111 protein-coding genes (1 of these 111 running past the window's edge) are annotated in these 114,839 nt (G+C 55.8%); 62 read left to right on the top strand and 49 right to left on the bottom strand.

Annotation, left to right across the window (positions count from 1 at the left end):
• On the top strand, window positions 1-650 hold the final stretch of the coding sequence (locus A936_RS00610) for a TonB-dependent receptor (RefSeq protein WP_008453544.1). It extends 1,567 nt beyond the left edge of the window; only the last 650 of its 2,217 coding nucleotides appear in the window; its start codon lies beyond the left edge, outside the window; the stop codon is at window positions 648-650.
• A gap of 150 nt (window positions 651-800) precedes the next feature.
• Entirely contained in the window at window positions 801-1,331 is a 531-nt protein-coding gene (gene ymdB / locus A936_RS00605; protein ID WP_008453543.1) for an O-acetyl-ADP-ribose deacetylase, read from the top strand.
• Window positions 1,332-1,425: 94 nt separating this feature from the next.
• On the opposite strand, the gene mdoC is transcribed toward ymdB, so the two are convergent.
• Window positions 1,426-2,586 carry a glucans biosynthesis protein MdoC gene (gene mdoC / locus A936_RS00600; protein WP_008453541.1) on the bottom strand — a complete coding sequence of 387 codons (1,161 nt, stop codon included), beginning with the start codon at window positions 2,584-2,586 and terminating at the stop codon, window positions 1,426-1,428.
• Between the two features lie 295 nt (window positions 2,587-2,881).
• On the opposite strand from mdoC, the gene mdoG reads away from it, so the two are divergent.
• The 3 genes from mdoG to A936_RS00585 all read left to right on the top strand — a co-directional run bounded on the left by mdoG (window position 2,882) and on the right by A936_RS00585 (window position 7,271).
• On the top strand, window positions 2,882-4,417 hold the full coding sequence (gene mdoG / locus A936_RS00595; RefSeq protein WP_008453538.1) for a glucans biosynthesis protein MdoG: 1,536 nt from the start codon (window positions 2,882-2,884) through the stop codon (window positions 4,415-4,417).
• Entirely contained in the window at window positions 4,410-6,941 is a 2,532-nt protein-coding gene (gene mdoH / locus A936_RS00590) for a glucans biosynthesis glucosyltransferase MdoH (protein WP_008453537.1), read from the top strand. The genes mdoG and mdoH overlap by 8 nt, the downstream gene beginning before the upstream one ends.
• A gap of 108 nt (window positions 6,942-7,049) precedes the next feature.
• Window positions 7,050-7,271: a YceK/YidQ family lipoprotein gene (locus tag A936_RS00585; protein ID WP_409450381.1), complete on the top strand. Its 222-nt coding sequence runs from the start codon at window positions 7,050-7,052 to the stop codon at window positions 7,269-7,271.
• A 3-nt stretch (window positions 7,272-7,274) separates the two neighbouring features.
• Here A936_RS00585 and A936_RS00580 read toward each other — a convergent pair whose 3' ends face one another.
• From A936_RS00580 to A936_RS00570, 3 genes are all read right to left on the bottom strand, one after another.
• Window positions 7,275-7,649 carry a MysB family protein gene (locus A936_RS00580; RefSeq protein ID WP_008453535.1) on the bottom strand — a complete coding sequence of 125 codons (375 nt, stop codon included), beginning with the start codon at window positions 7,647-7,649 and terminating at the stop codon, window positions 7,275-7,277.
• 94 nt (window positions 7,650-7,743) lie between these two features.
• Window positions 7,744-8,970 (bottom strand): multidrug efflux MFS transporter MdtG, encoded by a 1,227-nt coding sequence (gene mdtG, locus A936_RS00575; protein ID WP_008453534.1) that lies wholly within the window; start codon window positions 8,968-8,970, stop codon window positions 7,744-7,746.
• A 148-nt stretch (window positions 8,971-9,118) separates the two neighbouring features.
• The gene (locus A936_RS00570; RefSeq protein WP_008453533.1) at window positions 9,119-10,042 is read right to left on the bottom strand and encodes a Kdo(2)-lipid IV(A) acyltransferase; all 924 of its coding nucleotides are present in this window, start codon (window positions 10,040-10,042) and stop codon (window positions 9,119-9,121) included.
• Between the two features lie 224 nt (window positions 10,043-10,266).
• Here A936_RS00570 and trhO point away from each other — a divergent pair, with 224 nt between their 5' ends.
• Window positions 10,267-11,319, top strand: a complete 1,053-nt coding sequence (gene trhO, locus A936_RS00565) for an oxygen-dependent tRNA uridine(34) hydroxylase TrhO (protein ID WP_008453532.1) — start codon at window positions 10,267-10,269, stop codon at window positions 11,317-11,319.
• 32 nt (window positions 11,320-11,351) lie between these two features.
• Here trhO and A936_RS00560 read toward each other — a convergent pair whose 3' ends face one another.
• From A936_RS00560 to mdtH, 9 genes are all read right to left on the bottom strand, one after another.
• Complete coding sequence (locus A936_RS00560) at window positions 11,352-11,924, bottom strand: YceI family protein (protein ID WP_008453531.1); 573 nt, start codon at window positions 11,922-11,924, stop codon at window positions 11,352-11,354.
• Between the two features lie 17 nt (window positions 11,925-11,941).
• On the bottom strand, window positions 11,942-12,496 hold the full coding sequence (locus A936_RS00555; protein ID WP_008453530.1) for a cytochrome b: 555 nt from the start codon (window positions 12,494-12,496) through the stop codon (window positions 11,942-11,944).
• A 264-nt stretch (window positions 12,497-12,760) separates the two neighbouring features.
• Window positions 12,761-12,874, bottom strand: a complete 114-nt coding sequence (locus tag A936_RS22505; RefSeq protein ID WP_071530454.1) for a DUF2770 family protein — start codon at window positions 12,872-12,874, stop codon at window positions 12,761-12,763.
• 46 nt (window positions 12,875-12,920) lie between these two features.
• Complete coding sequence (gene solA / locus A936_RS00550) at window positions 12,921-14,042, bottom strand: N-methyl-L-tryptophan oxidase (RefSeq protein ID WP_008453528.1); 1,122 nt, start codon at window positions 14,040-14,042, stop codon at window positions 12,921-12,923.
• Between the two features lie 129 nt (window positions 14,043-14,171).
• The gene (bssS, locus tag A936_RS00545) at window positions 14,172-14,426 is read right to left on the bottom strand and encodes a biofilm formation regulator BssS (RefSeq protein WP_008453527.1); all 255 of its coding nucleotides are present in this window, start codon (window positions 14,424-14,426) and stop codon (window positions 14,172-14,174) included.
• 299 nt (window positions 14,427-14,725) lie between these two features.
• On the bottom strand, window positions 14,726-14,971 hold the full coding sequence (dinI, locus tag A936_RS00540; RefSeq protein WP_008453524.1) for a DNA damage-inducible protein I: 246 nt from the start codon (window positions 14,969-14,971) through the stop codon (window positions 14,726-14,728).
• Between the two features lie 75 nt (window positions 14,972-15,046).
• Window positions 15,047-16,093 carry a dihydroorotase gene (gene pyrC, locus A936_RS00535; RefSeq protein ID WP_008453521.1) on the bottom strand — a complete coding sequence of 349 codons (1,047 nt, stop codon included), beginning with the start codon at window positions 16,091-16,093 and terminating at the stop codon, window positions 15,047-15,049.
• A gap of 153 nt (window positions 16,094-16,246) precedes the next feature.
• On the bottom strand, window positions 16,247-16,807 hold the full coding sequence (locus A936_RS00530; RefSeq protein WP_008453518.1) for a lipoprotein: 561 nt from the start codon (window positions 16,805-16,807) through the stop codon (window positions 16,247-16,249).
• A gap of 98 nt (window positions 16,808-16,905) precedes the next feature.
• The gene (gene mdtH, locus A936_RS00525; RefSeq protein ID WP_008453516.1) at window positions 16,906-18,120 is read right to left on the bottom strand and encodes a multidrug efflux MFS transporter MdtH; all 1,215 of its coding nucleotides are present in this window, start codon (window positions 18,118-18,120) and stop codon (window positions 16,906-16,908) included.
• A gap of 229 nt (window positions 18,121-18,349) precedes the next feature.
• On the opposite strand from mdtH, the gene rimJ reads away from it, so the two are divergent.
• The 5 genes from rimJ to A936_RS00500 all read left to right on the top strand — a co-directional run bounded on the left by rimJ (window position 18,350) and on the right by A936_RS00500 (window position 22,726).
• Window positions 18,350-18,940: a ribosomal protein S5-alanine N-acetyltransferase gene (rimJ, locus tag A936_RS00520; protein WP_008453513.1), complete on the top strand. Its 591-nt coding sequence runs from the start codon at window positions 18,350-18,352 to the stop codon at window positions 18,938-18,940.
• A gap of 3 nt (window positions 18,941-18,943) precedes the next feature.
• Complete coding sequence (locus A936_RS00515) at window positions 18,944-19,591, top strand: YceH family protein (protein ID WP_008453511.1); 648 nt, start codon at window positions 18,944-18,946, stop codon at window positions 19,589-19,591.
• Window positions 19,592-19,593: 2 nt separating this feature from the next.
• Window positions 19,594-20,517 (top strand): Gfo/Idh/MocA family protein, encoded by a 924-nt coding sequence (locus A936_RS00510; RefSeq protein ID WP_008453509.1) that lies wholly within the window; start codon window positions 19,594-19,596, stop codon window positions 20,515-20,517.
• Window positions 20,518-20,630: 113 nt separating this feature from the next.
• Window positions 20,631-22,166 carry a murein biosynthesis integral membrane protein MurJ gene (gene murJ, locus A936_RS00505; protein WP_008453507.1) on the top strand — a complete coding sequence of 512 codons (1,536 nt, stop codon included), beginning with the start codon at window positions 20,631-20,633 and terminating at the stop codon, window positions 22,164-22,166.
• A 77-nt stretch (window positions 22,167-22,243) separates the two neighbouring features.
• Window positions 22,244-22,726 carry a cold shock domain-containing protein gene (locus A936_RS00500; RefSeq protein WP_008453505.1) on the top strand — a complete coding sequence of 161 codons (483 nt, stop codon included), beginning with the start codon at window positions 22,244-22,246 and terminating at the stop codon, window positions 22,724-22,726.
• Window positions 22,727-22,780: 54 nt separating this feature from the next.
• Here A936_RS00500 and flgN read toward each other — a convergent pair whose 3' ends face one another.
• The 3 genes from flgN to flgA all read right to left on the bottom strand — a co-directional run bounded on the left by flgN (window position 22,781) and on the right by flgA (window position 24,257).
• Complete coding sequence (flgN, locus tag A936_RS00495; protein WP_008453503.1) at window positions 22,781-23,206, bottom strand: flagella biosynthesis chaperone FlgN; 426 nt, start codon at window positions 23,204-23,206, stop codon at window positions 22,781-22,783.
• Between the two features lie 2 nt (window positions 23,207-23,208).
• Window positions 23,209-23,502 carry a flagellar biosynthesis anti-sigma factor FlgM gene (gene flgM / locus A936_RS00490; RefSeq protein WP_008453502.1) on the bottom strand — a complete coding sequence of 98 codons (294 nt, stop codon included), beginning with the start codon at window positions 23,500-23,502 and terminating at the stop codon, window positions 23,209-23,211.
• 95 nt (window positions 23,503-23,597) lie between these two features.
• Window positions 23,598-24,257, bottom strand: coding sequence for a flagellar basal body P-ring formation chaperone FlgA (gene flgA, locus A936_RS00485; RefSeq protein WP_008453501.1), 660 nt, complete (start codon window positions 24,255-24,257; stop codon window positions 23,598-23,600).
• Between the two features lie 159 nt (window positions 24,258-24,416).
• On the opposite strand from flgA, the gene flgB reads away from it, so the two are divergent.
• The 11 genes from flgB (at window position 24,417) to flgL (ending at window position 34,329) form a co-directional block, all read left to right on the top strand.
• Window positions 24,417-24,827 carry a flagellar basal body rod protein FlgB gene (gene flgB, locus A936_RS00480; RefSeq protein WP_008453500.1) on the top strand — a complete coding sequence of 137 codons (411 nt, stop codon included), beginning with the start codon at window positions 24,417-24,419 and terminating at the stop codon, window positions 24,825-24,827.
• 3 nt (window positions 24,828-24,830) lie between these two features.
• Window positions 24,831-25,235, top strand: coding sequence for a flagellar basal body rod protein FlgC (gene flgC, locus A936_RS00475; protein ID WP_008453499.1), 405 nt, complete (start codon window positions 24,831-24,833; stop codon window positions 25,233-25,235).
• 11 nt (window positions 25,236-25,246) lie between these two features.
• Window positions 25,247-25,945 (top strand): flagellar hook assembly protein FlgD, encoded by a 699-nt coding sequence (gene flgD / locus A936_RS00470; protein ID WP_008453498.1) that lies wholly within the window; start codon window positions 25,247-25,249, stop codon window positions 25,943-25,945.
• 26 nt (window positions 25,946-25,971) lie between these two features.
• Window positions 25,972-27,222, top strand: a complete 1,251-nt coding sequence (gene flgE / locus A936_RS00465) for a flagellar hook protein FlgE (protein WP_008453497.1) — start codon at window positions 25,972-25,974, stop codon at window positions 27,220-27,222.
• A gap of 20 nt (window positions 27,223-27,242) precedes the next feature.
• A complete protein-coding gene (locus A936_RS00460; protein WP_008453495.1) occupies window positions 27,243-27,998 on the top strand; it encodes a flagellar basal body rod protein FlgF in 756 nt (251 codons plus the stop codon).
• A 30-nt stretch (window positions 27,999-28,028) separates the two neighbouring features.
• The gene (flgG, locus tag A936_RS00455; RefSeq protein ID WP_008453492.1) at window positions 28,029-28,811 is read left to right on the top strand and encodes a flagellar basal-body rod protein FlgG; all 783 of its coding nucleotides are present in this window, start codon (window positions 28,029-28,031) and stop codon (window positions 28,809-28,811) included.
• 55 nt (window positions 28,812-28,866) lie between these two features.
• Complete coding sequence (locus tag A936_RS00450; protein ID WP_085938871.1) at window positions 28,867-29,562, top strand: flagellar basal body L-ring protein FlgH; 696 nt, start codon at window positions 28,867-28,869, stop codon at window positions 29,560-29,562.
• Between the two features lie 11 nt (window positions 29,563-29,573).
• Window positions 29,574-30,671, top strand: coding sequence for a flagellar basal body P-ring protein FlgI (locus A936_RS00445; RefSeq protein WP_008453489.1), 1,098 nt, complete (start codon window positions 29,574-29,576; stop codon window positions 30,669-30,671).
• A complete protein-coding gene (gene flgJ, locus A936_RS00440; RefSeq protein WP_008453487.1) occupies window positions 30,671-31,615 on the top strand; it encodes a flagellar assembly peptidoglycan hydrolase FlgJ in 945 nt (314 codons plus the stop codon). The genes A936_RS00445 and flgJ overlap by 1 nt, the downstream gene beginning before the upstream one ends.
• A gap of 75 nt (window positions 31,616-31,690) precedes the next feature.
• The gene (gene flgK / locus A936_RS00435; protein WP_008453485.1) at window positions 31,691-33,346 is read left to right on the top strand and encodes a flagellar hook-associated protein FlgK; all 1,656 of its coding nucleotides are present in this window, start codon (window positions 31,691-31,693) and stop codon (window positions 33,344-33,346) included.
• 14 nt (window positions 33,347-33,360) lie between these two features.
• Entirely contained in the window at window positions 33,361-34,329 is a 969-nt protein-coding gene (flgL, locus tag A936_RS00430) for a flagellar hook-associated protein FlgL (RefSeq protein ID WP_008453482.1), read from the top strand.
• An 86-nt stretch (window positions 34,330-34,415) separates the two neighbouring features.
• Here the strand turns inward: flgL and A936_RS00425 are convergent, their stop codons facing one another.
• From A936_RS00425 to rne, 4 genes are all read right to left on the bottom strand, one after another.
• Window positions 34,416-34,598 carry a DUF1869 domain-containing protein gene (locus tag A936_RS00425; protein WP_008453480.1) on the bottom strand — a complete coding sequence of 61 codons (183 nt, stop codon included), beginning with the start codon at window positions 34,596-34,598 and terminating at the stop codon, window positions 34,416-34,418.
• A gap of 5 nt (window positions 34,599-34,603) precedes the next feature.
• Window positions 34,604-34,954 carry a TehB family protein gene (locus A936_RS00420; RefSeq protein WP_008453478.1) on the bottom strand — a complete coding sequence of 117 codons (351 nt, stop codon included), beginning with the start codon at window positions 34,952-34,954 and terminating at the stop codon, window positions 34,604-34,606.
• Window positions 34,955-34,970: 16 nt separating this feature from the next.
• Entirely contained in the window at window positions 34,971-35,300 is a 330-nt protein-coding gene (locus A936_RS00415) for a TehB family protein (RefSeq protein WP_008453477.1), read from the bottom strand.
• Between the two features lie 175 nt (window positions 35,301-35,475).
• Window positions 35,476-38,742 (bottom strand): ribonuclease E, encoded by a 3,267-nt coding sequence (gene rne, locus A936_RS00410; protein ID WP_008453475.1) that lies wholly within the window; start codon window positions 38,740-38,742, stop codon window positions 35,476-35,478.
• Window positions 38,743-39,311: 569 nt separating this feature from the next.
• Between rne and rluC the strand changes: the two genes are divergently transcribed.
• The gene (gene rluC, locus A936_RS00405) at window positions 39,312-40,265 is read left to right on the top strand and encodes a 23S rRNA pseudouridine(955/2504/2580) synthase RluC (protein WP_008453474.1); all 954 of its coding nucleotides are present in this window, start codon (window positions 39,312-39,314) and stop codon (window positions 40,263-40,265) included.
• Between the two features lie 34 nt (window positions 40,266-40,299).
• Here the strand turns inward: rluC and A936_RS00400 are convergent, their stop codons facing one another.
• On the bottom strand, window positions 40,300-40,884 hold the full coding sequence (locus tag A936_RS00400) for a Maf family protein (RefSeq protein WP_008453472.1): 585 nt from the start codon (window positions 40,882-40,884) through the stop codon (window positions 40,300-40,302).
• Between the two features lie 232 nt (window positions 40,885-41,116).
• On the opposite strand from A936_RS00400, the gene yceD reads away from it, so the two are divergent.
• The 22 genes from yceD (at window position 41,117) to A936_RS00285 (ending at window position 59,873) form a co-directional block, all read left to right on the top strand.
• Window positions 41,117-41,638, top strand: coding sequence for a 23S rRNA accumulation protein YceD (gene yceD / locus A936_RS00395; RefSeq protein WP_008453471.1), 522 nt, complete (start codon window positions 41,117-41,119; stop codon window positions 41,636-41,638).
• A 16-nt stretch (window positions 41,639-41,654) separates the two neighbouring features.
• On the top strand, window positions 41,655-41,825 hold the full coding sequence (gene rpmF, locus A936_RS00390) for a 50S ribosomal protein L32 (protein WP_008453470.1): 171 nt from the start codon (window positions 41,655-41,657) through the stop codon (window positions 41,823-41,825).
• A gap of 12 nt (window positions 41,826-41,837) precedes the next feature.
• Window positions 41,838-42,872, top strand: a complete 1,035-nt coding sequence (plsX, locus tag A936_RS00385) for a phosphate acyltransferase PlsX (protein WP_008453469.1) — start codon at window positions 41,838-41,840, stop codon at window positions 42,870-42,872.
• 6 nt (window positions 42,873-42,878) lie between these two features.
• Complete coding sequence (locus tag A936_RS00380; RefSeq protein WP_008453468.1) at window positions 42,879-43,832, top strand: beta-ketoacyl-ACP synthase III; 954 nt, start codon at window positions 42,879-42,881, stop codon at window positions 43,830-43,832.
• Between the two features lie 17 nt (window positions 43,833-43,849).
• The gene (gene fabD / locus A936_RS00375; RefSeq protein ID WP_008453467.1) at window positions 43,850-44,779 is read left to right on the top strand and encodes an ACP S-malonyltransferase; all 930 of its coding nucleotides are present in this window, start codon (window positions 43,850-43,852) and stop codon (window positions 44,777-44,779) included.
• A gap of 13 nt (window positions 44,780-44,792) precedes the next feature.
• Window positions 44,793-45,527: a 3-oxoacyl-ACP reductase FabG gene (gene fabG / locus A936_RS00370; protein ID WP_008453466.1), complete on the top strand. Its 735-nt coding sequence runs from the start codon at window positions 44,793-44,795 to the stop codon at window positions 45,525-45,527.
• Between the two features lie 154 nt (window positions 45,528-45,681).
• The gene (gene acpP, locus A936_RS00365) at window positions 45,682-45,918 is read left to right on the top strand and encodes an acyl carrier protein (protein ID WP_004157115.1); all 237 of its coding nucleotides are present in this window, start codon (window positions 45,682-45,684) and stop codon (window positions 45,916-45,918) included.
• An 85-nt stretch (window positions 45,919-46,003) separates the two neighbouring features.
• On the top strand, window positions 46,004-47,245 hold the full coding sequence (gene fabF, locus A936_RS00360; protein WP_008453465.1) for a beta-ketoacyl-ACP synthase II: 1,242 nt from the start codon (window positions 46,004-46,006) through the stop codon (window positions 47,243-47,245).
• A 109-nt stretch (window positions 47,246-47,354) separates the two neighbouring features.
• The gene (pabC, locus tag A936_RS00355; protein WP_008453464.1) at window positions 47,355-48,155 is read left to right on the top strand and encodes an aminodeoxychorismate lyase; all 801 of its coding nucleotides are present in this window, start codon (window positions 47,355-47,357) and stop codon (window positions 48,153-48,155) included.
• Between the two features lie 10 nt (window positions 48,156-48,165).
• The gene (gene yceG, locus A936_RS00350; protein WP_008453463.1) at window positions 48,166-49,188 is read left to right on the top strand and encodes a cell division protein YceG; all 1,023 of its coding nucleotides are present in this window, start codon (window positions 48,166-48,168) and stop codon (window positions 49,186-49,188) included.
• A complete protein-coding gene (gene tmk / locus A936_RS00345; RefSeq protein WP_008453462.1) occupies window positions 49,178-49,816 on the top strand; it encodes a dTMP kinase in 639 nt (212 codons plus the stop codon). Before yceG ends, tmk begins: the two co-directional genes overlap by 11 nt.
• The gene (gene holB / locus A936_RS00340) at window positions 49,816-50,823 is read left to right on the top strand and encodes a DNA polymerase III subunit delta' (RefSeq protein WP_008453461.1); all 1,008 of its coding nucleotides are present in this window, start codon (window positions 49,816-49,818) and stop codon (window positions 50,821-50,823) included. The genes tmk and holB overlap by 1 nt, the downstream gene beginning before the upstream one ends.
• Window positions 50,824-50,833: 10 nt before the next feature.
• Window positions 50,834-51,628: a metal-dependent hydrolase gene (locus A936_RS00335; RefSeq protein WP_008453460.1), complete on the top strand. Its 795-nt coding sequence runs from the start codon at window positions 50,834-50,836 to the stop codon at window positions 51,626-51,628.
• A 301-nt stretch (window positions 51,629-51,929) separates the two neighbouring features.
• Complete coding sequence (gene ptsG / locus A936_RS00330) at window positions 51,930-53,363, top strand: PTS glucose transporter subunit IIBC (protein WP_008453459.1); 1,434 nt, start codon at window positions 51,930-51,932, stop codon at window positions 53,361-53,363.
• 332 nt (window positions 53,364-53,695) lie between these two features.
• Window positions 53,696-54,052 carry a purine nucleoside phosphoramidase gene (gene hinT / locus A936_RS00325; RefSeq protein ID WP_008453457.1) on the top strand — a complete coding sequence of 119 codons (357 nt, stop codon included), beginning with the start codon at window positions 53,696-53,698 and terminating at the stop codon, window positions 54,050-54,052.
• Between the two features lie 4 nt (window positions 54,053-54,056).
• Window positions 54,057-54,440: a YcfL family putative periplasmic lipoprotein gene (locus tag A936_RS00320; protein ID WP_008453455.1), complete on the top strand. Its 384-nt coding sequence runs from the start codon at window positions 54,057-54,059 to the stop codon at window positions 54,438-54,440.
• On the top strand, window positions 54,437-55,078 hold the full coding sequence (gene lpoB / locus A936_RS00315) for a penicillin-binding protein activator LpoB (protein ID WP_008453453.1): 642 nt from the start codon (window positions 54,437-54,439) through the stop codon (window positions 55,076-55,078). The genes A936_RS00320 and lpoB overlap by 4 nt, the downstream gene beginning before the upstream one ends.
• Window positions 55,056-55,916 (top strand): thiamine kinase, encoded by an 861-nt coding sequence (gene thiK / locus A936_RS00310; RefSeq protein ID WP_008453451.1) that lies wholly within the window; start codon window positions 55,056-55,058, stop codon window positions 55,914-55,916. The genes lpoB and thiK overlap by 23 nt, the downstream gene beginning before the upstream one ends.
• On the top strand, window positions 55,904-56,926 hold the full coding sequence (gene nagZ / locus A936_RS00305) for a beta-N-acetylhexosaminidase (protein WP_008453449.1): 1,023 nt from the start codon (window positions 55,904-55,906) through the stop codon (window positions 56,924-56,926). Before thiK ends, nagZ begins: the two co-directional genes overlap by 13 nt.
• 21 nt (window positions 56,927-56,947) lie before the next feature.
• Window positions 56,948-57,490, top strand: a complete 543-nt coding sequence (ycfP, locus tag A936_RS00300; protein ID WP_008453447.1) for an alpha/beta hydrolase YcfP — start codon at window positions 56,948-56,950, stop codon at window positions 57,488-57,490.
• Between the two features lie 329 nt (window positions 57,491-57,819).
• Window positions 57,820-59,124, top strand: coding sequence for an NAD(P)/FAD-dependent oxidoreductase (locus A936_RS00290; RefSeq protein WP_008453443.1), 1,305 nt, complete (start codon window positions 57,820-57,822; stop codon window positions 59,122-59,124).
• A gap of 212 nt (window positions 59,125-59,336) precedes the next feature.
• Window positions 59,337-59,873 carry a glycine zipper 2TM domain-containing protein gene (locus tag A936_RS00285; RefSeq protein WP_008453441.1) on the top strand — a complete coding sequence of 179 codons (537 nt, stop codon included), beginning with the start codon at window positions 59,337-59,339 and terminating at the stop codon, window positions 59,871-59,873.
• A 47-nt stretch (window positions 59,874-59,920) separates the two neighbouring features.
• Here A936_RS00285 and A936_RS00280 read toward each other — a convergent pair whose 3' ends face one another.
• The 6 genes from A936_RS00280 to iucA form a co-directional block, all read right to left on the bottom strand.
• A complete protein-coding gene (locus A936_RS00280; RefSeq protein ID WP_034807250.1) occupies window positions 59,921-60,940 on the bottom strand; it encodes a Gfo/Idh/MocA family oxidoreductase in 1,020 nt (339 codons plus the stop codon).
• A 130-nt stretch (window positions 60,941-61,070) separates the two neighbouring features.
• Window positions 61,071-63,272, bottom strand: a complete 2,202-nt coding sequence (gene iutA, locus A936_RS00275) for a ferric aerobactin receptor IutA (protein WP_008453436.1) — start codon at window positions 63,270-63,272, stop codon at window positions 61,071-61,073.
• Window positions 63,273-63,394: 122 nt separating this feature from the next.
• Window positions 63,395-64,750, bottom strand: coding sequence for an NADPH-dependent L-lysine N(6)-monooxygenase (gene iucD, locus A936_RS00270; RefSeq protein WP_008453434.1), 1,356 nt, complete (start codon window positions 64,748-64,750; stop codon window positions 63,395-63,397).
• Between the two features lie 3 nt (window positions 64,751-64,753).
• Window positions 64,754-66,487, bottom strand: coding sequence for an aerobactin synthase IucC (gene iucC, locus A936_RS00265; protein WP_008453432.1), 1,734 nt, complete (start codon window positions 66,485-66,487; stop codon window positions 64,754-64,756).
• Complete coding sequence (iucB, locus tag A936_RS00260; protein WP_008453429.1) at window positions 66,487-67,434, bottom strand: N(6)-hydroxylysine O-acetyltransferase; 948 nt, start codon at window positions 67,432-67,434, stop codon at window positions 66,487-66,489. The genes iucC and iucB overlap by 1 nt, the downstream gene beginning before the upstream one ends.
• Entirely contained in the window at window positions 67,435-69,159 is a 1,725-nt protein-coding gene (gene iucA / locus A936_RS00255; protein WP_008453426.1) for an aerobactin synthase IucA, read from the bottom strand. It lies immediately after the preceding gene.
• Between the two features lie 132 nt (window positions 69,160-69,291).
• Between iucA and A936_RS00250 the strand changes: the two genes are divergently transcribed.
• A complete protein-coding gene (locus A936_RS00250; RefSeq protein WP_008453424.1) occupies window positions 69,292-70,503 on the top strand; it encodes an MFS transporter in 1,212 nt (403 codons plus the stop codon).
• A gap of 15 nt (window positions 70,504-70,518) precedes the next feature.
• Entirely contained in the window at window positions 70,519-71,409 is an 891-nt protein-coding gene (locus tag A936_RS00245; RefSeq protein WP_008453422.1) for a siderophore-interacting protein, read from the top strand.
• Window positions 71,410-71,438: 29 nt separating this feature from the next.
• Here the strand turns inward: A936_RS00245 and A936_RS00240 are convergent, their stop codons facing one another.
• The gene (locus A936_RS00240) at window positions 71,439-72,074 is read right to left on the bottom strand and encodes a TetR/AcrR family transcriptional regulator (protein WP_008453420.1); all 636 of its coding nucleotides are present in this window, start codon (window positions 72,072-72,074) and stop codon (window positions 71,439-71,441) included.
• A 247-nt stretch (window positions 72,075-72,321) separates the two neighbouring features.
• On the opposite strand from A936_RS00240, the gene bhsA reads away from it, so the two are divergent.
• The gene (gene bhsA / locus A936_RS00235; protein WP_008453418.1) at window positions 72,322-72,579 is read left to right on the top strand and encodes a multiple stress resistance protein BhsA; all 258 of its coding nucleotides are present in this window, start codon (window positions 72,322-72,324) and stop codon (window positions 72,577-72,579) included.
• A 105-nt stretch (window positions 72,580-72,684) separates the two neighbouring features.
• Here the strand turns inward: bhsA and ldtC are convergent, their stop codons facing one another.
• From ldtC to melR, 3 genes are all read right to left on the bottom strand, one after another.
• The gene (gene ldtC, locus A936_RS00230; RefSeq protein WP_008453416.1) at window positions 72,685-73,659 is read right to left on the bottom strand and encodes a L,D-transpeptidase LdtC; all 975 of its coding nucleotides are present in this window, start codon (window positions 73,657-73,659) and stop codon (window positions 72,685-72,687) included.
• A gap of 150 nt (window positions 73,660-73,809) precedes the next feature.
• Window positions 73,810-77,256 (bottom strand): transcription-repair coupling factor, encoded by a 3,447-nt coding sequence (mfd, locus tag A936_RS00225; protein WP_008453415.1) that lies wholly within the window; start codon window positions 77,254-77,256, stop codon window positions 73,810-73,812.
• A gap of 116 nt (window positions 77,257-77,372) precedes the next feature.
• On the bottom strand, window positions 77,373-78,299 hold the full coding sequence (gene melR, locus A936_RS00220; protein WP_008453412.1) for a transcriptional regulator MelR: 927 nt from the start codon (window positions 78,297-78,299) through the stop codon (window positions 77,373-77,375).
• Between the two features lie 248 nt (window positions 78,300-78,547).
• On the opposite strand from melR, the gene melA reads away from it, so the two are divergent.
• Together melA and melB are read left to right on the top strand one after the other, a co-directional pair.
• Window positions 78,548-79,903, top strand: coding sequence for an alpha-galactosidase (gene melA, locus A936_RS00215; RefSeq protein ID WP_085938872.1), 1,356 nt, complete (start codon window positions 78,548-78,550; stop codon window positions 79,901-79,903).
• A gap of 84 nt (window positions 79,904-79,987) precedes the next feature.
• Complete coding sequence (gene melB, locus A936_RS00210; RefSeq protein ID WP_008453409.1) at window positions 79,988-81,418, top strand: melibiose:sodium transporter MelB; 1,431 nt, start codon at window positions 79,988-79,990, stop codon at window positions 81,416-81,418.
• A 40-nt stretch (window positions 81,419-81,458) separates the two neighbouring features.
• Here melB and A936_RS00205 read toward each other — a convergent pair whose 3' ends face one another.
• Window positions 81,459-82,523: an acyltransferase family protein gene (locus A936_RS00205; RefSeq protein ID WP_008453407.1), complete on the bottom strand. Its 1,065-nt coding sequence runs from the start codon at window positions 82,521-82,523 to the stop codon at window positions 81,459-81,461.
• Window positions 82,524-82,757: 234 nt separating this feature from the next.
• Here A936_RS00205 and lolC point away from each other — a divergent pair, with 234 nt between their 5' ends.
• The 5 genes from lolC (at window position 82,758) to cobB (ending at window position 87,728) form a co-directional block, all read left to right on the top strand.
• On the top strand, window positions 82,758-83,957 hold the full coding sequence (gene lolC / locus A936_RS00200) for a lipoprotein-releasing ABC transporter permease subunit LolC (protein ID WP_008453405.1): 1,200 nt from the start codon (window positions 82,758-82,760) through the stop codon (window positions 83,955-83,957).
• Window positions 83,950-84,654 carry a lipoprotein-releasing ABC transporter ATP-binding protein LolD gene (lolD, locus tag A936_RS00195; protein WP_008453403.1) on the top strand — a complete coding sequence of 235 codons (705 nt, stop codon included), beginning with the start codon at window positions 83,950-83,952 and terminating at the stop codon, window positions 84,652-84,654. The genes lolC and lolD overlap by 8 nt, the downstream gene beginning before the upstream one ends.
• Window positions 84,654-85,898 carry a lipoprotein-releasing ABC transporter permease subunit LolE gene (gene lolE / locus A936_RS00190; protein ID WP_008453401.1) on the top strand — a complete coding sequence of 415 codons (1,245 nt, stop codon included), beginning with the start codon at window positions 84,654-84,656 and terminating at the stop codon, window positions 85,896-85,898. The genes lolD and lolE overlap by 1 nt, the downstream gene beginning before the upstream one ends.
• Window positions 85,899-85,991: 93 nt before the next feature.
• A complete protein-coding gene (nagK, locus tag A936_RS00185; protein WP_008453399.1) occupies window positions 85,992-86,903 on the top strand; it encodes an N-acetylglucosamine kinase in 912 nt (303 codons plus the stop codon).
• A 3-nt stretch (window positions 86,904-86,906) separates the two neighbouring features.
• A complete protein-coding gene (gene cobB / locus A936_RS00180; protein WP_008453397.1) occupies window positions 86,907-87,728 on the top strand; it encodes a Sir2 family NAD+-dependent deacetylase in 822 nt (273 codons plus the stop codon).
• Between the two features lie 116 nt (window positions 87,729-87,844).
• On the opposite strand, the gene potD is transcribed toward cobB, so the two are convergent.
• The 4 genes from potD to potA are packed head-to-tail and all read right to left on the bottom strand — an operon-like array spanning window position 87,845 to window position 91,653.
• On the bottom strand, window positions 87,845-88,891 hold the full coding sequence (potD, locus tag A936_RS00175; protein ID WP_008453394.1) for a spermidine/putrescine ABC transporter substrate-binding protein PotD: 1,047 nt from the start codon (window positions 88,889-88,891) through the stop codon (window positions 87,845-87,847).
• On the bottom strand, window positions 88,888-89,679 hold the full coding sequence (gene potC / locus A936_RS00170) for a spermidine/putrescine ABC transporter permease PotC (protein WP_008453392.1): 792 nt from the start codon (window positions 89,677-89,679) through the stop codon (window positions 88,888-88,890). The genes potD and potC overlap by 4 nt, the downstream gene beginning before the upstream one ends.
• Window positions 89,676-90,533 (bottom strand): spermidine/putrescine ABC transporter permease PotB, encoded by an 858-nt coding sequence (gene potB / locus A936_RS00165; RefSeq protein ID WP_008453390.1) that lies wholly within the window; start codon window positions 90,531-90,533, stop codon window positions 89,676-89,678. Before potB ends, potC begins: the two co-directional genes overlap by 4 nt.
• Complete coding sequence (gene potA / locus A936_RS00160) at window positions 90,517-91,653, bottom strand: spermidine/putrescine ABC transporter ATP-binding protein PotA (protein WP_008453388.1); 1,137 nt, start codon at window positions 91,651-91,653, stop codon at window positions 90,517-90,519. The genes potB and potA overlap by 17 nt, the downstream gene beginning before the upstream one ends.
• A 284-nt stretch (window positions 91,654-91,937) precedes the next feature.
• Between potA and pepT the strand changes: the two genes are divergently transcribed.
• Together pepT and A936_RS00150 are read left to right on the top strand one after the other, a co-directional pair.
• The gene (gene pepT, locus A936_RS00155; protein WP_008453387.1) at window positions 91,938-93,164 is read left to right on the top strand and encodes a peptidase T; all 1,227 of its coding nucleotides are present in this window, start codon (window positions 91,938-91,940) and stop codon (window positions 93,162-93,164) included.
• Between the two features lie 70 nt (window positions 93,165-93,234).
• A complete protein-coding gene (locus tag A936_RS00150; protein WP_008453385.1) occupies window positions 93,235-93,588 on the top strand; it encodes a putative T6SS immunity periplasmic lipoprotein in 354 nt (117 codons plus the stop codon).
• Window positions 93,589-93,873: 285 nt separating this feature from the next.
• On the opposite strand, the gene A936_RS22395 is transcribed toward A936_RS00150, so the two are convergent.
• Window positions 93,874-95,043, bottom strand: coding sequence for an HNH endonuclease (locus tag A936_RS22395; protein ID WP_052154782.1), 1,170 nt, complete (start codon window positions 95,041-95,043; stop codon window positions 93,874-93,876).
• Between the two features lie 1,172 nt (window positions 95,044-96,215).
• Here A936_RS22395 and A936_RS00140 point away from each other — a divergent pair.
• Entirely contained in the window at window positions 96,216-96,746 is a 531-nt protein-coding gene (locus tag A936_RS00140) for a hypothetical protein (RefSeq protein WP_008453382.1), read from the top strand.
• Window positions 96,747-96,808: 62 nt separating this feature from the next.
• Here the strand turns inward: A936_RS00140 and A936_RS00135 are convergent, their stop codons facing one another.
• From A936_RS00135 to A936_RS00125, 3 genes are all read right to left on the bottom strand, one after another.
• Window positions 96,809-97,207: a hypothetical protein gene (locus A936_RS00135; protein ID WP_008453379.1), complete on the bottom strand. Its 399-nt coding sequence runs from the start codon at window positions 97,205-97,207 to the stop codon at window positions 96,809-96,811.
• A 131-nt stretch (window positions 97,208-97,338) separates the two neighbouring features.
• Entirely contained in the window at window positions 97,339-99,765 is a 2,427-nt protein-coding gene (locus A936_RS00130; RefSeq protein ID WP_008453378.1) for a DUF3772 domain-containing protein, read from the bottom strand.
• Window positions 99,766-100,132: 367 nt separating this feature from the next.
• Window positions 100,133-100,984, bottom strand: a complete 852-nt coding sequence (locus A936_RS00125) for an Evf family palmitoylated virulence factor (protein ID WP_008453376.1) — start codon at window positions 100,982-100,984, stop codon at window positions 100,133-100,135.
• Window positions 100,985-101,483: 499 nt separating this feature from the next.
• Between A936_RS00125 and A936_RS00120 the strand changes: the two genes are divergently transcribed.
• The 3 genes from A936_RS00120 to A936_RS00110 are packed head-to-tail and all read left to right on the top strand — an operon-like array spanning window position 101,484 to window position 105,193.
• Window positions 101,484-102,461 (top strand): ABC transporter substrate-binding protein, encoded by a 978-nt coding sequence (locus A936_RS00120; RefSeq protein WP_008453375.1) that lies wholly within the window; start codon window positions 101,484-101,486, stop codon window positions 102,459-102,461.
• 3 nt (window positions 102,462-102,464) lie between these two features.
• Window positions 102,465-104,177 carry an ABC transporter permease gene (locus A936_RS00115; protein ID WP_034807243.1) on the top strand — a complete coding sequence of 571 codons (1,713 nt, stop codon included), beginning with the start codon at window positions 102,465-102,467 and terminating at the stop codon, window positions 104,175-104,177.
• Window positions 104,165-105,193 carry an ABC transporter ATP-binding protein gene (locus A936_RS00110; RefSeq protein ID WP_008453372.1) on the top strand — a complete coding sequence of 343 codons (1,029 nt, stop codon included), beginning with the start codon at window positions 104,165-104,167 and terminating at the stop codon, window positions 105,191-105,193. Before A936_RS00115 ends, A936_RS00110 begins: the two co-directional genes overlap by 13 nt.
• Window positions 105,194-105,258: 65 nt before the next feature.
• On the opposite strand, the gene A936_RS00105 is transcribed toward A936_RS00110, so the two are convergent.
• From A936_RS00105 to rluE, 9 genes are all read right to left on the bottom strand, one after another.
• A complete protein-coding gene (locus A936_RS00105; protein ID WP_008453370.1) occupies window positions 105,259-106,380 on the bottom strand; it encodes a ribosomal protein uL16 3-hydroxylase in 1,122 nt (373 codons plus the stop codon).
• 73 nt (window positions 106,381-106,453) lie between these two features.
• Window positions 106,454-107,923: a two-component system sensor histidine kinase PhoQ gene (gene phoQ, locus A936_RS00100; RefSeq protein WP_008453368.1), complete on the bottom strand. Its 1,470-nt coding sequence runs from the start codon at window positions 107,921-107,923 to the stop codon at window positions 106,454-106,456.
• Window positions 107,924-108,595, bottom strand: coding sequence for a two-component system response regulator PhoP (phoP, locus tag A936_RS00095; RefSeq protein WP_008453365.1), 672 nt, complete (start codon window positions 108,593-108,595; stop codon window positions 107,924-107,926). It abuts the gene before it with no gap.
• A gap of 272 nt (window positions 108,596-108,867) precedes the next feature.
• Window positions 108,868-110,238 (bottom strand): adenylosuccinate lyase, encoded by a 1,371-nt coding sequence (purB, locus tag A936_RS00090; RefSeq protein WP_008453363.1) that lies wholly within the window; start codon window positions 110,236-110,238, stop codon window positions 108,868-108,870.
• Between the two features lie 16 nt (window positions 110,239-110,254).
• Window positions 110,255-110,884 (bottom strand): high frequency lysogenization protein HflD, encoded by a 630-nt coding sequence (gene hflD, locus A936_RS00085; RefSeq protein WP_008453361.1) that lies wholly within the window; start codon window positions 110,882-110,884, stop codon window positions 110,255-110,257.
• A 22-nt stretch (window positions 110,885-110,906) separates the two neighbouring features.
• A complete protein-coding gene (gene mnmA, locus A936_RS00080; RefSeq protein WP_008453359.1) occupies window positions 110,907-112,016 on the bottom strand; it encodes a tRNA 2-thiouridine(34) synthase MnmA in 1,110 nt (369 codons plus the stop codon).
• Between the two features lie 53 nt (window positions 112,017-112,069).
• Entirely contained in the window at window positions 112,070-112,531 is a 462-nt protein-coding gene (locus A936_RS00075; RefSeq protein ID WP_008453357.1) for an NUDIX hydrolase, read from the bottom strand.
• Between the two features lie 13 nt (window positions 112,532-112,544).
• Entirely contained in the window at window positions 112,545-112,874 is a 330-nt protein-coding gene (locus A936_RS00070) for a lysozyme inhibitor LprI family protein (protein WP_008453356.1), read from the bottom strand.
• The gene (rluE, locus tag A936_RS00065; RefSeq protein ID WP_008453354.1) at window positions 112,871-113,536 is read right to left on the bottom strand and encodes a 23S rRNA pseudouridine(2457) synthase RluE; all 666 of its coding nucleotides are present in this window, start codon (window positions 113,534-113,536) and stop codon (window positions 112,871-112,873) included. The genes A936_RS00070 and rluE overlap by 4 nt, the downstream gene beginning before the upstream one ends.
• 107 nt (window positions 113,537-113,643) lie before the next feature.
• On the opposite strand from rluE, the gene icd reads away from it, so the two are divergent.
• Window positions 113,644-114,839, top strand: a 1,196-nt coding sequence (gene icd / locus A936_RS00060; protein ID WP_008453353.1) for an NADP-dependent isocitrate dehydrogenase, incomplete at its 3' end; no start/stop codon positions are given.

Here is a 114,839-nt window from a genome sequence, read left to right as displayed (position 1 = left end):
AAGCGCTGCAGCCTGGGCCGACAGCAACCTCTAAAGCAACCAATGCCGGAAACGTGGTCGGGGTTGTGCAGTCGAAGCAGAACGAAGTGGGCATGAAGATGGACTTCGGCCGCGTGGGCGGTAGCCTGGCGCTGTTTGAGATCGAAAAGCCGGTGGGGATGCTCGACAGCAACAATCTTTACGGCCTGTATGGCGAACAGCGCAGCCGCGGTATGGAACTGAACGTATTTGGTGAGCCACTGTACGGCGTGCGCCTGTTGGGAAGTGCCCTTTGGCTTCAGCCAGAAATGGTGAAGACTAACGGCGGGACAAACGACGGTAAGGATGCGATCGGCGTTCCGCGTTACTCCTGGTCCGTGGGCGGCGAATGGGATCTGCCTTGGGTGCAGAACCTGACTGCGACGGGGACGCTAATGCGCACCGGGTCACAATACGCCAACGCCGACAACAGCATTAAGCTGAACGGCTGGACTCGCCTCGATCTCGGCGTGCGCTATAGCACCAAGGTTAACGAACAGACGCTGACCTGGCGCGCCAACGTCGAAAACGTGACTAACGAAAAATACTGGGCTTCTGTCGACGACAGCGGGGCGTATATTACGCAAAGTGACCCACGCACCCTGAAACTTTCCATGACTGTTGATTTCTAATCCAATAACAAAGGCCCCGTGAAGGCGGGGTTTTTTGTGGCTGATATCCGGAGATTTTCAAAAGTTGAAATGTCCGGAAACGATAATAGTCATGTACGCGCCCCGTCTGACGAGAATAGACTACGGCAAAGTACAGTTGGAGAATGGTTAATGAGTGAACGCATACAGGTCGTCCAGGGAGACATCACGCAGATTGAGGTCGATGTGATTGTCAACGCGGCAAACCCTTCGCTGATGGGCGGTGGGGGAGTGGATGGGGCGATACATCGCGCCGCCGGACCTGCGCTGCTGGAAGCCTGTAAAGCGGTACGCCAGCTGCAGGGCGAATGTCCCCCGGGTCAGGCGGTGATTACCGAGGCCGGGAACATTCCGGTAAAAGCGGTGATCCACGCCGTGGGGCCAGTCTGGCACGGCGGCGAGCAGAACGAAGCCGAGCTTTTGGAACTGGCCTACCGTAACAGCCTGGATTTAGCCGCCGCTAACGGCTACCGCTCAATTGCTTTTCCGGCCATCAGCACCGGCGTGTATGGCTTTCCAAAAGCGCAGGCCGCACGCATAGCGTGGGATGTTGCTTACAAATACATTGGTCTGCGCCCGCTGCCGGAGCGCGTGGTATTTGTTTGCTTTGATGATGAGAACACGCAGATTTATCAGCAGATTGCGGCTGAGTGTCATAAATAAATCACGACAGCTTCATAAAACTTCAATCTGTGGCCGCTAAGATTTCCGTCGCAGAGATAAAAAAGGCCGGTGTTCATACCCGGCCTTTAGTGTGTTATCCCGCAAATGATTGTGGCGTCGCCGCCTTCTCCTTCGGCTTGCCTGAAAACAGGAAACGAAGCAGGGGAATTCGCAGGTGCAGCTCGTAAAGCAGCAGCGCGATGCCGACTACAAAGACCAGCCCGCTGAAGAAACCTAAAATATTGGACGTGATGTGCGGCGTGATAAACGCGCCGAAGAACAGCGTGAGCGGATGGTGTACCAGATAGATAAACAGCGATGCATTAACGAAATAGGTCACTCGCGCGGATTTAAAATTCAGCATTTTATAGCCCAGCGAAAACACGACGTTGACCATCCATAGCCCCATCAGCATGGTGATCACGCTTTCCGTTTCGTACATCCAGGCATCGCCGCTGCCGTAGCGCTGGTTTAATAAATAGGCGGCAAACGCAAAGACCGCGCCCACCTGACTCCAGCGTGAAGGCGTGGTGAACAGGATTTTCAGCGACTCGCGTTTGAAAGTCAGCGCGCCAAGCATAAAGAACGGCAGATAAAACAGCGTTTGCATCACCACGAAATTAAACAGCCCGTCGCTTAATAACGGCGCGTGGATAATAAAAATAGTCCGGCGAATAGCGGCGTATAAAATGCCGAAGCCGAGAAATAAAAGTGAGAGTTTTCCCAGGGTAATTGGTGAATTATTATTCTGTTCGTTTCTAATTATAAAATTATTAATTTTTTGAAACAAAACCATGCCCAGGGTCGTTAATATCACCAGGACCAGTAAAAACCACAGGTGAGACACAAGCTCCCACACCAGCGTATTGTATTTTTGATAGCCGGTGAGCGTATGCCACAGGCCAGTTTTGTCGTTGATGTACTGCAGCATCATGAACTGAGGCAGCGTCAGCAGCGGTATTGCGGTGAGCATCGGGATGCCGACGCGCTCTACACGCACTGTCCACCAGCGTTTCAGCGGGTAGCGCAGAAATAACATGTAGGAAAAATAGCCAGAAATAACGAAGAACACCTGCATACGAAACGCGTGAATAAAATCATTAAACAGCGTCAGGCTCGCGGAGGGTTCTGCGCTATTGACGTGCCAGTGATGGCTCGAATAGATGAGCGAAATGTGGAATGGAATGCCCAACAGCATCAGCCATGCACGAATAGAATCCAGGAAAAACTCACGTTGTTGCGGTGCGTTACTCATAATACTCCAGACATTTTCAGACTATTCGTCTTATCCTTAAGACCCTATCCCATCAGGCTAAAAGTCCAGTTCAGTCTACATATTCGTGGCAACCCTACACTAAGCATGTCATCCTGTCGCCAGGATGAACTCTTAAAGCGTAAGCAGTTGTCTTTATTTTGCTTAAACCCTGAGCCAGTACGCTGAACAAAGCGGTGATTTGGTTGTCGGAAAGCAAAACTTTCCATTAAAATGGATAGATTGATTTAAGCACACAAAGGGGGATGTGCTGGTTAATATGAAACATAAAGCAAATATGATGAAAGTGTCCTGGCTTGGCGCTGCGGTAATGTTGTCCCTTTATACCACCTCGGTTTGGGCGTTCACTATCGACGATGTCGCAAAACAGGCGAAAACCTTAGCGGGCAAGAGCTACGAAGCACCGAAAAGCAACCTGCCTTCGCAATTCCGCGAGATGAAATACGCGGACTACCAGCAGATCCAGTTTAATCACGACAAAGCTTACTGGAGCAACATCAAGACCCCATTCAAGCTCGAGTTCTACCATCAGGGTATGTACTTCGACACGCCGGTAACCATCAACGAAGTGACCGCCACCGCGGTGCACCAGATCAAATACAATCCGGACTATTTTAACTTCGGTGATGTAAAGCACGATAAAGATACCGTAAAAGATCTCGGTTTCGCCGGGTTCAAAGTGCTCTATCCGATCAACAGCAAAGATAAGAACGACGAAATTGTCAGCATGCTCGGAGCGAGTTACTTGCGCGTAATTGGCGCCGGCCAGGTGTATGGCCTGTCTGCCCGAGGACTGGCGATTGATACTGCTTTACCGTCTGGTGAAGAGTTCCCTCGCTTCCGCGAATACTGGATTGAACGTCCAAAGCCAACGGATAAAACGTTAACCCTGTATGCACTGCTTGATTCCCCACGAGCGACCGGGGCTTATCGTTTCGTTATCACCCCTGGGCGCGATACCGTGGTGAACGTGCAGTCGAAAGTTTACCTGCGTGACAAGGTAGGCAAGCTGGGCGTTGCGCCGCTGACCAGTATGTTCCTGTTCGGGCCAAATCAGCCTTCACCAACCACCAATTTCCGCCCGGAACTGCATGACTCCAACGGCCTGTCTATTCACGCCGGTAACGGGGAATGGATCTGGCGTCCGCTGAACAACCCGAAACACCTGGCCGTTAGCTCTTACGCTACGGAAAACCCGGTCGGCTTTGGCCTGCTGCAGCGTGGCCGTCAGTTCTCCCGCTTTGAAGATTTAGACGATCGTTACGACCAGCGCCCTAGCGCGTGGGTTGCACCGGTCGGGGATTGGGGTAAAGGCCGCGTAGAGCTGGTTGAAATCCCAACCAACGATGAAACGAATGACAACATCGTTGCTTACTGGACGCCGGATCAGCTGCCGGACCCAGGCAAAGAGATGAACTTTAAGTACACCATCACCTTTAGCCGCGACGAAGACAAAATGCATGCGCCGGATAACGCGTATGTGTTGCAAACTCGCCGTTCTACCGGGGATGTGAAGCAGTCTAACCTGATCCGCCAGCCGGACGGCACCATTGCGTTTGTGGTGGACTTTACCGGGGCAGAGATGAAAAAACTGCCAGCCGACACGCCGGTCACCGCACAGACCAGCATTGGCGATAACGGTGAGATCGTTGACAGCCAGGTGCGCTATAACCCAGTCAACAAAGGCTGGCGTTTAACGCTGCGCGTGAAGCTGAAAGACGAGAAGAAGACGACGGATATGCGTGCTGCGCTGGTTAACGGCGAGCAGACATTGAGTGAAACCTGGAGCTACCAGCTGCCTGCCAATGAATAAGTCTACTGAATTCTGGCCTGACTACATCGAAGCACTCCCGCTTTCTGCTGAGCAGAAGGCGGCTTTGCCTGCGTCCGATCTTCAGGCGGTGCATGAGGCGCTTGATGCGCAGCATCACCACTTTGAACGAGCGGATGATTCTCCTCTGGCTTCGGTAAAAGCTCGTCTCGAGGCGAGCTGGCCGGGTTCTCTCGGCGGCGAACAGCTGATCACCGATGATGAAGGGCGCACCCAGCTTCAGGCGATGCCGAAAGCGACGCGTGCTTCTATGTTCCCGGACCCGTGGCGTACCAACCCGATTGGCCGCTTCTGGGATCGCCTGCTTGGTCGCGAAACGAAGTCTAAGTTCGCGTCTAAAGAAGAAGAGGCCTCTGAGCAGAAATGGCGTACCGTCGGCACGATTCGCCGCTACATTCTGCTGATCCTCACGCTGGCCCAAACCGTGGTCGCAACCTGGTACATGAAGACGATCCTTCCGTACCAGGGCTGGGCGCTGATTAACCCGGCGGACATGGGGGGACAGGATCTGTGGGTCTCCTTCATGCAGCTGCTGCCGTACATTCTGCAAAGCGGCATCCTGATCCTGTTTGCCGTGCTGTTCTGCTGGGTCTCTGCCGGTTTCTGGACCGCGCTGATGGGCTTCCTGCAGTTGCTGATGGGCAAAGACAAATACAGCATTTCTGCGTCAACGGTGGGGGATGAGCCCATCAACCCCGAGCACCGTACCGCGCTTATCATGCCGATTTGTAATGAAGACGTCGATCGCGTGTTTGCTGGACTGCGTGCGACGTGGGAATCCGTCAAAGCCACCGGGCAGCAGGCGCACTTCGATGTGTATATCCTGAGCGACAGCTACAACCCGGATATCTGCGTTGCGGAGCAAAAAGCCTGGATGGAGCTGATTGCGGAAGTGCAGGGCGAAGGGCAGATCTTCTATCGCCGTCGCCGTCGCCGCGTGAAGCGTAAAAGCGGCAACATCGATGACTTCTGCCGTCGCTGGGGGAACCAGTACAGCTACATGGTGGTGCTGGACGCCGACTCCGTCATGAGCGGTGATTGCCTGACCAACCTCGTGCGCCTGATGGAAGCGAACCCGAAGGCCGGTATTATTCAGTCTTCGCCCAAAGCCTCCGGCATGGACACGCTGTATGCGCGCTGCCAGCAGTTTGCTACCCGTGTCTACGGGCCGCTCTTTACTGCGGGCCTGCACTTCTGGCAGTTGGGGGAATCCCACTACTGGGGCCACAACGCCATTATTCGCGTGAAGCCGTTCATTGAACACTGTGCGCTGGCGCCGCTGCCGGGTGAAGGTAACTTTGCCGGGTCGATTCTTTCCCATGACTTCGTCGAAGCCGCGCTGATGCGCCGTGCCGGCTGGGGCGTGTGGATTGCTTACGACCTGCCTGGCTCATACGAAGAACTGCCGCCGAACCTGCTGGACGAGCTGAAACGCGATCGCCGCTGGTGCCAGGGTAACCTGATGAACTTCCGTCTGTTCCTGGTCAAAGGTATGCACCCGGTTCACCGCGCGGTGTTCCTGACCGGCGTCATGTCCTATCTGTCTGCCCCATTGTGGTTTATGTTCCTGGCGCTCTCTACCGCGCTGCAGGTTGTACATGCTCTGACCGAGCCGCAGTACTTCCTCCAGCCTAGACAGCTGTTCCCGGTCTGGCCGCAGTGGCGTCCTGAGCTGGCGATTGCGCTATTTGCCTCGACCATGGTTCTGCTGTTCCTGCCTAAGCTGCTGAGCATCATTCTTATCTGGTGCAAAGGTTCTAAAGAGTACGGCGGCTTCCTGCGAGTGACCTGTTCACTGCTGCTTGAAGTGCTGTTCTCCGTGCTGCTGGCACCGGTGCGTATGCTGTTCCACACCGTGTTTGTGGTCAGCGCGTTCCTGGGCTGGGAAGTGGTCTGGAACTCGCCGCAGCGTGACGATGACTCCACGCCGTGGGGTGAAGCCTTTATGCGCCATGGTTCTCAGCTGCTGCTGGGCCTGGTCTGGGCAGTGGGCATGGCCTGGCTGGATCTGCGCTTCCTGTTCTGGCTGGCACCGATTGTCTTCTCGCTGATCCTGTCGCCGTTCGTCTCCGTGCTTTCAAGCCGGGCGAGCCTCGGCCTGCGCACCAAGCGCTGGAAGCTGTTCCTGATCCCGGAAGAGTATTCCCCGCCGCAGGTGCTGGTGGACACCGAGAACTATCTGGAGCTGAACCGCAGCCGTACGCTGGACGATGGCTTTATGCACGCGGTATTTAACCCGTCGTTTAACGCCCTGAGCACGGCGATGGCCACGGCTCGTCACCGTAAGAGTCTGGTGCTGGAGATTGCCCGAGACCGTCACGTTGAGCAGGCGCTGAACGAAACGCCGGACAAACTCAACCGCGACCGCCGCCTGGTTCTGCTGAGCGACCCGATGACCATGTCGCGCTTGCATTACCGCGTGTGGGCGAACCCGGAGCGTTATTCTTCCTGGGTGGAGAGCTACAGAAAGCTGCAGCTAAACCCGCTGGCGCTGACGGCAAAGTAAGGCCTTAAAGAAGTGATAATGCCGACCTCAGGGTCGGCATTTTTTTGCCTTTTATTCGGCGATGGTTATACTCAGCGCGTTCTGAACAGGAGTGCATGTGTGGGTAAAATAATTGCGGTACTGATGATGGCGTTTCTGCTAAGCGGCTGCGGCAGCATTATTAGCCGGACGGTGCCGGGGCAAGGGCACGGGAACCAATATTACCCCGGCGTGCGCTGGGATGTACGCGAGGGCGCATGGCGCTATATTACCGTGCTCGACCTGCCGTTTTCGCTGATCTTTGACACTTTGCTGTTGCCGATTGACGCCAGCCACGGGCCGTATGAATAACGGCTAGCGCTCATCCCACTCGTCTGCCGCCGTGCGACCTTCTTCGGTGTCCAGCGGCGGCTCGAGCTGAAATTCACCTTCGTCCCATTCGTGCAGCGTATTCTCTTCCAGCCATTCCTGGCGCAGTTCAATCTCATCGAAATCACCGTCAAACACGCTTTGCGCCGCTTCCCCACTGAGCATCGGCAGGCATTCGCCTTCCTCGCTGTCGTCGGTAAAGAACTCGGCCTGCCACATGATGTCACCATCCTGCAAAACGTACTTCTGGAAATTGAATTGCTCGACGCTGGCGCTCTCTTCATCCACGCTCGGGTTATCGGCAAGATACTGCTCCCGCGCGGCATCAATGGCTTCTTCCAGGGTTGCATACATGCTCATGGTTATCTCCTTGTGGCAAAGGTCGGGGAGCGACTGCTCCGTTACGATTTCCAGTTAATTGTTGACGCTGTTGGCAAATCTGCAAGTCGGAGATTTATTCCCCCGGAATACGGAGTCGTTCGGCAGGCTGGCGCAGCGTCATCCATGAGTAAAGGGCGTTAAACAGCACCACGCTGGCGGTGACCAGGAACACGGTGCGGAAGCCGTAGCTGGCGGAAACGGCGGCGCCGAGCAGCGGACCGGTGACGTTGCCAATATCGCGGAACGACTGGTTGTAGCTGAAAATACGGCCCGAGATTTGGCTGGAAGAGTTATAGACCAGTAGCGTTTGCACGGCGGGGAGCAGCGCCCCGTCGGCGGCACCGAGCAAGAAGCGTAAGACCCCGAGCTGCCACGGGTTTTGTACCAACGACATCGGGATGAGCAGCAAAACGGAGATCACCAGCGCGCCAATCAGGATCTTTTCCGGCCCAATGCGATCGCCCAGCTTGCCGAGTCTTGGGGCACTGATCAGCGCCGCTACGCCGGGCACGGAAGCAATCATCCCGCTAATAAACGCCAGATTGCTGACGTTACCGGCCAGATCGCGCACGTAGAGCGTCAGGATAGGCGCGATAGAACCGGTGGCAACCTGGATGATCATCGTGGTGACAAACAGACTCAGTACCAGGCGGGGATTTTTTAATGAGGTGAGTACCTGGCGGGCGTGCAGCATGTCTTTTTTGGAAACGGGCGTGAACGACTCGCGAATAAAAAACAGCGTCATCACGAAGCAGATAAACAGCACCAGCGAGGTGATGAAGAACACCGAGCGTAGCCCGTAGCTGTCCGCCATCAGGCCACCCATCAGCGGGCCTAGCAGCGCGCCGCTGACCGCTCCCGTAGACAGCGTGCCAAGTGCCCAGCCGCTTTTATGGCGTGGTATTTGGGTGGCGATCAGTGCGTTGGCATTAGGGACAAATCCACCCAGCAGGCCAAGTAAGGCCCTAAGCGCCAGAAATTGCCAAATGTTTTGTGCGAGACCCATCATCAGCATGACGACAGACATGCCAAGCGCGGAACGCAGCAGCATAAGTTTTCGGCCTTTACGATCGGCAAGCCCACCCCAGAAAGGGGATGCCACGGCAGAAAACAGGAAGGTAATGCTAAAGACCAGCCCGGACCACATGTTCAGCTGGCTGTGGCCGGTGACGCCGAGTTGCTCAACGTAAAGCGGGAGGAAGGGCATGACCAGGCTGAATGCCGCGCCGGTCAGGAAGCAGCCAACCCAGACGACGGCCAGATTACGCTTCCAGTTGATAGTGCTGTCAGGGGGAGTCATACCGCTCCGAAGTTGCCAGTGCCAAAGAGAAGAGAGGGAATTATTACTCTGCTAATTATGCGCCTGTTGGCATTGGGCTGGCAAATCAAAGGGCTTTTTCGATCAAACTAAGGCAAAAAAAACCGCCTTAAAAGGCGGCTGTTAAGCATTATTGGTAACGGTCGGGCATACCTTCCGGGCGCGTCTTAAAGCGGCGATGCAGCCACATATACTGCTCCGGTGCCATCAGGATGCACTTCTCTACAATTTTGTTCATCCAGCGTGCCGTTGCTTCCGGGCTGTCAAGAGGTGGGTTCAGCTCTGGCTGAATAATCGTCAGCTCGTAGCCTTTGCCGCCCGGCAGGCGACGCGGAACAAACGGCACGGCGCAGGCGCCGGAGAGTTTGGCGAGCGTGTAGGTTCCCGTGGTGGTCGCAGCTTGTTCAACGGCAAAGAACGGTACAAACTCGCTGCCTCTCGGGCCGTAATCGTGGTCCGGGGCATACCAGATGATGTCGCCATTTTTCAGCGCGCGGATCATGCCTTTCAGATCTTTGCGGTCAATCATGCTCTTATTGGAGCGCATGCGCCCCCAGGTCTGCAGCCAGTCCAGCAGTGGGTTGTCGTTTGGGCGGTAAACGCCGATGCCCGGCGTTTTAATGCCGAAAATACGGGCGCCCAGCTCCAGCGTCAGGAAGTGAATGCCAATCAGCAAAATGCCCTGGCCCGTTTTCTCGATGCCTTTAACAATATCCACGCCTTCGTAGTGGCACCATTTATTGATGCGCTCCGTAGACCAGAACCAGGCCATGCCGGTCTCAATCAGCCCCATACCGACTGACTCGAAGTTGGCGATCACCATCTGCTCGCGTTTTTCCTCGCTCATGTCCGGGAAGCAGAGTTCAAGATTGCGGTAGGCTATTTTCGCGCGACGTTTCATCAGGCGTTTTGCCAGCCGGCCCAGCCCGCAGCCGATGCGATAAAGCACCGGGTAGGGGAGCTGCACCAGCAGGTATAAAAAGCCGATGCCCAGCCAGGTGAGCCAATAGCGCGGGTGCAGTAATGCACGGGAGAATTGCGGTAAGTTCGTCATGTAAAACCTTTGTGACGGCAATTGCCGGATCTTCTAATCATTCCATTGTGGCATTTTTTAGCGCAGAGCCAAAATACGCGGCGTCGGAGTGCCTGATATTTCATCGATTGTTGCCGCAGATGCCTCTGAGTGAGCAAAATGTAGCGTAAAACGTGGGGATGTAAATAAGCGTTATTTGCTTTATGATGCAGCCCACTTTTTTTCAACGATTGCGAGCGAACACCATGCCAGTGTTACACAACCGCGTATCGAATGAGGAGCTGCGCGAGCGCATGCTTGCCGAAACCGAGCCGCGCACGACCATCTCATTCTACAAATATTTCACTATCGAAACGCCGCAGGCGACCCGTGATGCGCTGTATCAGCTATTCCTGAGCCTGAACGTGTTTGGCCGCGTCTATCTGGCGCATGAAGGGATCAACGCTCAGATTAGCGTCCCGGAAAGCCGCGTTGATGCCCTGCGCGAAGCGATTTATGCCTTCCACCCGGCCTTAAATAATTTGCGCCTGAATATTGCTCTGGAAGATGACGGTAAATCCTTCTGGGTGCTGCGCATGAAGGTACGCGACCGTATTGTTGCTGACGGTATTGATGACCCTACGTTTGACGCAAGTGACGTGGGGGAATATTTGAAGGCTGCGGAAGTGAACGCCATGCTCGACGATCCGAGCGCGGTATTTATCGATATGCGTAACCACTATGAATACGAAGTGGGGCATTTCGAGGACGCCGTCGAAATTCCGGCCGACACCTTCCGTGAGCAGCTGCCGAAAGCCGTGGATATGATGCAGGATGACAAAGAGAAGAAAATTGTCATGTATTGCACCGGCGGCATTCGCTGTGAAAAAGCCAGCGCCTGGATGCGCCATAACGGCTTCAAAAATGTGTATCACATTGAAGGCGGGATCATTGAATATGCGCGCCGCGCGCGTGAGCAAGGATTGCCGGTGCGCTTTGTCGGTAAAAACTTTGTTTTCGATGAGCGTATGGGAGAGCGTATATCTGACGATGTGATCGCCCATTGCCATCAGTGCGGAACGCCGTGCGACAGCCACACCAACTGCAAAAATGACGGCTGCCATCTGCTGTTTATTCAGTGTCCGGCCTGTGCTGAGAAATTCTCTGGCTGCTGCAGTGAAGTATGCCGTGATGAGCTGGCGCTATCTCCAGAAGAACAGCGCCGCCGCCGGGCAGGCCGCGAAAACGGGAATAAGATCTTTAATAAATCTCGTGGGATGCTGAATACCACGCTGGGTATTCCTGACCCCGAGAAGTAATAACATTCCCCCGGTTCGCCGGGGGAGTCTTTTTACTGACGCACGCCTTCGACAGAAATAATCAGATCAACGTCCTGAGAAGCTGGCCCCAGATCCTGAGTAATATTGAAGTCCTTCAGCTTAATTTTACCTTCGGCCTCAAAACCCGCGCGCACGCCGCCCCACGGATCGTTACCCTGACCAATCAGCTTAGCCTTCAGCGTAACCGGCTTTGTCACGCCGTTCAGCGTCAGGTTGCCGATAATATCTAAAGCTTCACCGTCTTTTTTTACTTCCGTTGAGGCGAAGGTAGCCTGCGGGAACTTAGTCACGTTGAGGAACTCTGCGCTACGCAGGTGTTTGTCGCGTTCGGCATGGTTGGTATCCACGCTGGTGGTGTTGATGGTGACGTTGACTTTATCTGCCGAAGGGTTTTTCTCGTCGAAGGTAAAGGTTCCGTCAAAATCACGGAAGGTACCGTACAGCCAGCTATAGCCGAGATGCTGAATACGGAAATTCACAAACGCATGCTGACCTTGTTTATCAATTTTATAGTCAGCGGCCACGGCGGAGCCGGTGGTGAATAACAGAGCGCCTAAGGTGGCTCCCAGCAGGATTTTCTTCATTGTCTTACTCTCCATAGTTAACGGGATGCTTTCCCCAGCATGCGCTTGAGGGTGGCATCTTTATCTAGAAAATGGTGCTTTAAGGCCGCAAGAGCGTGTAGAACGGAAACAATCACCACGGTCCACGCCAGCCAGAGATGAACTGTCCCGGCAAGGTCGGCCTGCGCCCCGAAGTCGGTTAGCGTGGCGGGCACATCAAACCAGCCAAACACGCTAATGGGTTTACCGTCAGCCGTTGAAATCAGATACCCGCTCAGCAAAATGGCGAACAATAATGCATACAGCAAAATATGTGCGGTAAGCGCGCCGATGCGCGTCAGACGTGAATAACTTTTTAACGGTGGCGGCGGAGGCGATATAAAGCGCCAGAGAATACGAATAGCCAGAGCTGACATTAACAAGATGCCGATGCTCTTATGTATTTCTGGTGCTTTATGGTACCAGACGTCGTAATAGCCCAGCGTCACCATCCAGAGTCCGAGTGCAAACATACCGTAAACCGTGGCGGCAACCAGCCAGTGAAGGAGAACCGAAAAATGTCCATAGCGTTCGGATGAGTTTCGCCATTGCATATTTATGCGTCCATGTATTTTCTAAAGAAGCTAAAACATAGGCGTTCTGTTAACAGCAGATCAACATAAATATCCGTATTTCGATATATATTTATTGTATGTCTTTTTTTTTGAATAACACTCGCGGCAGGCGTTCAGTAGAGTCGAATGAATATGATCGTTTTTGATTGAGAAGAGTATTTATTGACGGTTAATTATTTGCGCTAAAACTATATTTAATTAATTTTACGTCAATAATTGTCAATATAACAGGAGTCTGAATAATCAAAAGAAATAGATATAAGCCAGATCGAGAAGTGCAAGTATTGCCCAGAGAAAAAGATACAGAATAAAGTGTTCGCGAATATTGTTGGTTAAAAATTGAAAAAAGCGAATCATGATGGCCCCAAGGAAAAGTGGCGGAAATGCCCGCCACTCGGGGATTCTACGCCGTTTTGAAGCGAGAAAGTACAAACGGGGATAAATCAAAGGCAGGTTTTTGACCCAAAGCAAACTGGCAGGCAATTTCGCCTAAAACAGAGGCGAATTTGAACCCGTGTCCGCTCAGCCCGGTAATGATCAGGGTGTTGTCATGGCCGGGGAGAGTATCAATGATGAAATCTTCATCCGGCGAATTGTCATAGGTGCAGGCTTTACCGTGCAGGCAGCAGCCGATGCCGGGTAAAAATTCGCGCAAGAACGGAAAGACTTCAGACCCATCGCTGGCGACGGCGCCAAAGGGTTTACGCTGCTCGGGGGAGTCAATCAGCTGTCCGCCGTTGTGCTTGCCCAGCTTCAGTTCGTTGTCTTCCGCCGGGAAGCCGTAATACTGATCGCCGTTGGGTGTTTCTGCGGTAAACGCCGGGAATTTGTTGTTCTCGCTGTAGCGCCCATCGGCCTGGTGCCAGGCAAAGATTTTGCGAACCGACGCGATCGGCAGGTCAGGCAGCAGTTTGGTAACCCAGGTCCCCGCGCTGACCAGCAGTTTGCTCCCGTGATATTCACCTTCTTCAGTCACGACGGTGACACCTTCGTCGCCGTGGCGGATCGCCGTCACCCTACAGTTAAAAAGCTGAGCGCTGCCGCCTTGCTTAGCAAGGTTGATGTAGGTTTCGATGGCCAGCTCGCTTTTCAGCACGCCTGAGTCCGTCTCAAACAGGCCGACGTAGTTTTCAGGCACAGCAATCTCCGGCCAGCGGGCGGCAATGGCGGCGGCGTCCAGGGTTTCAACCGGCAGGGAAAATTTCTCTGCGCTGGAGGCGACATTGCGAATAAAGGGCGAATCAGATGGCCCCAGGTTAATGACCCCGGTGCGGTGGAAGAGCTTCTCACCGCTGGCTTCCGCCAGGGCATCCCACAGTTTTTGTGCTCGCAGGACCAACGGGACATATTTTTCACCTTCGCCATAAGCATGGCGCATCAGGCGAGTGTCGCCGTGGTGGCTGCCCTGGTCATGCGGCGGGTGGCCGCTGTCGATCATCAGTACCTTCAGGCCCGAGTGTGTGGCATAGCAGCCTGCGGCGGCACCGACGGAGCCGCTGCCGACAATGATGAGGTCGTAGTTCATAAGCTTTTCTCTGTGGAAAATTATCTGTAGCAGGGTAATTAATTCACCGGAACGATGCAATTGACGGTGACGCTTAAAATAAAAAAGGCACCCCGTTGGGTGCCTGTGGCCATTGTTAAGCATGTGTCGTCAATGCTTGCGATAATCGCTTTCCTGGTAATCACTGGATTCAATTTTGGCTATCCCGGCCTCAAGGATGGAAATAAATTGCCGGGCGACATCGGTGGTCAGCCAGAGGGTCTGACCGATTTCGGTTTCATCGTGCTTCTGATTATTGGATGTCAGGTAATGCAGGCGCAGCATCATGGCGTCGTAGCTGTCGACGGTGCTGATATCCCATCCGACGAGGGGATGAGTCTGAATAACATCACTATTTTTTTCCATCATAACCCCTTTTATACGTGTTTAAAGACAACGACTAGTGAGGTTCATGCGTGATTTATGGTGAAGCGACTTAAGTATATCAACACTCTTGCGGTCATGGGGATGAAATAATTACCTGGTAACACTTTTTCCACATTATCCGAGAAAAGCGAACAATAAATCGACAGGCTATTCCGATGTAATCGGAAAGAAAGGCAGGAAAGACTTTAGCGGCGTTTAAAAAATAATCAAATCGGCGAGGGAAATAAAAAAAACCGGATGGCGACACCCGGCAAAAAGTACCAACATACTTGAGGGTATTAGTCGGCAGAGAACCAATCGTCAGCGCTTTCCCAGGTTTCCTGGAGGATCTCGCTGATTCGCGTTTTGTCTTCTTTGGCACCGCCCAGCACGGAGAGGTTATTGCCGGAGGCATAGCGTACCTGCACTTCGCTGCTGGTGTCGGGGAAATGTTGATTGATACGGCGGGAAAGCTCACTGGCAAGGGCATCGATAGCCCCGGCTGGTAATGGTGTGGTTTTGGCTATAGTGACTTCAATACGCATAACGACCCCCTGTACAATATACTGGATATTTATACAGGCTTAATTTCCAGTAAGCAACAGGGGGCGTTGAAAAATTTAGCCTTTAACGGACCAGACGACCTCTTCACCCGCCAGGAACGGCACGATGCTGTCGTCGCCGGCTTCAATCAGTTCTGGCATTTTCTTAGCGACGCGAACCAGCTCGATGTGCTCTTCATTGACCGGCAGGCCGTAGAAGCGCGGGCCGTTCAGCGAAGCGAAAGCTTCAAAATGCTGCAGCGCGTTCATTTCTTCAAATACCGTCGCATAGGCACCGAGCGCGGAAGGCGCGTTGAAGCAGCCGGCACAGCCGCAGCTGGCTTCTTTGCGATGACGCGCATGTGGCGCAGAGTCGGTGCCGAGGAACACGCGATCGCAGCCGCTGGCGACCAGCTCGCGCAGTGCTTCCTGGTGGATGCTGCGTTTCAGAATCGGCAGGCAATAAAGGTGAGGACGAATTCCGCCCACCAGCATGTGGTTACGGTTAAACATCAGGTGCTGAGGCGTGATAGTCGCGCCAATCAGCGAGTTGCCTTCTTTCACATACTGGGCGGCATCTTTGGTGGTGATATGTTCAAACACCACTTTCAGCTCAGGCAACTGGCGACGCAGCGGCTCCATGACGGTTTCAATAAAGCGTGCTTCGCGATCGAAAATATCGATATCAGCATGGGTGACTTCGCCGTGCACCAGCAGCGGCATGCCAATTTTCTGCATACGCTCAAGCACCGGCAGAATGGCTGCGGTGCTGGTTACGCCGTGAGCGGAGTTGGTTGTGGCGTTCGCCGGGTAAAGCTTGGCGGCGGTAAACACGCCTGCATTGAACCCGCGTTCGATTTCGTTGGGATCCAGCGTGTCGGTCAGGTAGCAGGTCATCAGCGGCTCAAACTTTTGCCCGGCCGGAACCGCATCAAGGATACGCTGGCGATAAGCGATAGCGGCTTCCACGCTGGTAATAGGGGGCACAAGATTGGGCATGACAATCGCGCGGCCATAGGTCTGGCTGGTGTAGGGCACCACGGTTTTCAGCATCTCACCGTCACGAAGGTGAATATGCCAGTCATCTGGGCGGCGGATTTTTAATACCTGAGGTAATGCGGTCATCAATGTGCTCCGGCGTGAGAGGGAAATCAGTCATCAAGGGCTGGTTTTATGCCGGGCACTAAGGATAAGGGGAAACGTTATCGTTTGCACCCCTTATGTTGCTCATGTTGTACAAAACCCTCAGAGCGCATGAACGGCTCTGAGGGGCAGAGGCTATTCCGTTAACGGAATGATTATCTCACCGGGTTTTACTTCAATGCCTTTGGCATATTTCTTCGCCAGCGACTCGCCGGTGCTGCGGTCTTCGCTCAGGATATAAGCAGGCTGCTGATTGAAGTAGCTGCGCAGGGACTGGTTAAGGTAAGGGATCATGGTCTGCAGTACGGTCTGCATTTTTTGCGGCTCGACCTGAGCGTCAACCACCTCCATTTCCTGCAGGTAGATGGCGCCTTGCTCTTTATTGAACACCGGCAGTGCTTTCAGCTTGAGCTTCAGGATGGCTTTTTGGTTACCAAACAGGGATGTCATGTCGAGATTGGCATCGCCGGTCAGGGTAATTTTATTCGGCTCTTCCCGTCCTATCTGACTGACTAAATGGGTTAGCACCACATGGGCTTCAGCCACGCCGGGCAGGCCAATATCCTTCGAGAAGTTATTGTGTTTTTCCAGCGACTGGTTGATTTCCTGTTCGCTCACGCTGTACTGCGTTAACTGGTTGCATCCTGAGAGCAGGCCGCTAAGCATCAATGCTGCGGCAAAAACAATCTTCTTCATAGGCTTCCTCAAAATAGCGGCTCCAATGCCGTGCCTTGCTTTATCAGCATAATGCGGCACGGCGGGAGCGGCTACCGGAAAAAGATGATACGAGAAAATTATCCCTGCCCGCCAGGCTCCAGCATCGTTGGCTCAACGGGTATAAGGCTAAATTGCCACCACAGGGCGGCAAGGGTGATACAGCCGATAATGCCGAGCATGGCCCAGGGTAATTCCGGCTGCTGCAGGGCTTTACCTGCGTCAAACAGCCAGCCACCGCCGGTGTAACCTAGTGCGCCGCCCAGCGACAGGCCCAAACGGCTGAACCCCATGTAGCTGCCGCGAGCGCGGGCATCCGCCAGCGAGGCGCTGAGCGTTTCCCGCGCAGGCTCAGCGATGATTGAGCCGATGTAGAAGGTACAGATCAGGGCGAAAAGTTGCTGCAGGTTGGAGGCCAGGCCAATAGGCATCAGGCTCACCGTCATCAGCACCAGGCCTGCCATTAAGCGTTGCTCCAGGCGGAAGCGCCTTTCACTCCAGCGGGCGATAGGGTAGAGCAGCGTCAGCGAAAGCGCGGCTTCAATGGCGTACATCCATTTTACCGCCGACGCGGTACCGGCAATGTCGTTGACCATCAGCGGCAGCATCAGCATGACCTGCACCGCCAGCATGTAATAGCCGGTGAGCGTCAGAACATAGGTGATAAAGCGTTTATCTCGAAACACGCGACCCATGCCTTCGCGCATTGGGGTGCGGATCGTTGAAAGCTTATAGGCGGGCAGCAGCCAGGCATTAAGCGCGGCGCACAGGACAAACATTACGGCACCGACGGCACATACCAGACGGAAGTCGTACTGCAACAGCCAGCTACCCAGCAGAGCGCCGATCACCGCGCCCGCGCTGTCCTGCATCATCAGGATGGAGAAGAAGCGGCCGCGGTGCTGAGGGCGAACCAGTTTGACGACCAGCGCCGAGCGGGGCGGATCAAACAGCGTTCCGCCAATGGCGGAGAGCAGGCAGGAAAGCCATAGCATCCAGGGTTCCGTGGCGATGCCCATGGTGGCAAAACCTGCGGCCCGCAGCAGCATGCCGGTGACAATCATCGGTTTAGCGCCCAGCCTGTCGGCAATCGCGCCGCCGAAGACACCGAGCCCCTGCTGGATAAACTGACGCAGACCCAGGGCAATCCCGACCATTAAAGCGGCCCAGCCCAACTGGTCAACGAAGCGAATGGAAATCAAAGGGAAGACAACGAAAAAGCCTAATACCACTAACATGTTATCAAGCAGCAGGAAATATTTACCCAGGCTCCTTGCCTGCGCCACCCGCGACATCTCCCCTCCAGGGAACTTAATTAAACGCGACAAGTCTTTATTCTCGCTTGGCATTCTGGCTTTTAATACCTGATGCAGGACAATATTTTTTTATCGTGCAACGAGTTTGATTCAAGGCTTTAATCGAAAAAAGTGATGTCGCTTCATGTTGTTGTTTTCACACGGCGGTCAGGCGCAGGTATAGTAACAAGATGAGCCCCGTTAACCGGGATGAAGGAGTGGGATAAACATGTTTGGCTACCGCAGTAACGCACCAAAAATTCGCCTGGTGACTGACCGTCTGGTGGTGCGTCTGGTTCATGAGCGAGATGCCTGGCGCCTGGCGGATTACTACACGGAAAATCGCCTGTTTCTGAAACCCTGGGAACCCGTTCGGGATGAGAGCTACTGCTATCCTTCGGGCTGGCAGGCAAGGCTGGGCATGATAAGTGAAATGCACAAGCAGGGTAGCGCGTACTACTTCGCGCTGCTCGACCCGGAAGAAAAAGAGGTTATCGGCGTCGCCAACTTCTCCAACGTGGTGCGTGGCTCCTTTCATGCCTGCTTTCTCGGGTACTCCATCGGTGAAAAGTGGCAGGGGCAGGGACTAATGTACGAGGCCTTGGCCAGCGCCATTCGCTATATGCAACGTAGCCAGAATGTGCATCGCATTATGGCCAACTATATGCCGCATAATCAGCGCAGCGGCGACCTTCTGGCGCGCCTGGGCTTTGAAAAAGAAGGCTATGCAAAGGATTATTTGCTGATTGACGGCGTATGGCGGGATCACGTTCTCACCGCGCTGGTTAATCAAGACTGGACCCCGGGTCGTGGAGTTTAAAAGATGAAATATCAGTTAACGGCGATTGAAGCCCGCGTTATCGGCAGCCTGCTGGAAAAACAGCTCACTACGCCAGAGCAATATCCGATGTCCGTCAACGGCGTGGTGACCGCCTGTAATCAGAAAACAAACCGTGAACCGGTGATGGAGCTGAAAGAGCATGAAGTCCAGGACTCGCTGGACGGGCTGGTCAAAGGCCATTATTTGCGAACCGTCAGCGGGTTTGGCAACCGCGTGACGAAATACGAGCAGCGTTTTTGCAACTCCGAGTTTGGTCATTTAAAGCTAGCGCCAGCGGAAGTGGCTGTGGTTACGACTTTGCTGCTGCGCGGCGCGCAAACGCCGGGTGAGCTGCGCAGCCGTGCCGGGAGAATGTTTGAGTTCACCGATATGGCGCAGGTAGAAGCGACGCTGGAAGGGCTGGCTGGCCGTGAAGATGGGCCGTTTGTCGTGCGTCTGCCGCGTGAGCCGGGTAAACGAGAAAGCCGCTATATGCATCTTTTCAGCGGTGAGGTTGAGGCGTCAGTGTCCCCGGAACAAAGTATCAGCCCGGTTGCAGACGATCTCAGCGCGCGAGTGGCCGCGCTGGAAACTGAAGTCGCCGAGCTTAAACAGCGTCTGGATTCCTTGTTGGCGCATTTGGGAGATTAAGGATGACGAAATTACGTATTGGCGTCGTGGGGCTGGGCGGGATCGCGCAGAAAGCCTGGCTTCCGGTTCTGGGGGCATCCGACGACTGGTCGCTGGTGGGCGCATTTTCACCGACCAAAGCGAAAGCGCTGCCGGTGTGTGAAACCTGGCGTATGCCGTATATCGATTCGCTCAGCAATCTGGCGGCGCAGTGCGATGCTGTTTTTGTGCATAGCGCCACCAGTTCCCACTACGCGGTGGTGAATGATCTGCTCAATGCGGGCGTCAGCGTCTGCGTGGATAAGCCGCTGGCGGAAAATCTGGCTGACGCCGAAAAGCTGGTGGAGCTTGCAGAGCGCAAAAAACGCACCCTGATGGTGGGCTTTAACCGCCGTTTTGCCCCGCGTTACCAGCAGTTAAAGGCAACGCTGTCTGCCGGGGCATCCTTGCGGATGGACAAACACCGCAGCGACAGCGTCGGCCCGGGGGATCTGCGCTTCACGCTGCTTGATGACTATCTTCACGTCGTGGATACCGCGCTCTGGCTTGGCGGCGGCAGTGCCCAGTTGCAAAGCGGGACGTTGCAAACCAATGAATCAGGGCAAATGCTGTACGCCGAACACCATTTCAGCCAGGGCAACCTGAGCGTGACCACCAGTATGCATCGCCGCGCCGGAAGCCAGCGAGAGTGGGTGCAGGCGGTGACTGACGGCGGGCTGTATGAGGTAACCGACATGCGTCAGTGGCGCGAAGAATGCGGCGCCGGTGTGGTGGAACAGCCCATTCCCGGCTGGCAAACCACGCTGGAACAGCGCGGCTTTGTGGGCTGTGCGCGTCACTTTATCGACTGCGTGGCGAACCAAACTGTCCCGGAAACCTCCGGCGAGCAGGCGCTGCTGGCGCAGCGTGTCGTCGAGAAGCTCTGGCGCGAGGCAATTAGCGAATAAGCTGTAACATATCGCGGTAGCAATTCAGCGCCGTATCGGTAGACTATGCCGACTTGTCATCATCCATGTACGCCTGCATTGCAGGCGTTCATGTTTGTGGAATAACAGAATAAATGAACCTATTAAAATCGCTGGCAGCCGTCAGCTCGATGACCATGTTTTCACGCGTGCTTGGTTTCGCGCGCGACGCCATTGTGGCAAGGGTATTTGGGGCAGGGATGGCGACGGATGCTTTCTTTGTTGCCTTTAAGCTGCCGAACCTGCTGCGCCGAATCTTTGCCGAAGGCGCTTTCTCCCAGGCGTTTGTGCCCATTCTGGCCGAATACAAAAGTAAGCAGGGCGAAGATGCCACGCGCGTCTTTGTCTCATACGTTTCCGGGCTGCTGACGCTTGCGCTGGCGCTGGTCACCGTCCTCGGGATGCTTGCGGCGCCCTGGGTTATTCTGGTCACTGCGCCGGGTTTTGCCGACACGGCGGATAAATTTGCGCTAACGTCGAGCCTGCTGCGCATTACCTTCCCGTACATTTTACTGATTTCGCTGGCGTCGCTGGTGGGGGCAATTCTCAATACCTGGAACCGTTTCTCTGTGCCAGCCTTTGCCCCGACGTTCCTTAATCTCAGCATGATTGGCTTCGCGCTGTTTGCCGCCCCGCACTTTAATCCACCGATTCTGGCGCTGGCCTGGGCGGTAACGGTAGGGGGCGTATTACAGCTGGCCTATCAGCTGCCGCACCTGAAGAAAATTGGCATGCTGGTGCTGCCGCGTATCAGCTTTAAGGATGCGGGCGCAATGCGGGTTATCAAACAGATGGGGCCGGCTATTCTCGGCGTTTCCGTCAGCCAGATTTCACTGATCATCAACACCATCTTTGCTTCGTTCCTGGTGTCCGGATCGGTTTCCTGGATGTATTATGCCGACCGCCTGATGGAGTTTCCGTCTGGGGTTTTAGGCGTGGCGTTAGGCACTATTCTGCTGCCGTCGCTGGCGAAGAGTTTTGCTACCGGCAACCACGATGAATACTCCCGCCTGATGGACTGGGGGCTGCGCCTTTGCTTCCTGCTGGCGCTCCCAAGCGCGGTGGCGCTGGGAATTCTGGCAAAACCGCTGACCGTCTCTTTGTTCCAGTACGGTAAGTTCTCAGCTTTCGATGCCCTGATGACCCAGCGGGCGCTGGTGGCGTATTCGGTCGGCCTGATGGGGCTTATCGTGGTTAAGGTTCTGGCGCCAGGCTTCTATTCCCGGCAGAACATTAAAACCCCGGTTAAAATCGCTATCGTGACGCTGATTTTGACGCAGCTAATGAACCTCGCGTTTATCGGCCCGCTAAAACACGCCGGACTTTCCCTGTCGATTGGTTTGGGGGCCTGTATTAACGCCTCGCTGCTTTACTGGCAGCTGCGTAAGCAGGATATCTTCCAGCCACAGCCCGGCTGGACGGCATTTCTGCTGCGCCTGGTCGCCGCCGTGTTGGTGATGTCTGCGGTACTGATTGGGATAATGTACGTTATGCCTGCGTGGGATCTGGGCAACATGCCTTATCGCCTGCTGCGGCTGATGGCGGTGGTGGTGGCCGGCATCGTCGCTTATTTTGCGACATTGTTGCTGTTGGGCTTCAGATTGAAAGATTTCGCCCGCCGCACAATTTGATTTTTTCTGGGTGGATGACGGTTTCGTCACGCCGCCCTATTCTTTATATGTTGAAAGGTTAATTAGGTGACAGAGCGATGAGAGGAATAATCACAACCTGGTTCGAAGAGAAGGGCTTCGGATTTATCAAAGATGAAAACGGTGAAAACCGTTATTTCCACGTGATTAAAGTCGCCAACCCGGAACTTATCAAAAAGGACGCGTCGGTGACCTTCGAGCCGGGGACCAATAATAAAGGGCTGTCGGCGTTTGCCGTGAAAGTGGAGCCTGAGAGCAAGCATCTGTTTATTGCGGGCGAGCGGCTTAAAATCACCTCGATCAAATCTTTCGTGGTGTACAGCGAAGAAGAGCCCGCGGACGGGAAGATTGATAAAGAAAATGCGGTGCTGTCGGTTGGGTTGCTGATGAACAGCATTCGCCCGAAGGCAGAGAAAAAAGAAGGGGAAATGCGCACGGTGAAAAAACTGGCCGTGACCACCTTCCAGGGCGAAACACATCTGTTCTCAGAGGATGAGATTGATATTGAGGCGACGGTAAAAGTCTTGAAATCGCTGAAATAAGCAAGCAGCTGGTCAAGGAGAGCGTTGACCAGCTGTTTTCATTGGCGAGGAGAATCAGATCGTGATTTTTTTGCCGCCGCGGCTGCCCTGCGCCGTTGCCTGCCCATCGGCGCCATAGAAGTCCGGTGCCTGATGCGGTTTTAACACGGCAATAGCCTGCTCATTGCGGGCCATCTGGTCTTCCAGCAACCAACCGTTATGCTGATTAATGTCCCGCAGGTGCAGGGTTTTTTGCGTGATCGTCTGCCAGCGCTGGCTAACGTCCAGGCTGGTGACCGCCCCGGCGTTTTGTTCCGCGCGACGCTGTTGCTCCAGGTAATCCAGCGTAGCCAGCAGCGAGCTTTTATCTTCAGTTATACGTTGCAGCGCATTGCTGTTTATCTGGCCTGCGGAAAGCTGCAGCTGTTCAGCGTCCATCACCTCTTTAAGTGAATTCAGCACTGCGGTCATTTGGTCCAGCACTTCTAACAGACGACTCACCGTTATTTACTCGACAAATAGCTTTGGGCTTCCTGGAGCAGCGCGTCGGCGATCTTGCCGGTATCCATCTTCAGGTCGCCGTTACGAATGGCCGTCTTCAGCGCTTCAACGCGTTCCATGTTGATATCGCCGGTGCCGGGCTGCATCAGTTTGGCCTGCGCATTACTCAGCTTTACGCTGGTGCTGTTGGCGGTAGTGGATTTTTCAAGACGGCTTTTCAGCGTCTGTGGATCGCTGGTTTCACGTGGTTGAACAGTGCTTACCGGTTTCAGTGGCGACGTGCGATCAATGCTCATTGTTCTCTCCTCATCGAGGGGCTCGCGGCGTAAGAGCCAGTCAGTATCATTTGTTGATAGTACTATCGGCAGTCGCCGCGGAATCTTTAAAAAGATTATAGATTAATCAGAATATTCCCATCAGCATCCACCGTCCCGCTCACCACCTGCCCTGAGGACATGCGAACGCGGGCATTTTGCGCGACGGCGGCGTTATTAAGCGCTTTGCCTTCTCCGTTGACGCTAAAGCCTTCGCCGGAGGCAATCACCTGAACCTGCTGACCGGCTTTTACTCGCCAGGCCTGGCGTACCATCGTCTGAATCACCGGCTGCCCGGGGGCAATATCCCGAAGTGAAACGGCGTCCGTCGCCTGGCCGAGATCCAGCATAGTCCGTGGCGGCAGTTGGTCAAGGCGCCCCTGGGTTAACTGCACGCTACTGGCATCGATCCTTGCACCACGGGAGATAGGGCGGCTGGCAACCACATACTGGCCCGTGGCAATCACCTGAACCTGGATAAACCGTTTGTCGCTGCCGCAGCGGGCCATGACGCTAACGTTGCCCCACAGTTTGGCATTGCCGGGCGTTGAGAATTCTGGCTGAGGGCAGGCTGGAAGCTGAGCCTCTGGCGTTTTCACCTTGACGCTGACGTCATCGCTGATCCCCGCCAGTCGCTGTTGAAAATACTCAGTCAGCGGCTGATCGAGTGCGCTCGCCATAGCCAACTGGCCGAACAGCAAACTGGCTATACCGCTCAAGATTTTCAGACTTCTCATCGCGCTTCTCCGTATTCAGATTGCGGTGATTTTAACCGCGAGTCGTTTTGATCAAGGCGATAAATAGCGACGTATTTTGCGTTTATTCCACCCATCGCGTACGCGTAAGGGGATTTAAGCTTTCGGACGATTCCTAATTCTATGGACCATGGAGGAAGCATGCTCGATAAACTGGACGCCGCACTGCGATTTCAGCAAGAAGCGCTTAATTTGCGTGCTCAGCGCCAAGAGATTCTGGCCGCGAATATCGCCAATGCCGACACGCCGGGCTTTCAGGCGCGCGATATCGACTTTGCCAGTGAAATGAAAAAAGTGATGGAGCGCGGACGCGTTGAAGGAGGCGGCATGTCTCTGGCGCTCACTTCGGCACGCCATATCCCGGCAGAAACCCACTCCACTCCGTCGCTCGATCTCCTTTACCGCGTACCTGACCAGCCCGCCATGGACGGTAACACCGTCGATATGGACCGTGAACGTACGCAGTTTGCCGATAACAGCCTGAATTACCAAACAAACCTCACGGTGCTTGGCGGGCAAATCAAAAGCATGATGTCGGTGCTACAGGGATAATCGATGGCCTTACTCAATATTTTCGACATCGCCGGTTCGGCTATGACGGCCCAGTCCAAACGCATGAACGTGGCGGCAAGTAACCTCGCCAACGCCGACAGCGTCACCGGACCAGACGGTCAGCCTTACCGCGCAAAACAGGTCGTTTTCCAGGTGGATGCAGCCCCTGGCGCGGCGACCGGTGGCGTTAAAGTGACCAAAGTGATTGAGAGCGATGCGCCGGACAAGCTGGTTTTCCAGCCGGGTAACCCGCTTGCGGACGCGCGCGGCTACGTGCGTATGCCAAACGTTGATGTGGTCGGGGAGATGGTCAACAGCATGTCCGCCTCCCGTAGCTATCAGGCCAACGTCGAAGTGCTCAACACCGTGAAGGGCATGATGATGAAAACGCTCACTCTCGGTCAGTAACAGGAGCCTATATGTCCATTGCAGTCAAAGTGAACGATCCGACTAACAATGTTGATCCTACGGCTGGTGCATCGAAAAACAGCCTGACCGGCAATAGCGCCGCAGACCTGCAGGGGAGTTTTCTGACCCTGCTGGTGGCGCAGTTAAAAAACCAGGATCCGACCAACCCGATGCAGAACAACGAACTGACCACGCAGCTGGCGCAGATCAGTACCGTTAGCGGCATCGAAAAACTTAACACCACGCTGGGTTCCGTCTCCGGCCAGATCAACCAGAACCAGTCTCTGCAGGCCAGCGCCCTGATTGGCCATGGCGTCATGATCCCGGGCAACAAAATCCTGGCGGGGACCGATTCAAAAACCAACACCATCAGCACCACGCCGTTTGGCGTCGAGCTGCAGCAGGCGGCGGACAAAGTCACGGCCACCATCTCCGATAAAGACGGCAAAGTGGTGCGTACTATCGAGATTGGTGGACTGAGTGCCGGGGTGCATACCTTTACCTGGGACGGCAGCGCCAACGACGGCACCAACGTGCCGGACGGCTCTTATACCGTGGCGATCAATGCCACGAATGGCGGGACACAGCTGGTGGCTCAGCCGCTGGGCTTCGCTATGGTGAGCGGTGTTATCAACGGCAAAGATGGCCTCAAACTGGATCTCGGGACCTACGGTTCTACGACCCTCGATGCAATCAGGCAAATTATTTAAGCCTATAACCTAAGCAGGAGTAAGACATGGCGTTTTCTCAAGCGGTCAGCGGCTTAAATGCTGCGGCCACCAACCTGGACGTGATTGGTAACAACATTGCCAACTCCGCCACCTACGGTTTTAAATCAGGTTCGGTCTCTTTTGCCGATATGTTCGCAGGCTCTAAAGTGGGTCTGGGCGTTAAAGTCGCGGGCGTGACCCAGAACTTTGGCGATGGGACTACCACCGGGACCGGTCGTGGCCTGGACGTCGCTATCAGCCAGAACGGCTTCTTCCGCCTGGTAGACAGCTCCGGCTCGGTGTTCTATAGCCGTAACGGCCAGTTCAAGCTGGATGAAAACCGTAACCTGGTGAACATGCAGGGCCTGCAGCTGACCGGTTACCCGGCAACCGGCACGCCGCCAACCATCCAACAGGGCGCCAACCCGGTAGGCTTGTCGATCCCGAACACGCTGATGCCGGCGAAGACCACCACCACTGCGTCCCAGCAGATCAACCTGAACTCTACCGATAAGATCCCGACCGTAACGCCGTTCGATCCTACCAATGCGAACAGCTACAACAAGAAGGGCACGGTCACCGTTTATGACAGCCAGGGTAACGCCCATGGTATGGATGTTTACTACGTTAAGAGCGCGGATAACGCCTGGCAGGTTTACACCAAAGACTCTTCCGTAGCGGGTTCTACGGCAACGTCCGCCGGGTTTATGCGTTTCGACAACAACGGCAACCTGCAGGGGATTACTGCCAATGCCGCCGATCCGATTCCAAACCCGAACACGCTGCCAACCAGCATCAACGTGACCACCGGCGTCACCAACGGCGCGACACCTGCGACCTTCGCGCTGAGCTTCCAGAACTCCATGCAGCAGAACACCGGGTCTAACAACATCGTGGCGACCAACCAGAACGGCTACAAGCCGGGTGACCTGACGTCTTATCAGATTAACGACGATGGCACCGTGGTCGGGAACTACTCCAACGAGCAGACCCAGCTTCTGGGGCAAATCGTGCTGTCCAACTTTGCGAACCCTGAAGGTTTGCAGTCCCAGGGCGATAACGTCTGGACCGCAAGCAACTCTTCCGGTGTTGCGTTGCTGGGCCTGGCGGGCACCGGTAACTTCGGAACCCTGACCAGCGGCGCGCTGGAATCTTCGAACGTGGATCTGAGTAAAGAACTGGTCAACATGATCGTCGCGCAGCGTAACTATCAGTCGAACGCGCAGACCATCAAAACCCAGGACCAGATCCTCAACACCCTGGTTAACCTGCGCTAAGCGCCTGAAGGGACGGCTTAATGGATCATGCAATCTACACCGCCATGGGCGCTGCCAGCCAGACGCTGAATCAACAGTCAGTCACGGCGAGCAACATGGCGAACGCTTCCACACCGGGCTTCCGCGCGCAGCTTAATGCTTTGCGTGCTGTCCCGGTGGAAGGGCTTTCTCTGCCAACTCGTACCCTGGTGATTGCCTCAACGCCAGGGGCTGATATGACGCCTGGTCAGCTGGACTACACCTCGCGCCCGATGGACGTTGCTTTGCAGCAGGATGGCTGGCTGGCGGTGCAGACGCAGGACGGCGGAGAAGGCTATACCCGCAACGGTAACATTCAGGTCAGCCCTGCCGGTCAGTTGACCATTGGCGGCCGGCCCGTTATCGGTGAAGGTGGCCCGATTGCGGTGCCGGAAGGTTCGCAGCTTACCATCGCCGCGGACGGAACTATCTCCGCGCTGAACCCGGGCGACCCGCCAAATACCGTGGCGCCGATTGGCCGACTGAAGCTGGTGAAAGCCACGCAGCAGGAGGTGGTGCGCGGGGATGACGGGCTGTTTCGTTTGAACCCCGCCGCCCAGGCGACACGCGGTGCCATCGCGCAGGCCGACCCAACGATTAAGGTGATGTCCGGCGTACTGGAAGGCAGCAACGTCAAACCGGCAGAGGCGATGGCGGATATGATCGCCAACGCCCGTCGTTTTGAAATGCAGATGAAAGTTATCGCCAACGTTGATGAAAACGAACAGCGCGCTAACACGCTGCTGCAAATGACCTAACGCCCGGCTTACTTATTACAGGATTCAAACATGATCAATTCTTTATGGATCGCCAAAACGGGCCTTGATGCACAGCAAACCAATATGGATGTGATTGCCAACAACCTGGCAAACGTCTCCACCAATGGTTTCAAGCGTCAACGCGCCGTGTTTGAAGATTTGCTTTATCAAACCATTCGCCAGCCGGGGGCTCAGTCTTCTGAGCAGACGACGCTGCCGTCCGGTTTACAGATCGGGACCGGCGTTCGTCCGGTGGCCACCGAGCGTCTGCACAGCCAGGGCAACCTGTCTAAAACGGACAACAGCAAAGATGTGGCCATCAAAGGCGAAGGTTTCTTCCAGGTTCTGCTGCCGGACGGTACCGCCGCCTATACGCGCGACGGTTCTTTCCAGGTTGACCAAAATGGACAGCTGGTGACGGCGGGCGGTTTCCAGGTGCAGCCTGCGATTACCGTACCGGCAAACGCGCTGAACCTGACTATCGGCCGTGACGGTGTGGTGAGCGCAACTCTGCAAGGGCAGACCGCGCCGGTGCAGGTAGGGCAGCTGAACCTGACGACCTTTATGAACGATACCGGCCTGGAAAGTATTGGTGAAAACCTTTACACCGAAACGCAGGCATCCGGTGCGCCAAACGATTCCACGCCGGGATTGAACGGCGCAGGTCTGCTCTACCAGGGCTATGTTGAGACCTCAAACGTAAACGTTGCTGAAGAGCTGGTAAACATGATCCAGGTTCAGCGCGCTTACGAAATCAACAGCAAAGCGGTCAGCACCACCGACCAGATGCTGCAAAAACTGACGCAAATGTAAGGCGTTTGCCGACGCGTGAAAGCGCGTCGGCTGCCGTGACCTGAAGATGAAAGCAATGCAAAACCCAATGGTGCTCCGTCCTGTTCTCCTGAGTCTGGTGTTTGCCGTAAGCGGCTGCGCCTTAGTGCCTAGTAAACCGCTGGTTGAAGGGGCCACGACCGCGCAGCCGGTGCCTGGTCCTTCGCCAACGATTAACGGATCAATATTCCAGACCGCACAGCCGATGAACTACGGCTATCAGCCGCTGTTTGAAGATCGTCGTCCACGTAATATCGGCGATACTCTGACCATCCAGCTTCAGGAAAACGTCAGCGCCAGTAAGAGCTCCTCGGCGAACGCCAGCCGCGATGGAAAATCGGCCCTCGGCTTTGACACGGTCCCGACTTTTGCTTCGGGGCTATTGGGAGGAGGGAAAGCTGACCTGAGCGCTTCCGGCAGCAATGGCTTTAACGGTAAAGGCGGCGCCAACGCCAGCAACACCTTCAGCGGCACGCTGACGGTGACGGTCGATCAGGTGCTGGCCAACGGAAACCTGCACGTCGTAGGTGAGAAACAGATTGCCATCAACCAGGGGACGGAGTTTATCCGCTTCTCTGGCGTAGTGAACCCGCGCACCATCAGCGGCAGCAACACCGTTGCGTCGACCCAGGTGGCGGATGCCCGAATTGAGTATGTCGGTAACGGCTACATTAATGAAGCGCAGAATATGGGCTGGCTGCAGCGCTTCTTCCTTAACGTATCGCCGATGTAAGCGAGGGTACCATGGTGAAATATTTATTCGGGTTGGTTGTGCTGCTGACAGCGGCTTATGCATCAGCTGACCGCATTCGCGATCTGACCACCGTGCAGGGCGTGCGTGAAAACTCCCTGATTGGCTATGGCCTGGTGGTTGGGCTGGACGGCACCGGTGACCAGACGACGCAAACGCCGTTTACCACCCAAAGCCTGAACAACATGCTTTCCCAGCTGGGTATTACCGTACCGACCGGCACCAATATGCAGCTGAAAAACGTGGCAGCGGTGATGGTGACGGCAAAATACCCGGCGTTCGCGCGAGCAGGGCAAAACATTGATGTTGTTGTTTCGTCCATGGGTAATGCGAAGAGCCTGCGCGGCGGGACTCTCTTAATGACGCCGCTCAAAGGCGTGGATAATCAGGTTTATGCCCTGGCGCAGGGTAACGTGCTGGTGGGTGGCGCGGGCGCTGCTGCCGGTGGGAGCAGCGTGCAGGTGAACCAGCTTAACGGCGGGCGTATCACCGGCGGCGCGGTCGTAGAGCGTGAGCTGGCCGGGACTTTCGGCAACGGCAACACCCTCAACCTGCAGCTTAACGATGATGACTTCAGCCTGGCCCAGCGGATCACCGACACCATTAACCGCTCCCGCGGCTTCGGCAGCGCAACTGCGCTGGATGGCCGTACGATCCAGATCCGCGTGCCAAGCGGCGGTAGCTCTCAGGTTCGTCTGCTGGCGGATATCCAAAACCTTGAAGTGAGTATGCCGGTGCAGGATGCGCGCGTGGTGATCAACTCTCGCACGGGTTCCGTGGTGATGAACCGCGAAGTGACGCTGGATAACTGCGCCGTTGCGCAGGGGAACCTGTCGGTGACCGTAAATCGTCAGAATCAGGTCAGCCAGCCGAATACGCCATTTGGCGGCGGCCAGACCGTGGTGACGCCGCAAACGCAGATCGACCTACGTCAGAGCGGTGGCTCGGTACAGCGCGTTAATTCCAGCGCCAACCTGAATAATGTCGTCCGTGCGTTAAATGCGCTGGGGGCCACGCCTATCGATCTGATGTCTATCCTGCAATCCATGCAAAGCGCAGGCTGCCTGCGTGCAAAACTGGAAATCATCTAATGCTGACTGACGCCCGTTCACTTGCCAATGCCGCGTTTGACGCCAACTCGCTAAACGATTTAAAGGCGAAGGCCGGACAAGATCCTAAGGGCAACCTGAAAGAGGTGGCTCATCAGGTGGAAGGGATGTTCGTGCAGATGATGCTGAAAAGCATGCGTGAGGCGCTGCCGAAAGACGGTCTGTTCAGCAGCGAGTCCACGCGGATGTACACCAGCATGTATGACCAGCAGATAGCTCAACAGCTGAGTGCGAAAGGGCTGGGGCTGGCGGATGCGATGGTTAAGCAAATGAGTAACGAGCAGGTCGAGCCATCGGAAACGGCAGGTCAGGTACCGATGAAACTCGACCCGCAAACGGTCACCAGCTACCAGAACCAGACGCTAACGCAAATGGTGCGTCAGGCCGTGCCTCGCGCACCTTCTAATGAAGAGCCGATGAGCGGAGACAGCAAAGACTTCCTGGCGCAGCTTTCGCTGCCGGCGCGTCTGGCCAGTGAGGCCAGCGGCATTCCGCACCACCTGATTCTGGCGCAGGCCGCGCTGGAGTCCGGCTGGGGCCAGCGTCAGATTCGCACCGAAAAAGGGGAACCGAGCTTCAACCTGTTCGGCGTTAAGGCAACGCCGGGCTGGAAAGGAGCGACGACGGAAATCACCACCACCGAATTTGAAAACGGTGAGGCGAAGAAGGTGAAAGCGAAGTTCCGCGTTTACAGCTCTTACCTGGAAGCGCTTTCTGACTACGTTGGCTTGCTGACGAAAAACCCGCGCTATGCTGCCGTGACGAATGCGTCTTCAGCAGAGCAGGGTGCTCAGGCGCTGCAAAACGCCGGTTATGCCACGGATCCAAACTACGCACGTAAGTTGACCGGCATGATCCAGCAGCTGAAAGCCATGAGCGACAAGGTTTCCAAAGCCTACAGCACTGATTTGTCGAATTTGTTCTGAAGAGACTCAAGTCCCGTGGCCTGCTGCCGATAATAGGTAGCAGAACCTTTGACCACACGCTATCAAGGAACCTTCATGTCCAATAGCCTGATTAACAGCGCCATGAGTGGCCTGAGTGCTGCCCAGGCGGCATTAAGCACCGTCGGCAATAACATTTCGAACTATAACGTAAGCGGTTATACCCGCCAGACGACGATTCTGTCCCAGTCAAAAAGCACCCTGACCGGCGGCGGCTATATTGGCAATGGCGTGTATGTCAACGGCGTGCAGCGTGAGTACGACTCCTTTATCACTAACCAGCTGCGTGCGGCCCAGACGCAAAGCAGCGGGCTGACAACCCAGTATCAGCAGATGTCAAAAATCGACAACATTCTGTCCGGGACGACCAACTCGCTGTCAAAAACCATGCAGGATTTCTTCTCCGGCCTGCAGACGCTGACCAGTAATGCTCAGGATCCTGCGGCTCGTCAGGCGCTGCTGGGCAAAGCGGATGGTCTGGTAAACCAGTTTAAGGTCACCGACCAGTACCTGCGCGATCAGGACAAGCAGGTTAACCTGTCGATCAGCAGCAGCGTGGACCAAATCAACACCTACGCTAAGCAAATTGCGAATCTGAACGACCAGATCTCACGCCTGAAAGGTGTGGGCGCGGGTTCAGCGCCAAATGACCTGCTGGATCAGCGCGATCAGCTTGTTAGCCAGCTAAACCAAATTGTTGGCGTAGACGTCAGCGTGCAGGATGGTGGTACGTACAACGTATCTATCGGCAATGGTATTAGCCTGGTGCAGGGCGACACGGCTAACCAACTGGCGGCGGTTAACTCCAGCGCAGATCCTTCCCGTACGACAGTCGCTTTTGTCGATCCGATTGCCGGTAAAGTGGAAATTCCAGAAAGCCAGCTGAATACAGGTTCTCTGGGTGGGCTGTTTACCTTCCGTACTCAGGATTTGGACAGCGCTCGTAACCGTCTGGGCCAGATGGCTCAGGCCTTTGCGACGGCCATGAACAGCCAGCACACCCAGGGCTATGATGCCAACGGCGACAAAGGCACCAACCTGTTTACCGTCGGTGGCCCAACAGTCCTGAGCAACAGCCGCAATACCAGCGGCACGCAGCTCACCGCGACCACCACCGACAGCAAGCAGATTCAGGCCAGTGATTATAAGGTTGAGTTTGTGGGCGGAAACTGGAAGGTGACCCGTCTGTCGGACAACGCCAACATTAACCCCGGCGCGACAACGGACGCAAGCGGCAACGTCAGCCTTAACTTTGACGGGCTGAAAGTTGGCGTGAGCGGCACGCCTGCCAACAACGAGAGCTTCACCGTTAAACCGGTATCCGACGCGGTAGTGAACATGAGCCTGGCCGTGAAAGATGAGTCGAAACTGGCGCTGGCAAGCGATCCTACCGCCGGCAAGAGCGATAACCGTAATGCTCAGGCCATGTTGGATCTGCAGAACTCTAAGCAGGTCGAAGGCAACAAGTCGTTCAACGATGCGTATGCCACTCTGGTCAGCGACGTGGGTAACAAAACGGCAAGCCTGAAAGTGACTAGTACGACTCAGGGGAATGTGGTGACGCAGCTCACCAAGCAGCAGCAATCTATCTCGGGGGTTAGCCTCGATGAAGAGTATGGCAACCTGCAGCGTTACCAGCAGTACTATATGGCTAACGCCCAGGTCCTTCAGACTGCATCATCGTTGTTTGATGCGTTGCTGAACATTCGCTAACGGGAGCCAGCGTCATGCGTATCAGTACCCAAATGTTATATGACCAGAACATGCGCGGCATTAGCGACGCGCAGAGTTTATGGCTGAGTTATGGCGAGCAGATGAGCACCGGTAACCGCGTTAACCGGCCATCAGACGATCCTGTTGCAGCGTCTCAGGCGGTGGTGCTTTCCCAGGCTCAGTCGATGAACGACCAGTACAAACTGGCGCGTACCTTTGCGACGCAGAAGGTTTCGCTGGAAGAGAGCGTTTTGCAGCAAACGGTCTCTTCAATTCAAAGTGCTCAGGAGAAAGTTGTTTATGCTGCCAGCAGCGGAACGTTGAGTGATGACGACCGTGCCTCGCTGGCAACCGATCTCGAAGGTATTCGCAACCAAATACTGAACCTGGCGAACAGTACCGACGGGAACGGTCGTTTTATTTTTGCTGGTTATAAAACTGAAGCAGCACCGTTTACCGGTGGGGCAGGTAGCATTACCTATCAGGGCGGAACGCTTCCAATTACCCAACAGGTTGATACCTCCCGAACCATGACAATTGGGCATACCGGCAATGATGTTTTCAATCGCATCTCCAGTAACGCCACGCCGGAACCCGATGGCTCGCCGAGCGAGACCAACATCTTTAATATGCTGGACTCTGCTATCGCGGCCTTGAAAACGCCAACGGCCGGGTTGGACGACGCAGGTAAGAAAGCCCTTGATGCGGCCGTCGCGAAAACAAACCGTGGGCTGAGCAATGCCCTGAGCAATGTGTCTACCGTGCGCGCTGAGTTAGGTACCCAGCTTAATGAGCTGAGCAAGCTGGATGACCTCGGTAATGAAAGAGCGCTGGCGCAAACTGACCAGATGAGTCAGCTGGTCGGCGCCGACTGGACGGCAACTGTCTCTAACTATGTTCAGCAGCAGGCTGCGCTACAAGCTTCTTATAAAGTCTTCACCGATTTGCAAGGCATGTCACTGTTCCAGCTTAACAGCCGATAGCCTTCAACGTTTTGGGCGCGTGATGAAACTGAACGCGCTTTATATGCCCGCTTCCGCACCCCGGAGCGGGCTTTTTTTTGTGCATTTCACCAGCCGCAAACTTCGTGTTCATCTTCCGTGTCATAAGCGCGGACGGTGTTGACCAGCTCTTTGACCACTTCGGCAGCGACGTCCGGGATCAGCAGCGTCATTGGCGTTTCGGTCTCATAATCGACCGAGACGCCGTTACTGTTGTTGGTGACGCTGACGGTATAAGTTGCTTTGCCCATCATGATTACCTCTGGCTGTTGACCACTTTACCCAGGCCGTTGCCTTCCAGTTTTGCTTCAGGAGAGGCGAAGAAGTCGATATTGAAATAAGTGTCGTCGGTCAGCAACTCAATGCGGTGCCACTTCTGCGGCGGAGAAATGGCAAAGGCGCCTGCCTCAATAACGATTTCCACGTCAGGTGTTGTTGAATCGGCGTCGGGAAAACCAAAATATTTCACTGCGCCCTGCATCACTGAGAGGCGGCCAAAGACGCCCGCTTTGGTGTTGTGGTGGGTAAATAAAGCGGCAGGGGCGGTCTCTTTAGTCCAGAACGGCGTGGCGCGGGTATGTAGATAGTTTTTGGGAATAGTCAGCATAATTAGATTCCTTCTGTCATGACATGGAGCGGAGCACTTCCGGGGCGACAAAAAAGTCGATGTTAAAGACGGCATCGTCGGTGAGCAGCTCGAGGTGATGCCATTTCTCTGGCGGGAATACGCCGAAGTGACCCGCTTCAACAATCAGTTCTGTTTCTGGCTCTGGCGAGGTGGCATCGGCATAGCCCAGGTAGCGAACCTTTCCTTGCATGACGCTCAGGCGAGGGTACACGCCGGGGCGCGTGCCTTTATCGAGATGTCGCTGAAACAGGCCCGCGGGGGCGGAGTTTTTATCCCAGAAGGGAGAAGAGCGGGTGTGAATGCAGTTCTGCGGTACAGGGAGCATGGTGCGTTTCTCCTCAATAAGTTCTGCAAGCATTACATCATACAATTAGCCACAGTGTTTACCATAAAGTGCATTTTAAATGCATCTTATTGGTTGGCGATTGTTTCGCTTATCGATCAGACTGGGGAAATAAAAAAGCCGGTCAGGTGACCGGCTTTTGACTTAGCGCTGAAGATTACTCCACGCTTTGTGGGCGAGTGGCTGGCGCTGTAGCCTGGTGGCTGGCGCTGTGCCCGCCGGCAGAGCCTTTCCCGCTGAAGCCGAAGTCCGGGCGAACCCAGTCGCTTTGGCGAGGCGCCTCAGGCGTGTATTCCGGTGCCGGAGCGCGGGTCATTGGCGCCGTGGCGTGCTTAGCGGCAACAGAAGATTCGGTGTTAACCTCCGGCGTCACAGGTGTTGCTTCAACCACAGGCGCTGCTTCCACAACAGGTTTTACCTCTTCAACTACTGCAACCGGCGCTTCTTCAACCGCTGGAGCCTCTTCAATCGCTGGAGCTTCTTCAATCGCTGGAGCTTCTGCCGCTACCGGCGCTGGTTCGCTGACTTCTGCGATCGCCTGAGCAGTTTCTTCCTCTGCAGGCGAAACCTGTGCCACGATCTCTGCGACAGGCGCTTCATCCACTTCGGCAACCGGCTCCGACTGTTCAGCCACCGGTGCTTCAATCACTTCTGGATGAGCTGTTTCCACCACGGCAGGTTCAATAACGGTTTCCACCGCTTTCACCGGCTCGATGACCAGGCCGTCTTCAACAGGGGCTTCTACTGCTGCAGCCTCAGCGACGTTAACGTGCTGAACGTCTTCGTGAGCCTGGAACGCCTCTTCCTGAGCAAGCTGATCGTGTGGACGGGCAACAGGGTAGGTGATGAACACTTTCCCGGATGCCAGCTCTGGAGAGGCGCATGCTGCTGTCAGTGGCATCGGGGATACCGCCGGGTAACGCTCATCACGATAGCGACGACGGCGCTGGCCGCTGACACGCAGGTGACGAGGAGAGCGACGTGAACGACGCGGCATACCGGCAGTATCGCGGTTTTCACCGTTTTCATCCTGCTGTTCTGCATTTACCGGCGCTTCTACAACCGCAGGCAGTGCAATCGGTGCCTGCTCGGTGCTGGCCTGTACAACCTGAGTTTCTTCTACTGCAGGAGCATCGGCAGATTCAAAGCGAACTTTCTGGCTCAGCTGGCGCGGTTTACGGCGCTGCATAACCTGAGTGCGTTCTTCCTGCTCGGCATCCTGCTCGACAACATTGTCCTGCTGCAGTGCTTTGACTTCCTGCTGTGCCTGACGTTTTTCATCAGAGCGACGGCGGTTACGCTCGCGACGTGGCTGTTGCTCGTCACGGGACTTCTGCTGTTTTTCAGCATCGTCAACGGCAGCAACAACGTTCTGGCGTGATTCACGAACTTCCGCATTTTGCTGTTGACCGTTACGACGGTTGCGACGATTGTCGTCACGACCTTCACGCGGTTCGCGAGCTTCACGGGCTTCATTGTTGCGGTCATCGCGGTTGTTGCGATTATCACGGTTGTCGCGATCGCGGTTGTTACGGTCCCCACGGTCATTGCGATCGCCACGATCGCGGCGGTTGTTCTGACGGCGGTTATTGTTACGACGATCCTGACGCGGATTTTCAGAGTCGGTCGCTTTCTCTTCCTTCACTTCTTTCACTTCAGCGGCAGAGGTGTCGCCGGCGAAGAGTTTTTTCAGTGCAGAGAAGAAGCGGCTAACCAGGCCCGGCTGTGCAGCGGCATCAGCTTTTGGCTGAGCGGCTGGTTTCGCGGCGACAACAGCAGGTTTCTCCGCCGTGGTCTCCTGTGGCGCAGGTGGCACCTCTGGCATGACAAAGGTGGCCAGTGCAGGCTGCTCAGGGCGCTTACGCTCGGTGTACTCTTCGTCAGACGGCACCGCCATCTCTTCTTCATGCAGCTTAGGCAGCATGTAGCTCAGCGTCTGGGTTTCTTCGCCTTTACGCACGCGGAGTACGGAGTAGTGCGGGGTTTCCATCTGATCGTTTGGCACGATAATCGCGCGCACGCCGCCCTGGCGTTTCTCAATGGCGCTTACTGCATCACGTTTTTCGTTCAGCAGGTAAGAGGCGATTGGCACAGGAACAATGGCGTGAACTTCTTTGGTGTTCTCCTTCAGCGCTTCTTCTTCAATCAGACGCAGAATGGAGAGCGACAGGGATTCGTTATCGCGAATGGTGCCGGTACCGCTACAGCGAGGGCAGACGTGGTGGCTGGACTCACCAAGAGAAGGGCTCAGACGCTGACGCGACATTTCCAGCAGGCCGAAACGTGAGATATGGCTGATCTGGATGCGGGCTCTGTCTTGACGCACGGCTTCACGCAGGCGGTTTTCGACCGCGCGCTGGTGGCGAACCGGCGTCATGTCGATGAAGTCGATAACGATCAGGCCGCCGAGATCACGCAGGCGCAGCTGACGGGCAATTTCATCGGCCGCTTCAAGGTTAGTGTTGAAAGCGGTTTCTTCGATGTCGCCGCCGCGGGTTGCACGCGCGGAGTTGATGTCGATGGCGGTCAAGGCCTCGGTAGTATCAATAACGATAGAACCGCCGGACGGCAGACGGACTTCGCGCTGGAAGGCGGACTCAATCTGCGACTCAATCTGATAGTGGCTGAACAGCGGAATTTCACCGGTGTAGAGCTTAATTTTGCTGCTGAAATCCGGGCGACCCAGGGCAGCGATGTGCTGGCGAGCCAGCTCAAGCACTTTCGGGTTGTCTATCAGGATTTCGCCGATGTCCTGGCGCAGGTAGTCGCGGAAGGCGCGAACAATAACGTTGCTCTCCTGGTGAATCAGGAAAGGAGCAGGGCGGTTTTCAGCGGCTTTCTGAATGGCTTCCCAGTGCTTCAGGCGGAAGCTCAGATCCCACTGCAGCGCTTCTGCAGATTTGCCCACACCCGCGGTACGTACGATAAGACCCATACCGTCCGGCAGTTCAAGGGAAGAAAGCGCTTCTTTTAATTCGGTACGATCATCACCTTCGATACGACGAGAAATGCCGCCGGCGCGAGGGTTGTTTGGCATCAGAACCAGATAGCTGCCTGCAAGGCTGATAAAGGTGGTTAAGGCTGCGCCTTTGTTACCGCGTTCTTCTTTATCAATCTGGACGATCACTTCCTGGCCTTCGCGCAGAACGTCTTTAATGTTCGGGCGACCGTGGGAAGCGTAGTTCGAAGGGAAGTATTCGCGAGCGATCTCTTTCAGAGGGAGGAAACCGTGTCTTTCTGCGCCATAATCAACAAACGCCGCTTCCAGACTTGGTTCAATACGGGTGATTTTGCCTTTATAGATGTTTGCTTTTTTCTGTTCGTGCCCTGGGCTTTCAATATCCAGATCGTACAGACGTTGCCCATCTACAAGGGCGACACGCAACTCTTCTTGCTGAGTTGCGTTAATTAACATTCTTTTCATCGTAACTTACTCATTATTCTTACATTGGCGACAGAGCTGCGGGCATGGTGACGCTAACCGGGAGTGAACCGATGGCCTCGTGACTAAACGCGTGTCGCCAACCTCACGGTTGTCGTTTGCTGAGAGGCGCAAAGTGTCGGTTGCCTGTATTTCATACGGAAATACAGCGCAATTATCGTGGGAATAACCTTAGAATATTTCTTAAGAGTTGATTCCATATTACCGGTCAGGCTGCAACCCGCAGCCCGCTAACTGCCTGAAAGTACAATACGTCTTACGCCATTGCTGCGTGGATGGACGTTCAGGCAAAATGGGTATTCCGCAAACTTTCTTGTTCTAACAAGATTCAACACGGAAAACCACAACATTATTCCACTGCTAACCTTGTTATAGCAAGATGACTTTTGCTATTAGCGCCCTGTTTCTTACAGTTTTTTAACCGCTATTTTAACCTCGCCACAAAGGGGATGAAAAAAGGCGGTCTGGACGGTTTAAAACAGAACAGATTGTCAGTTAAGCACATAAAAATGAGTGGCGCTATGCGCCAGGGCTATTTAGAATCGCCGACCATGAAAACAGAGACTCCATCAGTAAAAATCGTTGCAATTTCCGCCGATGAGGCCGGGCAGCGTATCGACAACTTTTTGCTCGCCCGCCTGAAAGGCGTGCCAAAAAGCATGATTTATCGCATCGTGCGCAAAGGTGAAGTGCGGGTAAATAAAAAACGCATCAAGCCAGAGTACAAACTTGAAGCAGGCGATGAAGTGCGCATTCCGCCGGTGCGCGTTGCCGAGCGTGAGGAAGAAGCCGTTTCTCCGCATTTGCAAAAAGTCGCTGCGCTGACCGATGTCATTCTTTATGAAGACGACCACATTCTGGTGCTAAACAAGCCTTCCGGTACTGCGGTACATGGCGGTAGCGGCCTGAGCTTCGGGGTGATTGAAGGGCTGCGCGCCCTGCGCCCGGAAGCGCGCTTCCTTGAGCTTGTGCATCGCCTTGACCGCGATACGTCCGGCGTTCTGCTGGTCGCTAAAAAACGCTCTGCGCTGCGCTCGCTTCATGAACAACTGCGCGATAAAGGCATGCAGAAGGATTACCTTGCGCTGGTGCGCGGGCAATGGCAGTCGCACGTAAAAGTCGTACAGGCGCCGCTGTTGAAAAATATCCTGCAAAGCGGGGAGCGCATCGTGAGAGTGAATAGTGAAGGCAAGCCTTCTGAGACTCGCTTCAAGGTGGAAGAGCGCTACGAATTTGCGACGCTGGTTCGCTGCAGTCCGGTTACCGGGCGCACGCACCAAATTCGTGTGCATACTCTCCACGCGGGCCATCCGATCGCCTTTGACGATCGTTACGGTGACCGCGAGTTTGATAAGCAGCTTGCGGGCACCGGGCTCAACCGTCTGTTCCTCCACGCCGCCGCGCTCAAGTTTACCCACCCGAATACCGGGGAGGTGATTCGCATTGAAGCGCCGCTGGACAATCAGTTAAAGCGCTGCCTGCAGGTTTTACGCAACGCTAAATAAAGAAAAATGCTCCGCTTTGACGGAGCATTTTTTATTACGCCAGCAGCGGGTTACAGTCCTCGTTGCGCAGCATTTCGCACAGGCTGATGAGCGGCAGCCCGATTAACGTATTGGGATCTTTCCCCTCAAGCCTTTCAAACAGCGTGATGCCCAATCCTTCGCTTTTAAAACTCCCGGCACAGTTGAGTGGCTGCTCTTTTTGCACGTAGCGGCGAATTTCATCCTCCGTCAAATGACGAAAATGAACATCAAAAGGCTCGCACAGCGTTTGTAGCTGCCCGTTGGCAGAATTATACAGAGCCAGCCCGGTATAAAAGGTCACGATAGTGCCCCGGGCCAGCATCAGCTGCTGTACGGCATTCTCTACCGTGTGTGGTTTTCCCGTGATGTGGTTATTCAGAACACAAACCTGATCGGAACCGATAATAAGGTGGTGCGGGAAGCGTTCTTTTAATGCCTGCGCTTTGGCCTGGGCGAGACGGGTCACTAAATGGCGTGCATCTTCTCCCGGGTATGGCGTCTCATCGACCTCTGGTGACGCAGTGATGAAAGACATGCCGAGCTTTTCAAGCAGGCTGCGGCGAAACGGGGAGGTGGAAGCCAGAACAATCGGTTTCATATTTTTTTCATTAAAGATAGCGAATTGGATGAAGGCATTTTAAACTGTGCCACCGCAATGTGTGCGAATATACCCGTCATATTTTAAGCCGCACGGGCGTTACCTGTACTCACTTAGCTGAGCTGGGCGTCTGCCTGCAACTTAAACTATTTAGGGTAGAAATGGCAAAAGGCGCTGTTTCCAGGCCTTTTTCTTTGACTCTATGACGTTACAAAGTTAATATGCGCGCCCTATGCAAAAGGTAAAATTACCCCTGACTCTTGATCCGGTTCGTACGGCTCAAAAACGCCTTGATTACGAAGGAGTGTATGCTTCCGATCAGGTTGAGCGTATCGCCGAGTCTGTAGTCAGTGTGGATACTGATGTAGAATGCTCCATGAGATTCGCTATCGATAACCAGCGCCTCGCGGTCTTGACCGGCGATGCAAAGGTGACGGTAACGCTCGAATGCCAGCGTTGCGGGAAACCGTTTGTGCATCATGTTCACACAACGTATTGTTTCAGTCCGGTCCGCTCTGACGAACAGGCTGAAGCACTCCCGGAAGCGTATGAGCCGATTGAGGTTAACGAATTCGGTGAAATCGATCTGCGGGCGCTGGTGGAAGATGAAGTTATCCTCTCCCTGCCTGTAGTTCCGGTGCATGATTCTGAACACTGTGAAGTGTCCGAGGCGGACATGGTCTTTGGCGAACTGCCTCCAGAGGCGGAAAAACCAAACCCATTTGCCGTATTAGCCAGTTTAAAGCGTAAGTAATTGAGGAGTAAGGTCCATGGCCGTACAACAGAATAAACCAACCCGTTCCAAACGTGGCATGCGTCGTTCCCATGACGCGCTGACCACCGCCACCCTGTCCGTGGACAAAGTTTCTGGCGAAACTCATCTGCGTCACCACATCACTGCCGACGGTTTCTACCGCGGCCGCAAGGTTATCGCTAAGTAATCTGGCGCAACCTTGAGACGTCTAACCCTAGCGTTAGATGCCATGGGTGGGGACTTCGGTCCTTCCGTGACAGTGCCTGCAGCTTTGCAGGCACTGGACTCTAACTCTTCGCTTAATCTTCTTTTAGTCGGCAATCCCGACGCAATCACGCCATTACTTGCCAAAGCTGATTTCGAGCAACGCTCACGTCTGCAGATTATTCCTGCGGAGTCGGTTATTGCCAGTGATGCCAGACCTTCTCAGGCGATCCGTGCCAGCCGGGGATCGTCAATGCGCGTTGCGCTGGAGTTGGTTAAAGAAGGGCGGGCAGAGGCTTGCGTCAGTGCCGGGAATACCGGTGCGCTGATGGGGCTTGCGAAGCTACTGCTCAAGCCGATAGACGGAATAGAGCGCCCGGCGCTGATGACGGTATTACCTCATCAGCAAAAAGGTAAAACGGTGGTGCTTGATCTCGGCGCCAATGTTGACTGCGACAGCACGATGCTGGTGCAGTTTGCCATTATGGGTTCCGTGATGGCCGAAGAAGTATTGGGTATTTCTCGCCCGCGCGTTGCGCTGCTGAATATCGGCGAAGAAGAGACGAAGGGGCTGGACAGTATCCGCGACGCCTCTGCATTATTAAAAACAATGCCTTCATTGCACTATATTGGATACCTTGAGGCCAACGAATTGCTCACCGGCAAGACGGACGTTCTGGTCTGTGACGGTTTTGTCGGCAACGTCACACTCAAGACGATGGAAGGTGTTGTCAGGATGTTCCTTTCACTGCTCAAATCGCAGGGGGAAGGAAAAAAAAGGTCGTGGTGGCTGATAATATTGAAGAAGTGGCTACAAAATCGTCTGATAAGGCGATTCGGTCACCTCAACCCCGACCAGTATAATGGCGCCTGTCTGTTAGGATTGCGCGGCACGGTGATTAAGAGCCACGGTGCGGCCAATCAGCGAGCGTTTGCTGTCGCGATTGAACAGGCAGTGCAGGCGGTGCGGCGGCAAGTTCCCACCAGAATTGCTGCCCGCCTGGAATCTGTATTACCCAAGAGTGACTGAGCGTAAATGCATACGAAGATTATTGGTACCGGCAGCTTCCTGCCTGAACAAGTGCGTACTAACGCTGACCTGGAAAAAATGGTTGATACGACCGACGAGTGGATTGTCACCCGGACTGGTATTCGCGAGCGTCGTATTGCGGGCCCGAATGAAACCGTTTCAACCATGGGTTATGAAGCCGCGCTTCATGCACTGGACATGGCCGGCATTGATAAAAATGACATCGGCCTGATTGTTGTAGCAACAACCTCTTCCACGCACGCTTTCCCAAGCGCCGCCTGTCAGATTCAGGCGATGCTGGGAATTAAAGGCTGTCCGGCGTTTGATGTGGCGGCGGCATGCGCAGGCTTTACCTACGCGTTAAGCATTGCCGATCAGTACGTGAAATCTGGCGCAGTGAAGAATGCGCTGGTTATCGGGGCCGATGTTCTGGCACGTACCTGCGATCCTGAAGATCGCAGTACCATTATTATTTTTGGCGACGGCGCGGGCGCCGTTGTGCTGGGGGCGTCTGAAGAGCCAGGTATCATTTCTACCCATCTGCACGCAGACGGTAGCTATGGCGATCTGCTGACGCTGCCGAACGTCGATCGCGTGAATCCTGATAATTCAGTTCACCTGACGATGGCCGGGAACGAAGTGTTTAAAGTCGCGGTGACCGAACTGGCTCATATCGTCGACGAAACCCTGGCTGCGAATAACCTCGATCGCACTGCGCTCGACTGGCTGGTACCGCATCAGGCTAACCTGCGCATCATCAGCGCGACCGCGAAGAAGCTCGGTATGCCGATGGATAATGTCGTCGTGACCCTGGATCGCCATGGCAATACCTCTGCTGCATCCGTCCCGGCTGCGCTGGATGAAGCGGTACGCGATGGCCGTATTAAACGCGGTCAGCTGGTGCTGCTGGAAGCGTTCGGGGGCGGTTTCACCTGGGGCTCTGCACTGGTTCGTTTTTGATTAAAGGAATTTTCGACATGACGCAATTTGCTATGGTGTTTCCGGGACAGGGTTCCCAGTCCGTTGGCATGCTGGCCGATCTCGCGGCAAGCTATCCGGTGATTGAAGCCACGTTCCGCGAAGCCTCTGACGCGCTGGGCTATGACCTGTGGACGCTGACGCAGCAAGGGCCAGCGGAAGAGCTGAACAAAACCTGGCAGACTCAGCCGGCCCTGTTGACGGCTTCTGTCGCTTTGTGGCGCGTTTGGCAGCAGCAGGGCGGAAAAGCACCTGCGCTGTTAGCAGGCCACAGCCTGGGCGAGTATTCCGCGCTGGTGTGTGCTGGCGTAATTGATTTCGCCGATGCTGTTCGCCTGGTTGAGCTGCGCGGCAAGCTGATGCAGGACGCCGTTCCGGAAGGGACTGGCGCGATGTCTGCCATTATCGGTCTGGACGATGCTTCTATTGCCAAAGCCTGTGAAGAGTCAGCGCAGGGGCAGGTTGTTTCTCCGGTGAACTTTAACTCTCCGGGCCAGGTTGTGATCGCGGGTAACAAAGAAGCCGTTGAGCGTGCAGGCGCTGCGTGTAAAGCCGCGGGCGCAAAACGTGCTCTGCCATTGCCGGTTAGCGTGCCGTCCCACTGCGCACTAATGAAACCTGCGGCGGATAAGCTGGCGGTAGCGCTGGAAAATATCACCTTTAACGCACCGGTAATTCCGGTTGTGAACAACGTTGACGTGAAGTGTGAAACCGCGGCAGACGCTATCCGTAGCGCGCTGGTACGTCAGCTCTATAGCCCGGTCCAGTGGACTAAATCCGTAGAGTTTATGGCGGCACAGGGCGTTTCCCAACTGCTGGAAGTGGGTCCGGGTAAAGTATTGACCGGGCTGACCAAACGTATTGTTGACACCATGACGGCAACGGCCATTAATGAGCCTGCAACGCTGTTAGCGGCGCTTGAACAATAAAACGAGGAAAACCATGAGTTTTGAAGGAAAAATTGCGCTGGTTACCGGCGCTAGCCGCGGTATCGGCCGCGCCATCGCAGAGACCTTAGTGGCTCGCGGGGCAAAAGTTATCGGGACTGCGACCAGCGAAAGCGGCGCGCAGGCCATCAGCGATTATCTGGGCGAAAACGGCAAAGGCTTCATGCTGAACGTGACCGACCCGGCTTCCATTGAAGCCGTGCTGGACAGCATCCGTAAAGAGTTTGGTGAAGTAGACATTCTGGTGAACAACGCCGGTATCACTCGCGATAACCTGCTGATGCGCATGAAAGAAGACGAGTGGAACGACATTGTCGAAACTAACCTGTCATCTGTTTTCCGTCTGTCAAAAGCGGTAATGCGAGCTATGATGAAAAAGCGTCATGGGCGTATTATCACTATCGGTTCTGTGGTTGGTACCATGGGAAATGCTGGTCAGGCTAACTACGCTGCGGCGAAGGCTGGTTTGATTGGCTTCAGTAAATCGCTGGCGCGCGAAGTCGCGTCTCGCGGTATTACTGTGAACGTTGTTGCTCCGGGCTTTATTGAAACGGACATGACGCGTGCGCTCTCTGATGAACAGCGTGCGGGTATTCTGGCGCAGGTTCCTGCGGGTCGCTTAGGCGACGCAAATGAAATCGCCAGTGCAGTAGCATTTTTAGCCTCTGACGAAGCTGGGTACATCTCTGGTGAGACCCTGCACGTCAACGGCGGAATGTATATGGTTTAATCACGGTGAAAAATATTTGCGTTATTTGGGCGAATGCCCGCAAAATAGCGTAAAATCGTGGTTTGACCAGCCGGGATTTGGTTGCATCTTTTTCAACATTTTATACACTACGAAAACCATCGCGAAAGCGAGTTTTGATAGGAAATTTAAGAGTATGAGCACTATCGAAGAACGCGTTAAGAAAATCATTGGCGAACAACTGGGCGTTAAGCAAGAAGAAGTAGTGAACACCGCTTCCTTCGTTGAGGACCTGGGCGCTGATTCTCTTGACACCGTTGAGCTGGTAATGGCTCTGGAAGAAGAGTTTGATACTGAGATTCCGGACGAAGAAGCTGAGAAAATCACCACCGTTCAGGCTGCCATTGATTACATCAACGGCCACCAGGCGTAAGTGAACATCTCCAGGCGGTCATTCGACCGCCTGAGTTTTATCTGAATTGTCCCACTAGTATTTTTTCCCTCCCTGGAGGACAAACGTGTCTAAGCGTCGTGTAGTTGTGACCGGACTGGGCATGTTGTCTCCTGTCGGCAATACCGTAGAGTCTACCTGGAAAGCTCTCCTTGCCGGTCAGAGTGGCATCAGCCTGATCGACCATTTCGATACTAGCGCCTACGCAACGAAATTTGCTGGCTTAGTAAAGGATTTTAACTGTGAAGACATCATCTCGCGCAAAGATCAGCGCAAGATGGATGAATTCATTCAATATGGAATTGTTGCTGGCATTCAGGCCATGCAGGATTCTGGCCTCGAAGTAACGGAAAAAAACGCGGCCCGCATCGGCGCTGCAATCGGCTCTGGTATCGGTGGCCTGACGCTTATTGAAGAGAACCACTCTTCTTTAGTTAACGGTGGCCCTCGTAAAATCAGCCCGTTCTTCGTGCCTTCAACCATCGTCAATATGGTGGCAGGTCACCTGACCATCATGCTGGGTCTGCGTGGTCCGAGCATTTCCATTGCCACGGCTTGTACCTCTGGCGTACACAACATCGGCCATGCGGCACGTATCATTGCCTATGGTGATGCAGACGCAATGCTGGCAGGTGGTGCAGAAAAAGCCAGTAGCCCGCTGGGCGTTGGTGGTTTTGGCGCGGCGCGCGCACTGTCTACCCGTAACGACAATCCGCAAGCGGCAAGCCGTCCGTGGGATAAAGATCGTGACGGCTTCGTACTGGGCGACGGCGCAGGGGTCATCGTACTGGAAGAGTACGAACACGCGAAAAAACGCGGCGCGAAAATTTATGCAGAAGTTGTTGGCTTTGGTATGAGCAGCGATGCGTACCACATGACTTCTCCACCAGAAAACGGTGCAGGTGCTGCGCTGGCGATGGAAAACGCACTGCGCGATGCAGGGATTTCTGCAGGGCAGGTTGGCTACGTCAACGCCCACGGTACCTCTACACCGGCAGGTGATAAAGCTGAAACGCAGGCGGTTAAGTCTATCTTTGGTGCCGATGCAAGCCGTGTGATGGTGAGCTCAACTAAATCGATGACGGGCCACCTGTTAGGTGCGGCGGGTGCGGTAGAGTCTATCTATTCTATCCTTGCGCTGCGCGATCAGGCCGTGCCACCAACCATCAACCTCGATAACCCGGATGTTGGCTGTGACCTGGACTTCGTGCCACACGAAGCTCGTCAGGTAAGCGGCCTGGAGTATACTTTGTGTAACTCCTTCGGTTTCGGTGGTACCAACGGTTCGTTGATCTTCAAGAAGATCTAACCGTTTCTGAAAGGGCCCGCTTGCGGGCCCTTTTGCTGTTCAGAATTCCCCTCTTGTCGCCCGTAAATCCCTCTGGCAACCTTGTGTCTCCGTATCCTGAGGAACCCCTATGTATCTTATTAATGGTCAGTGGCAGGAAATGCTGCCGGCAAACGACCGGGCGATCCAGTTTGGCGACGGCTGCTTTACTACCGCCCGTGTTATTGATGGTGAGGTTCGCTTTCAGGCAGATCATCTTCGCCGCCTGCAGCAGGCCTGCGAAGCGCTGATGATAGGGCCGGTTGACTGGGCCATGCTCAGTGATGAGATGGACATGCTGGCGACCTCTGAAACCAAAGCCGTGCTCAAGGTGATTATTTCTCGCGGGGCGGGCGGGCGCGGTTACAGCGCATCGAACTGCACACAGCCTACGCGAATGCTCTCTCTGTCGCCTTACCCTGACTTTTATCCCGCCTGGCGCGAGCAGGGGATTAGGCTGGCGCTCAGTCCTGTGAAAATAGGCATTAATCCTTCCCTGGCGGGTCTTAAGCATCTTAACCGGCTTGAACAGGTTCTTATTCGTACGCATCTTGAACAGACGGCGGCCCAGGAGGCGCTGGTTCTTGACAGTCAGGGGAGCCTGGTGGAATGCTGTGCGGCTAATTTATTCTGGCGCAAAGGTTACGACGTTTATACGCCGTGTATTAACGGTGCGGGCGTGAATGGCACGATGCGCCAGCGCATCATTGCGTGCCTGACGGATTCCTCCTGGCGGCTGCATGAGGTCAGCGAAGGTCTGGAAACCCTGGCCGATGCGGATGAAGCGATCGTTTGCAATGCGCTAATGCCGGTTGTACCGGTGAACCAGGCCCAGGACTGGGACTACACATCGCGTGAACTTTACTGTTTTTTAGCCCCACTTTGTGAGTAACCGATTACCGATGAAAAAAATGTTTCGTTTCTTTCTGGTTTTGCTGATTGTGCTTGGCATCGCCGCCGGTGCAGGCATGTGGAAGGTGCGCCAGCTGGCAAAAGCGCCGTTGCCGATCAAACAGGAAACCATTTTCACCCTGAAGCAGGGCACCGGACGTTTAGCTCTGGGCACTCAGCTTTATGAAGAGAAACTGATTACACGCCCGCGTGTTTTCCAGTGGCTGCTGCGCGTCGAGCCGGATCTGGCCAAATTTAAGGCTGGCACATACCGCCTCACGCCAGGGATGACGGTCACCGATATGCTCCACCTGCTGGCCAGTGGGAAAGAGGCGCAGTTCCCGCTGCGTTTTGTGGAAGGTATGCGCCTGAGCGATTTACTCGAGCAGCTGCGAGATGCCCCATACATCCAGCACACGCTAAAAGACGACAGCTATGCGACCGTGGCGGAGACGCTGAAATTTGAGCACCCTGAATGGGTCGAGGGCTGGTTCTACCCGGACACCTGGATGTACACCGCCCACACCACGGATGTTGCTTTGCTTAAGCGCGTGCATCAAAAAATGGTTAAAGCCGTGGCGCAGGCCTGGGAAAGCAAAGTTGATGGCTTGCCCTATAAAACCGAAAACGACCTGGTGACCATGGCCTCGATCATCGAAAAAGAAACCGCGGTCGCGGCCGAGCGTGACCAGGTGGCGTCGGTGTTTATTAACCGCCTGCGTATTGGCATGCGCCTGCAAACCGACCCCACCGTTATCTACGGGATGGGCGACAGCTATAATGGTAAGCTAACGCGCAAAGATCTCGAGACTCCCACGCCGTATAACACCTATGTGATTAGCGGCCTGCCGCCGGGCCCGATTGCGGTGCCGAGCGAAGCGTCTCTGCAAGCGGCGGCGCACCCGGCAAAAACGCCGTATCTCTATTTTGTTGCTGACGGTAAGGGTGGTCATACCTTTAGCACCAACCTCGCCAGCCATAACAAGGCGGTGCAGGTCTATATCAAAGCTCTTAAGGATAAAAATGGACAGTAAATTTATCGTCATCGAAGGCCTGGAAGGCGCCGGGAAAACCAACGCCCATAACGTGGTCGTGGCGACCTTAAAAGAGCTGGGTATCAGCGAGCTGACCTTCACGCGTGAACCCGGTGGCACTCCGCTAGCCGAGCGCCTGCGTGAGTTAACGCTCAACAATGCCGGGATCGGTGATGAGAAGGTGACCGATAAAGCCGAAGTGCTGATGTTCTACGCGGCGCGCATTCAACTGGTAGAAACGGTGATCAAACCGGCCCTGGCGCGTGGTAGCTGGGTCATCGGCGATCGCCACGATCTCTCCACCCAGGCCTATCAGGGCGGCGGGCGTCAGATTGACCAGCAGTTATTGATGGCGCTGCGCAACACCGTGCTGGGCGATTTTTATCCTGACCTGACGATTTATCTCGACGTGACGCCTGAAGTGGGGTTAACCCGCGCCCGCGCCCGGGGTGAACTTGACCGCATTGAGCAGGAATCTATCGACTTCTTTAACCGCACACGTGCGCGTTATCTGGAACTGGCAGGCCGCGACAGCCGTATTAAAACCATCGACGCAACGCAGCCGCTGGATGACGTCTCGCTGGCCGTGCGTGAAGCCGTGCTGAGCTGGTTCCGGGAGCAGCAATAGTGAAATGGTATCCGTGGCTTCGCGGCGCGTTTGAGCAGCTTATCGGCCAGTATCAGGCCGGGCGTGGGCATCATGCGCTGCTGGTTCACGCGCTGCCGGGCCTGGGGGACGACGCGTTAATCTACGCCCTGTGCCGCTGGCTGATGTGCCAAAGCCCGGAAGGCAATAAAAGCTGCGGCCATTGCCATAGCTGCCAGCTGATGCAGGCGGGTACGCACCCTGACAGCTACTCCCTTGAAGTAGAAAAAGGCAAATCCAGCCTCGGAATTGATGCCGTGCGTGACATCACCGAGAAGCTTTATGGCCACGCCCAGCAGGGCGGGGCGAAAGTCGTCTGGCTGAAAGATGCCGATCTGCTGACCGAGGCCGCGGCGAACGCGTTGCTGAAAACGCTGGAAGAGCCGCCAAGAAATACCTGGTTCTTTCTGAGCAGCCGCGAACCCGCGCACTTGCCCGCAACGCTGCGCAGCCGTTGCCTTTATTGGCACCTTGCGCCCCCGGATGAGCGTTTTGCTCTGGCATGGCTGGGCCGCGAGACAACGGCCTCTGCGGAAGAGCTTCAGGCCTCGCTGCGGCTTAGCTCCGGGGCTCCTGCCGCCGCGCTGGCGCTTTTGCAGCCCGAACAGTGGAAGGCCCGGCAGCAGCTTTGCGAGAAGCTCACTCAGGCTGGGGAAGCGAACAACCTGCTGGCGCTTTTGCCGGCATTAAACCATGAGGACGCTGCCCGCCGCGTCCACTGGCTTTGCGCGCTGCTGGTTGATGCCCTCAAGTGGCAGCAGGGGGCAGGGGCGTGGCTCACCAACGCGGATATGCAGCCGCTGGTGGCAAGCCTCGGCGGGCGTTATTCCCCGGCCGTGCTGCAAAGCCTGCTTCACCACTGGTTTACCTGCCGCGATGCCTTGCTTAACGTGGTAGGTGTTAACCGTGAGCTCCTGCTCACGGAAAGTCTTCTTACGTGGGAGCGTCTGGCTCAGCCCGGCGCACTGCTTCACTCACATCATCTCTAAGAGTATTACTATGTTTCTGGTCGACTCACACTGCCATCTCGATGGCCTGGATTATCAATCCCTGCACAAAAACGTTGATGACGTTCTGGAAAAAGCGGCCGCCAGGGACGTGAAGTTTTGCCTGGCTGTGGCGACTACCCTTGACGGTTATCGGGGAATGCGTGAGCTGGTCGGGGAGCGTAACAACGTGGCCTTCTCATGTGGCGTACATCCGCTGAACCAGGACGAAGAGTACGACGTTGAAGAGCTGCGCCGCCTGGCCGCCGAACCTGGCGTTATCGCAATGGGGGAAACCGGGCTGGATTACTTCTATACGCCGGAAACAAAACCGCGTCAGCAGGAATCTTTCCGGAACCATATCCGTATTGGCCGCGAGCTGAACAAGCCAGTGATCGTCCACACCCGTGATGCCCGCGCCGATACGCTGAGCATTCTGCAGGAAGAAAAAGTGACAGAGTGCGGCGGGGTACTACACTGTTTCACGGAAGACAGAGAAACGGCGGGTAAACTGCTTGATATGGGGTTTTACATCTCTTTTTCCGGGATAGTGACCTTCCGGAATGCCGAGCAGCTGCGTGACGCCGCGCGTTATGTCCCGCTGGACAGAATGCTGGTGGAAACGGACTCCCCGTATCTTGCACCAGTGCCACATCGCGGGAAAGAAAACCAGCCTGCTATGACGCGTGATGTTGCCGAATATATGGCCGTACTGAAGGGCGTTTCGCTGGAAGAACTGGCTATTGCCACCACGCAGAACTTTGCTGATTTGTTCCACGTCCCCTTATCCCGCCTGCAATCTCTCTGAAATTCATAGTTATTTTAAAGCTCGTAATTAATAGCCTAAGCGAGTAAAGTGCACCGCCATAAAATGAGCGGTGCACGCTCGTTTTGAACCATTTGTAAGCGTGTTATGTAAATTAATGAAAGTTTTTCGCGCGATCGGCTGAGAAACGTGATAGCCGTCAAACAAAGTTTTCGTTATTTATTTTACTCTGCGTAATAAATAAAAGGACACTTAGATGTCCTGTTTATGAACCGGTTCTCCCCCCGGTTCGATGCGTAAATGCGTACAAAAAAAGCACAAATACTCAGGAGCACTCTCTATTATGTTTAAGAATGCATTTGCTAACCTGCAAAAGGTGGGTAAATCGCTGATGCTGCCAGTCTCCGTACTGCCTATCGCAGGTATCCTGCTGGGCGTCGGGTCTGCAAACTTCAGCTGGCTGCCGGTCGTTGTCTCTCACGTTATGGCGGAAGCGGGCGGTTCAGTCTTCGCCAACATGCCGCTTATCTTCGCTATCGGTGTGGCACTGGGCTTCACTAACAACGATGGCGTATCTGCCCTGGCGTCGGTTGTTGCCTATGGCATCATGGTGAAAACCATGGCCGTGGTCGCGCCTCTGGTCCTGCACCTGCCTGCGGAAGAAATTGCAGCTAAACACCTGGCGGATACCGGCGTGCTTGGCGGTATTATCTCCGGTGCAATTGCGGCATACATGTTCAACCGTTTCTACCGCATCAAGCTGCCTGAGTATCTGGGCTTCTTCGCCGGTAAACGCTTTGTACCGATTATCTCCGGTCTGGCGGCTATCTTCACCGGCGTAGTGCTGTCCTTCATCTGGCCACCAATCGGTACGGCTATCCAGACCTTCTCTCAGTGGGCTGCATACCAGAACCCGGTTGTTGCCTTCGGTATCTATGGCTTCATCGAGCGCTGCCTGGTACCGTTTGGTCTGCACCATATCTGGAACGTTCCATTCCAGATGCAGATCGGTGAATACACCAACGCTGCGGGCCAGGTGTTCCACGGCGACATCCCTCGCTACATGGCAGGTGACCCGACTGCGGGCAAACTGTCCGGCGGCTTCCTGTTCAAAATGTACGGCCTGCCGGCTGCGGCCATTGCTATCTGGCACTCTGCTAAACCAGAGAACCGTGCAAAAGTGGGCGGGATCATGATCTCCGCGGCGCTGACTTCGTTCCTGACCGGTATCACCGAGCCAATCGAATTCTCCTTCATGTTCGTGGCCCCGATCCTGTACATCATTCACGCGATTCTGGCGGGTCTGGCATTCCCTATCTGTATCCTGCTGGGCATGCGTGACGGGACGTCCTTCTCTCACGGTCTGATTGACTTCATCGTGCTGAGCGGTAACAGCAGCAAACTGTGGCTGTTCCCGATTGTCGGTATCTGCTACGCGATCGTGTACTACACCATCTTCCGCGTACTGATTAAGGCACTGGATCTGAAAACCCCGGGTCGTGAAGACGCCACCGCAGAAACCACCGCTGGCGTAACCAGCGAAATGGCACCTGCTCTGGTTAGCGCTTTCGGCGGTAAAGAAAACATCACTAACCTCGACGCTTGTATCACCCGTCTGCGCGTTAGCGTGGCCGACGTGGCAAAAGTTGACCAGGCTGGCCTGAAAAAACTGGGTGCAGCAGGTGTGGTTGTCGCAGGTTCCGGCGTTCAGGCTATTTTCGGCACCAAGTCCGATAACCTGAAAACCGAAATGGATGAGTGGATCCGTAACAACTAAGTTTGTTCGGGGAGCGATAAGGGAGGCGAAAGCCTCCCTTTTTTGTTGCAGACAAAGAGGGAAAAAGCGTGGTTTTTCCCGCTTTGTGGTTATCAGCCGAAAATCAACGCATTGATTTTCCCGTTTTTTGACGCGTCGTCTGGTATTTCTTCTCTCGACGGCGGTTTATCAGAAGTCTAAAGGGAGGCGAAAGCCTCTCTTTTTTGTTACTGAAAAAAGACGAATTTGTTTTAAAGGCCAGCACTTAACGAAAGAAAAGCGTGCAGAAGGTTGAGTCAAATGAGCGCCTCGCTCATACTCCCAACACCGTTTTCTCCTTCAAGGAACAGCTCATGGCCGAAGAAACTATTTTCAGTAAAATTATTCGTCGTGAAATTCCGGCGGATGTGGTTTACCAGGACGAACTGGTCACCGCGTTTCGTGATATTTCCCCTCAGGCACCCACCCACATCCTCATCATTCCAAACGTGCTTATCCCAACGGCCAATGACGTTAAAGCTGAACACGAGCTTGCGCTGGGGCGGATGATGACCGTTGCAGCTAAAATTGCAGAACAGGAAGGGATTGCCGCTGACGGCTACCGCCTGATCATGAACTGCAACCGACACGGTGGGCAAGAGGTGTACCATATTCACATGCACCTGCTGGGTGGCCGTCCGCTTGGCCCAATGCTGGCGCATAAGGACTGATCCTATGTCGCGCTTTTCCCTGAGTCTGTTAGCGCTGCTGCTGGTGGCGGGCTGTAGCTCTAGCCCCGCCATTCCGGTGAACAACGACCAAACCCTGGTCATGGAATCTGCGGTGCTGGCGGCCGGGATTAGCGCGGAAAAACCGGATATCTCTCAACAGAATGGTGCCACGGTGGCCGAATCATCGCTGTATAATGAGCAGCATAAGCCGGTCACGCTGTACTACCGTTTCTACTGGTACGACAAAAAAGGGCTGGAAATCCACCCGCTTGAGCAAGTGCGTACCGTTACCCTCCCGGGGCAGTCTTCGCAGCGTATTGAATCGACTGCAGCCTGGCCGGGAGCCAAAAAAGTACGTCTTTCTCTCTCTGTAAGGAGCGAATTTTGATTAGGGGACTTCATCGTTATCTGGCCGTCACTGCGGTGGCGCTGATCCTGACCGGGTGTATTAATCGCGGCGAACAGCCTGCCCCGGTAGAAGAAGTTAAACCTGGCACAGAGCAGCCTGCTCAGCCGGAGCCTACCGTGCCAACGGTACCGACCGTGCCGACGCAGCCTGGCCCTGTGGAACAACCAGAGCCTACTATTCCGCCTCAGCCTAAGGTTCGCACCTATGACTGGAACAGTGCCATGCAGCCGATGGTCAGCAAAATGCTGCAGGCGGATGGCGTGACGCCGGGTAGCGTGTTGCTGGTGGACAGCGTCAACAACCGCACCAATGGCAGCCTGCAAACCAGCAGCGCGACTGAAGCCTTGCGCGGCGCGCTGGCCAACAACAACAAGTTCACGCTGGTTTCTGCGCAGCAGCTCTCGATGGCTAAGCAGCAGCTTGGGCTTTCCCCGCAGGACAGCTTAGGTACGCGAAGCAAAGCGATTGGCATTGCGCGTAACACCGGCGCCCAGTACGTGCTTTACACCAACGCCAGCGGCAACGTGAACACGCCCACGCTGAAAATGCAGCTGATGCTGGTGCAAACTGGCGAAATCATCTGGTCGGGTAGCGGTGCTGTTCAGCAAACCAACTAAAGCATCGCTCGATGCGGCAGTGACTCGATACCTTCCGGCGGCTCAGGCCGCCGGTTGTGTTTCTGCGCTCGAGGGACTGAGCGGCACAAGCTACCGCGTAGAGACAGAAGCCGGCAGCTTTACGGCAAGAAAGCTGCCCGAACAGCGCTTGCCGGGGATTTCCCTTCGGCGGCATCATCGCGCGCTCAGGCAGTTGCCCGTCGGCATCGCGCCCGAGCCCTGGTGTCTGGCGGAAGGCTGGCTGTTCACCCGCTGGCTTGACGGCGAGGTTTTGCCGAACCTGGCCCCGCTCACTGAATTAACGGGCTTATTGTATTATCTTCACCGGCAGAAACCGTTCGGCTGGCGCATAAGCCTGGCTCCGCTGCTTGAGTTTTACTGGCAGGAAAGCGACCCAAACAGGCGAACCCTGACCTGGCTGCGTGAATTAAAGCGCCTGAAGCGGCGTCAGGAGCCCAGGCCTCTGCGGCTGGCCCCTCTGCATATGGATGTTCACGCGGGAAATCTGGTGCGGCAATCGGGCAATCGCCTGGGGCTTATTGACTGGGAATACGCCGGGGATGGCGATATTGCGCTGGAGCTGGCCGCCGTGCTGGCGGCAAACACCGTCGACAGTAAAGCGCTGCTGGAGTTGTATGCTGCCCAGGCTTCACTCAGCCTTGACGTCCTCAATCGCCAGGTTGCGCGCTGGCGGCCGTGGATAGCGTTACTTATGGCGTCCTGGTATGAATGCCGCTGGCGGCAAACCGGGGAGCAACATTTTATTACGCTGGCAGACGACGCGTGGCGCGCGCTGCGGGCGAGCAAACATCAGGAGAGAGTATTGTGGGCCCAGTAATGTTGGATGTGGCCGGCTTCGAGCTGGATGCGGAAGAGCGTGAAATTTTGCAGCACCCGCTGGTGGGCGGTTTGATTCTTTTTACCCGCAACTACCACGACCCGGAGCAGCTACGTGAACTGGTGCGCCAGATCCGTGAAGCTTCGCACCATCGTCTGGTTGTTGCCGTCGATCAGGAAGGCGGCCGCGTGCAGCGCTTCCGCGAAGGGTTTACCCGTCTGCCTGCGGCACAATCTTTTGCGGCACTCCGCGGCCTGGAAGAGGGCGGCAAGCTGGCGGCTGAAGCTGGCTGGCTGATGGCGAGCGAAATGATCGCCATGGATATCGACATCAGCTTTGCGCCGGTGCTGGATATCGGGCACATCAGCGCGGCCATTGGGGAACGTTCTTACCATGAAGATCCGGCCAAAGCGCTGGCAATGGCCACGCGTTTTATCGACGGGATGCATGCTGCGGGCATGAAAACCACCGGTAAACACTTCCCTGGCCACGGGGCGGTCACCGCCGACTCGCACAAAGAAACCCCGCACGACCCGCGCCCGAAGGCGGAAATCCGCGAGCATGACATGCGCATTTTTGCCTCACTGATTCGCGAGAATAAGCTGGATGCCATCATGCCTGCCCACGTTATCTATGATGAAGTCGATCCGCGTCCGGCTAGCGGCTCTGAGTATTGGCTAAAAACGGTCCTGCGCGGCGAACTGGGCTTTAATGGTGTGATTTTCTCCGATGATTTGTCGATGGAAGGCGCGGCTATCATGGGCAGTTATGCCGAACGCGGTCAGGCATCGCTGGACGCCGGTTGCGATATGATCCTCGTCTGCAATAATCGTAAAGGGGCGGTGAGCGTGCTTGATAACCTGTCGCCGGTCAAAGCAGAGCGTGTTACAGGTTTGTATCATAAAGGGTCATTTACCCGCGATGAGCTGCGTTCATCCGATCGCTGGAAGCAGGTGAACCAGCAGCTGGAAGCGCTGCACGAGCAGTGGCAGGCGCATAAGGCGGGCTAATATTCAGGTAATGAGGATGCCATGATAATCTATTTGCACGGTTTTGACTCAAACAGTCCCGGAAACCATGAAAAAGTGCTGCAGCTTCAGTTTATCGATCCCGACGTGCGGCTGATCAGCTACAGCACGCTGCATCCGAAGCACGACATGCAGCATCTGCTGAAGGAAGTCGACAAGATGCAGCAGCTTACCGACGACGAACGTCCCTTAATTTGCGGCGTGGGTCTCGGCGGATTCTGGGCGGAGCGCATTGGTTTTCTCTGCGATATGCGGCAGGTTATTTTTAACCCGAACCTTTACCCCCATGAAAACATGGAAGGGAAGATCGACAGGCCGGAAGAGTACGCGGATATCACCACCAAGTGCGTGCCAAACTTCCGTGAGAAGAACCGCGATCGCTGCCTGGCTATTCTCTCGCGCAACGACGAAGCGCTGGACAACCGGCGTACGGCTGAAGCGCTGCATCACTACTATGAAATCGTCTGGGACGAGCAGCAAACCCACAAATTCAAAAATATCTCCCGGCATTTGCAACGCATTAAAGCCTTTAAAACCCTGGGCTAAATTTTCCCGTCATACTTCAAGCCGCAGGTGTGTTGGCTGCACCTGCTCACCCCAGTCACATAGTTAGCTATGCTCCTGGGGTTTCTCAGCTTTGCCGCCGTCCTGCAACTCGAATTATTTAGGGAAAATGTCATGGCCAGCCTCGCGCTGGCCTTTTTGTTTATCTTTTCGGCATAAAAATTGATGTACATCAATTTTGGTATGACCAATGCACCCTTCATGTTATTCTCGATAAAGTTTGGCGTTAAACGTGCAGTAACCCTTTGTTAATTAAAGGTTATTTAGATAACTTTTAATTAACAATTGGTTAATATTTTAGGGGGGTCAAGTTGACTACACCATTGAAAAAAATAGTGATTGTTGGCGGCGGCGCTGGTGGTCTGGAGCTGGCGACTCAGTTGGGTAAAAAACTGGGGCGTGGCAAAAAAGCCAAAATTACGCTCGTCGACCGTAACCACAGCCACCTGTGGAAACCGCTGCTGCATGAAGTGGCTACCGGTTCGCTGGATGAAGGCGTGGATGCGCTGAGCTACCTGGCCCACGCGCGCAATCATCATTTCCAGTTCCAGCTGGGTTCCGTGGTGGATATCAACCGCGAAAGCAAAACGCTGACCATCGCCGAACTGCGCGATGAAAAGGGCGAGCTGCTGGTGCCTGAGCGCAAGCTGCCATACGACACGCTGGTGATGGCGCTGGGGAGCACCTCCAACGACTTCAACACCCCTGGCGTGAAAGAGAACTGCATCTTCCTCGACAACCCGCATCAGGCGCGTCGTTTCCATTCCGAGATGCTAAACCTGTTCCTGAAATACTCCGCCAACCTGGGCGCAAGCGGCAAGGTTAACATCGCTATCGTTGGTGGTGGCGCGACGGGCGTTGAGCTGTCTGCTGAGCTGCATAACGCCGTTAAGCAGCTGCACAGCTACGGCTACAAAGGGCTGACCAACGAAGCGCTGAACGTCACGCTGGTGGAAGCCGGGGAGCGCATTCTGCCTGCGCTGCCGCCGCGCATTTCTGCCGCCGCGCACAGCGAACTGACCAAGCTTGGCGTTCGCGTGCTGACGCAAACCATGGTGACCAGTGCCGAAGCGCATGGCCTGAACACCAAAGACGGCGAGTTCATCGAAGCGGATCTGATGGTCTGGGCGGCGGGCATTAAAGCGCCAGACTTCATGAAAGATATCGGCGGCCTTGAAACTAACCGCATTAACCAGCTGGTGGTTGAGCCAACGCTGCAGACCACGCGTGACCCTGATATCTACGCTATCGGCGACTGTGCATCCTGCGCTCGCCCGGAAGGTGGTTTCGTGCCTCCTCGCGCTCAGGCCGCGCACCAAATGGCTTCCCGCGCGCTGACTAACATCCTTGCGCAGATGAAAGGCCAGCCGCTCAAAGCTTACAGTTATAAAGATCACGGTTCACTGGTTTCATTGTCCAAATTCTCCACCGTGGGCAGCCTGATGGGTAACCTGATGCGCGGCTCGATGATGGTGGAAGGCCGCATCGCCCGCTTCGTGTACATCTCCCTGTACCGTATGCACCAGATTGCGCTGCACGGTTATTTCAAAACTGGCCTGATGATGCTGGTGGGCAGCATCAACCGCGTGATTCGTCCACGCCTGAAGCTGCACTAAGTTTTATTTCCTTCCGAAACCCGGCCCCCGTGCCGGGTTTTTTATTGCCGGGAAGCAGCATAACATTCGGCATATTCCTGGCGGATTGCTCGGAGTTGTCTTAAACACACGTTTTCACCGCACGATCCCGCACTTTTGATCCGTTGTCTGATTTCTCAATATTGTCACTGCAGTGCAAAATTAGGTTAACAACAAGGTCAGGAGGATGTCCTGTGAATAAATCAATGTTAGCGGGTATAGGTATTGGCGTGGCCGCTGCGCTGGGCGTGGCTGCGGTAGCCAGTTTGAACGTGTTTGACCGTGGTCCCCAGTATGCACAGGTGGTGTCAGCGACGCCAATCAAGGAAACGGTTAAAACACCGCGTCAGGAGTGCCGCAATGTGGCCGTGACGCACCGCAAACCTGTTCAGGATGAGAACCGTATTTTAGGTTCTGCTCTGGGCGCGGTGGCCGGGGGCGTCCTTGGTCATCAGTTTGGCGGTGGACGCGGGAAGGATGTTGCCACGGTCGTGGGCGCGCTGGGTGGCGGCTACGCCGGGAACCAGGTGCAGGGCGCGATGCAGGAGGGGGATACCTACACCACCACCCAGCAGCGCTGCAAGACTGTGTATGACAAATCAGAAAAAATGCTCGGTTATGATGTGACCTACAAAATCGGCGATCAGCAGGGCAAAATCCGCATGGATAAAGACCCTGGCACTCAGATCCCGCTGGACAGCAAAGGCCAGCTGGTGCTGAACAAAGCCTGATGCCGAGTCTTAAAATATAAACCCGCCTTTCGGCGGGTTTTGTGTTTCTAGTGCTCGCCGCGCAGCGTTTGCTGCAGCGTCAATAAGACCCTGACTTCCTGAATTCTGCGGCGGGTTAAGGCGGGAATCGTCTCAGGAGCCTGCTCAAACAGTGTTTTACCGGCAAAAATGACCTCTCCGAGGCAGCGGTCGTACAGCGGCCCGCTGATATCCAGTTTTACCTCGTCGTCAACGCTCAGGGTTTCATTTACCCCGCGTCTGTCGACGGCAATCACTCTGCCATCTTTCAGCACGATATTAATACCTTTTTGCCCCCCGGCGGGCCCGGCATATTTGTTCAGCTGCAGCACGCAGGGGATGCCGCCCATTTCCCCGCGCAGCAGAGCCTGGCCCTCTGCCGTGGTGACATCGCCGGGCACAATGCCGTTGCCGAGCCGGTCTTTGGCAAGCAGCAACTCCAGCTCCAGCGCTTCGTCAGCGCCCGCCTGCATCAGCGTTTCGCGCATCATCGCCAGCACGTGTGTGCCGATGTCCACGATAACGCCGTCCGGGTGGTGCAGCGCACGAGTATCAGGCTCGCCGGTGGCAAAATTCAGCGCAATCGGCTCTCCGGCGGCATTAAACCCGCTGGGCTCCAGCAGGAATCCTTCGATACGGTCGATATCTTCGAGGCGGTCGATAAAACGTGCCGCATCGGTTCTCACCATCCAGTGATCCAGGGCGAGCACCCGCGCGGCAATGGCCGGATCGCTCAGGAATGATGTCAGTTCGTCCAACTGCTGTAGCGTTGCCGCGACGGGTTTTTCCACTACGACGGGCAGCGAACTTTGCTGTAGCACCAGCTTCAGGATCGGCCAATGCTGGAGCGATGACGTGGTGATGAACACCAGGTCAAGCGGCAGCGCCAGAAGCTGGGTTAGGGAGGGGAGAAGCGTGATGGTATCAGAGCGGTAGCGCGGGGCGGGATCAAACCCATAGCAAACCACATCGCGCCGGGCGAGTCGCTGAATAGCTGGCAGGTAAGCCGTTTCTATTACGCTGCCCACGCCAATAAACCCAACTTGCATATCGTCTCCGGTCATAAGAGAGGAAAATATCCCTTATTTTTAAAAGACTATTTTACGCGGGTCGAGGGATAAACTGTTAGGAAGGGTAAGCGTGTGAACTTGCCCGGCAACTGCCGGGCAAGGAAGAGGCTTAGAACAGCACAGAGTAGTTCATGCCGAAGGTGCGACCACGGCCTTTGTAGTCATACAGCGAAGCAGGGCCGTAGCCCGGGCTGTAGTACAGTGGCGCACGCTGGCCCCAAACGGTGGTGTAATCACGGTCAAAGACGTTTTCGACGCTAAAGCTGAGTTTACCCACCGGAAGCTCGTAGCTGCCCAGTAAATCAACAGTGGTGTAACCGTCGATGCTGTAGCCTGCCGCGTCGCTTACGTTAAACGACGTTGTGCTCTGCACGCGAAGGCTCCACGGATCTGGTGCCCAGCCAATATAGGCGGTCGCTTTCGACGGGCTGGCGACTTTCACGTCATATTTCTGCCAGCTGCCGTTAACTTTTGACTCGGTTTTTAAGACATTGAAGTTAGCGCCGGTGCTCCAGTTGGTGTCCGGAATAAAGTAGTCCACCGCGCCTTCCACGCCGTAAATACGGCGCTTGTCGTCAACAACGCTGATGGTCAGGTCTTTATTCGCCAGCACGCTCTTATCGGACAGCGAGTAGTAGGCAGCAATCTGCGTGCGCAGGCTGTCGCCGGTGTAGCGCCAGCCCAGTTCGTAGGAATCAACCTTCACGCCCTGCAGCTTGCTCGCGCCGACGTTGACGCTGTTGGTCAGCGGCAGGTGGCCGTTAACCGCCGCGCCATAGGTGCCACGGCCGTAGTATTTACCCGGATCCGGCAACTCTACGCCCTGGGAGAAATTCAGCCAGGCCTGTTGGCGCTCGGTGATGTGCATCAGCAGGCCGGCGTTGAACAGGAAGTTGTCGTAGTCGGTGGAGCCGCCAGGAATGGCGTCAGCAGATTTTGCCGTGCCGGCCGCGATTTGCTGCTGCTGCGCGTAGCCGATGAAATCATCAATCTTGTTCTCGGTGTACTGGTAACGCACGCCGCCGCTCAGGGTAAAGATCTCGTTGATGTCATAGCTGGACTGCAGGAACGCCGCCATGTTGCTGATGTCATACGCCGGGTAACGTCCGGTGGTATAGATTTTCTGGTTGTTCAGGCCACCGGAGGCGCTGGCCTGTGCCAGATCGAAGAACATCTGGTTGGAGGTGAAGCGTTCGTGGTCCGCGTCCAGGCCGTAGGTCAGCTGCCAGCCGTCGAGCGGCTTGCTGTTCAGCGTCAGCTTCGCGCCGTACTGATTAGTATCCTGCTGGGAAGAGGAGAACGCCGTGGCTTTTTTGTTGGCGTTTACCGTCGGGAACGGATAGAACAGCAGCGATTCATCGCGGTAGTAAACCTGGCCCACCAGCTCCTGACCGAGGAAGTCGCTGTTGGAATACTGCATGCTGATCAGGTGGCGCTCTGTGCCCGGAACACGGTCAGAGTTCAGTCCTTTGCTCACGTACGGGCTGCTTGTCCCGCTGATGGCAGAGAAGTTTTTCCCGAGGTTCAGGCCGTAGTCGTCGTCGCCCTTACTTTTGTAATACTGGGTAACGAGCTGCAGCTGCTGGTTTTCATCGATATTCAGCGTGCCGGTACCCATCACGTCCAGGCGGTCGGAATACTGTAACCCGGTCTGGGTGTTGTCGAGCAGGGTGGCATCACCGTTGCCGTCAAACCAGCCGCCGAATTTCTGATAGGCCACTGACGCACGGCCAGAAATATGGTCGTTCCCGCCGGAAATGGCGCTGGCGACGCGCTCATCGTGATCTTTACTGCTGTTAAAGCCGCTCTTGATCCCGGTCTCAAACTCTACCTGTGTATCCTTCTGGCCTTTTTTGGTCACGATATTAATCAGACCGCCGGTACTGCCACCGCCGTACAGGGCGGTCGCGCCGGAAATGACTTCAATATGATCGATGTTGAACGGATCGATAGAGTCCAGCTGGCGGCTGTCGGTACGGGAAGAGTTGAGACGCACGCCGTCAACCAGCACGACCAGCGGGCGACCACGGACGTTCATGCCGTAGTTGGTACGGCTCTGGCTGCTGACGTCGAGGCCGGGGATCAGCTGGGCCAGCGCATCTTTAAACTCTTTGCCGCCCTGGATCTGCTGCTCCAGTTCGGCTTTCTCGATCACCCAGGTGGTTTGGGCCATCTCGGCGACGGTGCGGTTGCTGCGGTTGGCGGAAACCACCATCGTCTCGTCACTGGTTTGCTGTGCCACTGCCGGCGCCATCATGGCGAGCAGTAACGGATTGAGCGCCCAAAGCGTTTGCTTTTTGGTTATCATCATTGTTCCTTCATACGGGCTGACAAACATCGGCCCAAATATGCTGTGTCCTCGTCATTCTTCAATTTGACGCGGGGTTAACGGTTACCCCCGTCCCGCAGCGGCCTGCGTGCCGGGGGATAAACTCAGTTAGCGCCGGGCTGCATTTCGAATGATTTTGAGGAGTAGTGAGTTAAGGACGCAGCGCTGTGCTGCGGTTTTTCCCGGCTGCCGCTGCGCCATTGGATCAGCGCGGGCGGCGTACTGAGATCGAACAAATCACGCCCCAGCGCGCGATTCAGAATTTTGGCGGAGCGCCACGCCATCAGGCTAAGCTGCGGCTCGGCAATGCCGTGGGTTTGCATGCTGGCGTTGACCGCGAAGATGTTATTTCCGGCCGGGCCATTCCACTCCAGCGTAAAGTCGTCGCGCACTTTGAAGTTGCACTCATCCAGCATCGTCATGCGTGACATTAACGGCGAAAGCATTTGCGGCAGCGTAGGGCGGTAGCCGGTGGCGAAAATCACCACGTCGCTGTCCAGCGTGTCATAGCCCTTGTCCAGATGGTGTTCCAGCAGCAGCTGCCAGCCCTGGCCACGGCTTTCAAGGCCTGTTACGGAGCGGCTTGGCAGCAGGCGAGCATTGCGCGGCAGCCCGAGCACTTCAAAGCGGTGATACAGCTCGCGGTAGATGGTCAGCAGCGAATCGGCGGTAATGCCGTCGGAGGTCATCTTCTGCTCATCGAGCATTTTCTGCCGCGCGCCTTCATTCAGGCCCACAAAGCCGGTGACGTATTCCGGCGTGAAGTATTCGTTGGCAAACGCGGCTTCATCCAGCGCGTTAAAGTTATTGCGGCGTGAAACCCAGTTCACTTCGGCAACCTCGCCCCAGGCGCCACGGAACGCATTCAGGAACAGGTCGGCACCGCTTTGCCCGCCGCCAACCACCGTGACGCGTTTCCCGGCCAGATTCGGCAGACGCAGGCTCATTTCGCTGGCGTGGAAGCAGGTTGGCGTGGCGGCTTTTACGCACGGCGGCAGGTGAGGCTGCTTGCCAATGCCGAGGCAAATGTTGCGCGCCAGCGTTTCCCCCTGGCCGGTCTGCACCACAAACAGCTTGCGCTGCTCGTCGAAATCAACGCGCTCAACCGTCTGGTTAAACTGCAGGTTGTTCATGCCCTCTGCGGCCCAGCGCAGGTAGTCCGAAAACTCATCGCGCGAGACGGTGCGCAGCTCGGTGGTCAGAAAACGGTAGAATTTTTTACGTTTCACCAGGTAGTTCACAAAGCTGAACGGGCTGGTGGGGGCCACGGCGCTGACCAGGTCTTTCAGGAACATGGTCTGCATATGGCAGTCCGGCACTAACATGCCCGGGTGCCACGCAAAGTCAGGGCGGCTGTCAAAGAACTGGCTGCTAAATCCCTCTGCTTCGTGAGACAGCGCCGCAATGCTCAGGTTAAACGGGCCGATACCTACGCCAATAAAATCAACAGTGTTTGTCATAATTCAATCCCTGGTTACCAGCCACAGCGGGTTTTGCAGATCCTCGAGGTAATTCGGCAGCATGCGGCTGCCGCCGTCCTGGTCAGGCCAGGTCAGTTTTACCGGGTTCAGCACAACGCGGATGATTTGTGGCTTAAAGAGTGAGAAAAGCGCAAAACGCGCCGACATTTGCGGGTGTTCCTGCATGTAATCACTCAACACTGCGGCCAGCAGCTGATAAAAGCGTCTCTCCGGCACGCCAAGGCGGGCCATGAGCGGCGAAACAAAACGCAGCACCGTCACAAAATGGCCGGTCTGCAAATCATGAATTAAATAGTCGGCGCTCAGACGGGCGGTCACATCCCGCACTTCCTGAGGCAGGGAGTCCATCTCCGGGAACTCATCCTTCACCAGACGCATATCGCCCTGAAAATCTTTCAGCAGCACGCGCTGCGGCACGCCGTCTTTCATGGCGAGCGTAATATTTTGTCCATGGGCGATCAGCGCCACGCCATAGCGGCAGAGCAGGTGATACAGCGGCACCACCACCACGCGGAACATCTGCGTCAGCCAGGCTTCTGCATCCATGCCGGAGCGGGCAATATAGGCCCCAATCAGCGGCTGATTGTTTTCGTCGCACTCCATCAGGGTCGCCATCAGAATCGGCGTCTCGTCAGGCTTCAGCCAGCGGGTCGGGTTCTCGCGCCAGATAACGCCCAGCATCTCCTGGTAGCGATAGGGCGCCTGAGCCAGCGCGGCGTAACCTGCATGAGAAACATAGCCGGCAGCCGGTTCGCCGAGGATCACCGCCCCGGTTTTCACCAGCGTGCTGTCGGTAGCAAAGACGTTCTGCAGCCAGCGGGAAGCCAGCGGCCCGGCGGCAATGTACTTGCCCGGAATACCGCGGTAGCAGGAGGTGTTGTAAATCGTCAGCGGCAGCTTGATGTCTAACCCGCCCTGGCGGCTGGCGTTGGTCAGGGTGCGCAGCGACTGCTGGGCCAGCCACTGGTCACCAAATTCGCCCAGAGACACCATCTTGCCTTCGGCGAGATCGGCCACGAAATCCAGCGCAATTTTCTGCTGCCACTGCCACGGATGCACCGGCAGCGGCAGCCAGTTATCATCCAGGCCATTGTTCTGCCACGCCTGCGTAAAGCGGGCCAGCTCCTGCTCGTCCATCGCGGCGGCGATAAGCTGCTGAATATCCAGTTCGCTATCGCAGCGCCAGACCATATGTTCGCGTTTAACCGCCAGCCAGTGCAGCTGGAAGGTATTGGCATACTCCGGCGCATAGCGCTCCAGCGCCTCTTTGCCCCAGCCGCGACGCCCTTTGTTAAAGGCAAATTTCGGGTGGCCGCTCAGCAGGCACTGCAGGCGGTCAGCGTCGAGATCGATCAGGTTATCAGCGCTCATGCCGCGGCGCGCTTTCAGCAGCTGCAGGTCGCCCAGCAGCGTGGCGTACAGATCCTGCATATGCTCGGCCACGGTGGCGTCGCTCATCGACAACACCGGCTTGAGCTGCATGAGCAGCGTCTGCGCTAGCACAGGCTCGTCCGCACAGCGCAGCGTTTGCGCGTCTACCCACAGCCAGCCCCAGATGCCGCGCTCGGCGTTAAAATGCCACTCGGCCCCGGCTAAGCTGATGCAGTAGCGATTTTCGCCCAGCGATTCGGCCTGAAAAACCTGCTCGTACTCCAGCTCAGCCAGCATTTTGGCTACCAGCTGGCGGTTAACGAAATCCCAATCCTTGCGATTCATTACAGGCCTACCTCGCTAAAGAAGTTGTGGCGGTCAGCCATGACCAGGCGTGAACGCTTGTGCGGGAAGTCAAATTCCTTGCGCGTCACATAGCCCGCAGGCTCCAGATGCTTGAACAGGCGCTGGTTGTCGGCGCGCGGCTCCAGCACGGTGCGCTGCGTGCGCGGCTCGTCCAGCAGAAGGTAGTGGGTTAAGCCACGCAGCCAGCTTTGTACATAGTGCGCGCCGCGCCACTGTTGCTCGCCCACCAGCAGATGCAGGCCGCGATCAAACGGCTGCCACGGGTAATGGCGGCCGATGCGATCTTCCGCTGCCCAGTAAATTTCGAAGTAGCTGAACGGCTGGTCGTCAAAGCAGCCGATCAGCGGAAACGCATGTTTTCCGGTGAGCTGGCGCTCCAGATACGCGGTTTGTACCTCCCGCGAGCCGCTTTGCTCCCAGAAATAGTCCACGCGCGGATCGTTCATCCAGCGGGTAAAACGTTCTGCGTCCAACGCCGGATCGGCCACGCGGAAGCTCAGCGTTTTGCGAACGCGCGGATCGTAGCGGCGGTAAACTTCCCCGTACGGGCGGGCAGGGCGCAGCGGGAAATAGATCTCGCGCTCAGCGTCAAATACCATTTCGCCGGAAGCATGCTTCGCCGGAGCGCTGAGCCACAGCGGTTGCTGCCAGAAGGTTGCGCGGTGAACGATGTCGCTTTTCAGCAGATCGAACAGCACCAGCGCCTGCGGTTCTTCGCGCCATTCGGCGTAAGGCAGCACGATGGAAGTAAGCTGCGGTGCCGCGACGAACATCTGATCCAGCGCATCGCGCAGCCAGCCTGCAGGCAGTTCGCCCGGCCAGTACAGGACCGCGCCGCCGTCCTGGCCCCAGCTCAGATTCAGAGGCTTATTGAGCTTTTCACAGCGCAGCCCGTGGCCGCCGTGAACAATAGATGCCTGAAACATTCAGCCCTCCTGAGCCAGCAGCGGGTTTACAAAGTCGAAGTAAATCACCGAAGGATCGACGATGGTGTTTTCGTTATGGTCGTGCAGGTAGCAGAAGAAGTTCCCCTTCACGTTCCAGTGCGGGCCTTCCAGCACGTAGTCGAGGCAGGTTTTATGCGTCACCTCGTCACGCACGGCGCTAAGCGCGCTGCGTACACGGCTCATCAGGTTCACTTCGCTATCCAGCCCCGCAGCACCCAGCGCGGCGGTCACGGCGAAGGTCGAATTGACCAGCAGGTAGTAAGGGAAGTAGCGCAGCAGCTGTTCGCGGGTGAAGACGTTTTCCGCCTGTGCTTCGCCAATCATGTCGAGCCAGCCTGCGGCATGCGGCATAAAAGCGCTGCCCTGGCAGTCGCGGTAGATAAGCCCGACCGGCAGATCCTGCTGCATCTCCACCAGAATATTTTGCTGGTGAGCGAGGAGAACCAGGCCGTAATCCGCTTCGGCGGTAAACAGCGGCTTCAGCACCTGCTGGCAATAGGCGTCGACCCAGGCGTGTGCAGCCTGTTTCGGCGTGATCCTAAGGCGAGAGCTCAGGCGGTTCACGGCGGCAACCAGCAGGGAATCTCCGCCGTCCGGGGCTGACTGGGTCAGGGAAACCAGGACGTTAGTCTGGCTCTGCGGCTGCTCAACCAACAGGTTTTCGCGCAGGGCAAACAGGCTTTCTTCCATAATGTTGCCGTGGAGATCGCGCAGTCCGGCCCAGCCGTCTTCCTGCATCACGCGGAAGGTCGGGAAGCGGGCCTGCAGCGTTTGCCAGCGGTCAGTTTGCGCCAGGCGCGCCAGGCGCATGCCGCGTTTAACTTCTTTTACCGACAGCGTACGCACGGAGTTGGTCAGGCGCACGCTCAGAGAAAACTTGATCATGTCGCGGCTGGTGGCGCAGTAAAGCGAGCGCGAAGAAGTGGTCGGCAGCCATGGTGCACCGGCTTCGCCTAAATCTTTCACCAAACCTTTGGCGACCAGCTGCTGGCACCAGTCCTGCTCCAGCAGATAGCCGGCCTGCCACGGATGCAGCGGGAACAGCCATTGATTGTCGCTGAGCTCGCTCAGCAGCTGCGGCGCATTTTCAGCCGCAAAGCGCGTCAGGCGCTGCTGCAGATTGAGGTGCAGACTTTCGCCCGCCAGGTAGCTTTTATCTACGGCGAACCAGCGCAGCGGGAAATGCGGGGCGAAGTCAGGCAGATAGCGCTCGGCTTCCTGCTGGTTAAACGGTTCGTGGGATTTTGGCGCCGGGTGGAAGGCGTGTCCCACCAGTAATGCCTGCTCGGCTTCGCCAAAATTCAGCGCTTTTTCGCGCAGCCCATTCCAGTCATGACGGGCTTCAATCGCCTGCTGCGTGTGGGCATGGCTTTCCATTACGCGCTGATAAAACGCTTCGCAACCGGTGGCTGGCAGCATCTGCTGGTGCTGGAGTTTATCGACAATCAGCTGGGAAAGGGTGGCGAAGTCTATCGGCTGACTGCCGGTGGCAGTGACCAGACGAGCCGGGAATTCGAAGCGGTGATGCTGGGTGGGAGAGAAATAGGCCACTTTGAAGTAGAGCGCCTGCTGTTCCCCCAGGGGGATAATGAGTTCGGCTGGGTGGCTGTCGGTCAGTCGCCAGTCGCTGGTTTCACGGACAAGGGAATTAAGAAAGCACTGTGCGGCCACATCCCAGGCCAGAGTTTTATTTGGCAAAGTCATCATCAAACAGTTTCCACGCGTTATGATAATGCGAATTCTGCCGATAACGTTTCTCATTATCAATAACAATTGTTAGAATAGATAAAATTAATTTTACAAATACGCACAATAACCACACGGGTTAGTAACATTTTGACATCGCTAGAACTGGCGGATTCGCCGCAAAAATCCCTTTCCTGTTGGCCACTTGCGCTGAGCGCCGGGCTACTTGGCGTCGGGCAAAACGGCCTGCTGGTCGCGATCCCGGTGCTGGTGATGCAGACACATCTGAGCCTGTCCGTCTGGGCGGCATTGCTAACGCTTGGGTCGATGCTGTTTTTACCGTCCTCGCCGTGGTGGGGGAAACAGATTGCGCGCCTCGGCAGTAAGCCCGTGGTGCTTTGGGCGCTGGGAGGCTATGGCGCAAGCTTTATGCTGCTCGGACTTGGTTGCCTGCTGCTGGCCACGGATGCGGTCGCGGGTTACGTCGGATTGGGCATATTGATTGTGGCGAGGATTATCTACGGCTTGACCGTGTCGGCGATGGTTCCGGCCTGCCAGGTCTGGGCGCTGCAGCGTGCCGGGGAAGGAAAGCGCATGGCGGCGCTGGCCACGATCAGCTCCGGGTTGAGCAGCGGGCGCTTGTTTGGCCCGCTTTGCGCCGCCGGCATGTTAGCGATTCATCCGCTCGCCCCGTTGGGACTTCTGATGGTCGCCCCGCTGCTGGCGCTGGTGATGCTGTTGCGTCTGCCGGGCACGCCGCCGCAGCCCGCAGCCGAGCGTAAAAGCGCTCGTCTTCGGCCCGATTGCCTGCCTTATCTGCTTTGTGCCTTGCTGCTTTCGGCCTCGGTCAGCCTGATGCAGCTGGGGCTCTCTCCGGCGCTTGGCCGCCAGTTTGCCACGGATACCGCCGCAATTAGCCATCAGGTTGCCTGGCTGCTGAGCCTGGCCGCGGTGGCTTCGCTCTCCGCACAGTTTGGCATTCTCCGGCCACAGCGCCTGAAGCCAATGGCGCTCCTGTTGAGCGCCGGGCTGCTGATGATCGTTGGCCTGGCGATGATGATTTCCGTCCAGCTGTGGCTGTTTTACGTCGGCTGCGCGGTACTGTCGTTTGGGGCCGCGCTGGCGACCCCGGCCTATCAGCTGTTGCTGAACGACAAGCTTGCCGATGGTGCAGGGGCCGGCTGGGTCGCGACCAGCCACACTCTGGGCTACGGGCTTTGTGCCATGCTGGTGCCGCTGGTATCAAAAACGGGCGCTGAGGCAGCGCTGATTATGGTGGCCTTTTTAGCCGCCGTGTTATTTACCGTGGTGTCCGGCGTTATCTGGCGCAGCCGCCACCGTTCACGTCATTCTGCAATTTAAGCGTAAGGAAAAGTTATGGCTGGAGTTCAGGGCTATCGTCTGTTTAACGTTCAACTGGCGCGGAAAACGGCCGTGTCGCCTTCGCTGCTGAGCCTGGTATTTAGCGGGCCTGATGTGGCGCAGATGAAATGTGACTCGCCTGATCAGCGTATTAAAATGCTGTTTCCCTCCGAAGACGGGACGCCGCCGTCGCTGCCTGCCGAAGGGCAGTGGTACCAGATTGCCCAGGGGATGCCAAAAGAGAAGCGCCCGGTGATCCGCACCTATACGCTGCGCCATGTCGATCCTGCCCGTCAGGAAGTGACGGTGGAGTTTGTCAGCCACGGCACTGAAGGCCCGGCCTCCGCATGGGCGATTAATTCTGTTCCCGGCGATGCTATCCAGATTGTGGCACCTAACGCCGCCCACCCGGAAGACAGCGGCGGCTATGAATGGACGCCGCCTGCCGGGCTGCGAAACGCGCTGATTATCGCTGATGAGACGGCTTTACCCGCCGCACGAGGCATTCTGGAAATGCTGGCTCGCCAGGCTCAGCCGCCAAAAATACAGGCCTTTTTTGAGGTGCCGGACGAAGGGGACTGCGTGGACTTAAGCGCCTATGGCTTCGCCGAGATCAACTGGCTGCCGCGCAAAACCGTCTCTGCCACCCACGGCGAATGCCTGATTCAGGCGGTAAAAATGCAGGCGAGGGTGCCGGAAAGCGGCCATCACGAAGCCGTCCAGGAAGAGGCCGAAGGCGAACTGCTGTGGGATAAAGCCACCACCGGTAGCAACGAGTTTTACGGCTGGGTAGCGGCGGAGTCGACGGTGGTTAAGCTGCTGCGCCGCCATTTGATTGGCGAACGTGGCGTTGAGCACGAAGCCATTAACTTTATGGCCTACTGGGCGAAAGGGCGAGTTCGCTAGTGAAAAGGGCGGCCATTGGCCGCCCTGGATCAGATCTTCTTCAACTGCGGCATCAACATCACCGTGGTTTTCACAATCTGCATTAACTCTTCATAGCTGGCGTTCTCGCGGGCGCTGACCGACATCCCCTGAATGATGCAGCACAGGTATTTTGCCAGGCAGCGAATGTTACGTTCCGCCGGGATCTCGCCTTTTTGCTGACGCATTTCAAGGAAACGCACCAGCGTTTGTTCCTGCACGGCATGGCGGGCTTTTATCGTTGCGGCGATGTCTTCCGACGACGCGGCCAGCACGGATGAGGTGCAAATGATAAAGCAACCAGCAGGTGTACTCTTATCGGTAAAACATTGCGCGACCGCGGAAAGATAGTTCTCCAGCGCGGCTTCCATGGTCTGCTCTTCACAGAACAGGCAGGCCTCGTGCTTCGCCGCAAAGCGCGCGATATAGCGATCCAGCACCGCGCGGAACAGGCCTTCTTTGTTGATGAACTCCGCGTAGAGCGTTGGGGCCTTTGCCCCGGTGGCTTCTACCAGATGCGCCATGGATGTTGCTTCATAGCCATGCTGCCAGAAGAGTGTCATGGCCTTGTCGAGTGCTGCTTCCCTGTCAAACACTTTTGGACGGCCACGGCTTTTTTTGCTGCAACTTAAAGTCTCGGTTGCCATACCTGCCGTTTAACCTCTGTCTAATTAGTGAACACTTATTATAAAAATAATCGGCGGCGGTAGCCAGTGCCAAGTTATGAAAAATAATTATTTCTTATCACAATGAAAAATAGCGCTTTTTTTAATTAATTAACGGTCGTTATTAAAATGTGTTGACGTGTGATGTGGATCACGATTATGATTTAGTTATCGATCGTTAACTAATTAAGTTTAACGACCTAACGTTCACCTGCTTAGGACCTGAATCATGAAAACCTTAACTACTCTGTTCGCTGCCGCTGTGATTAGCTCACTCTCATTTGCAAGCTTTGCGGCGGTTGAAGTTTCTGCTACCCCTGCTGGTCAGCAAAAAGTTGGCACCATCAGCGCCAATGCGGGCAGCAACCTCTCTTCCCTGGAAGAACAGTTGGCCGCGAAGGCCGATGCAATGGGCGCTAAATCGTTCCGTATTACCTCCGTTAACGGTCCGAACACCCTGCACGGTACTGCCGTCATCTATAAATAAGCCAGACGTTAACCCTCAATACGTTTGACCTTATTCGTTATATGCCACTGCAAGCAAAAGGCCCTGTCTTTCGACAGGGCCTTTTTTTACGCCTGAAGATTTAACTCAGATTTCTTTGTTCGGCTGGTCAGCCGCATGGGCATTGACGTTGACCGGCATCCCGGAACGGTGCTCCATGGCCTGTTCCATCACCTGCGCATCGGTTTTAGGTGCGTTGCGGAACTGCGTCATCTGCTCGTTTAGCACAATCGGCAGAACTTTCGGGTCATCATCAATCGCTTTGGACAGCGGCTGGTGAACTTCAACCAGGCGGGAGCCATCCGGCTCAACGGACGCTTTGATTGGCGTGTTGATGATGCGCACTGAAGTGCCGACCGGAACCGTGTTGAACAGCGCTTTGATATCGCCGTCGCGCAGGCGGATACAGCCGGAGCTGACGCGCATACCGATGCCGAAGTCGGCGTTGGTGCCGTGCAGCAGGTAAACGCCGCCGAACGCTGCCAGGCGAATCGCGTGGTGCCCCATCGGGTTATCCGGCCCGGCAGGAACCACGGCCGGGAGCTTAATGCCCTGCGCCAGGTAACGCGCCCGAATATTGGCCGTTGGTGTCCAGGTCGGGTTGGCCCGTTTGTCGGAAATTTTGGTCACCATCGTCGGGGTCAGCGTGTCTCCGCCCAGCTGGCCAATGCCAATCGGGTAAACGGTGACGCTGTTTTTCCCTGCCGGGAAATAGTACAGACGCAGTTCGGCGAGGTTAATCACGATGCCCTCGCGTGGGACGTCCGGCAGCAGCATCTGGCGCGGGATGGTCAGCACGCTCCCGGCGCGGGGCACATAAGGATCCACGCCCGGGTTGGCCTGCAGCAACGCCAGGAAACCGACGTTGTACTTTTTGGCAATGGCCTCCAGCGAACCGCCGTCGTTTTCAACCTGATGGAACAGGTTTTTGCCGATCAGGCGGCTGTTAGCGGCGGGAAGCGGATAATCGTTAGCGCTGGCGGGCAGCGCCATGGCCGCGGCACCCAGTAAGGCGGCGGCGGTAAACCAGCGGCGGAAAGACAAAGTACGCGAAGCAAACATAGCTTAAACCCTGCGATTTTAATGGTTAATTTTTGAGGCAGATAAACGCCAATTATCGCTGAGCTGCGTGTCGGGAAGTCCTGGGGATTGCAAAGAGTGTGTAAATGTCACAGAAAATTGCGCCTTACCGGGCGGTAAGGCGCAGAGGCGTCAGGCCGCGGCGTTTTCCGCCAGGCTGCGCATAAAGTTACGCACCCATTCCATGCGCGTTTTTCTGTCTTCAAGCTCCTGGAAGAACTTCAGTCGGGTAGGGCCGTCAAGGCGGTAATGCTGCGGCTGCTTCTGCAGCAGGCCAATCAGCCATACCGGGTCAACGTGGTTTTTCTCCGCGAACTCGATGGTGCCGCCTTTTTCATTGCCCTCAATCTTACGCACGCCCAGCCTCTGTGCCTGCTGGCGCAGCGCGGCGATATCCAGCAGATTACGTGCCGCATCCGGCAGAAGGCCAAATCGGTCGATAAGCTCAACTTTCAGCTCGTCAAGCTCGTGCTCGCCTTTGGCGCTGGCGATGCGTTTGTAGAACGACAGGCGCGTATTGACGTCGGGAATAAAATCATCCGGCAGCAGGGCGGGCATTCGCAGCTCGACCTCTGTCTGGCTGTTGGTGAGATCTTCCAGCGAGGGCTCGCGGCCCTCTTTCAGCGCATCGACGGCGTTTTCCAGCAGCTCCATGTACAGCGAGAAGCCGATAGTTTCCATTTGTCCGCTCTGATCTTCCCCCAGCAGCTCGCCCGCGCCGCGAATTTCCAGGTCGTGGGTGGCTAACGCGAACCCGGCGCCTAAATCTTCCAGCGAGGCAATGGCCTCCAGGCGTTTTTGCGCGTCCGTGGTCATTGCCTTCGGGTGCGGCGTCAGCAGCCAGGCATAGGCCTGGTGGTGAGAACGCCCGACGCGGCCACGCAGCTGGTGAAGCTGCGCCAGGCCAAAGTGGTCGGCCCGCTCGATGATGATGGTATTGGCGGTCGGAATATCGATCCCGGTTTCGATGATCGTGGTGCACACCAGCACGTTAAAACGCTGGTGGTGGAAGTCGTTCATCACCCGCTCCAGCTCGCGCTCGCGCATCTGGCCGTGGCCGATGGCAATCCGCGCTTCTGGCACCAGTTCAGCCAGCTTATCGGCGGCTTTCTGAATGTTTTCGACGTCGTTGAAAAGGTAATACACCTGGCCACCGCGCAGCACTTCACGCAGGATGGCTTCCCGCACCACCAGATTGTCGTACTCGCGCACGAAGGTTTTCACCGCCAGGCGGCGTGCCGGAGGCGTGGCGATAATCGACAAGTCGCGCATGCCGCTCATTGCCATATTCAGGGTTCGCGGAATAGGCGTTGCGGTCAGCGTCAGAATATCCACGTCGGCGCGCATCGCTTTGATGCGCTCTTTGTGGCGCACGCCAAAACGGTGCTCTTCATCGACAATCAACAGCCCAAGATCGCGCCATTTCACGTCGGCCTGCAGCAGCTTGTGGGTGCCGATCAGAATATCGATTTTCCCTTCGCTGGCCTGTTCCAGAATTTGGGTCTGTTCTTTGGCGCTGCGGAAGCGGGAAAGCATTTCAATGCGCACCGGCCAGTTGGCGAAGCGGTCGCGGAAGTTGTCGTAGTGCTGCTGAGCCAGCAGGGTCGTCGGCACCAGCACCGCCACCTGTTTGTTGTTCTCCACTGCCAGGAATGCGGCACGCATCGCAACTTCGGTTTTACCGAAGCCCACGTCACCACACACCAGCCTGTCCATCGCCAGCGGGCGACACATGTCACTCAGCACGGCGTTGATGGCCTGAGCCTGGTCCGGGGTTGTTTCGAACGGGAAGCTGTCACAGAACAGCTGGTACTGCTCGCGATCGTGCTTAAAGGCAAAGCCTTCTTTGGCGGCGCGCATCGCATAGATATCCAGCAGTTCAGCGGCGACATCGCGCACTTTCTCCGCTGCTTTTTGGCGGGCGCGGGACCAGGCATCGCTGCCCAGCTTGTGCAGCGGCGCATTTTCGTCGGCGCCGCCCGCGTAGCGGCTGATCAGGTGCAGGGACGAAACCGGGACGTAAAGTTTGGCGTCGCCCGCGTAGGTCAGCATCAGGTATTCGGCGGTAATGCCCCCGGCTTCCAGCGTGGTCAGCCCGGCGTAACGGCCCACGCCGTGTTCCAGGTGAACCACCGGCTGGCCCGCATGCAGCTCGGCCAGGTTGCGGATCAGCGTGTCCGGGTTAATGGTGCGGCGGCTGTCCTGGCGACGGCGGCTGACGCGCTCGCCCAGCAGGTCGCTTTCGCAAATCAGCGCCCGGTTGCGCAGGGTATCAATAAAGCCGTGCTCGCTGGCGCCGATCATCAGATAGCGGCCGTTATTTTCGGCTTCTTCCAGGCGGTAAATGCGTTTTGGTGCGATTTTGATGCGGCCCAGCAGTTCGCCCAGCGCTTCACGGCGGCCTTCGCTTTCGACAGAGAAAATCACCGGCCCGGTGAAGGACTCGAGGAACTTCCGCAGGCTGTCCAGCGGGGCTTTTTGCTGCGCCTGCACGGCCAGATCCGGCAGTGCCTTGTAACCCAGATTCAAGTTGGCGGCTTTCTTCGCCAGCGAATCCGTTTTGAGCTGCACGCGCGGCCAGGCTTTCAGCTCGCTAAACAGCGAGTCGGTTTTCAGCCACAGACCTTCCGGCGGCAGAAGAGGGCGCATCGGATCCACGCCGCGATTTTCAAAGCGGGCGTTTGCGTCCAGCCAGAAGCGCTCGGCGCTGGCTTCCAGATCGCCGGTGTTCACCAGCAGCGTGTTGGCCGGGAAATAGCTAAACAGCGTCGGCAGCGGTTCGCTGAAGAACAGCGGCTGCCAGTATTCGATCCCGGCAGGCAGCGTGCCTTTGCTCACCTGCTGGTAGATATGTTCGGCGTCGCGCTTGACGTCGAACTTGTCGCGCCACTGGCTGCGGAACAGCTCAATGGCGTTTTTGTCGGTCGGGAATTCATGGGCCGGCAGCAGATTGATGGCGTCCACTTCTTCCAGCGTGCGCTGAGAATCCACGTCGAAGACGCGCAGGCTGTCGATTTCATCGTCAAAGAAGTCAATGCGGTATGGCTGGGCGCTGCCCATCGGGTAGAGGTCAAGCAGGGCGCCACGGGTGGCAAATTCGCCGTGCTCCATTACCTGATCGACGCTGCGATACCCGGCCTGTTCCAGCTGCGCGCGCAGGTTATCCCGCGACAGGCGCTGGCCTTTTTTCATCACCAGCGCGTGGCCGTGCAGGTAGCTGTGCGGGCAAACGCGCTGCATCAGCGTGTTCACCGGCATGATCAGCACGCCGCGCTGCATGGTCGGCAACTGGTAAAGCGTGGACAGGCGCGAGGAGATGATTTCCTGATGCGGCGAGAAGCTGTCGTACGGCAGCGTTTCCCAGTCGGCGAGATTGACCACCAGGTTGTCGGTGAACTGGGTGATTTCATCGTGCAGGCGCAGCGCGTTCTGCATATCCGGGGCAATCAGCACCACCGGGCCGCTATGGCGTTCAACGATTTCGGCGACTTCGGTCGCGCAGGCTGAACCGGTCAGCTCGCCCAGCAGGCGTTGTTCTGCGGGTTTACTCGGTAGGTCGTAACGGGCATGTTCAGGCATAGTCAGCGCGCGTTCTCCAGAAAGCCGTGTTTTCACGGTAATAATATAAATTTTCTCTACTTATTATCCGTGATGGCGGCGCGAGTGCAACCGCTGAAAATAGCGATAGATGCGGTTCAGAGCATTTGTCGTTTCTGCTGGCTGAGCTTGCGATATTGCTGGGGTGACATACCGACGTAGCGGCTGAAGGTGCTATAGAATCGGCTACTGGATCGGAACCCCGCGGTCATCGCCACATCGAGGATGGTTTTGTCGGTGTCGCTGAGCAGCGCGCGTACGTGATTAACGCGCATCACCGTAATGTACTGTTTTAACGTGAGCTGCATGACGCGCTGGAAAATACCCATTGCATAGTTGGCATTGAGTTTTACGTGCTCTGCGACGTCGTTGATGGTCAGCGCCTGATCGTAATTATCGGCAATAAAGCCCAGCATCTGGCTGACATAGAATTGCGCGTGACGGGAGACGCTGTTCTTGTGGGTGCGCGAGGTTTTGTTAAGCAGGATAGGCTGCCATCCCGAAAGGCTAAAGCGCTTAAGCATCAGACCAATTTCATCGATCGCTAACTGCCGGATCTGCTCGTTCGGGCTGTTGGCTTCCTGCTGCCAGCGCAGGACTTCAAAGGTGCTGAGCTGCTGAGTCTCGAGTGATTTCACCACCATGCCGTGAGTCACGTGGTTAATGAGTTCGCGATCCAGTGGCCAGGAGAGAAAGAGGTGCATCGGCAGGCTCAAAATCGCCATTTGCCGGCAGTTGCCCGGGCGCGTTAACTGATGCGGCGTACAAGCCCAGAACATCGTGATATGGCCCTGTTTGATCTGCACCACTTCGTTGTTAATCAGATATTCCACGTCGCCATCAAACGGCACGTTAACCTCCACCTGGCCGTGCCAGTGGCTGGCGGCCATAGCATGCGGTCGACGGAGCTCAATATCCATACGCTGATATTCAGAATAGAGTGACAGCGGACTGCGAGTCTGCTTCTCATCGCCGTTGCACATATGCGGGTCAGGCGGCAGAAAGGTAATTGGCTCATCGATCATTGTCGCTCCATTTCCTGAATTATCAGAATCATGCCATCAGTACGGATTCAGCCTCCGCCTCTCCAATTGATATTAGCCTGGCTAACAGGCCGGATACTCTGCTTTTCCGTCTATTTATTCCCAAAAACTCAGATTTTGTAGCGATCGACATCAGATCTGAGTTTCCGGGAATGCTCCATGGGGAAGATGGAGGTTTTTGCCGGGGGCGCGTGCCACGATGAAGACGTTACCTACTGTTCTGGAGAGTGATAATGACAGCCCCAAAAATTACCTTTATCGGCGCGGGTTCGACCATCTTCGTCAAAAATATTCTGGGCGATGTTTTTCATCGCGAAGCGCTCAGGTCGGCACACATTGCGCTGATGGATATTGACGAGACGCGTCTGGAAGAGTCACACATCGTGGTGCGCAAACTGATGGATTCCGCCGGGGCATCCGGCTACATCACCTGTCACACCGATCAAAAAACAGCGCTGCAAGGGGCGGATTTCGTGGTGGTCGCGTTCCAGATTGGCGGCTACGAGCCTTGTACCGTTACCGATTTTGAGGTTTGTAAGCGTCACGGGCTGGAGCAAACTATTGCCGATACGCTAGGCCCCGGCGGCATTATGCGCGCTCTGCGCACCATCCCGCATCTGTGGCGGATCTGTGACGATATGACCGAAGTGTGCCCGAATGCGACGATGCTCAACTACGTTAACCCGATGGCGATGAACACCTGGGCAATGTATGCCCGCTACCCGCATATCAAGCAAGTGGGCCTCTGTCATTCGGTGCAGGGCACGGCTGAAGAGCTGGCCCGTGATCTGAACATTGACCCGGCTACGCTTCGCTACCGCAGCGCCGGGATAAACCATATGGCGTTCTACCTTGAGCTGGAACGCAAAACTGCGGAAGGGCATTACGTCAACCTCTATCCAGAACTGCTCGCAGCTTATGAAGCGGGCCAGGCCCCGAAACCGAATATTCACGGCAATGAACGCTGCCAGAATATTGTGCGCTATGAGATGTTTAAAAAGCTGGGCTATTTTGTCACCGAATCGTCAGAGCACTTTGCGGAATATACTCCGTGGTTTATCAAGCCGGGGCGTGAAGATCTGATTGAGCGCTATAAAGTGCCGCTGGATGAGTACCCGAAACGCTGCGTCGAACAGCTGGCTAACTGGCATAAAGAGCTGGAAGAGTACAAAACGGCGGAACGCATAGATATTAAGCCGTCGCGCGAGTATGCCAGCACGATTATGAATGCCATCTGGACCGGTGAGCCTAGCGTAATTTACGGCAATGTCCGTAACGACGGGCTTATCGATAACCTGCCGCAGGGGAGCTGCGTTGAGGTCGCCTGCCTGGTGGATGCCAACGGGATCCAGCCCACCAAAGTTGGCGGGATCCCATCGCATCTGGCCGCCATGATGCAAACCAACATCAACGTGCAGACGCTGCTGACCGAGGCCATTCTGACTGAAAATCGTGACCGCGTTTACCATGCGGCGATGATGGATCCTCACACCGCGGCAGTTCTGGGCATCGAAGAGATTTATGCGCTGGTGGATGACCTGATCGCCGCGCACGGAGACTGGCTGCCAGCCTGGCTGCATCGCTAATAAAAAACGACGCCGGGTATAAGTCCCGGCGTTGACCTCTCTAATAACAGAAGGCGGGCGCTGGTAACGGTGACCCGGTACCCTATGAGCATCTCTCTGACAACAAAACTCAGTTACGGATTCGGTGCATTTGGTAAGGATTTCGCCATCGGTATCGTCTACATGTACCTGATGTACTATTACACCGATGTCGTAGGTTTATCGGTGGGGGTGGTAGGAACCCTGTTCCTGGTGGCAAAAATCTGGAACGCGTTTAACGACCCGGTGATGGGCTGGATTGTGAACGCCACGCGATCGCGGTGGGGCAAATTTAAGCCGTGGATCCTGCTCGGCACGCTCACGAACTCGCTGGTACTGTTTTTACTGTTCAGCGCGCACCTTTTTGAAGGGACGACCCAGGTGGTGTTTGTCTGCGTGACCTACATCCTCTGGGGGACGACCTATACCCTGATGGATATTCCGTTCTGGTCACTGGTGCCAACCATCACGCTGGATAAGCGTGAACGCGAACAGCTGGTGCCGTTCCCGCGTTTTTTTGCGAGCCTGGCTGGATTCGTGACTGCCGGGGTAACGCTGCCGTTTGTGAACTATGTGGGTGGGGCTGACCGCGGGTTTGGTTTTCAGATGTTCACGCTGGTGCTGATCGCGTTCTTTATCGCCTCCACGATTGTCACACTGCGCAACGTCCATGAGGTTTTCTCGTCAGACAACGAGGCCACGGAGGACAGCTCCCGGCTGTCGCTGAAATCCATACTCGCCCTCATCTACAAAAATGATCAGCTTTCTTGCCTGCTGGGGATGGCGCTGGCCTATAACGTCGCCTCCAATATTATTACCGGCTTTGCCATTTACTATTTCACCTATGTCGTCGGGGATGCGGATTTGTTCCCGTACTATCTTTCCTATGCCGGGGCGGCAAACCTGCTCACCCTGGTGCTGTTCCCGCGTCTGGCGAAAGCGCTGTCCCGCCGTATCCTGTGGGCGGGGGCTTCGATTCTGCCGATGGTCAGCGGGGGCGTGCTGCTGGTGATGGCGCTGACGGGCTCGGCTAATGTGCTGGTCATCTGCCTTGCGGGCGTATTTCTTAACGTCGGGACCGCGCTGTTCTGGGTGCTGCAGGTGATTATGGTGGCGGATACCGTTGATTATGGTGAATACAAGTTTAACGTTCGCTGCGAGAGTATTGCCTATGCGGTGCAGACGATGGTGGTGAAGGGCGGCTCGGCGTTTTCAGCCTTCTTTATTGCGGTCGTTTTAGGCGTCATTGGCTATGTGCCGAACGTCGCCCAGTCGGCTGAAACAATACTCGGGATGCAGTTCATCATGATTGCGCTGCCGACGTTATTCTTTGCCATCACTCTGGTGCTCTATTTCCGCTTCTATCGTCTGAACGGCGACCGGCTTCGCAAAATCCAGATTCACCTGCTGGATAAATATCGCAAAGTGTCGTCCCCGGCAGTGCCGCAGGAAACAGCGGCCATGCCGATAGCCGTTACTCGTGATGTACGGGCTTAATCTACGGAAAGCAACCCGCTCAGGCGGGTTGCTGAAGCACTTACCGGCTGGCGGCGATTTGCGCGGGAGGAGAGAAAAACAGATCGCCGAACAGCGCGACCGAAAGCTTGCGGAAACCGAGGCCAACCAGCGTACAAATGCCCAGGCTAACAAACGGGTAGACCAGCAGAATCGCCAGCACCAGCGTGTCAGAAAGCCCACCGCTGTTGATTTTAGCCAGCATCACCAGGCTTATCGCCTCGATCAAAATGCGGTGCGTGGTGTAAATGGCAATCGTATTCGAGCCCACCACGTTCAGGAAGCTGTCTTCACGTGCTTCGCGCCAGCCGTTCAGCAAATAGAACCCGCGCAGGATAGCTACGATAGACACCAGTGAAATCACCAGCGGCACGTTGACAAAGTAAAGCGCCAGCGATCCCAGGGCTATGCCTGCGCAGACAAACGGGTGTTGCGAAAAGCGGAAGTCCTTCATCCAGGCCATCAGCAAAGGGCCAAACCAGGCGCCGAGGCCGTAATACACCATATTCCGCACCACGCTGTTCAGCCCCCACCACGGCAGCGGTACAAAGGCGATAACAACGTTGATGCCCATCAGCGCCAGCAGCACCGGGATGCGGTAGCGGCGCAGGGCTTTAAACATCACGAAGTAAACCAGCAGGGCGTAGAGATACCACAGGCTGGTGCTGGCCTTTGCCATGCTAAGAGCAAAGTGCCCCAGCGAGTCGGCGTAGGCGGCGTTGGACGTCGGGTTACGCTCAAGGTCGGGTGCCAGCCATTGGTTAAGGTGCGTCAGCGCGATCCACTGGATCAAGCCCCACAGCAGTAACACGTAAAAAATGTTCCACAGACGCTTGTCCACGCTGTCGCGCCATTTCACTTCATGGATGTAGCGGGTGATCAGGTAACCTGAAATAAAGAAGAATACCGGCATTCGGAAGGGTGCGAGGTAGAGATTAAGGTAAACCCAGAGTTTGGCGACATAAAGATTTAGGCCGGGCCCGAGAGATGTGAGGTGAGGGTAGAAGGTAATCACCGAATGGTAGATAACCACCAGGCAAATGCATAATCCTTTGATTTGGTTGATCCAAAGTTGCTTTTTCTTCATGCGATATCCGCGTCGTGACGGGCTCCAGTTGTCATGGGCCTGCTATCCTGGTGTCAAACCGATGCGATCTCGACCTTAATTGTCTGTTTTTGGCGCTGATTTGGTAAATTTAGGAAAAGGTGCAGGCACTTGAGATGTAACGGGAATAATTTAGTCGACGGAATTCATTTGGCCGGGGAGGTGTCGTATACTTCCCGGATCTTTGCTTAGGCAACCCGCAACAAGACGGATTTCATGTATCAACCTGTCGCGTTATTTATAGGCCTGCGCTACATGCGTGGGCGAGCAGCGGACCGCTTCGGCCGCTTTGTCTCCTGGCTGTCGACGATTGGTATCACCCTCGGGGTGATGGCGCTGGTCACGGTCCTTTCGGTGATGAATGGCTTCGAACGTGAGCTGCAAAACAACATCCTCGGCCTGATGCCGCAGGCGTTGATCACCTCACCTTCCGGCTCTATTAATCCCCAGCAACTTCCCGCCGATTCCCTGAAGCTTCAGGGCGTGACGCGTATTGCGCCGCTGACTACCGGTGACGTGGTGCTGCAAAGCGCCCGCAGCGTGGGCGTGGGCGTAATGCTGGGCGTGCAGCCGGACGAGAAAGATCCGCTTTCCCCGTACCTGGTGAACGTTAAGCAGGCCGATTTGGTGGCCGGGCAGTACAACGTCATCCTCGGCGAGCAGCTTGCCGGTTCACTGGGCGTTAAGCGTGGGGAAACCATCCGCATTATGGTGCCGTCTGCCAGCCAGTTTACGCCGATGGGGCGTTTGCCGAGCCAGCGTCTGTTCACCGTGATTGGTACCTTCGCCGCCAACAGCGAAGTGGACGGCTACCAGATGCTGGTCAACCAGCAGGACGCCTCACGCCTGATGCGCTACCCGGCGGGCAATATCACCGGCTGGCGTTTGTGGCTGGCTGAGCCGCTCAAGGTCGATGTGCTGAGCCAACAAACGCTGCCGCAGGGCACCGAATGGAAAGACTGGCGCGAGCGCAAAGGCGAGCTGTTCCAGGCCGTGCGCATGGAGAAAAACATGATGGGGCTGCTGCTGAGCCTGATCGTGGCCGTCGCCGCTTTTAACATCATTACCTCCCTTGGCCTGCTGGTGATGGAAAAGCAGGGCGAAGTGGCGATTCTGCAAACCCAGGGGCTAACCCGCCGCCAGATCATGACCGTGTTTATGGTGCAGGGCGCGGGCGCGGGCGTGATTGGCGCGCTGCTCGGGGCTTTACTCGGGGCGCTGCTTGCCAGCCAGTTGAATAATTTAATGCCGATCATCGGCATCCTGCTTGATGGCGCGGCCCTGCCGGTCGCCATCGAACCGGTACAGGTTGTGGTGATTGCCATTGTGGCGATGGCCATTGCTTTGCTGTCCACGCTTTACCCTTCGTGGCGCGCCGCCGCGACTCAACCCGCTGAGGCTTTACGTTATGAGTAATTCTGTCCTGTTGCAGTGTGACAACCTGTGCAAACGCTATCAGGAAGGCAAAGTGCAAACGGATGTGCTGCACGATGTCAGCTTCAGCATCAACGCGGGTGAGCTGATGGCGATTGTCGGCAGCTCCGGCTCCGGCAAAAGTACCTTGCTGCACCTGCTGGGCGGCCTGGACACGCCGACCTCCGGCGACGTGGTCTTCAACGGCCAGGCGATGAGCAAACTCTCGTCGGCGGCGAAGGCGGAGCTGCGTAACCGCGAGCTGGGCTTTATCTACCAGTTCCACCACCTGCTGCCGGACTTCACCGCGCTGGAAAACGTGGCGATGCCGCTGCTCATTGGCAAGAAAAAGCCGGAAGAAGTGCAGAAGCGCGCGCTGGAGATGCTGGCCGCCGTGGGGCTGGATCACCGCAGCAGCCACCGCCCGTCGGAGCTGTCGGGCGGCGAACGTCAGCGCGTGGCGATTGCCCGTGCGCTGGTGAACAACCCGCGTCTGGTGCTGGCGGATGAGCCGACCGGCAACCTGGATGCGCGCAACGCCGACAGCATTTTCGAGCTGCTGGGCGAACTGAACGTGCGTCAGGGCACCGCATTCCTGGTCGTTACCCACGATCTGCAGCTGGCGAAACGCATGTCCCGCCAGCTGGAAATGCGCGATGGCCGCTTAACCAGCGATCTGACCTTGATGGGAGCGGAGTAATGGCTTCCCCGCTTTCTCTATTGATTGGTCTGCGTTTCAGCCGCGGGCGACGCCGCAGCGGCATGGTGTCGCTGATCTCGGTGATCTCCACGCTCGGCATCGCGCTGGGCGTGGCGGTGCTGATTGTCGGCCTGAGCGCGATGAACGGCTTCGAGCGCGAGCTGAAAAACCGCATTCTTGCCGTGGTGCCCCACGGTGACATTGAGCCGGTGAACCAGCCCTTTAGCAACTGGCAGCGGGCGCTGCCCGAGGTGGAAGGCGTCAAAGGCATCGTGGCCGCCGCGCCGTATATTCGCTTTACCGGGCTGGTGGAAAGCGGGGCGAATCTGCGCGCCGTTGAGGTGAAGGGCGTTGATCCGGTGCAGGAAACGCAGCTGAGCGCTCTGCCACAATACGTCCAGAACAATGCCTGGGCGAACTTCAAGGCCGGGCAGCAGCAAATCATCATGGGCAAAGGCGTGGCGGACGCGCTGAAGGTGAAGCAGGGCGACTGGGTGTCGATCATGATCCCCAACAACGACGGCGGCACCAAACTGATGCAGCCCAAGCGCGTCAGGCTGCAAATCGCCGGTATTCTATCCCTTAGCGGCCAGCTGGATCACAGCCTGGCGATGGTGCCGCTGCAGGATGCACAGGGCTACCTGGACATGGGCGATAGCGTTACGGGGATAGCCATCAAGGTGAATGACGTGTTTAACGCCCGTCAACTGGTGCGTGACGCGGGGCTGGCAACCAATTCCTACGTGCGTATCAGCAGCTGGATTGATACCTACGGCTATATGTACCGCGACATCCAGATGATCCGCGCCATCATGTATCTGGCGATGGTGCTGGTGATCGGCGTGGCCTGCTTTAACATCGTTTCCACGCTGGTGATGGCGGTGAAAGACAAGAGCAGCGACATCGCGGTGCTGCGCACGCTGGGGGCCAAAGACGGCCTGATTCGCGCTATTTTCGTCTGGTACGGGCTGCTGGCCGGGCTGCTGGGCAGCGTCAGCGGCGTGGTGGTTGGCGTGCTGGCTTCGTGGCAGCTGACCAACATTATCGGCGTGATTGAAAAACTCATCGGGCACCATTTCCTGTCCGGTGATATTTATTTCATTGATTTCTTACCTTCTGAGCTGCACTGGCTGGACGTGGTTTACGTTCTGGTGACGGCGCTGGTCCTTAGCCTTCTGGCTAGCTGGTACCCGGCCCGGCGCGCAAGCAATATCGATCCGGCAAGGGTGCTAAGCGGACAATAAATTCAATTAACTATAATTTGCCCTACATCATTCGAGCTGTGACCCGGCAGAACCCAGGCGCAGCTTGAGGCACAGCGGGCATTGGGAGCAGCGATGTATTACGGATTTGATATCGGCGGCACTAAGATTGCACTCGGCGTTTACGACCAGCAGCGGCGTTTACTTTGGGAAGCCCGGGTTGCTACTCCTCATGACAGTTACGAAAATTTCCTCGACGCGGTGGTCGGGCTGGTGGAGCAGGCCGACGAGAAGTTTAACTGCCGCGGCTCGGTCGGCATTGGCATTCCGGGTATGCCGGAAACCGACGACGGCACGCTGTATGCCGCTAACGTTCCGGCTGCCAGCGGCAAACCCCTTCGTGCAGACCTCAGCGCCATGCTTGAGCGCGACGTGCGCATCGACAACGACGCCAACTGCTTCGCGCTTTCCGAAGCCTGGGACGACGAGTTCCTCAACTACCCGGTGGTGATGGGCCTGATCCTCGGCACTGGCGTCGGCGGCGGCATCATCATCAACGGCAAATCTATCACCGGCCGCAGCTACATCACCGGCGAATTCGGACATACCCGCCTGCCTGTGGACGCGCTGGAAATCCTTGGGCGCGACATTCCGTTTACTCGCTGCGGCTGCGGTAAAAACGGCTGCATTGAAAACTATCTCTCAGGGCGCGGTTTTGCCTGGCTGTGGCAGCACTTCTACCAGGAGCCGCTGGACGCGAAAGAGATCATCTCCCGCTACCGCCAGGGCGACGAGCAGGCCATCGAGCACGTGGACCGCTTCCTGGAGCTGCTGGCCGCCTGCCTCGGCAATTTATTGACCTCAATTGACCCGCATCTGGTGGTGATTGGCGGAGGATTGTCTAACTTTAGCGATATCTACGCCCAACTGCCGGAACGCCTGCCGAAGTACCTGCTGCCGGTTGCTGCAGTGCCGCGTATTGAACAGGCGCGCCACGGTGACGCAGGCGGTATGCGTGGCGCGGCATTCCTCCACTACACGGAGTAAGTCATGCTTTCTCGTCGTCAGCACCGGCTGAGCCGGTTTCGGAAGAACAAACGCCTGCTGCGCCAACGTTTGCGTCAGCGCATCTTTTTCAGAGACAGGACAGGGCCGGAAGCGATGGACAGACCAAGAGTTGTTGTACTGACCGGGGCGGGGATCTCCGCTGAATCAGGTATTCGTACCTTCCGGGCCGCCGACGGGCTGTGGGAAGAGCACCGCGTTGAAGACGTGGCGACGCCGGAAGGCTTCGCCCGTGACCCGGCGCTGGTGCAGCGTTTTTATAATGACCGCCGCCGCCAGCTTCAGCAGCCGGAAATCCAGCCCAACGCCGCACACCTGGCGCTGGCGAAACTGGAAGAGGCGCTGGGCGACCATTTTGTGCTGGTCACCCAGAATATCGACAACCTCCACGAGCGGGCGGGCAGTAAAAACGTCATCCACATGCACGGCGAGCTGCTCAAGGTTCGCTGCGCCAGCAGCGGCCAGGTGCTGGACTGGCAGGACGACATTACCCCGGAAGACCGCTGCCATTGCTGCCAGATTTCCTCGGCATTGCGCCCGCACGTCGTCTGGTTCGGCGAAATGCCGCTTGGCATGGACGAGATTTATCAGGCGATTGCCACCGCAGATTACTTTATTGCTATCGGCACCTCCGGGCACGTTTACCCGGCGGCAGGCTTTGTGCACGAGGCCCGTTTGCAGGGGGCGCACACCGTGGAGCTGAATCTGGAGCCAAGCCAGGTCGGCAGCGAGTTTGAAGAGAAGCATTACGGCCTGGCGAGCCAGGTGGTGCCGGAGTTTGTGGATAAGCTTTTGAAGGGATTGTAGTTCTTCTGAGCCCCTCACCCTAACCCTCTCCCCAAAGGGGAGAGGGAACTGGATCGAGCATAAATCAATTGTTTTCTCCCTCTCCCTTCCAGGAGAGGGCCGGGGTGAGGGTAAACCTACCGCCCCGCCTTCAACCGCTGATAATAAGACTCATACAGCGCGCTCGCGTCACCCACATCATTCTGCCACTCGCCAGCCTTAATCACCTCTGCATCCGGGTACAGCGACTTATCTTCCGCCACGTTCTTCGGCAGCAGCTTGCGGGCTTCGAGGTTTGGCGTCGGGTAGCCGATGGTTTCCGCCACCTGCTTAGCCACGTCCGGACGCAGAAGGAAGTTGATCAGCTTCAGCGCGCCGTCGACGTTCTTCGCGTTGGCCGGAATCGACAGGTTATCCATCCAGAAAATCCCGCCTTCCTTCGGCCAGACGATCTCCAGCGGCGTTCCGGCCTGACGAGCCACATAGGCCGAGCCGTTCCACACCATACCGAGGTTCACTTCACCTTCCATATACGGGTTGGCCGGGTTGTCGGAGTTAAACGCCGCCACGTTGGGCATCAGCTTTTGCAGCTCGTGGTACGCGGCCTCAATCTCTTTCGGATCGGTGGTGTTGCCGGACAGGCCAAGCTTGCGCAGCGCCATCTGGAACACTTCGCGCGCGTCGTCGGTCAGCAGCAGGCTTTGCTTATACTCCGGCTTCCACAGGTCGGCCCAACTGGTGACGCTCTTCGGATCGATAGCATCGCTGTTCACGCCAATTGCCGTGGCGCCCCAGATATACGGGATGGAATAGTCGTTATTCGGATCGAACGGCTTGTTCAGCATATCCGGGTCGAGATTTTTAAAGTTGCTGAGCTTGCTCTTGTCGATCTTCTGGATCATCCCTTCTTTGCGCATCTTCGCCACAAAGTAGGTGGATGGCACCACTAAATCATACGCGCCGTCTTTGTAGGTCTTGAGCTTGGCGTACATGGTTTCGTTCGACTCATAGGTCGAATAAATCACCTTGATGCCGGTCTCTTTGGTGAACTGCTCCAGCAGGCCCGGCGGCACATACTCGGTCCAGTTGTAGAAATAAAGCGTCTTGCTGTCGTCGGCATGTGCAGCGCCGAAGCTAAGCGCCAGAGCGCCCGCAGCAAGCAGGTGGCGTGGCCATTTTTTCATTTTAACGTCCCCTGAGGTTGAGTTTTATCGCGAAGAATCAGCTGGCTGGCGATCACCAGCAGCAGTGAAAGTAACAGCAGAATAGTGGCCAGGGCGTTCACTTCCGGCGAAACGCCGACCTTGACCATCGAGTAAATTTTTAGCGGCAGGATCTCGTAGCTCGGCCCGGTGACGAACGAAGACACCACCACATCGTCCATCGACAGGGTAAAGCTCAGCAGCCAGCCTGCGGCCACGGCGGGCATCGCCAGCGGCAGAATAATCTTGCGCAGAATAGTCAGCTCGCTCGCGCCCAGGTCACGCGCCGCTTCCAGCATCTTCACGTCGAACCCTTTCAGGCGCGAGTAAACGGTGACCACCACAAACGGCAGGCAGAAGGTGATGTGGGAAAACAGCAGCGACCAGAAGCCAAGCGACACGCCCAGCAGCATAAACAGCACCAGCAGCGAGATAGCCATCACGATGTCCGGGGACATCATCACCACAAACAGCATCCCGCTGACGAACGGCTTGCCCCGAAAGCGATAGCGGTACAGCGCCACGGCGGTAAGCGAGCCGATAAGCGTGGCGGCGCTGGCAGAAAACACCGCCATCGTCAGCGAATGCTTTGCGGCCTGCAGCAGGCTGTCGTTATTCATCAGCAGGCTGTACCAGTTGGTGGTGAACCCCTGCCAGTTAATGCCGAAGCGAGAGCTATTGAACGAGTTCACGATCAGGATGACGATCGGGATATACAAAAAAGCGTAAATGGCGGACATAAAGCCGCCGCGAAGCAGGCGTCCGATCATTCCAGTTCCACCTTCTTGTTAAGCAGGCGCGCCGCGCGCCAGTAGACCAGCAGCATCAGGCCCATTACCAGCGTCAGCGTAATGCTCGTCGCCGCGCCGAACGGCCAGTCGCGAATGTTGAGGAACTGGCTCTTAATCACGTTGCCGATCAGCAGGTTCTTCGCGCCGCCCATCAAATCCGACACGTAGAACAAACCCATCGCCGGCAGCATCACCAGCAGGCAGCCGGCGACAATCCCCGGCATGGTCAGCGGCAGAATAATGCGCACAAAAGTTTGCAGCTTGCTGGCGCCGAGATCCCGCGCCGCCTCAAGCAGCGGCTTGTCCAGCTTCTCAATGCTGGAGTAAAGCGGCATCACCATAAACGGTAGCAGGATATACACCAGGCCGATAATCACCGCGCTCGGGGTGAACATGATGCGGATCGGCGTATCAATAAGCCCCAGCCACAGCAGGAACTCGTTGAGATAGCCCTTGGTGCTGAGGAAAATCTTCAGCCCGTAAATGCGGATCAGCGAGTTGGTCCAGAACGGCACAATCAGCAGGAACAGCAGCAGCGGGCGCACCTTCTCGGGCAGCCGCGCCAGGAACCAGGCGAAAGGGTAGCCGATCACCAGGCAGGCCAGGGTGGCTATCGCCGCCATGTTCAGCGAGTGCAGCAGCACCTGGGCATACAGCGGGTCGGCCAGCCGGGTGTAGTTATCCAGCGTAAACACCAGTCTCACGAAGTTGTCGTTATCGCGAGTCAGGAAGCTGGTGACGATGATCATCAGGTTGGGCAGGAAGACAAACAGCAGCAGCCAGCCCACCACGGTAGCAATCACCACATTCTGGAATTTACGCGAGCTCTTCATCTGCCAGCACAACCTCCCAGCTTTCTACCCAGGTCACCGCCATTTTTTGATCCAGCGTATGGTCAAAGTCCGGGTCGTCTTCGTTAAAGAACTCGCTGACCATCACCATCTTGCCGTTTTCCAGCTCGACGGTAGACTCCAGCGTCATGCCTTTGTAGTTGCGCTCGCGCACGTAGCCAATCAGCCCGTCCACTTCCCGGGCGTCGTTTACCTCTTCCACGCGCAAATCTTCCGGGCGCAGCAGCACCTTCAGGCTCTGTCCGACGCTCACCGGCTGGTTCACGAAGATGTGGCATTCGCGGCCTTCCACGTTCGCCCGCACGCGCTGCTCGTCGATGCGTTCGAGCACCGTCGCCTCAAAGATATTGATCTCGCCGATGAAGCTCGCCACAAACAGGTTCTTTGGCTCTTCATAAATTTCTCGCGGCGTGCCGTCCTGCTCAATCTTACCGTCGCGCATCACCACGATACGGTCGGACATAGTGAGGGCTTCTTCCTGATCGTGCGTGACGAACACAAACGTAATGCCGAGCTTGCGCTGCAGGGCTTTCAGCTCGTTCTGCATCTGCTTGCGTAGCTTGTAGTCCAGCGCCGACAGCGACTCATCAAGCAGCAGTAGTCGAGGCTTGTTCACCACCGCGCGGGCAATGGCCACGCGCTGCTGCTGGCCGCCGGAAAGCTGGTTCGGCTTGCGCTGGGCGAACTCTTCCAGCTGCACCATTTTCAGCGCTTCGGTCACGCGCGGCGTGATTTCCGCCGCCGGCGTTTTCTGCATCCGCAGGCCAAAGGCGACGTTTTCAAACACCGTCATGTGCGGAAACAGGGCGTAGCTCTGGAAAACGGTATTCACGTGGCGGTGCTCGGCAGGCACATGGGTGATGTCCTGATTATCGAGCGTGATTTGCCCGGCATCGACGGTTTCTAACCCGGCGATAAGGCGCAGTACGGTGGTTTTGCCGCAGCCGGAAGGGCCGAGCAGCGTCAGGAATTCACCATGATTAATGGTGAGGGAGAAGTCAGAAATTACGGATTTACCATCAAAGCGCTTGGCGACTCCCGCCAGGTTGACCAGCATGGAGTGCGAACGAGGCTGTTTTTTCAATTTTTTACGCTGTCCCATAAATGACGTATCCGGAGCGAAGGATACGGGGTTTGTGATTAACCACCTTGGGTTTTGGCACGTTGAGTAAGGGCTGGCATTCTACGGCAAAGCGACGGGATCGCCAATCCCGATGGCCAGAAACCGTGGCCGTTATCGTCTACGGTTAAAGGGATACTTTACTGAGACCGGGTCAGGTTGTGCGAAAACTATTTTTTTCCGTAACCGACTAAAAGTGACCTGACGCAATATTTGCCCGATGCGGCTTATTGATAATTGATGTCACTAAAAACGAGGGTGGCTAAATGGATAAATTACTTGAGCGCTTTTTGCAGTATGTCTCTCTGGACACGCAATCCAGGCCCGGCGTTAAGCAGGTGCCGAGCACCGAAGGGCAATGGAAGCTCCTGCGCCTGCTAAAAGAGCAGCTGGAGCAGTTGGGGCTGGTGGACGTTACGCTCAGCGACCACGGCACGGTGATGGGCACGCTGCCGTCGAACGTCGGGCACGCTGTCCCGGCCATTGGCTTTATCTCCCACGTTGACACCGCGCCGGACTTCACCGGCAAAAACGTGAACCCGCAGATCGTCGAGAACTACCGCGGCGGCGACATTGCGCTCGGCATCGGCGATGAGATCCTTTCCCCGGTGATGTTCCCCGTATTGCACCAGCTAATGGGCCAGACGCTGATCACCACCGACGGTAAAACCCTGCTGGGCGCGGACGACAAGGCGGGCGTGGCGGAAATCATGACCGCGCTGGCGGTATTAAAAGGCAAAAACGTGCCGCACGGCGATATCCGCGTGGCCTTTACCCCGGACGAGGAAGTTGGGAAGGGCGCGCACTTCTTCGACGTCGACGCCTTTAACGCCGAATGGGCCTACACCGTGGACGGCGGCGGCGTGGGCGAGCTGGAAAGTGAGAACTTCAACGCCGCGTCCGTGACCATCAAAATCGTCGGCAACAACGTGCACCCCGGCACCGCCAAAGGCGTGATGGTGAACGCCCTGTCGCTGGCGGCGCGCATCCACGCCGAAGTCCCGGCGGACGAAAGCCCGGAATGCACCGAAGGCTACGAAGGCTTCTACCACCTGAACACCATGAAAGGCTCCGTCGACCGCGCCGAGATGCACTACATCATCCGCGACTTCGACCGCGAGCAGTTCGAAGCCCGCAAGCGCCGGATGATGGAGATCGCCAAGAAAGTCGGCAAAGGCCTGCACCCGGACTGCTATATCGAGCTGGTCATAGAAGACAGCTATTACAACATGCGCGAGAAGGTGGCCGAGCATCCTTATATTGTCGAAGTGGCCCAGCAGGCCATGCGCGACTGCGACATCGAGCCGATCATGAAGCCGATCCGCGGCGGCACCGATGGCGCCCAGCTGTCCTTCAAAGGCCTGCCGTGCCCGAACCTGTTCACCGGCGGCTATAACTACCACGGCAAGCACGAGTTCGTGACCCTGGAAGGGATGGAGAAAGCCGTGGCGGTGATTGTGCGGATTGCTGAGCTGGTGGGGCGGAAGGGGTGATTAACGGCTTGCGTTAACGTGTTAAAAGGGAAGGGGCGGGATGCCCCTTTTAAAAAGGAATTTATTCAGCATGAAAAATCTTATACTTGTTCTGATATTTCTCATTTCTGGCTGCGTTGGCGATCGGCTGGAGTTTAGAAACGCGGGCACTGTTTATCAAAAGAACAGTGACGTAATTTGCATTAAGTCGAAAGAAGGTGATGTTATCACCTACTATCTTTTAACTTCCTCAGAAGATACCTATCGGCAGCCTTTGTTTTTTGAAAACTATGTTCAGAAAAAATACCCGGATCATTGCTTTAACCTGACGCTTAAGAAAGATGTCACCTATAACCTGCTCTATGAAATGAATGATGTTAAGTATCGAGTTAACTTTGCGTTGGATGAGGTTGGGGGGATAAAGCAGGGAGTGAATAATTTGTAATCAGCGAGGAATGTGATGCATCGCATATTGGGATGTGTGATGTATCAGATTTTGTGAAGAGGAAATAACCTAAACATATATCTGATGAGCGTTTGCATCGATCGTGATAGCTGTAACGATTGTTGTATGGGTTGTCTAGTTGGCGGTAAAAGGTGGTAAGGCTCGGTTCGGAACGGTGGCCTACTAGTATTGATAGGTGGGTTTTAGTCAATGTTTATTAGATTATTGGGTAGTTGTAATGTCCGCTGTGTGCCAAAAGCGGACATAGGTAATATTAGAACAGTCTCAACCCGCAATGTATCTCCACTTTTTACCTTCTTTTATATATGCTTGCCCATAACCCATGCCAAGTTTTTTGTGTGATTTTAAAAAACAGGTGGCGCACATATTAAAACCACAACCGTTTACTATTGCATCCACCATATAATTCAGGTATGAAAAATCAAAGCCACAACAATTACATTCATCAATATCTCCATTCCAATGCACATCTGAATTCTTTGGATTTTTACTATTGTTACTTATTAACTCTTCTAATTCCCTTTCATCGCCATGAGCTCTTTTTAATAAAATCGGATGTGGTTTTTCTTTCTTTAAACCAATAATGTATGGTGTTATGTAAATAACTTTAGCAGTAGTATCAATATCATTTACTATGCCATACCCTGAAAAATTGCTATGACCACCGCTCGGTCTAAAGAAACAGTAAGCTGTTGAAGTTGTTATCCATTTGTAATTAATTGATAAAACTATTTTGTAGCCATCTATATTGGTATATATGTGAGGGTTTAATTTTTCTTGAGGTGTGGTTTTTATTCCATACGAGCCTGGAATTATTATATCTTTTGTTCTAAATCTTTCAGTAAAGCTCACATAACACCCAACGATATCATCAGGATATGATATGGCTTCATTTAATGGAATTGATTTCAAGTCAATTTTATTGATTGTACTCTTGAAGTTTTCCATAAGATAAAAAAGATCCATTCCAAGATTAGATAGTGTATCTATTTTTTCAAGGTTATATTTATTGGCTTCTTCATTTAAATCAGATGATAAAATTGATAGTCTTGGGATGTTTAAATAATAAGCTTGTTCTATTTTTGCTTCCCAAGATGGGCTAGTGTTTAATTTATTATCAACCCATAGCTCATGAATATTTTTAATTCCTTTTAGTTTCTCAACAGTGTATAAGTTAGTGTCATTATCTACTATGGTATGGTGTTTTTGGCAAAGGAGGAGCAGATTTTCAACATCATCCCTTTCCATAGGAGTTAAATTACTTTTTCCTCTAGGTCCATCATTCTTTTCAGCAACAATATGAGCGATTTCGCCAATGGTAATGAGATGACTACTATTTTCATTTTTTCCTTCAATAAGTATCTCTCTGCATATCGAACATCGTGCTGCTGCTTTACCCCATATCATTTTACTTGTTTTGGATTTAACTGCCATAATATATCCTGTTAAATATTCGCCATGAATGAAAGTTACTTTTTTGTATAACTCTTTTCATTGATGAAATGTACAAAATAAAACACTAGTAAAGTGGACTAAACGTTCCGCCCAGCAAAATCGATGATTCACTCAAATTGCTTTTCAAATCATATACTGCAGATAACATTGTCGATATATGATAATGGAGTAAAACCAGCCTGTTTATGAAATGTAATACCGATAGTAACACATTTTTTGACAATAAAAACAAACCAATGATTTGACCTTTCCAGAATCACACTGATCAGTGTTGACAACAATCAGTACTCTACGCCATCCAATACTTACATAAAGATGCCGTAGTCGCTCAGCACGAATTGAACATCTATGTAGATCTTGGTTCAGCCCACATACGCCAATGAGCTGGTTATCAGCATGAGCCCCTAACAGTTTTCGCCCGACTTATCGAAACAATTTTGCTCGTTCAGCCAGTTTTCTTCCAGTCTGCGCAGCATGTTGAACGCCACTGATAGCCAAGGATTTTAGAGTTTTAAGCCCTAGATTATCAGGGGTAATAATTGTCATGTCCATTAGACGCCACTTAAATTATTTCTAACAGAATATATATTGCAATCTGCGCTCCTTCAAAGCTTTTTTGGTAATATCAGCATGTCCGCTTTTCGCTCAAAGAGGACTATTGAAAATAGATAGAGAAGTTTGCATTAACTCGATGAAAACTCAACTGCTAATATTGGTAGGCTTTATGCATGCCATGAACATAGATGAGCTCTATACAGGGCAAACTTTGCCATAGCCAATTATTAGCAAAACATTATGTTGATTGAAAATTTTAAATATCAATCAATTTTATAAAACACAATGAATTTCCGTAATGTTTATTGAAAACTTTTGACTTGAAAGAAAATAATAAACAACCTAATAAAACCAAATCAAAGTTATCACCCCCAAATGCAACCCAACTCCCCAATTATCACATTTCCGCGATCCCCCTCGAGTTTTTTAGGTTTCCAATAATTTTAAACCCAACCACTGTTGACTTATCCAGTATAAAAACAGAAGTTGATACTCAAGAAGCAATCAGAAATAACCGAAGAACAGAATTCGCCCCCGAAAGGTGCACCAACACCAGACGAGGGCTAACCACAACGTAACTAACCAGGAGTCACATTATGGCTAACGCCGATAGTAACACATTCGCGTACACGGAAATGACGAAGGATCAAACGATTATTGCTAAGGACATCGCAGCGTTATTAAAAATGCCGCTGGGCGCAAAGGACGATTTATTTCATGTGCTGGATATTTGCAGCTGCTGGATGGATGAATTAGCCGAAACACATAGCCATGCCGAATATATCGCGCTGGTGGGACGTTTGCTGGCGGGGTTTAACGTGCTGAGAGTGGTATTAACGCATCAGTTGCCGCAGCACCTCATTGAGCGGTTAACGGTGGAAGAAGGGCAAGAAGCGGCGCCCTGCACCGTGTCGGAAGCCGATTCCGATGTGCTCTGCGAGTATTGCAGCGCCGTAACCCAGGTACTGTTGGGCCAGCAGCTGGGGCAGGCTCAACAGGTGCAGATGACGGATCTTCTCAGCCAGCTGTTCAGCCTGCTGGAAGAGAATTTAACTGCGCCGCGCTTCGTGCGCACGAAGAAAGGGCTGGCGTGGATTAGCGGCGAACTGGTGCAGGGTCTGCACTAAATAAACGGCGTCCCGCCTTCGCTGTGACAAAGCACGGCGAAGGCGGGCAGGGGAAGTTAGTTTTAGTGTGGTTGTATCTGGAAGCGAACCTGCGTCACATCGTCAGATAGCGACAGCACTTTCCCGCTGTAGGTGACAGAAATAACGTTTTTATCATCCATCTGAATGTCGGTAATGGTGCCATAGCCGACAACGATCGGTGTCGCAGTACTTAGCTGGCGGGCAATATCGCTGTCGTCGCCACTTAATTGATTGCTCAGGTAGTAGCGCCAGGCGACAGGGACGGTTGCGCCGCCGCTGTTTTGTTCTGTCATATACAGCCAGGTATTGTGGTTAACCTGATATGTCCGTTTCAGGGGATGGATCGGGTTTGAAGGGCTGAAGTTCATCCAGGCATAGCCAATCACAACCAATAGCAGAGTGACCGTTAAAAGACGATGTAGCCATTTAATCGCCAGCATGTATTTATATCCTTATAAATCCACTCTCCATGTGGAGGGTAAGGACTAAGGCATCCCCATTCAACGCAGCAGTGATAAGGAAAGTCCTGAATAGTCAGTAAGTGTTAAGCCGCTCCAAAATTCAGATTCACTTAAGACGAAAACTCATCGTCATCGTCCAAAGCTTTCGCCCGCTGCTTCATAAAAACAACTTCCTGCGGGCTGGACAGATTCACCTCATTTTTGCGCAGCAGCTTGAGGATATTAAACAACAGTTCGCTTTTGCTGGAGCCGACCATGCGCGGGCTGGCGACATAGCCAGTCACGCTCAGGATAATGCCTTCCGGCCCCAACTGGCTGAAGCGTACATAGGGCGCAGGCGTCGGGAGGATCACCTCATAGTCCTGGTAGGCGCTGAGCAGCAAATCGCGCACCAGCTCCGGGTCAATGTTGGTCGGGAAGGTCAGGGCGATGGTGACCACGCCTTGAGCATTGCCCATTGTGGCGTTGCGCACGTTCTGGGAAATCAGCTGCGAGTTGGGGACGATCATCGTCGAGCGGTCGCTGAGCTGGATCTCCGTGGCGCGCACGTTGATTCGCCGCACGTCGCCCTCAATGCCGCCGATGCCGATCATATCGCCGACCTTGACCGGGCGTTCGGTGAGCAGGATCAGGCCGGAGATAAAGTTCTTCACAATCTCCTGCAGGCCAAAGCCGATCCCCACCGACAGGGCGCTGACAATCCAGGCCAGGTTGTTCCACTGAATGCCCAGCGCGGCCAGGGTGATGAGGATCAGCAGCACGTAGCCGACGTTGGTAAACAGCGTAATCAATGACGCGCGAATGCCGATATCGGCAATGGTTTTGGGCAGCAGCTCCTGGCTGAGCCAGCGCTGGGTTACGCGCAGAATGTACAGGCCAATCACCAGGCAAAGCACGGCGTTCAGCAGGTTGCCGGGCACGATGTGCAATTGCTTCAGCCCGTCGCCGCTTAAAATCGTCACCAGCTTGCTGATAAGCAGGCTCGGGGTGGTGGTGCCGAAGGTGCCGTTAAACAGCGCGATGATGGTCATGAGTATCAGCGCGCACTTGGTGAAGGCGGTAAACACCACGGCCAGCTGTTCAAGGTGTCGGTCTTTAAACCGCAGCGACTTTTTCATTGCCTGGCCGGGGGCGGTGTGCGGTGAAAACACGGCGGCGAAAAAGTCGGTGGCGAAGGTCACCAGATAATAAAACGCCACCAGCACCATGCCGAACCAGATGACCTGGTAAGTCAGGTAGCGTGCGAAGGCGATGTAGCCGACAAGCAGCGAAGCCAGAATCGCCAGCGAAGCGAGCATGACCAGCAGGCAGACTAAGGCGTCGATCCGGGAGCGCTTCTCGGCAGGCTCGCCATTTTTTTCCAGCCGCCGGTGGGCGTGCTGCACGCGCAGCATCATGGTCAGCAGCACGCTGGCCATAACGGCAGCAATCAGCCCGTTGGCGCGGATCGTGGTGCCGAGACTGGCGCCAATCGTATTATTAATCAGGTCGAGGCAGCCAATGAGCAGGCCGAGAATGGCCAGCAGCGGTGGAAAGTAACGCACGCTTTCGGCCACGCTGTCGTCGAGTTGTACGAGCCGCCATGAAGGGCGGTTCAGGGAAAGGAATGCGCGGCCAGCGCCATAAATCAATGAGCAGAACACGGCCAGCTGCACAAAGCCGTCGACAAAATCGTTCACCTGGGGAGAGAACTCCGTCCCCCGGGAAAAGGCGCTTTTCACAATGGAAAGTGCCAGCGCGATAGTAAACATGGTCACTAACGTGCTGGCCAGCGTATTGAAGCTGCGGCGCAGGCGACCATCCGGCAACCAGGTGATGGCGATCCAGACCAGCAGCCGCTCAATCAGGTAGCAGCCAGCGAACACAATCGCGGCGGCAGCCACGAACAGCCAGAAGGTGCCCCAGAACAACTCGGGTTCCCACGCCGCCTGCCAGGTTTCCAGTAGCTGCTCGCCAAAGGCATTGAAGCGCTGGATATCCACGGCCTGGGTGTCAGCTTCCTGCAGCCAGAAGGTGGCGCTCAACATGCTCCCGCTGTTCGACGCCAGCTGGGATTTAAAATAGGTGCGTCGGAGATCGTTTATCTGGATGCCCAGCGCCCGGATGTTGGTTTGCAGGTTTTGCGAGGTGCTGATGGCCTCATCAATCTGCTTTTTGTCGCTGTTCAGCGCGTTGCGCTGCCGGGACACGCTGGCGGTTTCATTCCCCGCAGCGGTCTCCGGGGCAGGCCCCAGCACCTGCAGCTGAGCCTGCACTTTGTCGTGCATCGGCTGCAGCAGCGCGGTCAGGCTATCCACCTCCACGCCGAGCTTTTGCGTGGTGTCGAACAGCTTAATCAGCCGGCTGTCGGTGTTGGTCTGCGACACCTGCTGCTTAATGTTGTCTATCTGCGTCTTGTATTGCTTTAGCTGCCCGGCAATCTCTTTCAGGCTGGGTTCCTGGTCTTCGGTCGGGGCCGCCAGGCTGCTTTGGGCCGTCAGCAACAGGCCGACAAATAACAGGCAGGAGAGGAGGAAGGTATGCAGCGATTTGCTCATGGGATTGCGCTCAATGTCCCTATTAACGTTCACCCAAGTATGGGCAGGCGCTAATCAGATTGCCATCTTTTATCCTCGGGTGGCCAGAGAGGGGGCTTCTCCCGCCAGCCTGAAGCTTCTTCTTGTCCGGGGCTGGGCATACTCATATGGCACTTATCTTTTCAACTGCCGTGCCCCTCAATTTTTTCAATAAACTGCATTAGAAAGGTATTAGCCCCCGAATGGGGTGGCTTACACCAGACGGGGGCTAACCACAATGTAACCCTTCCAGGGCGGAGACGTTAAGCAGGTGCCCACCCCCTTCAAGAGTCAGCCAGGCTTGCTCACAGTATTATGCCCGGCCATCCTACGGCAGGAAGCAATCAGGCTAATAGGCATGCTCCTTTTTGAACTGGTAATCTTTTGCCGGGGAGGAATCATTAAAGATACCGTCGAAGTAGGAGTCGGTCTCATCGATGGCTTTCCCTTCATATTTATCGAGGAAATCATCGACCCGTTTCTTGAAGGTGGGGTTGCTAAAGTACTCTTCAATTTTGAAGGTACCGCCTACGGTATTGACCCCGAACTTGAGGTTCACCTCATTGTAAGAGCCGCATGAAGTGGCTATTTTCTTTTGCGCCTGGCTGAAATAGGTGCCGTAGACCAGGAAACTGGGCTTATAGAAAATATTGCCGCTGTTGTCTTTAAATAAATCGTGAGTGGAATAAGCATACAGGTAATTGTAGTCGGCGGTGGTCTTATTCATTTCTGCGCTAAGCCCGTCGCCAAAGCCTTTCAGGAAGGCAGCAAAAGCAGAAACATTCCCCGCGATAACGCTGCAGGCAAATTCAATCACCGTTTTGGCTATTTCAATTCCTTTGACCGACGTGTCCAGGCTTTTATCGCCTGAGACCGGATCGGTAAAGAAGGCGTTGAGCAGCTGCTGGGTGACTTCTTTCCACTCTTTATAATTATATTTATCGGCACTGTTAGGGGCTTTTTTATTTACCGCTGCGCTGGCAACGCCGACGAAGCGTTCCATTAATACGCGGCCAGCCTCCACCTGTTTTTTTAAATTAGCGGGGGCATCATTGAATTGATACGTTTGATATTGTACGGCGCCATCCTGAGACAGGCCGGGAACGAGCGGGGGTTTGTCACTCAGGAGTTCAGCCCCTTTCAAACCGTGGATTTGACTAAAGTACGCTTCTGCTGCGTCGATCGCTTTTTCATTGAACATAACAACGTTCTCCACAATGGATGTTTATGCTGTGTGTCAAATAAAAACGGAATATTCCATATAATATATTTATTTGACCGGGGTAAATAAAATAAATATATGCAATATGTTACTTGCTGTGTTTAACGCTTTGCCAAACACCCGATGATTATAGCAACCAGATAAACGCACACGATTTTTATATGTGTCTGGTGCAGGGTTTGGCTTATTTGTTATTTGATTGATATAAAACATCATGCGCGTGCAATATATAATGTGTTGATTTCTTATTTTTTAAAATAACAAGGTTGATGCTGTTAATTTAATTTAAGGCAATATGTGACCAATCAAAAATAGTCCATTATTTACCGGGATTAATAATGTTTTCCTCCTGTTAGGGCTATTAAGGGCTACGCTTAACGTGCCTCAGGCCAGCCAGCTGCGGTGCCAGTCCGGCTTCGGTCATACTCTTGTCAGATTCGGCTGGTTTAATCGTCGCCACGGAAAAAAGGGACATAAAATGATGAAAAAACATGTGTTGTTGACGGTGATGCTGGCGGCAATGAGTGCTTCTGCTCTGGCAAAATCCACCTTAACGCTTTACACCAGCCAGCCCAATGAAGATGCGCAGACCACCGTCAGCGCCTTCGAAAAAGCGAACCCGGACATCGAAGTGAAATGGATCCGCGACGGCACCAGCAAGCTGACCGCCCGTTTACAGGCGGAAATGGCGGCCGGGGGCGCAGCGCCGGACGTGCTGCTGATTGCCGACAGCGTGACCATGGAATCCCTCAAGCAGCAAAACCTGCTGGCGGCCTACAAATCGCCGGAAGCGGCGCGCTTCGATGTCCAGCTCTATGACAAAGACGGCTATTACTACGGTACCAAGTTGATTACCACCGGCATTGCGTACCACAGCAAAGCCCCGGTCAAACCCACTTCGTGGCTCGATTTGCTCAAACCTGAGCTTAAGAACATGACTACGCTGCCAAGCCCGCTATACTCCGGTGCGGCGCAGATCCACCAGGCCGCGATTATGGGCGCGCCGACGCTGGGCTGGCAGTACTACGAAAAACTGAAGGCCAACGGGGCGATGCCGCAGAGCGGCAACGGCGCGGTGATGAACGCCATTGCTTCCGGCAGCAAGGCTTACGGCGTGCTGGTCGATTACATGGCGATCCGTGAGAAAGCCAAAGGCGCGCCGATTGAGTTTGCCTTCCCGACCGAGGGCGTGAGCATTGTCACCGAGCCGGTGGCGATGATGAAGGGCGCTAAAAATCCCGAAGCGGCAAAAGCGTTTATCGACTTCGTGCTCTCCAAAGCGGGGCAGGCGCTGGTACTGAAACAGGGCTATCTGCCTGCCGATGCCAGCCTGCCGGTGCCGCAGGGCTTCCCACCGCGCGACAGCATCAAAATCATGCCGTTTGATGCCGCCAAAGCGTTGGCGGACACCGACGCCAACAAAAAGCGCTTTGCCGACCTGTTCGGTAGCCGCTGATTGATGCTCAGCCCGGCATTGTCCCGCCCTAACGACGGCAGCCTGATGAAAGGGCTGCTGCGCCTGCTTGTCGTCGTCATTGCGCTCTTAAGCCTGCTCCCCAGCCTGCAGCTGCTGGTCTCAGCGTTGGTGGACTGGCGGCTGGGCGGCCAAAGTAGCCTGGGCCGCGTGCTCAGCAACCCGAATACCTGGGTCGCACTATGGAATAGTGTCTATACCAGCGGCCTGGGGGCGCTGCTTTCCCTCCTGCTGGGCAGCCTGTTTGCCTTTTGCCTCGGCCTGATGAACATCCGGGGCCGTCAGGCCTGGGCGTTTCTCTTTATGCTGCCGATGATGATCCCGCCGCAGGTCACGGCCCTGAGCTGGCTGCAGCTTTTCGGCCCCGGCAGCGTGCTGCTAAACAGCCTCGGCCTGGCGCCGGGGTTTGGCAGCCCCAATCCGCTTTATTCGGCGGAGGGGATCGCCTTCCTGCTCGGCATCCAGCACGCGCCGCTGGTGTTCCTGACCCTGCGCACCCAGCTGCAAAGTTTGCCGCAGGAACAGATTGAGGCGGCGAGGCTGAATGGCGCTTCTCTTGGGCGAGTTTTCATCGACATTATTCTGCCGCTGTGCCGACCCGCGCTGTGGGCCGGGGCGGCGCTGGCCTTTGTTTCCGCCCTCGGCAACTTCGGCATCCCGGCGATGCTCGGCATCCCCATCTCTTATTTCGTGCTGCCCGTGTACATCTACCAGACGCTCTCCAGCTTTGGCCCGTCGATGCTGCACGAGGTGGCCTCGCTCTCGGTGCTGATGGGCGTGCTGGCCGTCGCTATTGTCACGCTGCAGGGCATCATGCAGCGGCGTTACGCTTTGCCGCTGATTGGCATGGTCGGGCGGGCGGCAAGTATTGCGACAGGGAAAGCGCGGCTGGCGGTGGAGATCCTGCTCGCGCTCGTGCTGGCCGGGATGCTGGTGGCCCCGCTGCTGGCGCTGATCGCCACCTCGCTGGTGCCAACCCTGGGCGTGCCGCTCAACGGCGACACGCTGACGTTTGCCGCATGGACTGGCATTTTTGATGAGCAAAGCGCCACCTGGCGGGCGCTGAGCAACAGCCTGCTGCTCTCCGTCAGTGCCGCCGCGCTGCTGATGGCGCTGAGCCTGCCGCTGGCCTGGCTGCTGGTGCGTCGCCCCAGTCGGCCTTTGCGCTGGCTGCACAGCCTGATCGACATTCCCTACACGCTTCCCGGCGTGGTGCTGGCCATCGCCTGCATTCTGCTGTTTGCGCGCCCGCTGCCGCTGCTGAACGTCAGTCTCAGCGGCACCTTGATGATTATCTTCTTCGCCTACCTGGCCCGGTTTCTTACCGTCTGCCTGAAGCCGGTTCACACCAGCATGCTGCAGCTGGATCCGGCGATGGAAGAGGCCGCGAGCCTGGCAGGAGCGGACGCCTCCCAACGGTTACGCCACATCGTGCTGCCGCTGCTGGCCCCGGCGGCCTTTGCCGGTGCGCTGCTGGTATTTCTCACGGCAGTGAACGAGCTGACTGTCTCCGCACTGCTCTGGAGCGCCGGGAAAGAGACCCTCGGCGTGGTGGTGTTTAACCTCGACGAAAGCGGCGAAAAGGTGATGGCCTCGGCGATTTCCGTGCTGGTGGTGGGGCTGGTTGCCGTGGTGATGCTGTTACTCGGCGCGCTGGGCCGTTATTTACCGAAAGGAGTTATTCCATGGCAGAACTAAGGCTGGACAAGCTCAGCAAATTCTTTGGCGAGCAGGCCGTGGTGAAGGATCTCAGCCTGACGATCCCGTCCGGGGCGTTTACCGCCCTGCTGGGGCCGAGTGGCTGTGGCAAAACCACCACGCTGCGGATTATGGCCGGGCTGGAGTCGCTGAGCGGCGGTCGCCTGTGGCTGGGCGAGAAGCTGCTGGCCGACAGCGGTACCCACGTGCCGCCGGAACAGCGTGACATGGGCATGGTGTTTCAGTCCTACGCCCTGTGGCCGCACATGACCGTGGGCGAGAACGTTGGCTATCCGCTGAAGCTGCGCCAGGTAAACGGCGCGGCAAGGCAGAAACGCGTGATGGAGGCGCTGGAAGTCGTGGAGCTTGGGGCCTATTTCGGGCGCTCACCCCAGGAACTCAGCGGCGGGCAGCGGCAGCGGGTGGCGCTGGCACGTTGCCTGGTCTCAGAGCCGCGAGTGGTTCTGCTCGATGAACCGCTGGCGAACCTCGACCGCCATCTTCGCGCCACCATGGAGCAGACTTTTCGCGAGTTTCACCGCCGCACGGGGGCAACGTTTGTCTACGTCACGCACGACCAGGCGGAGGCGATGGCGCTCGCCAGCCATATCGCGGTGATGCACCAGGGCGAACTGATGCAGTGGGGCACCCCGCAGCAGCTTTATCAGCAGCCGCAGAATAGCTGGGTGGCCGGGTTTATCGGCCAGGGCAGCGTGCTGTCCCTCGCCGTTTCGCCGGGCTTACAAAGTCTGGATCTCGCGGCATTGCATGGCGGCCTGGATCAGCCGGGGCGCGATAAAACCGTGCCGGTTCTGGTGCGCCCGGAGCATGTGCAGATCTCAGGCAGCGGGCCGATGGCCAGCGTCGAAAGCTGTATTTATCAGGGGGAACGCTATCTGCTGGAGCTGCGTTTGCAGGACGGGCAGGCGCTGAGCGCGTTTCATTCTGCGCCGCTGGCGGTGCGGCAGAGCGTGAATGTGCAGCTGTTGCAGGGCTGGCGGCTGGATGCGGCGTGACAATTACGCCGTTGGCAGGAATATCCCGCCTTCACCGCGAGAAACGGCAAAGGCGGGGCAGGGTTTTAGTCTTCGAAGAACCAGTAGCCGCTGTTCACCAGGGCGGCTAACGTGGCGAGGAAGGAAGGATCTTCCAGCGCATCGCCAAACTTCTCCGCGTCCAGCTTAATGTGGCTGGCCAGCGCTTCCACCGCCGGGCGGTGCGGGCTGTCGAGCTTCTCGCCGTTCACGTACACCTCTCCGGCCACGCGGAGCACTCGCAGGCCACCCAGGCGCACCAACTTGTCGCCCTGCTGCAGCGCGTCGTAGATCTCATCCGGCTGATAAGGCGGCTCCGGTGGCGCAACGTCCAGCTCGTGGCGGGACTGGGTAATAAACTCGCCAAACCAGCTGTGGAAGGTCTCCGGCTGGTTAACGATGTCCAGCATCATCTCGCGCAGCTTGTCGATTTCCTGCGGCAGAATATCTGCCGGGTGCTGGCGCTCAGGCACGTCCGGGTCGGTATAGCGTAACCCGCCCAGCTCGCGCTGCAGCACGTAGTCGGCAAAGCCGCTGATCAGCTCGCGGCCGCTTGGGGCGCGGAAGCCGACGGAGTAGTTCAGCGCGTTTTCCAGCGAGTAGCCTTCGTGCGGGAAGCCCGGCGGAATATACAGAATGTCGCCCGGCTCCATCTCTTCGTCGATGATGGCGTCGAACGGCTCAACCTGGAGCAGGTCCGGGTGCGGGCAGTGCTGTTTCATGGCGACTTTTTCGCCCACGCGCCAGCGGCGGCGGCCCACGCCCTGAATAATAAACACGTCGTACTGATCCAGGTGCGGGCCTACGCCGCCGCCTGGCACAGAGAAGGAGATCATCAGGTCGTCAATGCGCCAGTCGGGCAGGGCGCGGAAGGGGCGCATCAGGGCGCTGGAAGGTTCATGCCAGTTGTTCACGGCCTGCACCAGCAGCGACCAGTTGTTCTCGCCGAGGTGATCGTAGCTCTGGAACGGACCATGGCTGACCTGCCATTTGCCGCCCTGGTGGCTCACGAGGCGGCTGTCCACCTCGCTTTCCATGGCCAGACCGGCCAGCTCATCCGGTGAAATAGGGTCGATGAAGTTTTTAAAGCCGCGCTTCAGCACCACAGGGCGTTTTTGCCAGTAGCGTGCAATAAAGTCGGGCCAGTTTAAATCCAGGTGATAATCCATATTATTGTCTTCCTGCAGATGGAGGAGCCTGACACGGATTATAACGGATGGCGAGCCGGGTTATGGGACTATTTCACCCTTCATTCTGTTCCGGCTGCTGGCGGGCAAAAATCACTTCCATGCGCGCGCCGCCCAGAATGCTGGCACTGGTCTGGATCTCGCCGTTGTACTGCTCGACAATTTCTCGGGCAACCGACAGCCCGACGCCCTGGCCAGGCCTCAGCGTATCGGCCCGTTGGCCGCGATCGAAGACCATTGCACGTTTGCTTTCCGGAATACCGGGACCGTCGTCTTCCACGATCAGGTGCAGCGCGTCTTCGGTCTGGCGGGCGGTCACTTCCACAAACTCCAGACAGTATTTGCAGGCGTTATCCAGCAGGTTGCCCATCACTTCCATAAAGTCATTTTGCTCGCCGATAAAGGTGATTTCCGGCGAAACGTCCAGCGTGATGTTCACCCCTTTGCGCTGGTAAACCTTGTTCAGCGCCGAGCACAGGTTGTCCAGCAGCGGGGCAACGGAATGCAGTTCCCGACTAAGCAGGGCGCTGTTGCCGCGCATGCTGGCGCGATGCAGGTAGTAGCCGATCTGCTGAGAGATGCGGCTGATCTGCTCCAGCATCACCGGTTCGGCCTGCTCGACGTTCATCTTGTCGGTGCGCAGCGACCGCAGGGTCGACTGCAGCACGGCGAGCGGCGTTTTCAGGCTGTGCGTTAAGTCCGTCAGCGTGGTGCGGTACTTGTCGTGGCGATCGCGCTCGGTGCGCAGCAGCTGGTTAAGGTTACGCACCAGGCTTGTCAGCTCGCGAGTTGTTTCCGGGTTGAGGCTGTCGCGGTCGTGTTTTTCCAGCTCGCGCACTTCCTGAGCGAGTTCCTGAATCGGGCGCAGGCTCCACCAGGCGGCCAGCCACAGCAGCGGCACTACCAGCAGCAGGTTGGCCAGCAGGACGTAAATAAACCAGCTCCACACCATGTACGAGCGCTTCAGCTCGATAGGAATGGTGTCCACCACGACCACGGTCAGCGCCGGCATGCGCGCCGTCGCCGGGTAAAGGTTGACCGCCACTGAGTGGGTCATCTCGTAGCCGTCGTCGCTTTCGTCATCGTGCATGTCTTTCAGCTGGGCCAGGCGATCTTTGTCGTTGTCCAGCAGGGCGGTACTGGTGGCGTAGTCGGCCTCCAGCTCGTGGAAGCCGTTGCCGGTCAGCCACTCTTTCTGGATCTGTTGCACCACGTCCGGGACGTTGCGCTGCATCCACAGCAGTTTGCCGTGCTCGTCGTAAATCAGCGCCATGGTCGGGCTTTGGATACTGATGTTGTCGGGCAAGTCCACCTGCAGCTTGCCGTCCTTCCAGCTGGACAGCGTATAGAACAGGTTACTTTCCCCGCGCAACAGGCGGAAGGTGGTTTTATCAAAGCTAACGCTGTAGCCCACCAGCGCCACCAGGCCGTAAGCCAGGGACAGCACCATCACAACCGCGGCGGTAGCCAGTAAGAAACGAACCCGCAGCGACAGCGGCAGGATATGGCGAAAAATTTTCAGCATTTAGTGGAGATCGAACCTGTAGCCCTGCCCGCGCACGGTGGTGATCACTTCCTGCGGGTATTCAGCCTGAATTTTTTTACGTAAACGGCCCATCAGCACGTCAATAGTGTGGCTTTCGCGCAGCTCGGCGTCCGGGTAGAGCTGCAGCATCAGCGAGTCTTTGCTGACCACCTTCCCGGCGTTGCGGATGATGGTTTCCATGATGGTGTATTCAAACGCGGTGAGCTTGATCAGGTTGTCGTTAATCGACAGCTCGCGGCGGGACAAATCGACCTGGAACGGCGGCAGGGAAATCACCTGCGAAGCCAGACCGCTGTTACGGCGCATCAGCGCCTGCATGCGGGCGACCACTTCTTCCAGATGGAAAGGTTTAGTGACGTAATCATCGGCCCCGGCGCCCAGAACTTCAACTTTGTCCTGCCAGCCTTCACGGGCGGTTAATACCATGATGGGAATGGTTACGTCATGGCTGCGCCAGCGGCGGATCAGACTCATGCCGTCTTCATCCGGCAGGCCTAGGTCAACAATTGCGATATCCGGGGTATGTTCATTCAGGAAATAGTCTGCCTCTTTGGCATCCTCGGCCGCATCCACCTGGTGGCCTGCTTCACGCAGCTGCACCTTAAGGTGATGACGCAGCAGGGCATTATCTTCCACGACCAGTACGCGCATTGTATTTCCTCAATCCATTCATAGTATTGATAGTTTAGCGCTAATTATTAATGACAGGAAATAAACCTCGTATAAACAATGCCCTTATGGAGATTAACGCTGAGTCAACAATCCCATTCGGCTGGAGGCCCTCACCCTAAGCCTCTCCCAGAGGGAGAGGGGATCAAAATAAACTTTGTCATTTGTTTTCCCCCTCGCCCCTCTGGGGAGAGGGCCGGGGTGAGGGGCAAACTGCAGGCAACAAAAAAGCCCTCCGAAGAAGGCCTTTTTCATTACTTCAGCTCGTCAACCATGGTAATGGCGCGCCCAATATAGTTGGCAGGCGTCATGGCTTTCAGGCGAGTTTTCTCTTCTTCCGGCAGCTCGAGGCTGTCGATGAACTGCTTCATGCCTTCGGCGTCAACGCGTTTGCCGCGGGTCAACTCTTTCAGCTTCTCGTACGGCTTTTCGATGCCGTAGCGGCGCATCACGGTCTGAATTGGCTCAGCCAGCACTTCCCAGTTGTGATCCAGCTCGTCCAGCAGGCGGTCGCGGTTCACTTCCAGCTTGCTCACGCCCTTCAGGGTGGACTGATAGGCGATCAACGCATAGCCAATACCCACGCCCAGGTTACGCAGCACGGTGGAGTCGGTCAGGTCACGCTGCCAGCGGGACACCGGCAGTTTGCTTGCCAGGTGCTGCAGCATGGCGTTGGACAGGCCGAGGTTGCCTTCGGAGTTTTCGAAGTCAATCGGGTTCACCTTGTGCGGCATGGTGGAGGAGCCAATTTCACCGGCGATAGTTTTCTGCTTGAAGTGGTTCAGGGCGATGTAGCCCCACACGTCGCGGTCGAAGTCGATCAGGATGGTGTTGAAGCGCGCGATACAGTCAAACAGCTCGGCGATATAGTCGTGCGGTTCGATCTGGGTGGTGTACGGGTTCCACTGAATGCCCAGAGAAGTCACGAACTCTTCGCTGAACTGGTGCCAGTCCACTTCCGGGTAAGCGGCGATGTGAGCGTTGTAGTTGCCGACCGCGCCGTTGATTTTGCCGAGGATTTCAACGTTGCCGAGCTGGCGGAACTGGCGCTCCATGCGGTAAGCGACGTTTGCCATCTCTTTCCCCATGGTGGATGGGGTCGCCGGCTGGCCGTGGGTACGGGACAGCAGCGGGATGTCGCGGTACTGCACCGCCAGATCTTTCACAGCATCGATGATTTTACGCCAGTACGGCAGGACCACGTCTTTACGCGCGGTGTCGAGCATCAGCGCGTGGGACAGGTTGTTGATGTCTTCGGAAGTACAGGCGAAGTGAATAAATTCGGACACCGCGTGGAGGGCAGGGATTGCTTCCACTTTCTCTTTCAGGAAGTATTCCACCGCTTTCACGTCGTGGTTGGTGGTGCGCTCGATGGTTTTGATGCGCGCGGCGTCAGCCTCGCTGAACTCGGCGACGATTTTATCAAGGTAACCGTTTGCGTCCGCATCAAAAGCAGGAACTTCCTTGATCGCTGCATGCGCGGCCAGCTTTTGCAGCCAACGTACTTCGACCTGTACGCGGAATTTCAGCAGACCGAATTCGCTGAAAATAGCGCGCAGAGCGCTGACTTTGTCGCCGTAGCGCCCGTCAACGGGGGAAACGGCGGTCAGTGAGGATAATTCCATAACAACTCCTGAGAGGTTAACAATGAGCAAGAATTTGTTTGGCCTGATCGGTCAGGCGACGACGAGAAAACATTAACTGCAGGCGGCCACCGCCAACCTGATGCCACAGCACGGCGGCACGGATCCCGGCCAGCAGCGCCGCGCGTACTTTACTTTGCACCTGCGGGCTTTGCAGCACGGCAGGGGAACCTGTGACCTGAATACGCGGGCCAAGCGGGCTGATGACATCCACGTAGATCCCGGCCATGGCGCTCAGTAGCGTGTCAGACTCGAGATCAAAGTGTTCCAGCTGGCGCTGCAGGCCATTAATTTTGCTGCCGAGCGTGTCCATCGCGCCTTTGGCAGCGTGGAGTTTACGCTCCAGCACCATCAGGCTGAGCGTATAGCGCGTCAGCTCGGCGTTCAGCCCCTGGCGGCTGCTGGCGTTTAGCACGCCCAGCAGAGTTTCAAGCCCGAGCTTAAGGTTAGCTTCGCTGCCGCCAAAAACATCCAGGGTTGAGCCTGGGTTCTGGTCAATCACGCTGTTGAGCGAGACGTGGAGCGCGTCGCTGTCGCAATGACCCTGATGTGCCAACTGCTGAACCAGACGGGCTGACTGGCAAATGCCGGCCAGCGCGAGAGTAATGTCGTAGTAGTTTTTAGCCACCAGGCTGCGTCCTTGTGTGTAATTAACTGACGAGCGGCAAACGCTGCTCGATAATGCCGCCGCCGAGGCACACTTCGCCGAGGTAGAACACCGCGGACTGGCCTGGGGTGACGGCAGCCACCGGCTCTTCAAAACGCACTTCTATGCGCTCAGCGTCCAGCGGCGTAATCGTGCAGGGGATATCCGTCTGGCGGTAGCGGGTTTTCACCGTGCAGCTCAGCGGCGCGGTCAGCGGCTCGCGATCCACCCAGTGAAGCTGCTGGGCAATCAGCCCGACCGACATCAGACGCGGGTGATCGTGACCCTGCGCGACGATAAGAATATTGTTGGCGACGTCTTTATCAACCACGTACCAGGGATCTTCAGATCCTTCTTTGGTGCCGCCGATGCCGAGGCCTTTACGCTGACCGAGGGTGTGATACATCAGCCCCTGGTGCTCGCCGACGGTTTCGCCGTCCACGGTAATAATTTTACCCGGCTGGGCTGGCAGGTAGCGGCCCAGGAAGTCGCGGAACTTGCGCTCGCCGATGAAACAGATGCCGGTGGAATCTTTTTTCTTCGCGGTGACCAGATCCAGCTCTTCAGCAATGCGGCGCACTTCCGGCTTTTCCAGCTCGCCGACCGGGAACAGGCTTTGGGCAATCTGTTCGTGGCTCAGCGTATAGAGGAAGTAGCTCTGGTCTTTGTTGCCGTCCAGGCCGCGCAGCAGTTGGCTTTTACCGTTCACGTCAGCGCGGCGCACGTAGTGGCCGGTAGCAATGTAGTCGGCACCTAAATCTTCGGCGGCAAATTCCAGGAAGGCTTTAAATTTGATCTCTTTGTTGCAGAGGATATCCGGGTTTGGCGTGCGCCCGGCTTTGTACTCTTCGAGGAACAGTTCGAACACGTTGTCCCAGTACTCTGCGGCAAAGTTAACGGTGTGCAGTTCAATGCCCAGCTTGTCGCAAACGGCCTGCGCATCGGCTAAATCTTCCGCTGCGGTGCAGTACTCCTCGCCATCGTCTTCTTCCCAGTTCTTCATGAACAGGCCTTCCACCTTATAGCCCTGCTGCATCAGCAGGTAAGCGGAAACGGAGGAATCGACGCCGCCGGACATCCCGACGATCACTTTTTTCTGGCTGTTATCAGACATGGAGAGACTCACGACATTGAACTTCAAAGCGGCGTATTCTATCACGCAGGCCGCTACTTGACACCCTCTGTAAACGGCCAGTTAAAAGCCCCCAGCACCGACAGGGGATAACGCGGCTCCTGCTGGTAACAGCGGATGCTTTCCGCCACCAGCGGCGAGCGCAGATTTGCCGCATTGAGAATGGCTTCGGCATCGAGCCACAGGCAGCGGTCAATGTCGCTGTCGTGCGGGGTGGTCGGCAGCTGCTTATCCAGATCGATTGCAAACAGGAAGCGCAGGAAAGGCGTGTTGTCCGGGGCGATCCACTGGTGCATGCGGATAAAGCTCTGCGGCTCGGCGGTAATCCCTGTTTCTTCCCACAGCTCGCGCTTCGCGGCTTCAAGCAGCGTTTCGTCGGCTTCGAGGTGCCCGGCGGGCTGGTTCCACAGTGCTTTGCCGTGAATGGTTTCTTCGACGACTAAAAACTGACCTTCAGCCTGAACAATGCAGGCCACGGTGACGTGGGGTTTAAACATCGCTTCTCCTGGGTTAAAGCGGTTTGTCGATTTTGGCGTAAATGGCATCCAGCGCGCTGAGGCGTTTGTTGTACTGTGCGGTCAGGCAGGTGACGTCAGACCCACAGCGTTGGCGCTCTTTGAGCCACGCTTGCTGCTGATCCTGCATGGCGCCCTGGCCACCCATGGCAAACAGCCCTTTTAAGAACTGATATTTGGCGGCCATTTCGACGTCTTTATCATTCAGCGCCCGATGGGCACAAATCGCTTTTTCATCTGGCGCATTGGCTTTGGCGCAGTCAAAACTTGCCGCGCCTGCGGTGGCGGAGCCGATAAGTAAGCTCAACAGCAGTATCTTTTTCATTTTGGTTGCTCCGGAGGGACTTCGCGCCACTCGCCGTTGGCCAGGCCTTCCAGCGTGTAGTCGCCCATGGCGTAGCGAATCAGGCGCAGGGTAGGGTAGCCCACGTGCGCCGTCATGCGGCGAACCTGGCGGTTACGGCCTTCATAAAGCGTGATCTTTAGCCAACGGGTGGGGATCGCCTTACGTTCGCGAATCGGCGGGTTACGCGGCCACAGCCATTCTGGCTCGGCAACCAGTTCGGCGCCTGCCGGCAATGTGGGGCCGTCGTTCAACTCGACGCCGTTGCGCAGGGCGTTAAGCGCTTCCTCCGTTGGCTCGCCTTCCACCTGCACGTAATAGATTTTGCCGGTGCGTTTACCTGGCTGGGTCAGTTTGGCCTGCAGCGCCCCGTCATTGGTGAGCACCAGCAGCCCTTCGCTGTCGCGGTCGAGACGCCCCGCAGCATAGATGCCTTGTAAAGGAATGTAATCCTTTAGCGTGCTGCGCCCGGCTTCGTCGGTGAACTGCGGCAGCACATCGTAGGGCTTATTGAAGATAACCAGCTTCTTTGGACCGTCAGGCTTCTTGCGCCTGGCGGGTTGTGGGCTGCTGAATCGTTTAACTTGGTGATTCCTAAAAGAAGTTTTGTTCATAGTGTTTTCAGCGCGGGTGGATTGACGCATTATAACGGAAAACATGAGTGATTGGCGCGAGCCCGATATTGCAGTAGTATGAGCCCGCAAATTACAAATCATTAACAAAAAACCAGAAGCGCTCGAAGGAGAGGTGAATGGAAAGCAAAGTAGTCGTTCCGGCGGAAGGTAAAAAGATCACCCTGCAAAATGGCAAAATCAACGTTCCTAACAACCCGGTGATCCCGTTCATTGAAGGGGACGGTATTGGTGTGGACGTAACTCCTGCCATGATTAAAGTGGTGGATGCTGCCGTGGCAAAAGCCTACAACGGCGAGCGGAAAATTTCCTGGATGGAAATCTACACCGGCGAAAAATCTACCCAAGTTTATGGCCAGGACGTCTGGCTGCCAGAAGAAACTCTGGACCTGATTCGTGACTACCGCGTGGCCATCAAAGGCCCACTGACTACCCCAGTCGGCGGCGGTATTCGCTCCCTGAACGTTGCCCTGCGTCAGCAGCTGGACCTGTACGTTTGCCTGCGCCCGGTACGTTACTACCAGGGCACCCCAAGCCCGGTGAAACAGCCTGAGCTGACCGACATGGTTATCTTCCGTGAGAACTCCGAAGATATCTATGCGGGTATCGAGTGGAAAGCGGACAGCGCTGAAGCGGACAAAGTTATCAAGTTCCTGCGTGACGAAATGGGCGTGAAGAAAATTCGCTTCCCTGAGCACTGCGGGATCGGCATCAAGCCTTGCTCCGAAGAAGGCACCAAACGCCTGGTACGTGCAGCCATCGAATACGCGATCACCAACGACCGTGATTCCGTGACCCTGGTGCACAAAGGCAACATCATGAAGTTTACCGAAGGCGCGTTCAAAGACTGGGGCTACCAGCTGGCTCGCGAAGAGTTCGGCGGCGAGCTGATCGACGGCGGCCCGTGGGTGAAAATCAAGAACCCGAACACCGGCAAAGAGATCGTTGTAAAAGACGTGATCGCCGATGCGTTCCTGCAGCAGATCCTGCTGCGTCCTGCAGAATACGACGTGATCGCCTGTATGAACCTGAACGGGGACTACATTTCTGATGCCCTGGCGGCACAGGTTGGCGGCATCGGTATCGCCCCGGGCGCAAACATCGGCGACGACTGCGCGCTGTTCGAAGCGACCCACGGTACTGCGCCTAAGTACGCAGGCCAGGACAAAGTAAACCCGGGCTCCATCATCCTGTCCGCAGAAATGATGCTGCGTCATATGGAATGGTTCGAAGCAGCTGACCTGATCGTTAAGGGTATGGAAGGCGCTATCGAAGCTAAGACCGTAACCTATGAMTTCGAGCGTCTGATGGATGG

The sequence above is a fragment of the Enterobacter sp. Ag1 genome, from assembly GCA_000277545.1.
GTDB lineage: Bacteria > Pseudomonadota > Gammaproteobacteria > Enterobacterales > Enterobacteriaceae > Cedecea.
The sequence above is the reverse complement of the archived record's forward strand: the minus strand, read 5'-3'. Positions and strand labels throughout refer to the sequence as shown.

Coding starts and splice junctions, on each gene's coding strand:
- ymdB (WP_008453543.1), top strand. CDS start 801: ATGAGTGAACGCATACAGGTCGTCCAGGGAGACATCACGCAGATTGAG.
- mdoC (WP_008453541.1), bottom strand. CDS start 2,586: ATGAGTAACGCACCGCAACAACGTGAGTTTTTCCTGGATTCTATTCGT.
- mdoG (WP_008453538.1), top strand. CDS start 2,882: ATGATGAAAGTGTCCTGGCTTGGCGCTGCGGTAATGTTGTCCCTTTAT.
- mdoH (WP_008453537.1), top strand. CDS start 4,410: ATGAATAAGTCTACTGAATTCTGGCCTGACTACATCGAAGCACTCCCG.
- A936_RS00580 (WP_008453535.1), bottom strand. CDS start 7,649: ATGAGCATGTATGCAACCCTGGAAGAAGCCATTGATGCCGCGCGGGAG.
- mdtG (WP_008453534.1), bottom strand. CDS start 8,970: ATGACTCCCCCTGACAGCACTATCAACTGGAAGCGTAATCTGGCCGTC.
- A936_RS00570 (WP_008453533.1), bottom strand. CDS start 10,042: ATGACGAACTTACCGCAATTCTCCCGTGCATTACTGCACCCGCGCTAT.
- trhO (WP_008453532.1), top strand. CDS start 10,267: ATGCCAGTGTTACACAACCGCGTATCGAATGAGGAGCTGCGCGAGCGC.
- A936_RS00560 (WP_008453531.1), bottom strand. CDS start 11,924: ATGAAGAAAATCCTGCTGGGAGCCACCTTAGGCGCTCTGTTATTCACC.
- A936_RS00555 (WP_008453530.1), bottom strand. CDS start 12,496: ATGCAATGGCGAAACTCATCCGAACGCTATGGACATTTTTCGGTTCTC.
- A936_RS22505 (WP_071530454.1), bottom strand. CDS start 12,874: ATGATTCGCTTTTTTCAATTTTTAACCAACAATATTCGCGAACACTTT.
- solA (WP_008453528.1), bottom strand. CDS start 14,042: ATGAACTACGACCTCATCATTGTCGGCAGCGGCTCCGTCGGTGCCGCC.
- bssS (WP_008453527.1), bottom strand. CDS start 14,426: ATGGAAAAAAATAGTGATGTTATTCAGACTCATCCCCTCGTCGGATGG.
- dinI (WP_008453524.1), bottom strand. CDS start 14,971: ATGCGTATTGAAGTCACTATAGCCAAAACCACACCATTACCAGCCGGG.
- pyrC (WP_008453521.1), bottom strand. CDS start 16,093: ATGACCGCATTACCTCAGGTATTAAAAATCCGCCGCCCAGATGACTGG.
- A936_RS00530 (WP_008453518.1), bottom strand. CDS start 16,807: ATGAAGAAGATTGTTTTTGCCGCAGCATTGATGCTTAGCGGCCTGCTC.
- mdtH (WP_008453516.1), bottom strand. CDS start 18,120: ATGTCGCGGGTGGCGCAGGCAAGGAGCCTGGGTAAATATTTCCTGCTG.
- rimJ (WP_008453513.1), top strand. CDS start 18,350: ATGTTTGGCTACCGCAGTAACGCACCAAAAATTCGCCTGGTGACTGAC.
- A936_RS00515 (WP_008453511.1), top strand. CDS start 18,944: ATGAAATATCAGTTAACGGCGATTGAAGCCCGCGTTATCGGCAGCCTG.
- A936_RS00510 (WP_008453509.1), top strand. CDS start 19,594: ATGACGAAATTACGTATTGGCGTCGTGGGGCTGGGCGGGATCGCGCAG.
- murJ (WP_008453507.1), top strand. CDS start 20,631: ATGAACCTATTAAAATCGCTGGCAGCCGTCAGCTCGATGACCATGTTT.
- A936_RS00500 (WP_008453505.1), top strand. CDS start 22,244: ATGAGAGGAATAATCACAACCTGGTTCGAAGAGAAGGGCTTCGGATTT.
- flgM (WP_008453502.1), bottom strand. CDS start 23,502: ATGAGCATTGATCGCACGTCGCCACTGAAACCGGTAAGCACTGTTCAA.
- flgA (WP_008453501.1), bottom strand. CDS start 24,257: ATGAGAAGTCTGAAAATCTTGAGCGGTATAGCCAGTTTGCTGTTCGGC.
- flgB (WP_008453500.1), top strand. CDS start 24,417: ATGCTCGATAAACTGGACGCCGCACTGCGATTTCAGCAAGAAGCGCTT.
- flgC (WP_008453499.1), top strand. CDS start 24,831: ATGGCCTTACTCAATATTTTCGACATCGCCGGTTCGGCTATGACGGCC.
- flgD (WP_008453498.1), top strand. CDS start 25,247: ATGTCCATTGCAGTCAAAGTGAACGATCCGACTAACAATGTTGATCCT.
- flgE (WP_008453497.1), top strand. CDS start 25,972: ATGGCGTTTTCTCAAGCGGTCAGCGGCTTAAATGCTGCGGCCACCAAC.
- A936_RS00460 (WP_008453495.1), top strand. CDS start 27,243: ATGGATCATGCAATCTACACCGCCATGGGCGCTGCCAGCCAGACGCTG.
- flgG (WP_008453492.1), top strand. CDS start 28,029: ATGATCAATTCTTTATGGATCGCCAAAACGGGCCTTGATGCACAGCAA.
- A936_RS00450 (WP_085938871.1), top strand. CDS start 28,867: ATGCAAAACCCAATGGTGCTCCGTCCTGTTCTCCTGAGTCTGGTGTTT.
- A936_RS00445 (WP_008453489.1), top strand. CDS start 29,574: ATGGTGAAATATTTATTCGGGTTGGTTGTGCTGCTGACAGCGGCTTAT.
- flgJ (WP_008453487.1), top strand. CDS start 30,671: ATGCTGACTGACGCCCGTTCACTTGCCAATGCCGCGTTTGACGCCAAC.
- flgK (WP_008453485.1), top strand. CDS start 31,691: ATGTCCAATAGCCTGATTAACAGCGCCATGAGTGGCCTGAGTGCTGCC.
- flgL (WP_008453482.1), top strand. CDS start 33,361: ATGCGTATCAGTACCCAAATGTTATATGACCAGAACATGCGCGGCATT.
- A936_RS00425 (WP_008453480.1), bottom strand. CDS start 34,598: ATGGGCAAAGCAACTTATACCGTCAGCGTCACCAACAACAGTAACGGC.
- A936_RS00420 (WP_008453478.1), bottom strand. CDS start 34,954: ATGCTGACTATTCCCAAAAACTATCTACATACCCGCGCCACGCCGTTC.
- A936_RS00415 (WP_008453477.1), bottom strand. CDS start 35,300: ATGCTCCCTGTACCGCAGAACTGCATTCACACCCGCTCTTCTCCCTTC.
- rne (WP_008453475.1), bottom strand. CDS start 38,742: ATGAAAAGAATGTTAATTAACGCAACTCAGCAAGAAGAGTTGCGTGTC.
- rluC (WP_008453474.1), top strand. CDS start 39,312: ATGAAAACAGAGACTCCATCAGTAAAAATCGTTGCAATTTCCGCCGAT.
- A936_RS00400 (WP_008453472.1), bottom strand. CDS start 40,884: ATGAAACCGATTGTTCTGGCTTCCACCTCCCCGTTTCGCCGCAGCCTG.
- yceD (WP_008453471.1), top strand. CDS start 41,117: ATGCAAAAGGTAAAATTACCCCTGACTCTTGATCCGGTTCGTACGGCT.
- rpmF (WP_008453470.1), top strand. CDS start 41,655: ATGGCCGTACAACAGAATAAACCAACCCGTTCCAAACGTGGCATGCGT.
- A936_RS00380 (WP_008453468.1), top strand. CDS start 42,879: ATGCATACGAAGATTATTGGTACCGGCAGCTTCCTGCCTGAACAAGTG.
- fabD (WP_008453467.1), top strand. CDS start 43,850: ATGACGCAATTTGCTATGGTGTTTCCGGGACAGGGTTCCCAGTCCGTT.
- fabG (WP_008453466.1), top strand. CDS start 44,793: ATGAGTTTTGAAGGAAAAATTGCGCTGGTTACCGGCGCTAGCCGCGGT.
- acpP (WP_004157115.1), top strand. CDS start 45,682: ATGAGCACTATCGAAGAACGCGTTAAGAAAATCATTGGCGAACAACTG.
- pabC (WP_008453464.1), top strand. CDS start 47,355: ATGTATCTTATTAATGGTCAGTGGCAGGAAATGCTGCCGGCAAACGAC.
- yceG (WP_008453463.1), top strand. CDS start 48,166: ATGAAAAAAATGTTTCGTTTCTTTCTGGTTTTGCTGATTGTGCTTGGC.
- tmk (WP_008453462.1), top strand. CDS start 49,178: ATGGACAGTAAATTTATCGTCATCGAAGGCCTGGAAGGCGCCGGGAAA.
- A936_RS00335 (WP_008453460.1), top strand. CDS start 50,834: ATGTTTCTGGTCGACTCACACTGCCATCTCGATGGCCTGGATTATCAA.
- ptsG (WP_008453459.1), top strand. CDS start 51,930: ATGTTTAAGAATGCATTTGCTAACCTGCAAAAGGTGGGTAAATCGCTG.
- hinT (WP_008453457.1), top strand. CDS start 53,696: ATGGCCGAAGAAACTATTTTCAGTAAAATTATTCGTCGTGAAATTCCG.
- A936_RS00320 (WP_008453455.1), top strand. CDS start 54,057: ATGTCGCGCTTTTCCCTGAGTCTGTTAGCGCTGCTGCTGGTGGCGGGC.
- ycfP (WP_008453447.1), top strand. CDS start 56,948: ATGATAATCTATTTGCACGGTTTTGACTCAAACAGTCCCGGAAACCAT.
- A936_RS00280 (WP_034807250.1), bottom strand. CDS start 60,940: ATGCAAGTTGGGTTTATTGGCGTGGGCAGCGTAATAGAAACGGCTTAC.
- iutA (WP_008453436.1), bottom strand. CDS start 63,272: ATGATGATAACCAAAAAGCAAACGCTTTGGGCGCTCAATCCGTTACTG.
- iucD (WP_008453434.1), bottom strand. CDS start 64,750: ATGACAAACACTGTTGATTTTATTGGCGTAGGTATCGGCCCGTTTAAC.
- iucC (WP_008453432.1), bottom strand. CDS start 66,487: ATGAATCGCAAGGATTGGGATTTCGTTAACCGCCAGCTGGTAGCCAAA.
- iucB (WP_008453429.1), bottom strand. CDS start 67,434: ATGTTTCAGGCATCTATTGTTCACGGCGGCCACGGGCTGCGCTGTGAA.
- iucA (WP_008453426.1), bottom strand. CDS start 69,159: ATGACTTTGCCAAATAAAACTCTGGCCTGGGATGTGGCCGCACAGTGC.
- A936_RS00245 (WP_008453422.1), top strand. CDS start 70,519: ATGGCTGGAGTTCAGGGCTATCGTCTGTTTAACGTTCAACTGGCGCGG.
- A936_RS00240 (WP_008453420.1), bottom strand. CDS start 72,074: ATGGCAACCGAGACTTTAAGTTGCAGCAAAAAAAGCCGTGGCCGTCCA.
- bhsA (WP_008453418.1), top strand. CDS start 72,322: ATGAAAACCTTAACTACTCTGTTCGCTGCCGCTGTGATTAGCTCACTC.
- ldtC (WP_008453416.1), bottom strand. CDS start 73,659: ATGTTTGCTTCGCGTACTTTGTCTTTCCGCCGCTGGTTTACCGCCGCC.
- mfd (WP_008453415.1), bottom strand. CDS start 77,256: ATGCCTGAACATGCCCGTTACGACCTACCGAGTAAACCCGCAGAACAA.
- melR (WP_008453412.1), bottom strand. CDS start 78,299: ATGATCGATGAGCCAATTACCTTTCTGCCGCCTGACCCGCATATGTGC.
- melB (WP_008453409.1), top strand. CDS start 79,988: ATGAGCATCTCTCTGACAACAAAACTCAGTTACGGATTCGGTGCATTT.
- A936_RS00205 (WP_008453407.1), bottom strand. CDS start 82,523: ATGAAGAAAAAGCAACTTTGGATCAACCAAATCAAAGGATTATGCATT.
- lolC (WP_008453405.1), top strand. CDS start 82,758: ATGTATCAACCTGTCGCGTTATTTATAGGCCTGCGCTACATGCGTGGG.
- lolD (WP_008453403.1), top strand. CDS start 83,950: ATGAGTAATTCTGTCCTGTTGCAGTGTGACAACCTGTGCAAACGCTAT.
- lolE (WP_008453401.1), top strand. CDS start 84,654: ATGGCTTCCCCGCTTTCTCTATTGATTGGTCTGCGTTTCAGCCGCGGG.
- nagK (WP_008453399.1), top strand. CDS start 85,992: ATGTATTACGGATTTGATATCGGCGGCACTAAGATTGCACTCGGCGTT.
- cobB (WP_008453397.1), top strand. CDS start 86,907: ATGCTTTCTCGTCGTCAGCACCGGCTGAGCCGGTTTCGGAAGAACAAA.
- potD (WP_008453394.1), bottom strand. CDS start 88,891: ATGAAAAAATGGCCACGCCACCTGCTTGCTGCGGGCGCTCTGGCGCTT.
- potC (WP_008453392.1), bottom strand. CDS start 89,679: ATGATCGGACGCCTGCTTCGCGGCGGCTTTATGTCCGCCATTTACGCT.
- potB (WP_008453390.1), bottom strand. CDS start 90,533: ATGAAGAGCTCGCGTAAATTCCAGAATGTGGTGATTGCTACCGTGGTG.
- potA (WP_008453388.1), bottom strand. CDS start 91,653: ATGGGACAGCGTAAAAAATTGAAAAAACAGCCTCGTTCGCACTCCATG.
- pepT (WP_008453387.1), top strand. CDS start 91,938: ATGGATAAATTACTTGAGCGCTTTTTGCAGTATGTCTCTCTGGACACG.
- A936_RS00150 (WP_008453385.1), top strand. CDS start 93,235: ATGAAAAATCTTATACTTGTTCTGATATTTCTCATTTCTGGCTGCGTT.
- A936_RS22395 (WP_052154782.1), bottom strand. CDS start 95,043: ATGGCAGTTAAATCCAAAACAAGTAAAATGATATGGGGTAAAGCAGCA.
- A936_RS00140 (WP_008453382.1), top strand. CDS start 96,216: ATGGCTAACGCCGATAGTAACACATTCGCGTACACGGAAATGACGAAG.
- A936_RS00135 (WP_008453379.1), bottom strand. CDS start 97,207: ATGCTGGCGATTAAATGGCTACATCGTCTTTTAACGGTCACTCTGCTA.
- A936_RS00130 (WP_008453378.1), bottom strand. CDS start 99,765: ATGAGCAAATCGCTGCATACCTTCCTCCTCTCCTGCCTGTTATTTGTC.
- A936_RS00125 (WP_008453376.1), bottom strand. CDS start 100,984: ATGTTCAATGAAAAAGCGATCGACGCAGCAGAAGCGTACTTTAGTCAA.
- A936_RS00120 (WP_008453375.1), top strand. CDS start 101,484: ATGATGAAAAAACATGTGTTGTTGACGGTGATGCTGGCGGCAATGAGT.
- A936_RS00115 (WP_034807243.1), top strand. CDS start 102,465: ATGCTCAGCCCGGCATTGTCCCGCCCTAACGACGGCAGCCTGATGAAA.
- A936_RS00110 (WP_008453372.1), top strand. CDS start 104,165: ATGGCAGAACTAAGGCTGGACAAGCTCAGCAAATTCTTTGGCGAGCAG.
- A936_RS00105 (WP_008453370.1), bottom strand. CDS start 106,380: ATGGATTATCACCTGGATTTAAACTGGCCCGACTTTATTGCACGCTAC.
- phoQ (WP_008453368.1), bottom strand. CDS start 107,923: ATGCTGAAAATTTTTCGCCATATCCTGCCGCTGTCGCTGCGGGTTCGT.
- phoP (WP_008453365.1), bottom strand. CDS start 108,595: ATGCGCGTACTGGTCGTGGAAGATAATGCCCTGCTGCGTCATCACCTT.
- purB (WP_008453363.1), bottom strand. CDS start 110,238: ATGGAATTATCCTCACTGACCGCCGTTTCCCCCGTTGACGGGCGCTAC.
- mnmA (WP_008453359.1), bottom strand. CDS start 112,016: ATGTCTGATAACAGCCAGAAAAAAGTGATCGTCGGGATGTCCGGCGGC.
- A936_RS00075 (WP_008453357.1), bottom strand. CDS start 112,531: ATGTTTAAACCCCACGTCACCGTGGCCTGCATTGTTCAGGCTGAAGGT.
- A936_RS00070 (WP_008453356.1), bottom strand. CDS start 112,874: ATGAAAAAGATACTGCTGTTGAGCTTACTTATCGGCTCCGCCACCGCA.
- rluE (WP_008453354.1), bottom strand. CDS start 113,536: ATGCGTCAATCCACCCGCGCTGAAAACACTATGAACAAAACTTCTTTT.